The sequence below is a fragment of the Streptomyces sp. NPDC002623 genome (assembly GCF_053592635.1).
On record NZ_JBSFWB010000009.1, the window covers coordinates 17051 to 129065 of the forward strand.

At 71.2% G+C, this 112015-nt stretch carries 105 protein-coding genes and 6 tRNA genes (1 of these 111 only partly in view); 37 read left to right on the plus strand and 74 right to left on the minus strand.

Features of this window, described 5'->3' with window-relative positions:
- Positions 1–419 precede the first annotated feature (419 nt).
- Positions 420–491, minus strand: a tRNA-Val gene (locus tag ACWD4O_RS18225).
- A gap of 78 nt (positions 492–569) precedes the next feature.
- Positions 570–1031 carry a TIGR02611 family protein gene (locus tag ACWD4O_RS18230; protein ID WP_451280910.1) on the minus strand — a complete coding sequence of 154 codons (462 nt, stop codon included), beginning with the start codon at positions 1029–1031 and terminating at the stop codon, positions 570–572.
- 191 nt (positions 1032–1222) lie between these two features.
- Here ACWD4O_RS18230 and ACWD4O_RS18235 point away from each other — a divergent pair, with 191 nt between their 5' ends.
- Positions 1223–1636 carry an SsgA family sporulation/cell division regulator gene (locus ACWD4O_RS18235; protein ID WP_004002642.1) on the plus strand — a complete coding sequence of 138 codons (414 nt, stop codon included), beginning with the start codon at positions 1223–1225 and terminating at the stop codon, positions 1634–1636.
- A 323-nt stretch (positions 1637–1959) separates the two neighbouring features.
- The gene (locus ACWD4O_RS18240; protein WP_451280912.1) at positions 1960–2520 is read left to right on the plus strand and encodes a CGNR zinc finger domain-containing protein; all 561 of its coding nucleotides are present in this window, start codon (positions 1960–1962) and stop codon (positions 2518–2520) included.
- 299 nt (positions 2521–2819) lie between these two features.
- Here the strand turns inward: ACWD4O_RS18240 and ACWD4O_RS18245 are convergent, their stop codons facing one another.
- Complete coding sequence (locus tag ACWD4O_RS18245) at positions 2820–3023, minus strand: hypothetical protein (RefSeq protein WP_093774321.1); 204 nt, start codon at positions 3021–3023, stop codon at positions 2820–2822.
- 143 nt (positions 3024–3166) lie between these two features.
- The gene (locus ACWD4O_RS18250) at positions 3167–3613 is read right to left on the minus strand and encodes a hypothetical protein (RefSeq protein ID WP_451280914.1); all 447 of its coding nucleotides are present in this window, start codon (positions 3611–3613) and stop codon (positions 3167–3169) included.
- A gap of 266 nt (positions 3614–3879) precedes the next feature.
- Between ACWD4O_RS18250 and ACWD4O_RS18255 the strand changes: the two genes are divergently transcribed.
- On the plus strand, positions 3880–4407 hold the full coding sequence (locus tag ACWD4O_RS18255) for a DsbA family protein (RefSeq protein ID WP_451280916.1): 528 nt from the start codon (positions 3880–3882) through the stop codon (positions 4405–4407).
- Positions 4408–4432: 25 nt separating this feature from the next.
- Here ACWD4O_RS18255 and ACWD4O_RS18260 read toward each other — a convergent pair whose 3' ends face one another.
- From ACWD4O_RS18260 to ACWD4O_RS18270, 3 genes are all read right to left on the minus strand, one after another.
- A complete protein-coding gene (locus ACWD4O_RS18260) occupies positions 4433–5257 on the minus strand; it encodes a GNAT family N-acetyltransferase (protein WP_451280918.1) in 825 nt (274 codons plus the stop codon).
- 73 nt (positions 5258–5330) lie between these two features.
- Entirely contained in the window at positions 5331–6152 is an 822-nt protein-coding gene (locus tag ACWD4O_RS18265) for an aminotransferase class IV (RefSeq protein ID WP_451280920.1), read from the minus strand.
- The gene (locus tag ACWD4O_RS18270) at positions 6149–7219 is read right to left on the minus strand and encodes a chorismate-binding protein (RefSeq protein ID WP_451280922.1); all 1071 of its coding nucleotides are present in this window, start codon (positions 7217–7219) and stop codon (positions 6149–6151) included. Before ACWD4O_RS18270 ends, ACWD4O_RS18265 begins: the two co-directional genes overlap by 4 nt.
- A 190-nt stretch (positions 7220–7409) precedes the next feature.
- On the opposite strand from ACWD4O_RS18270, the gene ACWD4O_RS18275 reads away from it, so the two are divergent.
- The 5 genes from ACWD4O_RS18275 (at position 7410) to ACWD4O_RS18295 (ending at position 7858) form a co-directional block, all read left to right on the plus strand.
- Positions 7410–7482, plus strand: a tRNA-Gly gene (locus ACWD4O_RS18275).
- Between the two features lie 39 nt (positions 7483–7521).
- Positions 7522–7595: transfer RNA gene (locus tag ACWD4O_RS18280), tRNA-Cys, on the plus strand.
- A gap of 1 nt (position 7596) precedes the next feature.
- Positions 7597–7668 (plus strand) — tRNA-Val (locus ACWD4O_RS18285).
- Between the two features lie 23 nt (positions 7669–7691).
- Positions 7692–7763 (plus strand) — tRNA-Val (locus tag ACWD4O_RS18290).
- A gap of 23 nt (positions 7764–7786) precedes the next feature.
- Positions 7787–7858, plus strand: a tRNA-Val gene (locus tag ACWD4O_RS18295).
- A gap of 66 nt (positions 7859–7924) precedes the next feature.
- On the opposite strand, the gene ACWD4O_RS18300 is transcribed toward ACWD4O_RS18295, so the two are convergent.
- The 4 genes from ACWD4O_RS18300 to ACWD4O_RS18315 form a co-directional block, all read right to left on the minus strand.
- Entirely contained in the window at positions 7925–8215 is a 291-nt protein-coding gene (locus ACWD4O_RS18300; RefSeq protein WP_451280924.1) for a TFIIB-type zinc ribbon-containing protein, read from the minus strand.
- An 81-nt stretch (positions 8216–8296) separates the two neighbouring features.
- A complete protein-coding gene (locus ACWD4O_RS18305; protein ID WP_451280926.1) occupies positions 8297–9232 on the minus strand; it encodes a phosphotransferase family protein in 936 nt (311 codons plus the stop codon).
- Between the two features lie 202 nt (positions 9233–9434).
- Positions 9435–9629 (minus strand): hypothetical protein, encoded by a 195-nt coding sequence (locus ACWD4O_RS18310; RefSeq protein WP_351907957.1) that lies wholly within the window; start codon positions 9627–9629, stop codon positions 9435–9437.
- A gap of 197 nt (positions 9630–9826) precedes the next feature.
- Positions 9827–10102, minus strand: a complete 276-nt coding sequence (locus tag ACWD4O_RS18315) for a hypothetical protein (RefSeq protein WP_351907959.1) — start codon at positions 10100–10102, stop codon at positions 9827–9829.
- Positions 10103–10298: 196 nt separating this feature from the next.
- Between ACWD4O_RS18315 and ACWD4O_RS18320 the strand changes: the two genes are divergently transcribed.
- Complete coding sequence (locus ACWD4O_RS18320) at positions 10299–11654, plus strand: protein kinase domain-containing protein (RefSeq protein WP_451281326.1); 1356 nt, start codon at positions 10299–10301, stop codon at positions 11652–11654.
- Between the two features lie 12 nt (positions 11655–11666).
- Here ACWD4O_RS18320 and ACWD4O_RS18325 read toward each other — a convergent pair whose 3' ends face one another.
- The 8 genes from ACWD4O_RS18325 to ACWD4O_RS18360 form a co-directional block, all read right to left on the minus strand.
- Positions 11667–12485: a TrmH family RNA methyltransferase gene (locus tag ACWD4O_RS18325; RefSeq protein WP_358807416.1), complete on the minus strand. Its 819-nt coding sequence runs from the start codon at positions 12483–12485 to the stop codon at positions 11667–11669.
- Positions 12486–12548: 63 nt separating this feature from the next.
- Complete coding sequence (gene cobA / locus ACWD4O_RS18330; RefSeq protein ID WP_451280929.1) at positions 12549–13781, minus strand: uroporphyrinogen-III C-methyltransferase; 1233 nt, start codon at positions 13779–13781, stop codon at positions 12549–12551.
- Positions 13782–13922: 141 nt separating this feature from the next.
- Positions 13923–17933: a nicotinate-nucleotide--dimethylbenzimidazole phosphoribosyltransferase gene (gene cobT / locus ACWD4O_RS18335; RefSeq protein WP_451280931.1), complete on the minus strand. Its 4011-nt coding sequence runs from the start codon at positions 17931–17933 to the stop codon at positions 13923–13925.
- A 367-nt stretch (positions 17934–18300) separates the two neighbouring features.
- Positions 18301–19518 carry a precorrin-6y C5,15-methyltransferase (decarboxylating) subunit CbiE gene (gene cbiE / locus ACWD4O_RS18340; RefSeq protein ID WP_451280933.1) on the minus strand — a complete coding sequence of 406 codons (1218 nt, stop codon included), beginning with the start codon at positions 19516–19518 and terminating at the stop codon, positions 18301–18303.
- Between the two features lie 97 nt (positions 19519–19615).
- A complete protein-coding gene (locus ACWD4O_RS18345) occupies positions 19616–20254 on the minus strand; it encodes a GNAT family N-acetyltransferase (protein ID WP_451280935.1) in 639 nt (212 codons plus the stop codon).
- A gap of 155 nt (positions 20255–20409) precedes the next feature.
- Positions 20410–21246 (minus strand): MetQ/NlpA family ABC transporter substrate-binding protein, encoded by an 837-nt coding sequence (locus ACWD4O_RS18350; protein WP_451280937.1) that lies wholly within the window; start codon positions 21244–21246, stop codon positions 20410–20412.
- Positions 21247–21334: 88 nt separating this feature from the next.
- The gene (locus ACWD4O_RS18355) at positions 21335–22072 is read right to left on the minus strand and encodes a methionine ABC transporter permease (RefSeq protein ID WP_450948644.1); all 738 of its coding nucleotides are present in this window, start codon (positions 22070–22072) and stop codon (positions 21335–21337) included.
- Positions 22069–23100 (minus strand): methionine ABC transporter ATP-binding protein, encoded by a 1032-nt coding sequence (locus tag ACWD4O_RS18360; protein WP_451280939.1) that lies wholly within the window; start codon positions 23098–23100, stop codon positions 22069–22071. The genes ACWD4O_RS18355 and ACWD4O_RS18360 overlap by 4 nt, the downstream gene beginning before the upstream one ends.
- 584 nt (positions 23101–23684) lie before the next feature.
- Here ACWD4O_RS18360 and ACWD4O_RS18365 point away from each other — a divergent pair.
- Complete coding sequence (locus ACWD4O_RS18365; protein ID WP_451280941.1) at positions 23685–24044, plus strand: hypothetical protein; 360 nt, start codon at positions 23685–23687, stop codon at positions 24042–24044.
- A 1-nt stretch (position 24045) separates the two neighbouring features.
- The gene (locus ACWD4O_RS18370) at positions 24046–24480 is read left to right on the plus strand and encodes a hypothetical protein (RefSeq protein WP_451280943.1); all 435 of its coding nucleotides are present in this window, start codon (positions 24046–24048) and stop codon (positions 24478–24480) included.
- Here ACWD4O_RS18370 and ACWD4O_RS18375 read toward each other — a convergent pair.
- The 3 genes from ACWD4O_RS18375 to ACWD4O_RS18385 all read right to left on the minus strand — a co-directional run bounded on the left by ACWD4O_RS18375 (position 24470) and on the right by ACWD4O_RS18385 (position 26771).
- Complete coding sequence (locus ACWD4O_RS18375; protein WP_351908210.1) at positions 24470–24967, minus strand: GNAT family N-acetyltransferase; 498 nt, start codon at positions 24965–24967, stop codon at positions 24470–24472. The two genes, ACWD4O_RS18370 and ACWD4O_RS18375, sit on opposite strands and share 11 nt — an antisense overlap.
- A gap of 45 nt (positions 24968–25012) precedes the next feature.
- A complete protein-coding gene (locus ACWD4O_RS18380) occupies positions 25013–25519 on the minus strand; it encodes an RNA polymerase sigma factor (RefSeq protein ID WP_451280945.1) in 507 nt (168 codons plus the stop codon).
- Between the two features lie 67 nt (positions 25520–25586).
- Positions 25587–26771 carry a glycerophosphodiester phosphodiesterase gene (locus ACWD4O_RS18385; protein WP_451280947.1) on the minus strand — a complete coding sequence of 395 codons (1185 nt, stop codon included), beginning with the start codon at positions 26769–26771 and terminating at the stop codon, positions 25587–25589.
- 493 nt (positions 26772–27264) lie between these two features.
- Here ACWD4O_RS18385 and ACWD4O_RS18390 point away from each other — a divergent pair, with 493 nt between their 5' ends.
- Entirely contained in the window at positions 27265–27936 is a 672-nt protein-coding gene (locus ACWD4O_RS18390; protein ID WP_450948773.1) for a lysophospholipid acyltransferase family protein, read from the plus strand.
- Between the two features lie 88 nt (positions 27937–28024).
- Here ACWD4O_RS18390 and ACWD4O_RS18395 read toward each other — a convergent pair whose 3' ends face one another.
- From ACWD4O_RS18395 to argH, 4 genes are all read right to left on the minus strand, one after another.
- Entirely contained in the window at positions 28025–29554 is a 1530-nt protein-coding gene (locus ACWD4O_RS18395) for an MFS transporter (protein ID WP_451280949.1), read from the minus strand.
- Positions 29551–30099, minus strand: a complete 549-nt coding sequence (locus ACWD4O_RS18400; RefSeq protein ID WP_451280950.1) for a TetR/AcrR family transcriptional regulator — start codon at positions 30097–30099, stop codon at positions 29551–29553. The genes ACWD4O_RS18395 and ACWD4O_RS18400 overlap by 4 nt, the downstream gene beginning before the upstream one ends.
- Positions 30100–30179: 80 nt before the next feature.
- Positions 30180–31151 (minus strand): aldo/keto reductase, encoded by a 972-nt coding sequence (locus tag ACWD4O_RS18405; RefSeq protein WP_451280952.1) that lies wholly within the window; start codon positions 31149–31151, stop codon positions 30180–30182.
- A 167-nt stretch (positions 31152–31318) separates the two neighbouring features.
- The gene (argH, locus tag ACWD4O_RS18410; protein WP_451280954.1) at positions 31319–32749 is read right to left on the minus strand and encodes an argininosuccinate lyase; all 1431 of its coding nucleotides are present in this window, start codon (positions 32747–32749) and stop codon (positions 31319–31321) included.
- 191 nt (positions 32750–32940) lie between these two features.
- Here argH and ACWD4O_RS18415 point away from each other — a divergent pair, with 191 nt between their 5' ends.
- The 7 genes from ACWD4O_RS18415 (at position 32941) to ACWD4O_RS18445 (ending at position 40695) form a co-directional block, all read left to right on the plus strand.
- Positions 32941–33840 (plus strand): hypothetical protein, encoded by a 900-nt coding sequence (locus tag ACWD4O_RS18415; protein ID WP_451280955.1) that lies wholly within the window; start codon positions 32941–32943, stop codon positions 33838–33840.
- 146 nt (positions 33841–33986) lie between these two features.
- Entirely contained in the window at positions 33987–34568 is a 582-nt protein-coding gene (locus ACWD4O_RS18420) for a pyridoxamine 5'-phosphate oxidase family protein (RefSeq protein ID WP_451280957.1), read from the plus strand.
- A gap of 142 nt (positions 34569–34710) precedes the next feature.
- Entirely contained in the window at positions 34711–36411 is a 1701-nt protein-coding gene (locus ACWD4O_RS18425; RefSeq protein WP_451280959.1) for a peroxidase family protein, read from the plus strand.
- Positions 36412–36493: 82 nt separating this feature from the next.
- The gene (locus tag ACWD4O_RS18430) at positions 36494–37222 is read left to right on the plus strand and encodes a L,D-transpeptidase family protein (RefSeq protein ID WP_451280961.1); all 729 of its coding nucleotides are present in this window, start codon (positions 36494–36496) and stop codon (positions 37220–37222) included.
- Positions 37223–37351: 129 nt separating this feature from the next.
- Positions 37352–38734 (plus strand): ferredoxin reductase family protein, encoded by a 1383-nt coding sequence (locus ACWD4O_RS18435; RefSeq protein WP_451280963.1) that lies wholly within the window; start codon positions 37352–37354, stop codon positions 38732–38734.
- Between the two features lie 58 nt (positions 38735–38792).
- A complete protein-coding gene (locus ACWD4O_RS18440) occupies positions 38793–39902 on the plus strand; it encodes an FMN-binding protein (RefSeq protein ID WP_451280965.1) in 1110 nt (369 codons plus the stop codon).
- Positions 39903–39957: 55 nt separating this feature from the next.
- Positions 39958–40695, plus strand: coding sequence for an FAD:protein FMN transferase (locus ACWD4O_RS18445; protein ID WP_451281328.1), 738 nt, complete (start codon positions 39958–39960; stop codon positions 40693–40695).
- 165 nt (positions 40696–40860) lie between these two features.
- Here ACWD4O_RS18445 and ACWD4O_RS18450 read toward each other — a convergent pair whose 3' ends face one another.
- From ACWD4O_RS18450 to argC, 5 genes are read right to left on the minus strand one after another with little or no spacing between them, the layout of a single operon-like run.
- Positions 40861–41406, minus strand: coding sequence for an arginine repressor (locus ACWD4O_RS18450; RefSeq protein ID WP_358807397.1), 546 nt, complete (start codon positions 41404–41406; stop codon positions 40861–40863).
- A gap of 7 nt (positions 41407–41413) precedes the next feature.
- A complete protein-coding gene (locus ACWD4O_RS18455) occupies positions 41414–42607 on the minus strand; it encodes an acetylornithine transaminase (protein ID WP_451280966.1) in 1194 nt (397 codons plus the stop codon).
- Positions 42604–43557: an acetylglutamate kinase gene (gene argB, locus ACWD4O_RS18460; protein ID WP_451280968.1), complete on the minus strand. Its 954-nt coding sequence runs from the start codon at positions 43555–43557 to the stop codon at positions 42604–42606. Before argB ends, ACWD4O_RS18455 begins: the two co-directional genes overlap by 4 nt.
- Positions 43554–44705 (minus strand): bifunctional glutamate N-acetyltransferase/amino-acid acetyltransferase ArgJ, encoded by a 1152-nt coding sequence (gene argJ, locus ACWD4O_RS18465; RefSeq protein WP_451280970.1) that lies wholly within the window; start codon positions 44703–44705, stop codon positions 43554–43556. The genes argB and argJ overlap by 4 nt, the downstream gene beginning before the upstream one ends.
- On the minus strand, positions 44702–45730 hold the full coding sequence (gene argC / locus ACWD4O_RS18470) for an N-acetyl-gamma-glutamyl-phosphate reductase (RefSeq protein ID WP_451280972.1): 1029 nt from the start codon (positions 45728–45730) through the stop codon (positions 44702–44704). Before argC ends, argJ begins: the two co-directional genes overlap by 4 nt.
- A gap of 242 nt (positions 45731–45972) precedes the next feature.
- Here argC and ACWD4O_RS18475 point away from each other — a divergent pair, with 242 nt between their 5' ends.
- A complete protein-coding gene (locus ACWD4O_RS18475; RefSeq protein ID WP_451280974.1) occupies positions 45973–46731 on the plus strand; it encodes a hypothetical protein in 759 nt (252 codons plus the stop codon).
- A 122-nt stretch (positions 46732–46853) separates the two neighbouring features.
- Here the strand turns inward: ACWD4O_RS18475 and ACWD4O_RS18480 are convergent, their stop codons facing one another.
- The 4 genes from ACWD4O_RS18480 to ACWD4O_RS18495 are packed head-to-tail and all read right to left on the minus strand — an operon-like array spanning position 46854 to position 52798.
- On the minus strand, positions 46854–48722 hold the full coding sequence (locus ACWD4O_RS18480) for a TniQ family protein (protein WP_451280976.1): 1869 nt from the start codon (positions 48720–48722) through the stop codon (positions 46854–46856).
- Positions 48723–48724: 2 nt separating this feature from the next.
- Positions 48725–49975 carry a TniB family NTP-binding protein gene (locus ACWD4O_RS18485; RefSeq protein ID WP_451280978.1) on the minus strand — a complete coding sequence of 417 codons (1251 nt, stop codon included), beginning with the start codon at positions 49973–49975 and terminating at the stop codon, positions 48725–48727.
- On the minus strand, positions 49972–52020 hold the full coding sequence (locus tag ACWD4O_RS18490) for a transposase (protein WP_451280980.1): 2049 nt from the start codon (positions 52018–52020) through the stop codon (positions 49972–49974). Before ACWD4O_RS18490 ends, ACWD4O_RS18485 begins: the two co-directional genes overlap by 4 nt.
- On the minus strand, positions 52013–52798 hold the full coding sequence (locus ACWD4O_RS18495; protein WP_451280982.1) for a TnsA-like heteromeric transposase endonuclease subunit: 786 nt from the start codon (positions 52796–52798) through the stop codon (positions 52013–52015). The genes ACWD4O_RS18490 and ACWD4O_RS18495 overlap by 8 nt, the downstream gene beginning before the upstream one ends.
- A gap of 502 nt (positions 52799–53300) precedes the next feature.
- On the opposite strand from ACWD4O_RS18495, the gene ACWD4O_RS18500 reads away from it, so the two are divergent.
- On the plus strand, positions 53301–54485 hold the full coding sequence (locus tag ACWD4O_RS18500; protein ID WP_451280984.1) for a hypothetical protein: 1185 nt from the start codon (positions 53301–53303) through the stop codon (positions 54483–54485).
- Between the two features lie 72 nt (positions 54486–54557).
- Here ACWD4O_RS18500 and ACWD4O_RS18505 read toward each other — a convergent pair whose 3' ends face one another.
- Genes ACWD4O_RS18505 through ACWD4O_RS18525 form a run of 5 tightly spaced genes read right to left on the minus strand, consistent with a single transcriptional unit; the run spans position 54558 to position 58267 of the window.
- The gene (locus ACWD4O_RS18505) at positions 54558–55526 is read right to left on the minus strand and encodes an S-4TM family putative pore-forming effector (RefSeq protein WP_451280985.1); all 969 of its coding nucleotides are present in this window, start codon (positions 55524–55526) and stop codon (positions 54558–54560) included.
- Positions 55523–56389: a CBASS oligonucleotide cyclase gene (locus ACWD4O_RS18510; protein ID WP_451280987.1), complete on the minus strand. Its 867-nt coding sequence runs from the start codon at positions 56387–56389 to the stop codon at positions 55523–55525. Before ACWD4O_RS18510 ends, ACWD4O_RS18505 begins: the two co-directional genes overlap by 4 nt.
- A 24-nt stretch (positions 56390–56413) precedes the next feature.
- A complete protein-coding gene (locus tag ACWD4O_RS18515; RefSeq protein ID WP_451280989.1) occupies positions 56414–56917 on the minus strand; it encodes a hypothetical protein in 504 nt (167 codons plus the stop codon).
- Positions 56914–57360 (minus strand): hypothetical protein, encoded by a 447-nt coding sequence (locus tag ACWD4O_RS18520; protein ID WP_451280991.1) that lies wholly within the window; start codon positions 57358–57360, stop codon positions 56914–56916. Before ACWD4O_RS18520 ends, ACWD4O_RS18515 begins: the two co-directional genes overlap by 4 nt.
- Before the next feature lie 19 nt (positions 57361–57379).
- Positions 57380–58267 carry an AAA family ATPase gene (locus tag ACWD4O_RS18525; RefSeq protein WP_451280993.1) on the minus strand — a complete coding sequence of 296 codons (888 nt, stop codon included), beginning with the start codon at positions 58265–58267 and terminating at the stop codon, positions 57380–57382.
- Positions 58268–58529: 262 nt separating this feature from the next.
- On the opposite strand from ACWD4O_RS18525, the gene ACWD4O_RS18530 reads away from it, so the two are divergent.
- Entirely contained in the window at positions 58530–59645 is a 1116-nt protein-coding gene (locus ACWD4O_RS18530) for a helix-turn-helix domain-containing protein (RefSeq protein WP_451280995.1), read from the plus strand.
- A 326-nt stretch (positions 59646–59971) separates the two neighbouring features.
- On the plus strand, positions 59972–60673 hold the full coding sequence (locus tag ACWD4O_RS18535; protein ID WP_451280997.1) for a hypothetical protein: 702 nt from the start codon (positions 59972–59974) through the stop codon (positions 60671–60673).
- A 200-nt stretch (positions 60674–60873) separates the two neighbouring features.
- Here ACWD4O_RS18535 and ACWD4O_RS18540 read toward each other — a convergent pair whose 3' ends face one another.
- On the minus strand, positions 60874–63363 hold the full coding sequence (locus tag ACWD4O_RS18540; RefSeq protein WP_451280998.1) for an alpha-L-arabinofuranosidase C-terminal domain-containing protein: 2490 nt from the start codon (positions 63361–63363) through the stop codon (positions 60874–60876).
- A 158-nt stretch (positions 63364–63521) separates the two neighbouring features.
- Between ACWD4O_RS18540 and ACWD4O_RS18545 the strand changes: the two genes are divergently transcribed.
- Positions 63522–63965, plus strand: a complete 444-nt coding sequence (locus ACWD4O_RS18545; protein ID WP_451281000.1) for a DUF6314 family protein — start codon at positions 63522–63524, stop codon at positions 63963–63965.
- On the opposite strand, the gene ACWD4O_RS18550 is transcribed toward ACWD4O_RS18545, so the two are convergent.
- From ACWD4O_RS18550 to ACWD4O_RS18560, 3 genes are all read right to left on the minus strand, one after another.
- Positions 63947–64540, minus strand: a complete 594-nt coding sequence (locus tag ACWD4O_RS18550; protein ID WP_450947881.1) for a histidine phosphatase family protein — start codon at positions 64538–64540, stop codon at positions 63947–63949. The genes ACWD4O_RS18545 and ACWD4O_RS18550 overlap by 19 nt on opposite strands.
- 75 nt (positions 64541–64615) lie before the next feature.
- Positions 64616–65083 carry a GNAT family N-acetyltransferase gene (locus ACWD4O_RS18555; protein WP_451281002.1) on the minus strand — a complete coding sequence of 156 codons (468 nt, stop codon included), beginning with the start codon at positions 65081–65083 and terminating at the stop codon, positions 64616–64618.
- A 27-nt stretch (positions 65084–65110) separates the two neighbouring features.
- The gene (locus ACWD4O_RS18560) at positions 65111–66565 is read right to left on the minus strand and encodes an aminotransferase-like domain-containing protein (RefSeq protein ID WP_451281004.1); all 1455 of its coding nucleotides are present in this window, start codon (positions 66563–66565) and stop codon (positions 65111–65113) included.
- On the opposite strand from ACWD4O_RS18560, the gene ACWD4O_RS18565 reads away from it, so the two are divergent.
- Positions 66564–67574: a DMT family transporter gene (locus ACWD4O_RS18565; RefSeq protein ID WP_451281006.1), complete on the plus strand. Its 1011-nt coding sequence runs from the start codon at positions 66564–66566 to the stop codon at positions 67572–67574. The genes ACWD4O_RS18560 and ACWD4O_RS18565 overlap by 2 nt on opposite strands.
- A gap of 64 nt (positions 67575–67638) precedes the next feature.
- Positions 67639–67842 (plus strand): DUF1918 domain-containing protein, encoded by a 204-nt coding sequence (locus tag ACWD4O_RS18570; protein ID WP_451281008.1) that lies wholly within the window; start codon positions 67639–67641, stop codon positions 67840–67842.
- 66 nt (positions 67843–67908) lie between these two features.
- Here ACWD4O_RS18570 and ACWD4O_RS18575 read toward each other — a convergent pair whose 3' ends face one another.
- Positions 67909–69123: a glycoside hydrolase family 10 protein gene (locus ACWD4O_RS18575; RefSeq protein WP_451281010.1), complete on the minus strand. Its 1215-nt coding sequence runs from the start codon at positions 69121–69123 to the stop codon at positions 67909–67911.
- Positions 69124–69305: 182 nt separating this feature from the next.
- On the opposite strand from ACWD4O_RS18575, the gene ACWD4O_RS18580 reads away from it, so the two are divergent.
- Positions 69306–70163 carry a 3-hydroxybutyryl-CoA dehydrogenase gene (locus ACWD4O_RS18580; protein ID WP_450947875.1) on the plus strand — a complete coding sequence of 286 codons (858 nt, stop codon included), beginning with the start codon at positions 69306–69308 and terminating at the stop codon, positions 70161–70163.
- Between the two features lie 148 nt (positions 70164–70311).
- Here ACWD4O_RS18580 and ACWD4O_RS18585 read toward each other — a convergent pair whose 3' ends face one another.
- The 10 genes from ACWD4O_RS18585 to infC form a co-directional block, all read right to left on the minus strand.
- The gene (locus ACWD4O_RS18585; protein ID WP_351908034.1) at positions 70312–70842 is read right to left on the minus strand and encodes an NUDIX hydrolase; all 531 of its coding nucleotides are present in this window, start codon (positions 70840–70842) and stop codon (positions 70312–70314) included.
- Between the two features lie 63 nt (positions 70843–70905).
- Positions 70906–72246, minus strand: a complete 1341-nt coding sequence (locus ACWD4O_RS18590; RefSeq protein WP_451281012.1) for a transcriptional regulator — start codon at positions 72244–72246, stop codon at positions 70906–70908.
- 225 nt (positions 72247–72471) lie between these two features.
- Positions 72472–73536 carry a PP2C family protein-serine/threonine phosphatase gene (locus ACWD4O_RS18595; protein ID WP_451281014.1) on the minus strand — a complete coding sequence of 355 codons (1065 nt, stop codon included), beginning with the start codon at positions 73534–73536 and terminating at the stop codon, positions 72472–72474.
- 214 nt (positions 73537–73750) lie between these two features.
- Positions 73751–76264 (minus strand): phenylalanine--tRNA ligase subunit beta, encoded by a 2514-nt coding sequence (gene pheT / locus ACWD4O_RS18600; protein ID WP_451281016.1) that lies wholly within the window; start codon positions 76262–76264, stop codon positions 73751–73753.
- Positions 76264–77385: a phenylalanine--tRNA ligase subunit alpha gene (gene pheS / locus ACWD4O_RS18605; RefSeq protein ID WP_451281018.1), complete on the minus strand. Its 1122-nt coding sequence runs from the start codon at positions 77383–77385 to the stop codon at positions 76264–76266. The genes pheT and pheS overlap by 1 nt, the downstream gene beginning before the upstream one ends.
- 139 nt (positions 77386–77524) lie before the next feature.
- Positions 77525–78640 carry a sensor histidine kinase gene (locus ACWD4O_RS18610; RefSeq protein ID WP_358806410.1) on the minus strand — a complete coding sequence of 372 codons (1116 nt, stop codon included), beginning with the start codon at positions 78638–78640 and terminating at the stop codon, positions 77525–77527.
- A 55-nt stretch (positions 78641–78695) separates the two neighbouring features.
- On the minus strand, positions 78696–79544 hold the full coding sequence (locus ACWD4O_RS18615) for a TrmH family RNA methyltransferase (RefSeq protein ID WP_451281021.1): 849 nt from the start codon (positions 79542–79544) through the stop codon (positions 78696–78698).
- A 172-nt stretch (positions 79545–79716) separates the two neighbouring features.
- Positions 79717–80100 carry a 50S ribosomal protein L20 gene (gene rplT, locus ACWD4O_RS18620; RefSeq protein ID WP_020132316.1) on the minus strand — a complete coding sequence of 128 codons (384 nt, stop codon included), beginning with the start codon at positions 80098–80100 and terminating at the stop codon, positions 79717–79719.
- Between the two features lie 110 nt (positions 80101–80210).
- Positions 80211–80405: a 50S ribosomal protein L35 gene (gene rpmI / locus ACWD4O_RS18625; RefSeq protein ID WP_003977225.1), complete on the minus strand. Its 195-nt coding sequence runs from the start codon at positions 80403–80405 to the stop codon at positions 80211–80213.
- A gap of 108 nt (positions 80406–80513) precedes the next feature.
- Positions 80514–81206, minus strand: a complete 693-nt coding sequence (gene infC / locus ACWD4O_RS18630; RefSeq protein WP_450947901.1) for a translation initiation factor IF-3 — start codon at positions 81204–81206, stop codon at positions 80514–80516.
- A gap of 395 nt (positions 81207–81601) precedes the next feature.
- On the opposite strand from infC, the gene ACWD4O_RS18635 reads away from it, so the two are divergent.
- Positions 81602–81958 (plus strand): DUF1844 domain-containing protein, encoded by a 357-nt coding sequence (locus tag ACWD4O_RS18635; protein ID WP_451281023.1) that lies wholly within the window; start codon positions 81602–81604, stop codon positions 81956–81958.
- 11 nt (positions 81959–81969) lie between these two features.
- Here ACWD4O_RS18635 and ACWD4O_RS18640 read toward each other — a convergent pair whose 3' ends face one another.
- Positions 81970–82701, minus strand: a complete 732-nt coding sequence (locus ACWD4O_RS18640; protein ID WP_451281025.1) for an SseB family protein — start codon at positions 82699–82701, stop codon at positions 81970–81972.
- A 150-nt stretch (positions 82702–82851) separates the two neighbouring features.
- On the opposite strand from ACWD4O_RS18640, the gene ACWD4O_RS18645 reads away from it, so the two are divergent.
- Positions 82852–83853, plus strand: a complete 1002-nt coding sequence (locus ACWD4O_RS18645; RefSeq protein ID WP_451281027.1) for a serine hydrolase — start codon at positions 82852–82854, stop codon at positions 83851–83853.
- A gap of 17 nt (positions 83854–83870) precedes the next feature.
- Here ACWD4O_RS18645 and mycP read toward each other — a convergent pair whose 3' ends face one another.
- Both mycP and ACWD4O_RS18655 read right to left on the minus strand, forming a co-directional pair.
- Positions 83871–85073, minus strand: a complete 1203-nt coding sequence (gene mycP, locus ACWD4O_RS18650) for a type VII secretion-associated serine protease mycosin (protein ID WP_451281029.1) — start codon at positions 85071–85073, stop codon at positions 83871–83873.
- Complete coding sequence (locus ACWD4O_RS18655; RefSeq protein ID WP_451281031.1) at positions 85070–86269, minus strand: hypothetical protein; 1200 nt, start codon at positions 86267–86269, stop codon at positions 85070–85072. Before ACWD4O_RS18655 ends, mycP begins: the two co-directional genes overlap by 4 nt.
- 1229 nt (positions 86270–87498) lie before the next feature.
- Between ACWD4O_RS18655 and ACWD4O_RS18660 the strand changes: the two genes are divergently transcribed.
- Positions 87499–88701, plus strand: a complete 1203-nt coding sequence (locus ACWD4O_RS18660) for an amino acid deaminase/aldolase (protein WP_358806404.1) — start codon at positions 87499–87501, stop codon at positions 88699–88701.
- Positions 88702–88707: 6 nt separating this feature from the next.
- Here the strand turns inward: ACWD4O_RS18660 and ACWD4O_RS18665 are convergent, their stop codons facing one another.
- Genes ACWD4O_RS18665 through ACWD4O_RS18675 form a run of 3 tightly spaced genes read right to left on the minus strand, consistent with a single transcriptional unit; the run spans position 88708 to position 92269 of the window.
- Complete coding sequence (locus ACWD4O_RS18665; RefSeq protein WP_451281033.1) at positions 88708–89490, minus strand: 3-oxoacyl-ACP reductase; 783 nt, start codon at positions 89488–89490, stop codon at positions 88708–88710.
- A gap of 8 nt (positions 89491–89498) precedes the next feature.
- Positions 89499–90872: an aldehyde dehydrogenase family protein gene (locus tag ACWD4O_RS18670; RefSeq protein WP_451281035.1), complete on the minus strand. Its 1374-nt coding sequence runs from the start codon at positions 90870–90872 to the stop codon at positions 89499–89501.
- Positions 90873–90898: 26 nt separating this feature from the next.
- Positions 90899–92269: a glutamine synthetase family protein gene (locus ACWD4O_RS18675; RefSeq protein WP_451281037.1), complete on the minus strand. Its 1371-nt coding sequence runs from the start codon at positions 92267–92269 to the stop codon at positions 90899–90901.
- Between the two features lie 94 nt (positions 92270–92363).
- Here ACWD4O_RS18675 and ACWD4O_RS18680 point away from each other — a divergent pair, with 94 nt between their 5' ends.
- On the plus strand, positions 92364–93110 hold the full coding sequence (locus ACWD4O_RS18680) for a FadR/GntR family transcriptional regulator (RefSeq protein ID WP_450947859.1): 747 nt from the start codon (positions 92364–92366) through the stop codon (positions 93108–93110).
- A gap of 87 nt (positions 93111–93197) precedes the next feature.
- Positions 93198–93947: a gamma-glutamyl-gamma-aminobutyrate hydrolase family protein gene (locus ACWD4O_RS18685; protein ID WP_451281039.1), complete on the plus strand. Its 750-nt coding sequence runs from the start codon at positions 93198–93200 to the stop codon at positions 93945–93947.
- 163 nt (positions 93948–94110) lie between these two features.
- Here the strand turns inward: ACWD4O_RS18685 and ACWD4O_RS18690 are convergent, their stop codons facing one another.
- Positions 94111–95121 carry a LysR family transcriptional regulator gene (locus ACWD4O_RS18690; RefSeq protein WP_451281041.1) on the minus strand — a complete coding sequence of 337 codons (1011 nt, stop codon included), beginning with the start codon at positions 95119–95121 and terminating at the stop codon, positions 94111–94113.
- A 70-nt stretch (positions 95122–95191) separates the two neighbouring features.
- Here ACWD4O_RS18690 and ACWD4O_RS18695 point away from each other — a divergent pair, with 70 nt between their 5' ends.
- Positions 95192–96328 carry a TDT family transporter gene (locus tag ACWD4O_RS18695; RefSeq protein ID WP_451281043.1) on the plus strand — a complete coding sequence of 379 codons (1137 nt, stop codon included), beginning with the start codon at positions 95192–95194 and terminating at the stop codon, positions 96326–96328.
- Here ACWD4O_RS18695 and ACWD4O_RS18700 read toward each other — a convergent pair.
- The 4 genes from ACWD4O_RS18700 to ACWD4O_RS18715 all read right to left on the minus strand — a co-directional run bounded on the left by ACWD4O_RS18700 (position 96228) and on the right by ACWD4O_RS18715 (position 100913).
- Complete coding sequence (locus ACWD4O_RS18700) at positions 96228–96965, minus strand: helical backbone metal receptor (RefSeq protein WP_451281044.1); 738 nt, start codon at positions 96963–96965, stop codon at positions 96228–96230. The genes ACWD4O_RS18695 and ACWD4O_RS18700 overlap by 101 nt on opposite strands.
- Positions 96965–97567 (minus strand): helix-turn-helix domain-containing protein, encoded by a 603-nt coding sequence (locus tag ACWD4O_RS18705; RefSeq protein ID WP_451281046.1) that lies wholly within the window; start codon positions 97565–97567, stop codon positions 96965–96967. The genes ACWD4O_RS18700 and ACWD4O_RS18705 overlap by 1 nt, the downstream gene beginning before the upstream one ends.
- A 465-nt stretch (positions 97568–98032) precedes the next feature.
- Positions 98033–99832: an ABC transporter permease/substrate binding protein gene (locus ACWD4O_RS18710; protein ID WP_451281047.1), complete on the minus strand. Its 1800-nt coding sequence runs from the start codon at positions 99830–99832 to the stop codon at positions 98033–98035.
- Positions 99825–100913 carry a quaternary amine ABC transporter ATP-binding protein gene (locus ACWD4O_RS18715; RefSeq protein ID WP_451281048.1) on the minus strand — a complete coding sequence of 363 codons (1089 nt, stop codon included), beginning with the start codon at positions 100911–100913 and terminating at the stop codon, positions 99825–99827. Before ACWD4O_RS18715 ends, ACWD4O_RS18710 begins: the two co-directional genes overlap by 8 nt.
- A gap of 223 nt (positions 100914–101136) precedes the next feature.
- On the opposite strand from ACWD4O_RS18715, the gene ACWD4O_RS18720 reads away from it, so the two are divergent.
- Both ACWD4O_RS18720 and ACWD4O_RS18725 read left to right on the plus strand, forming a co-directional pair.
- Entirely contained in the window at positions 101137–102075 is a 939-nt protein-coding gene (locus tag ACWD4O_RS18720; RefSeq protein WP_451281330.1) for a 5'-3' exonuclease, read from the plus strand.
- 148 nt (positions 102076–102223) lie between these two features.
- Positions 102224–103069 (plus strand): siderophore-interacting protein, encoded by an 846-nt coding sequence (locus ACWD4O_RS18725; protein ID WP_451281050.1) that lies wholly within the window; start codon positions 102224–102226, stop codon positions 103067–103069.
- Positions 103070–103138: 69 nt separating this feature from the next.
- Here the strand turns inward: ACWD4O_RS18725 and ACWD4O_RS18730 are convergent, their stop codons facing one another.
- The 3 genes from ACWD4O_RS18730 to ACWD4O_RS18740 all read right to left on the minus strand — a co-directional run bounded on the left by ACWD4O_RS18730 (position 103139) and on the right by ACWD4O_RS18740 (position 105728).
- Positions 103139–103915, minus strand: coding sequence for an ABC transporter permease (locus ACWD4O_RS18730; protein WP_451281051.1), 777 nt, complete (start codon positions 103913–103915; stop codon positions 103139–103141).
- Positions 103912–104934, minus strand: coding sequence for an ATP-binding cassette domain-containing protein (locus tag ACWD4O_RS18735; RefSeq protein ID WP_451281053.1), 1023 nt, complete (start codon positions 104932–104934; stop codon positions 103912–103914). The genes ACWD4O_RS18730 and ACWD4O_RS18735 overlap by 4 nt, the downstream gene beginning before the upstream one ends.
- 170 nt (positions 104935–105104) lie before the next feature.
- Positions 105105–105728, minus strand: a complete 624-nt coding sequence (locus ACWD4O_RS18740; RefSeq protein WP_450947849.1) for a PadR family transcriptional regulator — start codon at positions 105726–105728, stop codon at positions 105105–105107.
- A gap of 225 nt (positions 105729–105953) precedes the next feature.
- Here ACWD4O_RS18740 and ACWD4O_RS18745 point away from each other — a divergent pair, with 225 nt between their 5' ends.
- A complete protein-coding gene (locus ACWD4O_RS18745; protein ID WP_451281056.1) occupies positions 105954–107486 on the plus strand; it encodes an amino acid permease in 1533 nt (510 codons plus the stop codon).
- A 65-nt stretch (positions 107487–107551) separates the two neighbouring features.
- Here ACWD4O_RS18745 and ACWD4O_RS18750 read toward each other — a convergent pair whose 3' ends face one another.
- Entirely contained in the window at positions 107552–108133 is a 582-nt protein-coding gene (locus tag ACWD4O_RS18750) for a GNAT family N-acetyltransferase (protein WP_451281058.1), read from the minus strand.
- A gap of 142 nt (positions 108134–108275) precedes the next feature.
- On the opposite strand from ACWD4O_RS18750, the gene ACWD4O_RS18755 reads away from it, so the two are divergent.
- Positions 108276–109286: an RluA family pseudouridine synthase gene (locus ACWD4O_RS18755; protein WP_451281059.1), complete on the plus strand. Its 1011-nt coding sequence runs from the start codon at positions 108276–108278 to the stop codon at positions 109284–109286.
- Here ACWD4O_RS18755 and ACWD4O_RS18760 read toward each other — a convergent pair.
- The 4 genes in view from ACWD4O_RS18760 to ACWD4O_RS18775 are tightly spaced (at most 60 nt apart) and all read right to left on the minus strand, a layout consistent with a single transcriptional unit that may run on beyond the window.
- Positions 109280–110758: a cytochrome P450 gene (locus tag ACWD4O_RS18760; RefSeq protein ID WP_451281061.1), complete on the minus strand. Its 1479-nt coding sequence runs from the start codon at positions 110756–110758 to the stop codon at positions 109280–109282. The two genes, ACWD4O_RS18755 and ACWD4O_RS18760, sit on opposite strands and share 7 nt — an antisense overlap.
- Positions 110759–110818: 60 nt before the next feature.
- Positions 110819–111439: a GTP-binding protein gene (locus ACWD4O_RS18765; protein WP_451281063.1), complete on the minus strand. Its 621-nt coding sequence runs from the start codon at positions 111437–111439 to the stop codon at positions 110819–110821.
- Positions 111420–111824 (minus strand): DUF742 domain-containing protein, encoded by a 405-nt coding sequence (locus ACWD4O_RS18770; protein ID WP_451281065.1) that lies wholly within the window; start codon positions 111822–111824, stop codon positions 111420–111422. Before ACWD4O_RS18770 ends, ACWD4O_RS18765 begins: the two co-directional genes overlap by 20 nt.
- Positions 111821–112015: the 3' portion of a roadblock/LC7 domain-containing protein gene (locus tag ACWD4O_RS18775; protein WP_351908101.1), read on the minus strand. Its footprint extends 213 nt past the window's final position; the window shows 195 of its 408 coding nt (coding positions 214–408); its start codon lies beyond the right edge, outside the window; it ends in the stop codon at positions 111821–111823. Before ACWD4O_RS18775 ends, ACWD4O_RS18770 begins: the two co-directional genes overlap by 4 nt.

Consider the following 112015-nt stretch of genomic DNA (forward strand, 5'->3'; position numbering starts at 1 on the left):
GTTCGTCGCAGGCCGCAGGCATCGGAAGCTGAGCTCGTCGCAGGCCGCAGGCATCGGAAGCTGAGCTCGTCGCAGGCCGCAGGCATCGGAAGCTGAGCTCGTCGCAGGCCGCAGGCATCGGAAGCTGAGTTCGTCGCAGGCCGCAGGCATAGGGGGCCGAGTTCGTTGCCTGCCGCAGGTATCGGAGGCTGGGTTCGTTGAGTGCCGCGGGCATCGAAGGCCGAGTTCGTCGCGTGCCGCTGGCATCGGAGGCCAGGCTTGTCGCATGCCGTACGCGTCGGGAGCCGAGTTCGTTGCGTGCCGCGGGCATCGGAGGCCGCGTTCGTCACGCGCCGTATGCGTCAGGGGCCGGGCTTGTGGTGGTCGCATGAACGACATCGGCCCGTCTGCGGTTTCGCAGACGGGCCGGCGTTTCGGGGTGGGCGATACTGGGTTCGAACCAGTGACCTCTTCGGTGTGAACGAAGCGCTCTCCCACTGAGCTAATCGCCCGGACGCAGGAAGAACATTACCCCATGTCAGGGGGTGGCTGTGACCACGGCCGACCGCCCCAGACCCCGCCGCGGCGGATCACTGGTCCTTGATGTTCCAGGGCATCTCGAGGCCGAACTTCCACAGGTAGACACCCAAGAGAACGCCGATGATCACCAGGCCGATCGAGGTCAGGATGATGTTGCGACGCCGCACCTTCGGGTCGAGGGCCCGCTGGGCCGCCTCGGTGACCTTGCGCTTGGTCCAGCGGAGCGCCAGCTGGGCCCAGACGAACTCGGTCGCCCAGATCGCCATGCCTCCGAAGATCACGACCCAGCCCGGACCGGGCAGCGGCAGCATGACGATGCCGGCGCCCACCACGGCGAGGCCGATCACGAAGACGCCGACCTGCCAGCTCAGATGCAGCGCGCGGCGCGCCTTGACGAATTCGGGCGCTCTGGAGCCGAGCCCCTGGCCCTGCTGCTCCTCCGCCGCACCACCCGGCTTCGACCCGTCCGCCGCCACTGCCGCCTCGCCGACCTCGTCACTCCCCGTATTCATACAGCCAAACCCTACCCGAGAGATTCCGGTCACCGGAATGGTGGTACTTCGCGAACGCACCCTCGGCCGGAAGAGTTACGTAAAGGCACGCAAAACACTCAGAGGGGTTTACAACGGCACCGTAGGTGGCATGTCGATTTCGCCGACGTGCGAATCCCCGAGCGCACACTGAGCGAAAGGCCCTGGCGCTTATGAACACCACGGTCAGCTGCGAGCTGCACCTGCGCCTCGTTGTGTCGAGCGAGTCCTCCCTGCCTGTCCCCGCAGGCCTGCGGTACGACACGGCCGACCCCTACGCCGTGCACGCCACCTTCCACACCGGAGCCGAAGAGACCGTCGAGTGGGTGTTCGCCCGCGACCTCCTCGCCGAAGGCCTGCACCGGCCGACGGGCACCGGCGACGTCCGTGTCTGGCCGTCGCGCAGCCACGGTCAGGGCGTCGTCTGCATCGCCCTGAGCTCCCCGGAGGGGGAAGCTCTGCTCGAGGCCCCTGCGCGGGCCCTGGAGTCCTTCCTGAAGCGAACGGACGCAGCCGTGCCCCCGGGCACGGAACACCGGCACTTCGATCTCGATCAAGAGCTCTCGCACATCCTGGCGGAAAGCTAGGGCGAGGCTCACACCGAGCCGCCCGGCGCCGTCCACTCGGGGAGACGGCTCGGGCCACGACAACCGAATAGGGATGCGCCGACGCCGTGCCATGGGTTCCCGTGGCACGGCGTCGGCGCGCCACTGGCTCCTGCGAGGCACCGACGTGCGCGCGGGCCCTCCAGGCCGCGTCCAGCGCCGCGCGGGCGGGGCCTCCTCGGCGTTCCGGCTTCCCCTGCCCATGGAATCCGGGGCACGATCGGACAAGGTTCGACCGCCCGGTGCGGCTACCATCGGCCAGCATCGGCGGGTGCCCGCCCGACCCCCAGGCCAGGGAGCGAAATGTGCTGATCACCCACGACACCCGGTGTGCGCTCGATGCCGTGGTGGATCTGGTGAACACCGCACCGGAGGACGACACGACTCCGGACGCGCTGCCGGATGTCGCCACCCTCGCGGATTTCGTACGAAAGCACGAAATCAGTGACGTCGGTGTGCTGTCCGAGTTCGACCTGTCCGCGGTGCGCAAGGTCCGTGGGCGGTTCGCCAGGATCTTCGCGGCGTCGGAACCCAGGACGGCCGCCGCTCTGATCAACGAGCTGGTCGCCGCCGCGGGCACGACCCCGCGTCTCACCGATCACGACGGCTACGACTGGCATGTGCACTACTTCGCGCCCGGCGCGTCCGTCGCCGACCACCTGGCGGCCGACTGCGGGATGGCGCTGGCGTTCTTCGTGGTCGCCGGGGAGGAGGAGCGGCTGCGGCGCTGTGAGGCCCCGGACTGCCGACGCGCCTTCGTCGACCTCTCCCGCAACCGGTCCCGCCGGTACTGCGACAGCCGCACCTGCGGCAACCGCCTGCACGTGGCCGCCTACCGAGCACGCCGCAAGGAGGCCGCGGGCTGACGTGCCGCCCCGTCCCGGCGGGTCTCCGCCCGGCGCCGTCCGTTTCGCGCGTCTCCCTCGATCGATTCCTCGGTTCGGCGCAAACTCGCCCGGGCCCACCACCACAGCCCGCCGCGGGCCGCGCGGGCACCGGCTCAGGGACGCGTCCGCATGCAGGGCTGCCTCGCTCCCGAACGGCCCCACCGGAGCACACCTCGGCCCACCTCCCCCCTCGGAGATCAACGCGGCCCTCGGAGCCTCTCGGAGTTCTCGATGCCGGCGCGGCCCCGGCGGGTGACGCCGGGGACCGCGGGTAAGGCTCATAGCAACAGCAGATCATGCAGTGAAGCCATGAGCAGCAGACACCCGATCACCGCAAGGAAGATCATCAGCGGTGGCTGGGAAAGGGCGAAGAGGCATCCGCGCGGCTCGTCCTTGGGCGGCGCGGCGTCGCTCTGTGTCGTGTCCAGCATCTCGCGGGCGATGATGACGCAGGTGACACCCCTCGCGCGATCAACACGCACGGAATGAGCGGGTGTTCGCCGGATTCCGTGACGTCGGTTTCAGGCCGTGATCACTTCCGCACACGGGCAGGCCGACTGTGTCGTTTCAATCCCAGGCCGCCTCACCCGGCCCGTGTCACCCGCCGCGCCTCACGAGCCGCGTCTCATATCCCGTGCTTCTTGAGGATGGCCTCGATGTCGCTGAAGTCTTCGGAGCCGCCGGTCGCCCGGGGCGCGGCAGCGGGGCGGGACGCCGGGCGGGAGGCCTGGCCCAGGGAGGGCGCCGAGGCGGTGGGGGCCACTGCTTCGGACCGTGCCGCGCGGGCCGCGGCCTTGCGTTCCCTGCGGGTGCCGCCGCGGCGACGCTCCACGGCGCGGGTGGTGGCGAAGAGGGCCCAAGCCCCGCCGAGCACGACGAAGCCCGCCCAGGCCGTGGGACTGAACGCGGTGTCGGCGAGCCATTCGACGACGCCGGTCATCACGAGGCCGAGCGGCACGAGGGCGTAGGCGGCGATGCGGGCGGCCGCCAGGAAGCGCTTGCGGTAGGCCGTGACCACCGCGATGCCCAGGCCCGCCGCGGCGACGGCGGAACAGACGGTCTCGGCAATCATCCGGTTCCTCCAGGCGTGGCTGTCTCGGGCAGGATTCCGACCGACTCGGCGCCACAGCCGTCAGGCGCACGCTTCGTCCCTTCCATCCTGCACCTGCACACCGCTCGCGGGCCATGCTCCGGGCGGACATCAGGGACATCTCCGGGTCGGCTCCTCCGCAGGTGCCGCACGAACGTGTCCCTCGGGGTCGCCCGCGACCTCCTCTCGGGGTGCGGTCGGCGCCGTCCGGATTGGGGCGGTCGGGCGGGGACTGGAAGACTGACGTCATGAGCGACTCGTCCCCCTCCTCCCCCACCCGTCCCGCCGTCGTCCTCGACATCTGGTGCGAGCTGCAGTGCCCGGACTGCCGTGGCGCCCTGCACGACCTGCGCGCCCTGCGTGAGCGCTACGGCGACCGGCTGGAGCTGCGGCTGCGGCACTTCCCGCTGGAGAAGCACAGCCACGCCTTCGCCGCCGCGCAGGCCGCCGAGGAGGCCCTGGAGCAGGGCAAGGGGTGGCCGTACGTCGAGGCCGTGCTGGGCCGGGTCGAGGAGCTGGGCCGTAAGGGAGAACCCTTCCTGGTGGAGATCGCCGGCGAACTCGGGCTCGACGCCGAGGAGTTCGACACCGCCCTGATCGACGGCCGGCACATCCTGATCGTGGACGCGGACCAGGCCGAGGGCAAGGCGATCGGCGTCACCGGCACCCCGACCTATGTCATCGACGGCGAGCGCCTCGACGGCGGCAAGAGCCAGGAGGGGCTGCGCGAGCGCATCGAGGAGATCGCCGACCGGCTGCTGGCCGAACAGGGGTGAACCGACGGGCTCCGCAGACCTGGACTCAGAGCAGGTTCTTGTACATCGAGTAGCCCACCGGCACGTACCCCAGTGACTCGTAGAGCCGCTCGGCAGGTGTGTTGTCCGCGAAGACGTTCAGGCCCAGCACCCGTCTGCCCGCGGCCACCGTCTGGGCCTCCGCCAGCAGCATCAGGGAGCGGCCGTGTCCCCGGCCGCGATGCTCGTCGTAGGTCTCGACGTTGTAGACGAACCCCGCGTCGCCCCTGCGGGCGAGCCACAGGGTGCCGACCGCAACGCCCTCGTGTTCGAGGACGCTGATCGTCGTGTCGTCCGTCGTCAGGCCCTGGGGGAGCAAGCGCGCGTAGTCCTCCCGGGCCTTGTCCCGGGCGCTCGCCTCAGGGACGCCGCGTTCGATCCAGACCTGGGCGTATCCCGCAAGGTGGACCTCTTTCCACGGGCCGAACTCGGCCTCCGTCAGGGGGCGGCCGCGGCTGCCTTCGGGCAGGGCGGGCGGCTCGGCGTCGAGCTGCTTCTCCATCCCGCGGTTGCGGTGGACGTAGCCGAGGGCCGTGGCGAGCCGCAGGGCCGGTTCGGCCCGGCCCGGCACCCTGATCTCGATCTGCTTGCAGCCCCAGCCCCGGGCCACCTCCTCGGCAGCGAGCGCGGCCACCGTGCCCCGGCCCCGGCCGCGGTCCGGCTCCTCGATGTGCAGATCGTCGAGGTGGGCGAAGGCGGGCCCGAGGACGGGATCGGTGGAGAGGCGGACCGCGCCGACGGGGCGACTGTTCACGCACACGCGGTAGTGGCGGGACAGGGCTCCGTCGGCGGCGCGCTGGAGCGGCTCGGTGGGCCGCAGGGTCGTGGTCATCAGGGGCTTTCTACCCGCCGTACGGGCCGAAGTCAGCCCGTTTTCCCGGGCTCTCGGCAATGGCTCCCTGGTATTACGGGTCCAGATCGTTCCCGGCGCGCTCGTCGAAGATCCGCATCGCCTTGGCGGTCACCGGCCCCGGTGTGCCCGGGAGTTCGCGGTCGTCGACCCGGTGGACGGCCTGGACGTCGCGCAGGGTGGAGGTGAGGAAGACCTCCTCGGCCCGCTCCAGCACGTCCAGCGGCAGGTCGGTCTCCCGGGCGCCGGTCCACTCGACGGCCAGCGCGCGCGTGATGCCCGCGAGGCAGCCGGAGGCCGGCGGCGGGGTGTGGATCTCGCCGTCCAGGACGACGAACACGTTCGAGCCGGTGCCCTCGCAGAGCTGCCCGACCGTGTTGCCGAACAGCGCCTCGCTGGCGCCGTGTTCGTGGGCGCGGGCCAGGGCGACGACGTTCTCGGCGTACGAGGTCGTCTTCAGGCCGGTGAGCGCGCCCCGTTCGTTGCGGGTCCACGGGACCGTGATGACGGCCGTGGAGTCGGCGCGCCGGGTGGTCTCGCCGAGGGCGACGACGAGGGTGGGCCCGTGTTCGCCGCGGTCGGAGCCGAGGGGGCCGTAGCCTCCGGTGTAGGTGATGCGCAGGCGGCCGAGCGGCATCGGGTTGGCCTCGAGGACGGCGGCGCAGGCGCGGCGGACCTCGTCGTGGTCGGGGTCGGGCAGGCCGAGGCCGCGCGCGGAGCGGGTCAGCCGGTCGAGATGGCGGGTGAGCGCGAACGTGCGGCCGTCCGTCGCCTTCACCGTCTCGAAGATGCCGTCGCCCACGGTGAGTCCGTGGTCGAAGACGGAGACACGGGCGGACTCGGTGTCCTGCAGCCCGCCGTCGAGCCAGATCTTCACGTCAGTCCCTCTCCCTCGGCCTGGTACGAGGCCGTGACTTCGTACGCTCCCGACGCTACCGCGAGCAGTCGGGAGGCCTTCAGCTCGGTCTCCGCCCACTCGGCCTCGGGGTCGGAGCCCCAGGTGATGCCCGCGCCGGTGCCGAAGCGCAGCACGGCGGCGCCCGTGTCGGCGCGGTCGATCCAGAAGGTGCGTATGCCGACGGCCAGCTCGCCCGTGCCCCGGTCGGCGTCGACCCAGCCGATGCCTCCGCAGTACGGGCCGCGCGGCGCTGTCTCCAGGGCCTCGATGATCCGCAGGGCGCTGGACTTGGGGGCGCCGGTGACCGAGCCGGGCGGGAAGGCGGCGTCGAGCAGTTCCGGCCAGCCGGCGCCGTCGGGAAGTTCGCCGCGGACCGTGGAGACGAGGTGGACCAGACCCGGGTGCTTCTCGACGGCGCAGAGGTCGGGGACGCTCACGCTGCCGGTGGCGCAGACCCGTCCGAGATCGTTGCGGACGAGGTCCACGATCATCACGTTCTCGGCGTAGTCCTTGTCGAGGAGGTCCGCCTCCGTGCGCCCGGTGCCCTTGATGGGCCCGGACTCGACGGTCCGCCCCTCGCGACGGAGGAAGAGTTCGGGGGAAGCGGTGGCCGTCTCTATGCCGTGAGCCGGGAGACGAATCGTTCCTGCAAAGGGTGCCGGGTTGCCCCGGGCCAGCAGGGCGGTCAGCGCGTCCATGTCGGCGTCGGCCGCCACGGGTGCGGTCAGCACGCGGCAGAGATTGGCCTGATACACCTCGCCGGCCGCGATGTGCTCGCGGATGCGGCGGACACCCGCCGTGTACGCGGCGCGGTCGAGGGACGACGTCCAGTCACCGGCCGCCGGCCCCCGCCAGGCCCCCGGCGCCGGAGCGGGCACGGGCTCCTCGCGTACATCGGCGAAGCGGGCGCACACCAGGCGGCCCTCGAAGTCGGCGCAGACGGCCCAGAAACCGGCGCCGTCGAGGGCCGCGGGATCGCTGGTCACATCGAGGAGGCCGGTGGCGACGCGGGCGCCGAAACGGGCGAGAGGTGGGAGGTCGGGCACGTTGTCGAGTCTATGGCGGGTGTCCCGGGGGTGACGGGGGCATGTCCCGCAATGTCCCGGCCAGGGGGCCTGACCAGGTCCGCGAGCGGACGCAGCGCAGCACGCTGCACAAACGCGTTTTTGTGCTGGCCGGGGAATCCGCTAGAGTTCAACACGTCGCCGCGACGCGCAAGCCGAGCGGAACCGACAAGCGGACGTAGCTCAGTTGGTAGAGCGCAACCTTGCCAAGGTTGAGGTCGCCAGTTCGAACCTGGTCGTCCGCTCGCAGGAAGTGGGGGATCTTCCCGAACCCCCGCACTCCTGGTGGAGTGGCCGAGAGGCGAGGCAACGGCCTGCAAAGCCGTCTACACGGGTTCAAATCCCGTCTCCACCTCCAAGGACGATTAGCTCAGCGGGAGAGCGCTTCCCTGACACGGAAGAGGTCACTGGTTCAATCCCAGTATCGTCCACTGATCCGTTTCATCGGGTCCCCGCGCGATTAGCTCAGCGGGAGAGCGCTTCCCTGACACGGAAGAGGTCACTGGTTCAATCCCAGTATCGCGCACGCAGCACGCACCACCCCCTCCCGGACGATTAGCTCAGCGGGAGAGCGCTTCCCTGACACGGAAGAGGTCACTGGTTCAATCCCAGTATCGTCCACACGCCGAGAGCCCCCGGCCGCCTTCGCGGTCGGGGGCTCTTCCGTTGCCCGGTCAGGCTGTCCGGTCAGCTGGAGAACAGCATGCGGCCGAAGCTCTTGTTGCGGTGGTGGCTGCCGTGGCCCCCGTGGTGCCCGCCGTGCGGGGCGCCCCAGGCGGGAGCGACCGGGGCGGCCGGGTACGCCTGCGGGGCGGCCGGGGGCGGCGGGGCCTGCTGGCTCCACTGGCCCTCCAGGCGGGTCAGCGCCTCCAGCTCGCCGTAGTCGAGGAATATCCCACGGCAGTTGCTGCACTGCTCAATCTGGACGCCGTTGCGGTTGTAGGTGTGCATCGGAGCGTGACACTTCGGGCACTGCATGGTTCGGCTCAACTCCTCGCCGGTCGGTGCTGTTTCGCGTACCGCCAGGACAGACACTGTCCGGCTGCGGTCGGTTGCACCCTACTTCGCGAAGCTTGCCGCGAACTGCGGGGGGACAGAACCCATTCGGGCACAGGCGTCGACCAGGCACTGCTCGACCTCGTCCAACGCCCGGTCCTCCGCGACCGACTTGGTGACAGCACGTGCCGCCCCTTGCACGGTGAGTGCGCGCGCCGGTACGTCCAGGGCGGGCCAGGGGTCGCCGGCCGCGGGGACGGCGGGGCCGCCCGCGGCCCGGTAGGCGGCCAGGAAGCGGGTCCACTCCTCGGGCGGGAGCAGACCGCAGGCGTACCAGGCGGCGGGGCGGGCGAGGTCCCAGGCCGGGACGCCGACGCCGAGATCGTCGACGTCGATCAGCCGCCAGGGGCCGTCGGGGGCGGGATGGCGGACGAGCTGGCCGAGGTGGAGGTCGCCGTGGCAGAGCGTGACGGCGTCGGGCATGGGGGCCTCGGCGCGGGCCCAGGCGGGGAGCGCGCGCCAGGCGCTCAGGACGGGCGCGACGGCCGGATGCGAGCCGGTGGCGCCCAGTCGGGCCACTGCGTGGGCGGCCTTGGCGGGGCCGCGCATCGGGGGGAGCGCGGTCGGGGCGGGGGTGCGGTGGAGACGGGCGAGCAGGGTGGCCGCGGCTTCCCAGGGGGCCGCGTCCGGGTCGTCCGGGTCCACCGGGGCGCCGTACGGCCAGAAGGTCACCAGACGACCGTGCAGCCGGGTCGGCGCCGGTGTGAGCGGCGGCAGAAGGACTTCGGGGAGGCGGACGGCGGTGACGAGGCGCGGGGCGAGGTCGGCCGGGTCGGTGTCGGGGGCGTGGGCCTTCGCGACGGTGTCGGCGTGCCGGACGACGGTGGCGTCGGGGCGGTCCGCGAGGGTGACCGCGCCGCAGGAGCAGGCCGCGGCGGAGTCATGGGCCTGGGCTCCGGCGCGGAAGGCGAGCTCGGTGAGCAGGGGGTGTGCGGTCACGGGGCTCCCTGGGCGGCGGCGTGCGGGTCTCCTCGCGAGGGTACGCAGGGGGTCGCCGGGGCCGTCCGCCGGGGAAAAGCAATGCAGGCGCAGCTCCCCAGCTGCGCCTGCATTTTTTGCCGTCCGCCGCACCCCCGTCCCCACGGGGTTTCATGGGTGGATGTCCCCGCCCGGACCGCTCTTCCGGGCCTGGGGTCGCCGCTCAGCGCCCCAGCATCACTCCCACGGACGACGCCTGTGTGGCCACTGTCTCCCAGCCGTCGAAGACGACGAGGAGCAGGACCGCCAGGGGAAGGGCCATCAAGGTCGCCACCAGGGGGTGGCGGCGGCCCGTGCGGCGGGAGTACGTGGTGCGTCCCTGCGTGCGGATCGTCGTCCGCGGTGCCGTAAGGGCCATGGTCCCTCTCCTGACCTGATCAGTTGTCTTTGGCAGCGGCGGGTGTCTGACCTCGGGGGACGAGTGCTGCACCCGCCGCTTGACCTCAAATCTAGGCGTGCGGCGGGCGCGGGACGTCATGCCCTCGTACCGATTGCCGGGCCTCCCGGAGGATGAGCCATGACCTGCGGAGTACTCCCCTGGGTGGAGACGAAGTCCTAGGTCTCGGGGTCTTCCCGGAAGGGGTGTCCGGTCCGGGCCGGTTTCTCCGAGCTGTCCTCGCGCGGGACGGGGTGCTCGACCAGGGCGAGGACCCTGTTCGCCATGAAACGGGCCGTACGGACCGGCGTGCCGGTTCTGGTGACTTCGCTCACTTCCACCACCCCTCTCCGTACCGCCGACTCCACTCGGCGGCCTGCTCTGCTCGCCGTCACCTCGTAGGTGCGGGTCGTGTCGCCGGCGTCGACGACTATCTCCACGCGGTCACCCTTCACGGGTTCAATCCCCCTTCTGTGACAGGTGGTTGAGGTCACAAAGCCGCCAAAGCACGCCTGTTCGCAGGCCTCCTGACCACCCTTCAAGTCTCCCACCGGGCACTGACAATCGATCGGTACGAGAGGGCGCGGCCTCTGCGCGCGAACGGCCGTGGAAACGTAAGCTGTGCCACGTCACACGGACCGGGCAGCGGGGATGAACATGGCGATGATGCGCCTGAGGCGCGAGGACCCGCGCGTCGTCGGCTCGTTCAGGCTTCACCGACGGCTCGGCGCGGGCGGGATGGGCGTCGTCTATCTGGGGTCCGACAAGAAGGGGCAGCGGGTCGCGCTGAAGGTGATCCGGCCCGATCTGGCGGAGGACCAGGAGTTCCGGTCGCGGTTCGCGCGCGAGGTGTCGGCCGCCCGGCGGATCCGGGGCGGGTGCACGGCGCGGCTGGTCGCGGCGGATCTGGACGCCGACCGGCCGTGGTTCGCCACGCAGTACGTGCCCGGTCCCTCGCTGCACGACAAGGTCAACGACGACGGGCCGCTCGGGGCCGCCGAGCTCGCCTCGATCGGGGCCGCGCTGTCGGAGGGGCTCGTCGCCGTCCATGAGGCCGGGGTCGTGCACCGGGACCTGAAGCCGTCCAACATCCTGCTCTCTCCCAAGGGCCCGCGGATCATCGACTTCGGCATCGCCTGGGCGACGGGCGCCTCCACGCTGACGCATGTCGGCACGGCGGTCGGCTCCCCCGGGTTCCTCGCGCCGGAGCAGGTACGGGGGGCTCTGGTCACCCCGGCCACCGACGTGTTCTCGCTCGGCGCCACGCTCGCCTACGCCTCGACCTCCGACTCGCCCTTCGGGCACGGCAGTTCCGAGGTGATGCTGTACCGGGTGGTGCACGAGGAGCCGCAGCTGCACGGGGTGCCGGACGCGCTGGCGCCGCTGGTGCGGGCCTGTCTGGCGAAGGACCCCGAGGAGCGGCCCAGCACGCTGGATCTCTCCCTGCGGCTGAAGGAGATCGCGACCCGCGAGGCCCAGGGGCTGGCGGACTCGCGTCCCCCGGTCCCGCGGGCTGCGGAGGCCGATCGTCCCACGGGACGGCTCTCCGAAACCGGTTACCCGGAACGCACCATGCGTCGGCCGGACGGGCCGGGCACTCCGCCGCCGCGGAACGGGGTGCCGTCCTCGCGCGGTCCGGTTCCCTCCCGGGGCGGGGCGCCCGCGCGCGGGGCGAGCGCCTCCCGGGGCGGCAGTGCCTCGTCGTCGCGGTCCGGGGCCCGGCCGGCGCCCGGCACCCGCAACACCCGTCCCGGCACCGGCAGCCGGCCGGCGCCCCGCGGTGGGCGTCCGGGGCCGAGAACCACCGGGACCGGACGGCGGCCCGCCAACCCGCGGCTGCTGCGGCAGCGGCTGTTCGTCTTCGTCGTCGTGACGCTGTTCGTCGCGCTCGGCATCGCCGTCGTCCAGGGCTGCGAGGGCCCGGCGCGCGGGCTGGGCGGGGACGGCCAGGTCGTCCAGCACGAGCAGCAGCCCGTACGGCCGGAGGGCCGGCCAGGACCTGGTTGAGGCCGACAGCCCCTAGGGCTGTGGGCGGCCCGTCGCCACTGCGTAGAAGGCGACCGCGGCCGCGGCTCCCACGTTGAGGGAGTCGACGCCGTGGGACATCGGGATGCGGACCCATTCGTCGGCGGCGACCAGCGCCTGGGTGGAGAGGCCGTCGCCCTCGGCTCCGAGCATGAGGGCCACGCGGTCCATCCGGTGCGGGGCCGCCTCGTCGAGGCTGCGGGCCTTCTCGTCCGGGGTGAGGGCGAGGAGGGTGAGACCGGCCTCGCGGACCGAGTCGAGGCTCTTGGGCCAGGTGTCCAGGCGGGCGTACGGGACCGAGAAGACCGCGCCCATCGAGACCTTCACGCTGCGGCGGTAGAGGGGGTCGGCGCAGTCCGGGGAGAGCAGGACGGCGTCCATGCCGAGGGCGGCCGCCGAGCGGAAGATCGCGCCGATGTTGGTGTGGTCGTTGACCGACTCCATGACGACGACCCGGCGGGCGGTCTGCAGGAGTTCGGCGGCGGTCGGCAGCGGCTTGCGCTGCATGGAGGCCAGCGCGCCGCGGTGGACGTGGTAGCCGGTGACGCGTTCGGCGAGCTCCGGGCTGACGGCGTAGACCGGTGCCGGGAGCTCGTCGATGACGTCGCGCATGACGTCGACCCACTTGGCGGAGAGCAGCATCGAGCGCATCTCGTACCCGGCGTCCTTGGCCCGTCGGATGACCTTCTCGCCCTCGGCGATGAACAGGCCCTCGGCGGGCTCGCGCTTGCGGCGCAGCTCGACGTCGGTCAGGCCGGTGTAGTCGCGCAGGCGCGGGTCGTCGGGGTCCTCAACGGTGATGAGATCGGCCACAGGGTGATACTGCCTTGTCCTGGGTGTGGTGCCAACGGCTCGGAACGGTTGTGTTACCCGCGGTTACTCGGACGCCCGCGGGCCGACGGCGACGACCGCGCCGACGACGATGACCGCCGGCGGCCTGACCTCCTGGTCGCGGACCGTCTCGGCGACCGTCGCGAGCGTCGCGTCGACCCGGCGCTGGGCGGCCGTCGTGCCCTCCTGGACGAGCGCGACCGGGGTGTCGGGCGACTTGCCGTGCCCGACGAGCGTCTCGGCGATCTTCCCGATCTTGTCGACGCCCATCAGGATCACCAGGGTGCCGGTGAGCTTCGCGAGGGAGGGCCAGTCGACCAGGGAACGCTCGTCGTCGGGGGCGACATGACCGCTGACCACGGTGAACTCGTGGGCGACGCCCCGGTGGGTGACCGGGATGCCGGCCGCGCCCGGCACCGAGATCGAGCTGGAGATGCCCGGGACGACCGTGCAGGCGATGCCGGCCTCGGCGAGGGCCTGGAGCTCCTCCATGCCACGGCCGAACACATACGGGTCGCCGCCCTTGAGCCGGACGACCGACTTGCCCTGCTTGGCGTGCTCGATCAGCGCGTTGTTGATGGCCTCCTGCGCCATGTAACGGCCGTAGGGGATCTTCGCCGCGTCGATCACCTCGACGTGCGGCGGGAGTTCGGCGAGGAGGTCGCGCGGGCCGAGCCGGTCGGCGATGACGACGTCCGCCTCGGCGAGGAGCCGGCGGCCGCGGACCGTGATCAGGTCGGGGTCGCCAGGGCCGCCGCCGACCAGGGCGACGCCGGACGTCCGGGTGCGGTGGTGGGGGGCGACGAGGGTGCCGTCGCGCAGGCCCTCGACGACCGCGTCGCGGATGGCCGCGGTGTGGCGGGGGTCGCGGCCGCGGGCGTCCGTGGTGAGGACGGCGACCGTGACGCCCTCGCTGTGGCCGGTCGCCGGGGTCCAGGCGGTGGCCGCGTCGGCGTCGTCGGAGCGGACGCACCAGACGCGGTGGCGTTCGGCCTCGGCCGAGGCCCGGACGTTGGCCTCCGTGTCGCCGGTGGCGATCAGGGCGTACCAGGCGTCCGCGAGGTCGCCGTCGGCGTAGGCGCGCCTCGACCAGGCGATCTCGCCCGCGTCGGCCATCGCCTCGACGGAGGGGGTGGCTTCGGGGGACACGAGGTGGATGTCCGCGCCTGCTGCGATCAGCGCGGGGAGGCGGCGCTGGGCGACCTGGCCGCCGCCGAGGACGACGACCCTGCGGCCGGTGAGGCGGAGGCCTACGGGGTAGGCGGGGTGTTCGGCCATGAGGTGCGGCTCCTCGAACGGGCAGAGGGTGGGCGCTGCGGCTCTGGAGCGGCCCTGACGTGCGGATTTTAGAGGTGGCTTCAGCGTACGGCGGGGTCGGGGGGCACGCAGGAGCGCATGCCCGCCGACCCCGGTGGGGTGCTACTTCTCGGTGACCCCCGCCGAGTCGAACGTCGCCACCTCGTGCATCGCCCGTGCCGTGCTCTGCACCAGCGGGAGGGCCAGCAGTGCGCCCGTGCCCTCGCCGAGGCGGAGGTCGAGGTCGACCAGGGGGCGCAGGCCCAGCTTGTTCAGGGCTGCCACATGGCCCGGCTCGGCGCTGCGGTGGCCGGCGATGCAGGCCGCGAGGACCTCGGGGGCGATGGCGCGGGCCACCAGGGCGGCGGCGCCGGCGCTGACGCCGTCCAGGATGACGGGCGTGCGCAGCGAGGCGCCGCCGAGGAGGAGGCCGACCATCGCCGCGTGCTCGAAGCCGCCGACCGCCGCCAGGACGCCGATCGGGTCGGCCGGGTCCGGCTGGTGGAGGTCCAGGGCACGGCGGACGACCTCGGTCTTGCGGGCGAGGGTCTCGTCGTTGATACCGGTGCCGCGGCCGGTGACCTCGGCCGGGTCGGCGCCCGTGAAGACCGAGATGAGGGCCGCGGACGCGGTGGTGTTGGCGATGCCCATCTCGCCGGTGAGCAGCGCCTTGTTGCCGGCCGCCACCAGGTCGCGGGCGGTCTCGATGCCGACCTCGATGGCCTGCTTGGCCTCCTCGCGGGTCATCGCGGGCCCGGTGGTCATGTCGGAGGTGCCCGCGCGGATCTTGCGGGGCAGCAGGCCGGGGGTCCCGGGGAGCTCGGCCGCGACGCCGACGTCCACCACGCAGACCTCGGCGCCCACCTGGGACGCGAAGGCGTTGCAGACCGCTCCCCCGCCGAGGAAGTTGGCGACCATCTGGGCCGTCACCTCCTGCGGCCAGGGGGTGACGCCCTGGGCGTGCACGCCGTGGTCGCCGGCGAAGATCGCGACGGCCGCGGGCTCCGGGATCGGCGGCGGGCACTGCCGGGACAGACCGGACAGCTGCGCGGAGATGATCTCCAGCATGCCGAGCGAGCCCGGCGGCTTCGTCATGCGCTTCTGCCGCTCCCAGGCCTCGCCCAGCGCCTTGGCGTCCAGCGGGCGGACACTGGCGACGGTCTCGGAGAGCAGATCGTGCGGGTCCTCGCCGGGCAGCGCGCGACGGCCGTACGTCTCCTCGTGGACGACCCAGGACAGCGGGCGGCGCTTGGCCCAGCCCGCCTGCATCAGCTCGGGCTCGTCCGGGAACTCGTCGACGTAGCCGACGCACAGGTAGGCGACCACGTCGAGGTGGTCGGGCAGGCCCAGCGCGCGGACCATCTCGCGCTCGTCGAAGAAGCTGACCCAGCCGACGCCGAGGCCCTCGGCGCGGGCCGCGAGCCAGAGGTTCTCGACCGCGAGCGCGGAGGAATACGGCGCCATCTGCGGCTGGGTGTGACGGCCCAGGGTGTGGCGGCCGCCGCGGGTCGGGTCGGCGGTGACGACGATGTTCACCGGGGTGTCGAGGATGGCCTCGATCTTCAGTTCCTTGAACTGCTTCGCCCGGCCCTTGGGCAGGGACTTCGCGTAGGCGTCGCGCTGCCGCATCGCCAGTTCGTGCATCGCGCGCCGGGTGTCGGCCGAGCGGATGACGACGAAGTCCCAGGGCTGCGAGTGGCCGACGGACGGCGCGGTGTGGGCGGCCTCCAGGACGCGCAGCAGCACCTCGTGCGGGATGGGGTCGCCGCGGAAGCCGTTGCGGATGTCCCGGCGTTCCCGCATGACCTTCAGGACCGCCTCGCGCTCGGCGTCGTCGTACGCGGGCGCGGCCGGGCCGGTGGACTCTCTGGCTTCTTCCACGGCTGCCGGGGTCTCCTCCTGGTCGGCGGCCCTGGTTTCCAGGTCCTCCGGGCTCTGTGCGACATCGGGGTCGACGTCGGGTGCGACGTAGAGGTCCACGTCGGCTTCCTGCTCCGCGTCCGGGATCGCCGGGTCGGGAGCGGGGGTGGGGGCGGGGTCGGCGGCGCGGGGGGCGGGGACCGTGAGAGGAGCCTGCTGGGGTTCCGCCACCGCCTCCGCCTCCGCCATCGCCGCCGTCATTGCCTCGGGAGCCGGCTGCTCCTCGGTGGGGAGCACGATCGGGTGCGGCGGGGTCGGGGCGAGGTGCGGGGTGGTGGGCACCGCGCCTTCGACCTGCACGAACTGACCGAGGGGTACCTCGACGAGCGGCTCCTCGACCACGGGTTGCTCGACGACCGGCTCTTCGGCGACCGGCTCTTCGGCGACGAGCTGCTCGGCCGGCGGCTCCTCGGCCACCAGCTCCTCGGCCACCGGCTGCTCGGCCACCGGCTGGTCGGCCACCGGCTGGTCCGCCGTGGGCTGGTCCGGCTGGGGGTCCGGGGTGGCGGCGGGCGCCTCGGCGAGCACCTCGGCAGACGGCTCGGGTGCGGCCGCTGCCGGCTGGAGGGGCTCCGGGGGCAACTCACCCTGGGGCGACTGCTGTTCGGGCAGCTCCTGCAGCAGCTGCGGGGCCGGGACCGCCTCCACGAGGGGGGCCGCCGGGGGCTCGGGGGCGACGACGGGTGCCTCTACGGGCAGCTCCGTGGTCTCCGTCGGCTCCGCGGTCTCCGCCGTGTCCGTCATCTCGGTCAAGGGCTCCGGCTGCGGCTCGGGGGCCGACTCCGGTACCGGTACCGGTGCCGATTCCGGCTCCACGATGGCGGCCACAGGAGCCGGGGCCTCGTTCTGGACCTCGGGCTCCGGCTGCGGCTCCGGCTGAACCTCCGGGACCGGCTGGACGTCGAACTCCGGCTCGGGCTCCGCCTGCTGGACCGGGACCTCGACGAACTGGACGGCCTCCGGGGCGACGGGCTCGGCGACGACGGCCACGGGGGCGACCGGTTCCGCCACGGGTGCCGGCGTCTCCGGGATCACGGTCGCCGCGGGCTCGGGGGTCTCGACCGGGTCGGGAACCGGGGCCTCGGGCACGACGTCGACGACCGGAACCGGAACCGCCTCCGCCGCCGGTACCTCGGCGACCTGCTCCTGAAGCTGGGGTTCCTCGGCGGCGATCACCTCTACGGCGTTCGCCTCGGGGACCTCCGGTACCTGCTCCACCGTCTCGACCGGGGCAGGCTCGACGGCCTGTGCCGCCTGTACCGCCTGCACGGCCTCCGGTGCTTCCGGTGCGTGCGGTGTGTGAGGTGCCTCCATCGGCGGTTCGAAGACCGGCTCGGCGGAGACCTCCGGTGCCTGGTCCGCGCCGGAGACGGGAACGTCGGCCGTGATCTGGACGGCGTCCGTGATCTGGACGGCGTCCGCGACCGGGGCGGCGGGGGCCTCCTCGGCCTCCGCCATCATCGCGGCTCCGAGCAACTGACCGGGGTCGACGACTCCGTACGTCTCGGCGGCGACCGGGGCCGCGGGCGCGGGGACCGGGACGGCCGCCTCAGGTTCCTGCGGGACGGCCGGGACGGTCGAGGCGAACGCCTCCGTCGCCTCCGTCGCCACGCGGGCCACCACGGCCTGGGCCACGCCCACCGGCTCGGCCGGCGCCGGAACAACCGTTTCCGCAGTCGTCACCCCGGACGCGACCGGCCCCTGGACCGTGGCCTGCGCGGCGCCCCAGGGGGACGCGCCCTGTGGGGGCATCTCGCGCAGGGGCGGCACGTCCAGGTACTCGGGGCCGGACGGGGGTGCGACGGGCTGGCGCACCGGTGCGTCCGCGGGGCCGCGGTCGGCCAGGGAGCGGACCGGGCTGGCGGAGGCATCGGGGATCGGCGGGCCGAGGTGCAGCGGGCGGCGCGGGGCCGACTGGGGCGCCGACGGGCCGGGCAGCCGGACGGCGCTGAGGTCGACCGAGCCGCTGTCGCGGCCGGCCATCTCGTGCGGGCCCGGCTCGTGCACCACCGTCTCGACCACCGGTTCGGGCGCGGGCGGCGCCACCTCGTTGCCCCATGCGCTCTGCGCGCCCGGCAGCAGCAACAGGTCTTCGTCCTCGGCGGTGGTGTCGGAGAGGTAGGTGTACGCACCGTGCGCGGAGGCGCCCGGCTGCTCCACCATGCCTGCGCTCTCCGGCAGCCCCTCGGCCGGGACCTGGCCGGTGTCGGTCATGCGTAACCCCTCGCCCATCGGTTAGTGCTCCTACGACCCGCTCACCCGGGGCGGCGCACCGACCGCCCCGTAGTGAAGAACGAGCGTCCGCGCCCAGCGGCACGAACGACCCGCCCGAAAAAGCGACAAAGCCATTCAGTGGCATTGTCCCGGCCGCCGTCGCGTCGCGACAGCTTGATCCGCGACGCTCCGCTGTGGACTGCGCCACGTTGCGCGCCCTCCGGTACTGCCGTACCACACCTACCCCAAAAGGGATGCGTTTTCCGGACATTGACCGACGAAGTGCCGGGCGAACGGAAGCGGTACGACGATCGGCCAGCCTACCGCGCGCGGTACGACAACAGGATCACGGGGAGGGCGAACCGGGTCACGCCGTACGGTCGGGGAGAGCCCCGCTGAGCAGGAACGCGACGCTCCGTTCCGTCTCCGTCCAGGCCCGCGTGTCGAGTTCGACGGACTGGACCAGGGCGCACTCGACGCGGTAGCCGTGCTCGGACAGATCTCGGCCCACGAGTTCGGCGGCGTCGCGGGTCGCCGCGTGGGCGACGATGCGCTGCGGGCGGCGGTCGGCGACCGCGGAGACCACGGCCGCTCCCCCGCCGCCGACCCGGACGACGTCCGGTTCGGGCAGGTTCTCCAGTACGTGCGGGGCGGTGCCGCGGACGATCTGGAGCTGGACGCCGTAGCGGCGCGCGGCGGCGTCGGTGCGGGCGCACGCCTCCACGTCCCGGTCGACGGCGATGACGGCGGCGCCCGCCCGCGCGGCCTCGGTCGCGAAGGCGCCGCTGCCGCAGCCGATGTCCCAGACGAGGTCGCCGACGCGCGGGCCGAGCCGGGCGAGTTGGGCGGCGCGCAGCAGTTCCGACTCGCCCTCGCCGAGTCCGCCGCCGTAGGCCTCGGCGGGCAGGGCCCAGCCGCGCGGGCCGGTGTCCGGGGCGCGGCCGGCGAGCCAGCCGGTGTCGCCGGAGACGGCCGGCCCGGTGGGGCCGCCGATGACGATGACGACGTTGGGGTCGCGCCAGATGTGGTCGGCGGCCTTGTCGGAGGTGGTGATCCTGACCTGTTCGCGGGTGGTGCCGAGTTCCTCGCAGACCACGAAGGTGCGGTGCACGCCCTCCATGAGCAGGCCGAGCTCCGCCGGTCCGGCTCCCGGGGAGGTGAGGACGGCGACCTTGGTGTGGGCGCGGCACACGTTGACCGCGCGGCGCAGGGTGCGCCGGTGTGCGACGACCACCTGGGCGTCGTCCCAGGGCATGCCGGCCCGGGCGAAGGCCGCGGCGACGGCGGAGACGGCCGGGACGACCTCCACCTCCAGGCCGAACTCGGGTGCGCGCAGGGTCCGTACGACGCCGAAGAAGCCCGGGTCGCCGTCGGCGACGACGACGGCGGTGCCGCGGTGGCCGGCGATGCGGCGGGCGGCGAGGGAGACGCTGCCGAGCCGGATGCGTTCCGCGCCGGGCGGGACCTCGGGCAGCGTCAGATGGTGGGCGGCCCCGGCCACGAGGGTGGCGGCGCCCAGAGCGGAGCGGGCCGCGGCGGTCAGCGGCGAGCCGTCCCAGCCGATCACCGTGACGCGGTCGGCCATCGTCGTCAGTCCCCCCAGGGGTTCACGCAGGTAGCGGGCTCCGTGAGGGTACCTGGTCGGCAGGTCCCGGCAAGGGCGCCGGCACCCGGGCCGGGGGTCAGTTCCAGTCGGCGTACGAGGTGAAGCCGCCGCTCTCCGCGAAGTGCTCCCCGGCGCCCTCGACGTCCTCCGGGAGGAGGCTCCAGACGATGTAGTCGGTGCGCACCTCGTTCCAGGTGCCGTCCTCGGCGCGGGCGCGCGCTATGCACGCGTTGCGCAGGACGCCCTCGCTGATGCACCCGATCTTCTGTGCGACCTGCTGGGAGGCGGTGTTGTCGGCGGCCGTGCGCAGCTCGACGCGCTCGAACCTCTGGTCGGTGAACAGCCACTGGGCGGTGGCCAGCGCCGCCTCGGAGGCGTAGCCCTCGCCGCGCGCCCAGGGGGCGATGATGTACGACATCTCGGTGGAGCGGACGTGCCAGTTGGTCTTGGCCAGTTGGACGATGCCGACCAGGCGCTGGGTGAGGAACTCGGTGACGGCGAGGTCGAGGCCGCGGCCGGCGGTGCGTTCGGCGGGCGCGTACTCGGTGATCCAGCGGCGGGCGGCCGCCCGGTCGTAGGGCTGGGGCACGGCGGTCCAGGCCGCGACCTGCTCGTCGTTCATCATGTCGGCCAGCGCGGGCACGTCGTCCTCGTCGAGGGGACGCAAGCCCAACCGCTCCGTGCTGATGGAGATGGTGGGGAAGGTGCTTGTCATGCGCCACTCCGTAACCTTCGAAATCTCGGATGAGACCTGCCGGCCCGTCAGGGCTCGCTGAACTGCCCAGCATGCAGCATGCAAGCGCGGAACCACACCACGGGGTCCGCCCCGAGTGAAGGAGCGGACCCCGTGTGCAGGGCGGTCGACGCGGGTCAGAACGCCGCGACGACGGCGCCGTCGTACTTGTCCTCGATGAACTTCTTCACCTCGGGCGAGGTGAGCAGCTCGGCCAGCTTCACCACGCGCGGGTCGTCCTCGTCGCCCTTCTTCACGGCGAGGAAGTTGGCGTACGGGTTGTCCGTGGCGGACTCCGCGACCAGGGCGTCCTTCGCCGGGCTGAGCTTGGCCTCGAGCGCGTAGTTGCCGTTGATCACGGCGGCGTCGACGTCGGCGAGGGAGCGCGGCAGCTGGGCCGCCTCCAGCTCCTTGAACTCGATGTTCTTGGGGTTGGAGGTGATGTCCTTGGGGGTCGCGGCGTAGCCGACGCCCGCCTTCAGGCCGATCAGGCCGTTGGCCTGCAGGAGCTTCAGCGCGCGGGCCTCGTTGGTGGTGTCGTTCGGCAGGGCGATGGTGGCGCCGGTCTTGAGGTCGGCGAGCTTCTTGACGCCCTGGGAGTACAGACCGAGCGGCTCCAGGTGCACCGTGGCGCCGGGCACGGCGACGATGTCGGTGTCGTTCTTCTTGTTGAAGTCGGTCAGGTACGGCTGGTGCTGGAAGTAGTTGGCGTCGACCTCGCCCTGCTGGACGGCGGTGTTGGGGGTCACGTAGTCCGTGAACTCCTTGACCTCGAGCTTGAGGCCGGCCTTCGCCGCGAGGTTGTCCTTGATGTAGGCGAGGATCTCGCCCTGCGGGGTGGGCGTGGCGGCGACGGTCAGCGTGGCGTTCGCGTCGGTGCTGCCGGAGTCCTTGTCCGAGCCGCAGGCGCTGAGTCCGAGGGTGAGGGCTCCGGCGGCGAGGACGGCAGTGGTGATCTTGGCGGTGTTACGCACGAAAAGTGCCTTTCCTGAGGTGGTGCGTCCCCGCGTTGGGTGGGCGGGGAGTCTGCGGGTGTTTCTCTGGGGGTGGCCCGGGGAGGGCTCAGGCGACCTTGCTCACGTCTGCCGCCGCGGGCTCCTTCGCCTTCAGCAGGCGGAGCTTCGGGGCGGGGCCGGAGCTGCCGCCGCGGCGGTGCAGGGAGCGGGCCGCGTAGTCGCCGGCGAACTGGATGAGCGAGATGACGACGGCGAGGATCGCCACCGTGATCCACATCAGCTCGGTCTCGAAGCGCTGGTAGCCGTAGCGGATGGCGATGTCGCCGAGGCCGCCGGCGCCGACCGTGCCGGCCATGGCGGAGTAGCCGATGAGCGCGACGATCGTGGTGGTGGTGCCGGCGATGAGCGAGGGCAGGGACTCGGGGACGAGGACCTTGCGGACGATCGTCCAGGTGTTGCCGCCCATCGACTGCACGGCCTCGACGAGTCCGCCGTCCACTTCGCGGACGGCCGTCTCGACCAGGCGGGCGAAGAACGGGATGGCCCCGATGGCGAGCGGCACGATCGCGGCGTCACGGCCGATGGTCGTCCCGGTGATGGTGCGGGTGAAGTTCATCAGCGCGACCATCAGGATGATGAACGGCATCGAGCGGGCGATGTTCACGATCTGCCCGATCACCTTGTTGGCGACGGTGTTCTGCAGCAGGCCGCCCCGGTCGGTCAGGACCAGCAGGATGCCGAGCGGGAGGCCGCCGACGACGGCGATCAGCGTGGACCAGCCGACCATGTAGAGGGTGTCCCAACACGCCTGGGACAGCAGGGGCTGCATCTCGGACCAGGTCACTTGGCACCTTCGTTCACCAGCAGGGGCTCGCCCACGACGTCGATCTGCAGGCCCTGTTCGCGCAGGAAGCCGATCGGCACGACGTTGTCCTCGTAGCGGCCGGGCAGTTCGATGCGCATGCGGCCGACCTGGAGGCCGCCGACGGTGTCGATGGCCGCGCCGAGGATCGAGATGTCGATGTTGTAGGTGCGCGACAGCTGGGAGATGACGGGCTGGGTGGCGGCCTCGCCGTGGAAGGTGACGTCGATGACGGTGCGGTCGTCCCCGGTGGCCTCGCCGCCGACCGGGAAGAGGGCGGCGGCCAGTTCGGAGCCGGGGGTGGCGAGCAGTTCGCTGACCGTGCCGGACTCGACGACGTGGCCGTTCTCCATGAGCGCGGCGGAGTCGCAGATCGACTTCACCACGTCCATCTCGTGGGTGATGAGCAGCACGGTCAGGCCGAGCTGCCGGTTCAGGTCGCGCAGCAGCTGGAGGATGGAGCGGGTGGTCTCGGGGTCGAGGGCGCTGGTGGCCTCGTCGGAGAGCAGCACCTTCGGGTCGCCGGCCAGGGCGCGGGCGATGCCGACGCGCTGCTTCTGGCCGCCGGAGAGCTGGGCGGGGAAGGACTTGGCCTTGTCGGCGAGACCGACCAGGTCGAGCAGCTCCAGCGCCTTGCGGGAACGTTCCTTCCCTGCGACGCCGAGGATCTCCAGGGGCAGTTCGACGTTGTCCTGCACGGTCCGCGAGGACAGCAGGTTGAAGTGCTGGAAGACCATGCCGATCCGGCTGCGCGCCTGCCGCAGCTCCTTGCCGGCCCGGGGGCCGCGCCCGGCGAGCGCGGTGAGGTCCTGGCCGGCGACGGTGACCGTGCCGGCGGTGGGGCGTTCCAGGAGGTTGATGCAGCGGATGAGCGAGGACTTGCCGGCGCCGGACTGGCCGATGACGCCGTACACCTCGCCTTCGCGGACGTGCAGGTCGACGCCGTCGAGGGCGGTGACCGCACGGCCGCGCGAGCGGTAGACCTTGGTCAGGCCCGTGGTGGTGATCACGTGGATTTCCGTCACTGTCGAGTGCGCGGGCGTGGGTGTGCCCGGGCGCACGGGTGCAGGCTGTCAGGGACGCGACACGGTTCTCGCTGTGGCGGGGAACCGGGGAGAAACATGTGCGCGGGGCGCGGCTGGCGTCACGTACGGCTCGGATGCGATGCGGCGTACGGACCTGCCACGGCGTCTCGCTTCGGGGCGCGAGCTCGGGTGGTGCGGGGGCCCTCTAGAAGGCGCACATTCGACACATACAACGAGCACCGGGCGTCATGGTCGCCTCGGTCGCAAGGGTGCGGCTGCTCGTCGTGGTCATGGGCATCAGTAAAGCAGAAGTACGGTCCTGACAAAGACTGCGCTGTCCGGATGCTGGACAGCCGTGGACAGCTTCCGGACACCCCTCGGCCGCGCACGGAGATCTCCACTCCCCCGCCGGTGACCAGCACCGACAAGGCGGACAGGCCGTTCATCACGATGTCCGGTACGGGCTCCCGGGCCCGACGGGTTGTGGCCAACGCCACGGCGGTCCTGCCGTGGGGGACGGGAGCGGGGCCGATCGCGAGGTGCCGGATACGCCGTATTAAGGTCGCTGCATGCTTGATGCACTGACGCTGGCGACCGGCGTCGCCGCGTTGCTGCTCGCCGCCTGGTGCGGCTGGGCCGCCTACCGTGACCAGCCGACGAAGGACTGGCACTTCATCGGGATGGCCGTGGTCACAGCGCTGACCGTGGTCCAGTTGGTGATCGGGGTCGTGCAGCTGGCGCGGGGCGAGAAGCCCGAGCAGGGCACGACGATCTTCGTGGCGTATCTGCTGGGGGCGTTCGCCTGCGTTCCGGCGGCGGGGTTCATGTCGCTGGCCGAGCGGACCCGCTGGGGTTCGGTGACGGTCGCGGCGGGCGGCGTGGTGCTCGCCGTGCTCGAGGTGCGGCTCTTCGACATCTGGGGAGGCTGACATGACGGCGACACAGGAGAAGCCGGCCCGGCTCATCAGCGGGCCCGGCATGCTGCTGGTGTGGTTCTACGGGGTCATGGTGGTCGGGGCCGTGTCGCGGTCGGCGTACGAGATCGCGACCGAGTTCGACCGCGCGCCGCTGGCGTACTCGCTGTCGGCGCTGGCCGGCCTGGTGTACGGCTTCATCACGTACTCGCTGGTGCGGGGCGGCGAGACGGCCCGCAGGGCGGCGCGGATCTGCTGCGCCGCCGAGCTCGCGGGCGTACTGATCGTCGGAACCTGGACGCTGGTGGAGCCGTCCGCCTTCCCCGACGCGACCGTGTGGTCGAAGTACGGGATGGGGTACGTGTTCATTCCCGTGCTGCTGCCGCTGTCGGCCCTGTACTGGCTGCGCAAGTCCCGCACCGCCACGCCCCCCACGACCGCTACGCGGTAGCCGCGTACTCCCCCGCCTGCTTCTCCAGGACGATCATCGGCACGCCGTCCGTGCCCTCGGAGGTGCCGACGGTCTCGTAGCCGACGCGGCGGTAGAGGCGGAGGTTGCCCTCGCTGCGGTGGCCGGTGAAGAGGCGGAACTTCTTGGCGCCGCGCTCCTCGGCCAGCGCCTCCTCGGCCGCGCGCAGCAGCCGTGCGCCGATGCCGTGGCCCTGGAGGCGGGGATGGACGCAGAGCTTGCCGATGGCCGCGGCGCCGTCCTCCGTGAGGTTGCCGCGTACCGAGCCCACCACTTCGTCGCCCAGCCGGGCCACGAAGACGCAGTCGGTGGTGAGCTCCTGCCGGACCGAGTCGAGGCTCTGGACGAGCGGGGCGATGCGGTAGTTGCCGTACAGCGCGGCTTCGCTCTGGAAGCAGAGGTACTGCAGCCTGAAGATCTGCTCGGTGTCCTGCTCGGTCGCCACCGAGATGGTCACGCTCATGCCCATGTGCGCACGCCTCCCGCTCACCTGATCGCCTGTGGTCCTTCACTCCTATCCCCGCACTTCACCGGCCGCAACCTCCGGAGCCAGCAAACGTCGCAGACATCCCAGACATCTGGAGCGTTCCGGGCCGAGACTGCCCTGTGAGATACCCAACTCCCCCGCGATCTCCCGGTAGGTGAGGTCCTCCGGCGAGAGCAGGGCCTGGAGAAGCCGGGAGCAACGGCCGGGCAGCCGGTGCACGGCCTCGCGCAGGGCGCGGTGGCGGGCCGCGGTGAGAACGAGCTGCTCGGGGCCGCGGTCGGCGTCGTCGGCCGGGTCGCTCGCGTACGGCTGTTCGCGGCGGATGGTCCGGCGGGTGCGGCGGACCTCGGCGCGGACGGCCCGGCGCAGCCAGCCCTGGGGGTCGAGGGGCGGGCCCTCGGTGGCGAGGTGCTCCAGCAGGCGGAGCCAGACCGCCTGTTCCAGGTCGCCGGGTTCGGTGCCGGTGGCATGGGCCTCGGCGGAGGCCTCCGCGCTGAGGAGCGGGCGCAGGGCGGTGAGCAAGTCGGACGTCATATGCCGAACGATGCGGCCGCCCGGGCGGCTGGTTGCCCGGGCGGCCGACTGTCACTCCAACGAGGACTCAGCCGTTGACGAAGTCCGCGCGAGCCAGCAGTCCGGTGTCCGGGTTGTCCGTGAAGACGCCGTCGATGCCGGTCGCGAAGTAGGTGCGGAAGACGCTGAAGGAGTCGCCGTAGGCGTCCGCGTCCGTGCCCTTGCGGAAGCTCGTCGGCAGGAAGGGGTTCTCGTTGCGCATGGTGTACGGGTGCAGGACCAGGCCGACCGCGTGGGCGTCCTTCACCAGGGTGGTCGGGGTGGTGAGGTTGCCGCTCGCGTCCTTCGGGATGACCAGGTCGAGGGTCGGGCCGATGCCATTGGCGTAGCCCGCGATCTCGCGGAGGCCGGCCCGGGTGACGAGGTCGGCGACCGTGCGCGGGTCGCCCGCCTCGACGAAGTCCCAGGGGCGGGTCGTCGCACCGGACAGCAGCACCACCAGCGGGTTGTCGACCAGCTTGTTCAGGCGCTGGATGCTGCTCGGCTCGAAGGACTGGACGATGACCGGCGAGTTCTTCTTGTCCTTGCCGTACTTGTGCAGCAGCTTGGCGACCCGCTCCTCCAGGCCCAGGCCCAGCTTGCGGAAGTAGGTGGGGTGCTTGGTCTCGGGGTAGATCCAGACCTGCTTGCCGCGCTTACGGGTCTGCTCGTCCTGCCACTTCAGGACTTCCTCGAAGGTGGGGATCTCCCAGCGGCCGTTGTAGAGCGTGTTGTGCGGGCGGTTGGCCGGGATGCGCTCGATCGCGCGCAGGGTCTTGAGCTCGGCGAGCGTGAAGTCCTCGGTGAACCAGCCGGTGAGGGAGACGCCGTCGAGCACCTTGGTCGTCCTGCGGTTCGCGAACTCGGGGTGGTCGGCGACGTCCGTCGTCCCGCCGATCTCCGGCTCGTGCCGGCAGACCAGGTGGCCGTCCTTGGTGGGGACGAGGTCGCCGGCCTCCACGATGTCGGCGCCCAGGTCGAGAGCGAGCTGGTAGGAGCCGAAGGTGTGCTCGGGGCGGTAGCCGCTGGCGCCGCGGTGACCGATGATCGTCGGGACGGGCAGGCTCTTCAGGCCGCCGCCTCCCCCGTGCCGCGCGTCGGCGGCTCTCGCCGTGCCCGACAGTCCGAGGACGCCTCCGGTGGCGCCGAGCACGGCCGCGCCGAGCAGCGCCCGCCGTCCGGTTCCGCTCACGCTCGCCTGATGGTTCGACTCCTGCGTGCCCTGCGTGCCCATGAGGGGCCTCCTGCCGTCGGCTCGTCCGTGCGCGCCGATCGTAGGGGCGTGGACATGACCGTCGGGAGACCTCGGTCCTAACGCGCGGGTGACGGTGGATGGCTTGTGCAGCACGACTGTCTGACACGGCGTCGGACAAGGCGTCGGATGCGGCCGGATGCGACTGAATGCGGCTCGATGCCGCAGGATGGTGCTTGTTGCGGCCTGTTGCGGACTATTGCGGCCTGTTGCGGACTATTGCGACTTGTTGCGGCTTGTTGCAGTGGATTGAACGGGTTCGGTCCGGGAAGGCGGGCAGAGAGCAGTCGGTTAAGCGCACCGCCTTGCAGCGTTCCGCGCAGGTGTCGGGCGGGCGTCGATACGGCCGTACAGGTGCACGTGGGTCAACAGTGCGTAAGACCTGGGTGACCCGATGTGCGCCGGCCCCACGGCCGCGAGTATCGTCCTCACCTGCACAGACTCATACCGTTTTCCCTTGACATCGGAGGGCTCGTTGTCCCGCTTCGCGCTGATCAAGACAGTGCTCGGACCGGTCATGCGCCTGATGTTCCGCCCCCGGGTCGAGGGCGCGGAGCACATCCCCGGCGACGGCCCGGTCATCCTGGCCGGCAACCACCTCACGTTCATCGACTCGATGATCCTGCCGCTCGTGTGCGACCGGCAGGTCTTCTTCATCGGCAAGGACGAGTACGTCACCGGCCAGAACCTCAAGGGCCGGCTGATGGCCTGGTTCTTCATCGGGGTCGGCATGATCCCCGTCGACCGCGACGGCGGGCGCGGCGGTGTCGCCGCCCTGATGACCGGGCGACGGGTGCTGGAGGAGGGGAAGGTCTTCGGGATCTACCCCGAGGGCACCCGGTCGCCCGACGGCCGGCTGTACCGGGGCCGTACCGGCATCGCGCGGCTGACGTTGATGACGGGCGCGCCGGTCGTGCCCTTCGCGATGATCGGCACGGACAAGCTGCAGCCGGGGGGTGCGGGGATGCCCCGCCCCGGGCGGGTCACCGTCCGGTTCGGCGAGGCGATGGAGTTCTCCCGGTACGAGGGGATGGACCGGGATCGGTATGTGCTGCGGGCTGTCACGGACTCGGTGATGACCGAGGTCATGCGGTTGTCGGGGCAGGAGTACGTGGACATGTACGCGACCAAGGCGAAAGCGGCGTAGGCCTCCGGCGGTCGGGCGGTTTTCGGGTGCGTTGTCGGGTGCGGGTGCGTTGTGGCTGGTCGCGCAGTTCCCCGCGCCCCTAGGGGGGTCAGCCTTGCCCCGGGTTTTCCAGGCGCTGTTGCTTCAGCAGGAACCACGCTGCCAGCGCCGTCGCCAGCAGGACTGCTGCGCCTGCTCCCGATGCGACGCTGAGGCCGTCGACGAATGCCGCGCGCGCCGAGGCCAGCATGGTCTCGGCCTCAGCCGGCGGCAGATGGCCTGCTGCCTCCACCGCACCGCCCAGGGACTCGTGCGCGCTCTCCGGTGTGCCCGTCGGGGACGGGAAGTTCCGGTAGACGCCGGTCACGATCGAGCCGAGTACGGCGATGCCGAGGGCGGCGCCCAACTCGTACGCCGTCTCGGAGACCGCTGAGGCCGCTCCCGCCTGTTCCTTGGGGACCGAGGACAGGATGACGTCGGAGGTCACCGTGAAGGAGAAGCCGGCGCCGATGCCGACCGCCAGCAGGGCCGCTCCCAGGATCGGATAGCCGGTCGTCGCGTCGATCGTCGTCAGCGCGGCCAGGGCGAGGCCGATCGCCGCCAGACCGCCGGAGACCACCGCGCGTACCGAGTAGCGACGGGCCGTTCGGCCCGCGATCAGGCCGGCCGCCACCGCGCCCACGGCTGCGGGGAGTTCGGCCAGGCCGGCTTCCAGAGGCCTTCTGCCCTGCACCAACTGCAGGTACTGGGAGAGGAAGAACACCAGGCCGGACATGCCGAGCACGGTCAGCATGTCGGCCAGTACCGCGCCGCTGAAGCCGGACTTGCGGAACAGGCGCATGTCCAGCAGCGGCTCGGGAAGGGTGAGCTGGCGGCGGACGAAGCCGTGCAGCGCGACCGCGCCCAGCAGACCCGCCGTCAGCGGTTCCCAGGTCAGGCCGTGACTGGCGGCCTCCTTCACCGCGTAGACGACGGCGATCATGCCGACCAGCGAGAAGACCACGCTGACCAGGTCCCAGGGGCCCGGGTCGGGGTTCTTCGACTCGGGCAGCGTCTTCAGGCCGACGACGACGAGCACGACCATCACCGGCAGGTTGATGAGGAAGACCGAGCCCCACCAGAAGTGTTCGAGGAGGAAGCCGCCCACGATGGGGCCGACCGCGGTGCCGGCGGAGGCGGTCGCGCCCCAGATGCCGACCGCGAGGCTGCGCTCGCGCGGGTCGTGGAAGAGGTTGCGGATCAGGGCGAGGGTGGCGGGCATCAGGGTCGCGCCCGCCACGCCCAGCAGGGCCCGGGCCGCGATCATCGTCTCCGGGGTCGTGGCATAGGCGTTGAGGATCGATATCAGGCCGAACGCGGTGGCGCCGACGAGCAGGATCCGCTTGCGGCCGATGCGGTCGCCGAGGCTGCCCATGGAGACGAGCAGGCCGGCGATGACGAACGAGTAGACGTCGCCGATCCACAGGAGCTGGGTGCCGGAGGGGGCCAGGTCCTCGCTGATGTAGGGGGTCGCGAGACCGAGGACGGTCGCGTCGACGGCCACCAGCAGCACGGCGAGCACGAGGACGGAGAGCGCGAGCCAACGGTCCGGGCGCTTCACCGCCTCGGTCGTGGTCTCCGGCTGCAGGGTGCTGGTCATGATTCCTCTCTCCGCAGAGCGCCGCCGAGCAGCAGCTCGACGATCATGTGGGTGAAGTCCTTGGGGGCGACCCTGCCCTCCATCACCGCCCAGGCGCCGGAGGCCAGCAGGCCGTAGAGCGCCTCGGTGAGCCAGGCCGGGGTGAGGTCGATGCGGAACTCGCCGTCGGCCTGGCCGCGCCGGAACAGGGTCGCGATGCGGTCGTCGATCCGCGCCCAGCCCTGGTGCTGGTCGCCCTCGAAGAGCTGGTTCTCCGAGTAGAGGAAGGCGAGCAGGGCGGCGGCCGGTTCCATCTCCTGGACGAGTCGGCGTACGGCGTCGGCCGCCGGGCCCTCCTCCAGCCGGGCCCGGTCCAGGGCGCTCTCGCACTCCGCTATGCCGAGCGCCTCCAGGGCGCGGACCAGCGCGTCGCGTCCGGCGAAGTGACGGTGCAGGGTGGCGCGGCTGATCCCGGCCGCCTTGGCGACCTCGTCCATCGTCGCGGTGGATCTGCGGGTCAGCAGGGCGGCGGCGCTGCGGAGTACGTGGTCACGGTCGACGGCCATGAGACAAGAGTAACCCATATGAGACGTTGATGTCTCACCACGGGCGCGCGTGACTCACCGTCGGCGCGCATAAGGGGTTCTCAGTGCCAGGGCAGGCTGCCGCGCCGCTCCCAGTACGCCCGCGGGTCCTCCGCCAGCACGGCCAGCCGGTCCAGCTGGTCGTCGTCGAGATCGACGACGGCCGCGTGCAGGTTGGAGGCGAGCTGGGCGGCGGTCGCGGCGCCGGAGAGGACGACGCCGGCCCACGGCCGGCGCAGGATCAGGGCGAGGGCGACGGCGTCACAGCCGAGGGAGGTCTCGTCCGCCACGGCCTTCAGGACGTCCGGCGCGTACGGCGCCGCGAGACGCCCGTTGGCCATGCCCTCCTTCACGATCACCGTGAGTCCGGCGTCGTGCGCCTCGGCGAGGGCCGGGCCGGCCGAGGTCTCCAGCGCGTTGTACGTCGACTGGACGGTGCGGAAGAGGGGCTCGCCGTCGACCGTCACGGCGAGGGCGGCGCGGATGGCGTCGGCCTGGGCGGGGCCGCTCGTGGAGAAGCCGACGGTGAGGCCCTGGGCGGCGGCCTCGGCCAGCTTCGCGTGGAGTTCCTTGTCGGTGAGGGCGGGGCTGTCCGGGGTCACCGAGTGGATCTGGTAGAGGTCGAGGCGGGCGCCGAGCAGTTCGGCGCTCTCGCCGCGCTGGCGGTCGTAGGTCTGGACGCTGTGGTCCTTGACCTCGTGCTTCTCGGCGTCGGTGGTCCAGTCGGCGGTGTAGGTGTAGCCCCATTTGCTGCCCACGACGATGTCGTCGACGTCGGGGCGGACCTTCAGCCAGTCGGCGAGGAACTCCTCCGAGCGGCCGTAGGAGCGCGCCGCGTCGAAGTAGCGGACACCCTGGGCGTAGGCGGCGTCGAGGAGTTCATGGGTGCGGGTGCGCAGCGAATCGACCGTGCGGTCCGCTCCGAGGTCGGCCTCGCGGCCGAGGTTGATGTAGCCGGGGCGGCCGACTGCGGCGAGGCCGAAGCCGATGTGACAGGTGGGGGTCGTTGCCGCTGCCAGGCGGGCGAAGGGCATCACGGGCTCCGTTCGGTCGGCTTCCGACCAACGTAACCCGCGATGGCCTTCGCTTCAGAGCTCGGGTTGTGCGGTGGTTCGGCGGGTGCGGGTGCGTTGTCGTTGCTCGCGCCCACGCGGCGGAGCCGCACATCGACACAGCCCCGCGCCCCCTGAGGGCGTTTTCCTCAGGCCTTCTTGGCAGTTGCCCATTCGTGCTGGACCGACACGTTCTGCTTCACCTCTGCCAGCTGGATCGCGACCGCGCTCGGGGCTGTGCCGCCTCGGCCGTTGCGGGAGGCCAGGGCGCCCCGGACGTTGAGGACCGTGCGGACCTCGGGGGTGAGGTGGGCGGAGATCTTGGCGAACTGGTCGTCGGTCAGTTCGTCCAGTTCCTTGCCCTCGGCCTCTGCCGCCTTGACGCACTCGCCGGCCACCTCGTGCGCGACCCGGAACGGCACGCCCTGCTTGACCAGCCACTCGGCGATGTCGGTGGCGAGCGAGAAGCCGGCCGGGGCCAGTTCCTCCATGCGCTCGCGGTTGACGGTGAGGGTGGCCATCATGCCGGTGAAGGCGGGGAGCAGGACCTCGAGCTGGTCGCAGGAGTCGAAGACCGGCTCCTTGTCCTCCTGGAGGTCGCGGTTGTAGGCCAGCGGGAGCGCCTTGAGCGTGGCCATGAGGCCCGTCAGGTTGCCGATCAGGCGGCCGCTCTTGCCCCGCGCCAGCTCGGCGATGTCCGGGTTCTTCTTCTGCGGCATGATCGACGAGCCGGTGGAGAACGCGTCGTGCAGCGTCACGAAGGAGAACTCCTTCGTGTTCCAGATGATGATCTCCTCGGAGATCCGGGAGAGGTTCACTCCGATCATCGCGGTGATGAAGGCGAACTCTGCGACGAAGTCGCGGGACGCCGTGCCGTCGATGGAGTTGCCGACGCTGCCGTTCTCGAAGCCGAGGTCGGCGGCCACCGCCTCCGGGTCCAGACCCAGGGAGGAGCCCGCGAGCGCGCCGGAGCCGTACGGCGAGACGGCCGTGCGCTCGTCCCACTGCCGCAGCCGCTCCGCGTCCCGGGACAGGGACTGCACATGCGCGAGGACGTGGTGGGCGAAGAGCACCGGCTGGGCGTGCTGGAGGTGGGTGCGGCCGGGCATCGCCACGTCCGGGTGGGCCTCGGCGAGGCCGATCAGGGCGTCCTGGAGGTCGGCGATCAGGCCGCCGATGATCCGGGCGTGGTCGCGCAGGTACATCCGGAAGAGGGTCGCGACCTGGTCGTTGCGGGAGCGGCCCGCGCGCAGCTTGCCGCCGAGGTCGGCGCCGAGCCGCTCCAGCAGACCGCGCTCCAGGGCGGTGTGGACGTCCTCGTCGGCGATCGTGCCGACGAAGGAGCCGTCGGCGACGTCCGTGTCGAGCTGGTCGAGTCCGGCGATCATCCGGGTGAGCTCGCCCTCGGTGAGCAGGCCCGCCTTGTGCAGCACGCGCGCGTGGGCACGGGAACCGGCGATGTCGTAGGGCGCGAGCCGCCAGTCGAAGTGGACGGACGCGGACAGCTTCGCCAGGGCCTCGGCGGGGCCGTCGGCGAAACGGGCGCCCCAGAGCCGTACGTCACCGCTGTTGCTGCTCACTTGCGTTGCTCCTCACCGCTGCACTCAAGGTCTTGCATGATTATGCAGTGCTCTGCATGATTCGTCAATTCGGCGAACTTCGGTAAGAGATTTGAAGACGCCTTGAACAACGGCAACCGCTTACCCGTACTTACCGCTGAACGCCGGCCGCGTGTTTGTAAACCCACTCCTGACCCAAGTGAGGCACCCCCATGTCCAGGGCTCTTCCGAAGTACAACAAGCGTCGCGTGGTGGTCATCGGCGCGGCCGCCGCTCTGGCGCTGTCCGGCGCGGTCGTCGTCAACTCCGCGCTCGCCGGGGAGTCGTCCAAGAGCAACGGCACCACCAACGCCAACACGCTCGCCGCCGGCCCCGGCACCATCTCGTGCCCGGACGTGGCCTCGCAACTGCCCGCGATCCCCGCCACCGCCCAGGCCGAGGTCGACCGCAACATCGCGCTGCTCCAGACCCAGATCGACGAGGCCAACCAGCGGCTGATCGACACGGTCGGCCAGGGCGGCGCCAACTTCGTGCAGAACGCGATCCTCGGCCCGCTGGAGGACAAGCGGATCGCCGTCGTGAACCGCATCGCCACCGCCATCGGCCGCACCGCGGACAAGCCCCAGGGTCTCGAGGCGCTCGCCCCCTGCGCCCTCGACGCGGGCGGCGCGGCGGACACCGGCGAGGAGGCCGGTGCCGGTGACGCGGCCGGCGACGAGGCCGAGGCCACCCCGGGCGCGGAGGAGACCGCCGCCGCGGGCGGGGCCGACGACGGCGCGGCGGAGGACACGGGCGACACCGGCGCCGAGGCGGGCGCCGCCGGCACGATCAGCTGCCCGGACGTCGCCTCGCAGCTGCCGGAGATCCCCGCCTCCGCGCAGGCCGAGGTGGACCGGAACCTGGCGCTGCTGGAGACGCAGCTCGCCGAGGCCAACACCCGGCTGGTCAACACCGTCGGCCAGGGCGGCCCCAACTTCGTGCAGAACGCGATCCTGGGCCCGCTGGAGGGCAAGCGCGAGTCCACGATCGACCGCATCGCCATCTCGATCGGCCGTCAGGGCACCAAGCCGCAGGGCCTCGAGGTCCTGGCCCCCTGCACGCTGAACCAGTGATGTGACAGACGCAGCGGCCGCCCCGGGAAACGCCGACCGGGGCGGCCGCTGCGGCATGTGCACACTCCATACACACCCCATGCACACGCCATCGATTCGGCTATTTCCTTGGACGCGCGAACGCGCTTCCCGGATAATCGTTAGACATGGGAAAGACCTATGAGCGCATAGACGGCCGGCTCCGTACGTTCATCGAGGAGCAGCCCCTCTTCTTCACCGCCACCGCGCCGCTGTCCGGGGACGGCACGGTCAACCTCTCCCCCAAGGGCCTCAAGGGCTCGTTCGCCGTGCTGGACGAACACACCGTGGCCTACCTCGACTTCGCCGGCTCCAACGCGGAGACCATCGCGCATCTGCGGGAGAACGGCCGGATCACGCTGATGTGGTGCGCCTTCCAGGGGCCGCCGAACATCGTGCGGGTGCACGGCCGCGGCGAGCCGGTCTTCCGCGACGACCCCCGCTTCCGGGAACTCCTCGCCCGCTTCCCCGACATCGACGCGACCCCGCACGGGCTGCGCGCGATCATCGTCGTGCACGCCGAACTCGTCCGGGACACCTGCGGGTACGCGGTCCCCTTCATGACGTACGACGAGGACCGCGAGCTGCACGCGAAGCGGTTCGCGCGGGAGGACGACGACTCGCTCAGCGCGTACTTCGCGAAGAAGGAGCACGTCGCCACGAGCATGGACGGACTGCCCGGGCTGCCGTTGCCGCTGAGTCCGATTTGACGCGCATAGGCCATGTGTACAGACCGTCAACTCTTGGGCTTCTTGGGGTAATTGACGGAATTCACCCTTCCGCCGCTCTCGTCCCCTAGCGTGGGCTCATCCGTGCGCTCTCTCGCGCATGCGTGAACCACATGGGGGATTCATGTTCCGACCCGCACGTGAACCACAGAGCAAGCGCCATCTCCGTTCCTCCTTCTACGTCGTCGGCGAGGGCATCCTCTCCGAGTCCGGGGAAGGCGAGCCCATGGCGGCACAGCCCGCCTCCTCCGTGGCGGACCTGCGCAAGTTCCGCTTCTCCCGGCTGGGCCCGCAGTCCCGGCAGGCCCAACAGCTCGACCGGAACGCCCGCACCGAGCTGGCCCAGGCCATGACGAACGCCACGGCGACGCACCCCGACCAGGAAGGGGTCCCCGCGGGGTTCACCTACCTCGGCCAGTTCGTGGACCACGACCTCACCCTGGACGCCACCGCGGTGCGCCTCGAGGACGAGATCACGGTGCGTCAGCTCCTCCAGGGCCGCTCCCCGGCCCTCGACCTCGACTCCCTCTACGGCCTCGGGCCCGACCACCGCTTCGACCGCCGGTTCTACGAGGACGACGGACTCAGGCTGAAGACCGGGACGACCCAGGGCGTGCCGCAGGACCCGACCATCGTGGGCCAGCCCCTCGCCGGGTTCGACCTGCCCAGGACGGGCTCGGGCTCGCTGAGGTCCGAGCGGCGCCGGGCCCTGATCCCGGACCCGCGCAACGACGAGAACCTGATCGTCGCCCAGATCCACACCGCCTTCATCCGGTTCCACAACCGGGTGGTCGCCGACCTGGTCGGCAAGGGCGTGTCGAGCGCGGTCCTGTTCGAGTCGGCGCGCGAGACGGTCGTCAAGCACTACCAGTGGATGCTGCGCCACGACTTCCTGCAGCGGATCGTCGACCCCGAGATCGTCGACGACGTGTTCAGCAACGGCCGACGCGTGTTCGAGCCGGCGACCGGCGAGCAGAACCTGCCGACCATGCCGATCGAGTTCTCCGTGGCCGCCTACCGGCTGGGCCACAGCATGGTCCGGGGCGCCTACAACTGGAACCGGATCTTCGACCGGGGCCGGGGCACGCTGGAGCTGCTGTTCCGGTTCAGCGGCACCAGCGGCATCCTCTCCCCGCCGCCCGCCGACCCGACGGACCCGGAGGCGGGCGACTTCGAGCGGCTGCCCACCAACTGGATCGCCGACTTCCGGCGGTTGTTCGCCTTCCAGGAGGCGGTGCCGGAGCGGGCCGATCTCCAGGTGCCCGCGGCGCAGTTCAACCTCGCCAAGCGCATCGACACACTGCTGGTCAATCCGCTCGCCAACCTGCCGCTCGGCTCCTTCGGCGGGCGAGGACAGGAGAGGCCCCCGGAGATCGAGCTGAACCTCGCCTTCCGCAACCTCACCCGGGCCTCCATGCTGCGGCTCGCGACGGGACAGCAGATGGTCGAGTACTTCGTCGACCGGAAGGTCGACGTGGACCCGCTGACCGCGGCCGACTTCTCGCAGGGCGGCGGTGCGCAGCTCTCCGCCGGGCTCGCGAAGGCGGTCGCCAAGAACGCGCCGCTGTGGTTCTACATCCTGCGCGAGGCCGAGGTGAAGGGCGGCGGGAAGCTGACCGGCGTCGGCGGCCGCATCGTCGCCGAGGTGTTCCACCGGGCCATGGAAGGCAGCCGCCACTCGATCGTGCGCGACCCCTTCTGGCGTCCCTTCCTCAGCCCGGTCGCGGCGCGCAACGCCGACGACGTGTTCGACATGACCGACCTGCTGCTCTACGCCTTCGAAGGGCGGGCGGACCAGCTCAACCCGCTGGGTCCGGTGGTCTGAGCGGTCGACGCGGCGAGGCGGCGCCGTGCCCGGTCGGCCCACCCGGCCTGCCGGCGCCGCCATCGCGCTCTAGCGTCTGATCATGCGTCCACGTGTCGTCGTCACCGCTGTCGCCACCGCCGTCTGTGCGTCGTCGCTGCTGCTCGGGGCGGCTCCGGGCGTCGGGGCGGCTCCGCCGTCGTCGGCCGCGCTGCCCGCGCGGATGGCGGACACGGGCGGCGGCACACAGCTGATCACCGCCGTGGCGCCCAAGGCCGGTTCCACGTCGGGCCGGCTCGACTGGTGGGACCTGCGGGACGGGCGGTGGGTGCGGGCCGGTTCCGCGCCGGCCCGGTTCGGCGCGAACGGCCTGGTCGAGGGAGGCGCGCGCCGACAGGGCACGAACACGACGCCGACGGGCCTGTACGGGCTCCCGTTCGCCTTCGGCGTCCGGGCGGCCCCGCGCGGGACGACGTACCCGTACCGTCCCGTGGGCCGGGACTCCTGGTGGTGTCAGGACAACGACTCCCGCGCCTACAACCGGTGGACCGAACCGCGGCCGGCCGACTGCCGTGCCGCCGAGTCCGAGCACCTGGTGACGTACCGGACGCAGTACGCCTACGCCCTGGTCATCGGGTTCAACTACGGCAGGCCGGTGCGCGGCCGTGGGGCGGGCATCTTCCTGCACGTCGACGGGCGTGGGGCGACGGCCGGTTGTGTGTCGGTGCCGGTGGACGCGATGCGACGGATGCTGCGGTGGGCCCGGCCGCAGGAGCGCCCGCACATCGCGATCGGCACCGCCGACGGGCCGACGGCGATCACCCGGTACTGACCGGTAGGAAATCGGCCGGCGCCGAGTCGGCCGGCGCCGAGCCCGCGCACCACTGTGGTCACAACGGCTGAACACTCCGCGACTGCGGCCCGTATCTGAGGGCCAAGGGTCCGTACCCACGGAGGAACAGTGACCACGACGATCGCCGGCGGCCGTGCCGCCCGCCGCCAGACGATGCGCCGCATCCGTCCGCGCCGCTCCCCGGCCGTTCCGCTGCTGCTCGCCGTCTGGGCGGGCGCCGCGGGCGTGCTGTGGTTGTGGTGGAGCAACACGCCGAACATCGCGGACACCGACAGCAAGATCCTCAACGCGGGACGGATCACCGGCCTTCTCGCCGGGTACCTCATGGCGCTCGTCGTGCTGCAGATGGCACGGGTGCCGGCGCTGGAGCGCCGGGTGGGCTCGGACCGGGTCGCCCGCTGGCACGCGATGAGCGGCCGGTACACGCTCTGCCTCACCTTCGCGCACGTGTTCCTCATCATGTGGGGGTACGCGCTGCAGGCCGGCAAGTCGCTCGGCGACATCGTCCAGCAGACGATCGACTCCATCAACCAGCTGCCCGACATGGGCAAGGCGGCCATCGGCACCGGTCTGCTGGTGCTCATCGGCCTGGTGTCGATCGGCCCCGTGCGCAAGCGGATGCCGTACGACACCTGGTACCACATCCATCTGATGACGTACGCGTCCGTGTTCCTGACGTTCTGGCACCAGATCACCACCGGCAACGACTTCGCCATCGAGCCCGTCGCGAAGACCGTCTGGTACGTGCTGTACGGGTCGGTCACCGCGCTGGTCGTCTGGTACCGCATCATCACCCCGGTCCGGCTGAACCTGCGGCACCGCATGCACGTCGAGGCGGTCATCGAGGAGGCGCCGGGCATCGTCTCGGTGCTGATCGGCGGGCGCAAGCTGCACCGGATGGGCGCGGAGGCCGGGCAGTTCTTCCGGTGGCGGTTCCTCGCCCCGGGCATGCGCTTCAGCTCCCACCCGTACTCGCTGTCGGCGGCCCCGCGCCCGGACCTGCTGCGGATCACCGTCAAGGCGATCGGCGACCACAGCGCGGCGCTGCGCGAACTGCGGCCCGGCACACGCGTGTGGGCCGAGGGTCCGTACGGTGCGATGACCGCGTCCCGGCGCAGCCGCGGCAAGGTGCTGCTGGTGGCCGGCGGGGTCGGCATCACTCCGATGCGGGCGCTGTTCGAGACGCTGCCGGGCGCGGCCGGTGACATCACCCTCCTCTACCGGGCCAACAGCACCCAGGACCTGGCGCTGTGGGACGAGCTGGCGAAGATCGCCGACGAGCGCGGGGCGCGGCTGATGTACGCGGTCAACAGCCCCGACGGGGAGCGTCCCGACATCTCGGCGGAGTCCCTCCAGCGCAAGATCCCCGACATCGACACCCACGACGTCTTCATGTGCGGGCCGAACGGCTTCGCGCAAGGCGTGTTCGAGGCACTGCGCGGCGCCGGGGTCCCGGCCCGCCGCATCCATCACGAGTCGTTCGAGATGTGAGCGACGGGAATTCCGCACGACCCTCGGCCTTCAACCTGAATCAGGAGCTCAGAAAGACATGAGGAAGAGCCACCCTCTTCGGCGCGTGGTGCTGGCCACTGCCGCCACCGTGTCCGGGATCGTGCTGCTGCTGTCGCTCAAGCCGTCGTCCGACCCGGGCAGCACGCAGCAGGCGGCGGGCGCGGGAGCGCAGGCCCAGGAGGCCGCCCAGGGCGGCGCCGGGGCGACCGTCACGGGCACGATGACCGGCGACGCGGTCCAGACGCAGTACGGCAACGTGCAGGTACGCATCACCGTCGTCGACAACAAGATCACCAAGGCGGAGGCCGTCCAGGCCCCCAAGGGCGGCACCAGCGACCAGAAGACCGCGGACGCCGTTCCCAAGCTCAACGCCGCGGTGGTCGCCACGCAGAGCCCGAACATCGACACGGTCTCCGGGGCGACGTACACCAGCGAGGCCTACAAGAAGTCCCTCCAGTCGGCCATCGACAAGGCGAACGCGAGCGCCGGCTCCTCGCAGGGGTCGGGCAGCGCGCAGGCCGCCGGCGCCTTCACCGGCGACGCGGTCCAGACGCAGTACGGCAACGTGCAGGTCCGCATCACCGTCGCCGGTGGGAAGATCACCAAGTCGGAGGCGGTCCAGGCGCCCAAGGGCGGCACCAGCGACCAGAAGACCGCGGACTCCGTCCCGAAGCTCAACGCGGCGGCGGTCGCCGCGGGCACCGCGGACATCGACTCCGTGTCCGGCGCGACCTACACCAGCGAGGGCTACAAGAAGTCCCTCCAGTCGGCGCTGGACAAGGCGAAGGCGGCCTCGGGTTCGGCGGCGGGCTCCTCGGGCTCCGGGGAGGCCTCTTCGGGCTCGGACGCCGGCGCCGACGCGGGTGCCGCGCAGGCCAAGACCGTCACCGGCGAGGTCCAGCAGACGCAGTACGGGCCGGTCCAGGTCCGGATCACCGTGGCCAACGGCAAGATCACGAAGGCGGAGGCGGTCCAGGCGCCCTCGGGCGGGACCAGCTCCCAGAAGACCGAGCTCTCCGTCCCCAAGCTCAACGCGGCGGCGGTCGCGGCCGGCAGCGCGGACATCGACTCCGTCTCCGGGGCGACCTACACCAGCGACGGCTACAAGAAGTCCCTGCAGTCGGCGCTGGACCAGGCCGGTGGCTGAGACCGTGGCCGAGTCGGCGGCGGCCCCCGCCGTGGTGCGTCATGCGGAAGAGGTCATGGGGACCGTCTTCTCGTTCGACGTCCGCGGCGGGGAGGCCGAGGCGGTACGGATCGCGCTGGACGAGGCGGTCGCCTCACTGCACCGGGTCAACGAGGTGTTCAGCACCTACCGCGACGACAGTCAGGTCTCCCGGCTGGTGCGCGGCGAGCTGACCGTCGAGGAGTGCGACCCCGAGGTGGCCGAGGTGCTCGACCTGGGCGCCGAGGCGGAGCGGGTGAGCGACGGCTGGTTCAGCATGCGCTACCAGGGCCGCCTCGACCCCACCGGCATCGTGAAGGGCTGGGCCGCCGAGCGCGCGGCCCGGCTGATCGCGGCGGTCGGCGTGAGCGGGGTCAGCGTCAACGGCGGCGGGGACGTGCAGTTGCTGGGCGTCCCCGGGCCCGAGCGGCCGTGGCGGGTCGGTGTGTCGGACCCGCTGCGCCCGGGCGGTCTCGCCGCGGTGGTCTCGGCGGCGGGCGCGGACGAACTGGCGGTCGCGACCTCGGGTACGGCGGAGCGCGGCACCCATATCGTCGACCCTCGCACGGGCCGGTCCGCGGTGACCGACCTCGTCGCCGTGACGGTGGTCGCCCCCCGTCTGACCTGGGCGGACTGCTGGGCCACGGCCGCCTTCGCCATGGGTTCCCGAGAGGGCCTCGCCTGGCTGGAGTCGCTGCCGGACGTGGAGGCCCTGCTCATCACGGCGGGCGACGAGGTCCGCTGCACGGGCGGGTTGGCGGGACGGCTGGGCTGAGTCGGGGCTGGGTGCAGTCAAGCGGCTTGGACTTGCTGACGCAGGTGACTGCAACCCCCTGTGGGCGCGGGACGGTTCTCATGTGCGGCTCCGCCGCGTGGGCGCGACCAGCCCCACGCACCCGCAGTCGGCAACGCTCCGCGACCGCCGCGGCCCGCGCAGCGCTCAGTGGCCGTTCTGAGCCAACCGGAGCAGATGTTCCGCGAGGGCCTGCCCGCCCGTCGCCTCCCGGCTGATCAGCAGCAAGGTGTCGTCGCCCGCGATCGTCCCGAGAATGTCGTGCAGTTCGGCCTGGTCGATCGCCGACGCGAGGAACTGCGCCGCCCCCGGCGGAGTACGCAGCACCACGAGATTCGCGGACGCCTCCGCGGAGATCAGCAGCTCCTGCGACAGCCGCCGCATCCGCTCTTCCTTCGCCGACTCCCCCAGCGGCGCCCGAGGGGTCCGGAAACCCCCCTCGCTGGGCACCGCGTAGATCAGATCGCCGTCGGTGTTGCGGATCTTCACCGCGTTCAGCTCGTCCAGGTCCCGCGACAGCGTCGCCTGGGTGACGCTCAGCCCGTCGTCGGCCAGCAGCTTCGCCAACTGGCTCTGCGACCGCACCGGTTGACGGTTGAGGATGTCCACGATCCGGCGGTGACGCGCGGTACGGGTCTGCGGCACGGCCGGTCCACCCGCCCCCGGCTGCTCATGCTCCTGCGCCTGACTCATCGTCGTCTCATTCCCCGGATCCGTCCCCGCCGACTGCGTCGAGGATGCCGGGCAGCGCCCCGAGGAACGCCTCCACCTCGTCGTCGCCGAGGTTCAGCGGCGGCATCAGCCGGACGACGTCGGGGGCGGGCACGTTCACCAGGAATCCGGCCTCCTGAGCCGCCTGCCGCACCTGAGGTGCGAGGGGCTCGGTGAGCACGATACCCAGGAGAAGGCCGGTTCCCCGGACATAATCGATCAACGGGTGGCCCGCACCCTGGATTCCGTCCCGCAACTTCTCGCTCTGCCGCTTGACGTTCTCCAGCAACCCCTCGTTCTCGATGGTGTCGAGAACGGCGAGTCCGGCGGCGCAGGCGACGGGGTTGCCGCCGAAGGTCGTCCCGTGGTGGCCGGGCTGCAGCAGTTCCGCGGCCCGCCCGAAGGCGACGGTCGCGCCCAGCGGCAGCCCGCCGCCGAGACCCTTCGCGAGCGTCACGACGTCCGGCAGGACGCCCTCGTGGGCCTGGTACTCGAACCAGTGCCCGGTGCGGCCGATGCCGGTCTGCACCTCGTCGAGGACGAGCAGCGCGCCGGTCGCGGCGGTGATCGCGCGGGCGGCCTTGAGGTAGCCGACGGGCGGCACGACGACGCCGAGCTCGCCCTGGACGGGTTCGAGGATGACGAGCGCCGTCTCCTCGGTGACCGCGGCGGCCAGCGCCTGCGCGTCGCCGAACGGCACATGGGTGACATCGCCGGGCAGCGGCAGGAACGGGTCGCGCTTGCCGGGCTGGCCGGTGAGCGCGAGGGCCCCCATGGTCCGGCCGTGGAAGGCGCCCTCGGTGGCGACGACATGGGTCCGCCCGGTCAGCCGGCCGATCTTGAAGGCTGCCTCGTTGGCCTCGGCGCCCGAGTTGCAGAAGAAGACCCTGCCGTCCCGGCCGAAGAGCTGGAGCAGCCGTTCGGCGAGCGTCACGGTCGGCTCGGACAGGAAGAAGTTGGAGATGTGGCCGAGCGAGCCGATCTGCCGGCTCACGGCGTCGACGACGGCCGGGTGGGCGTGGCCGAGCGCGTTGACCGCGATGCCGCCGACGAAGTCGAGGTAGTCCTTGCCCTCGGCGTCCCAGACCCGGGTGCCCGCGCCGCGGGTCAGGGGCAGCAGCGGGGTGCCGTAGTTGTTCATGAGCGCGCTCTGCCACCGCGCGGTCAGTTCCTGGTTGCTCATGACGACTCCCCCTGTGCGTCCGTGGTCGCGGCTGTGGTCGCAGCCGCCGTCGCGTCCGGCTTCTCGTCGGCCACGACCATCGTGCCGATGCCTTCGTCGGTGAAGATCTCCAGCAGGATCGAGTGCTGGACCCGCCCGTCGATGACCCGGGCGGTGGTCACGCCGCCGCGCACGGCGTGCAGACAGCCCTCCATCTTGGGGACCATGCCCGCGCTCAGGTCCGGCAGCAGCTTCTCCAGTTGGGAGGCGGTGAGACGGCTGATCACCTCGTCGGAGTTCGGCCAGTCCTCGTAGAGGCCCTCGACGTCGGTGAGGACCATCAGGGTCTCGGCGCCGAGAGCCGCGGCGAGTGCCGCGGCCGCGGTGTCGGCGTTGACGTTGTAGACATGGCCGTCGTCCTGGGAGCGGGCGATCGACGAGACGATCGGGATACGGCCGTCGGCGAGCAGTGCCTCGATGGCGCCGGTGTCGATCGCGGTGATCTCGCCGACCCGTCCGATGTCGACCAGCTCGCCGTCGATCTCCGGCTGGTGCTTGGTGGCGGTGATGGTGTGCGCGTCCTCGCCGGTCAGTCCGACGGCGAGCGGACCGTGCTGGTTGAGCAGTCCGACCAGTTCGCGCTGGACCTGCCCGGCGAGCACCATCCGGACGACGTCCATGGCGTCCTCGGTGGTGACGCGCAGGCCGGCCTTGAACTCGCTGACGATGCCGGCCTGGTCGAGCGCGGCGCTGATCTGCGGGCCGCCGCCGTGCACGACGACGGGCTTGAGGCCGGCGTGGTGCAGGAAGACGACATCCTGGGCGAAGGCGGCCTTCAGATCGTCGTCGATCATGGCGTTGCCGCCGAACTTGATGACGACGGTCTTGCCGTTGTGCCGGGTCAGCCAGGGCAGCGCCTCGATGAGGATCTGGGCCTTGGGCAGGGCGGTGTGCTTGCGAGTAGTGCTCATGACGAGTACGCGCTGTTCTCGTGGACGTAGTCCGCGGTGAGATCGTTGGTCCAGATGGTGGCCGTCTCGGCGCCGGCAGCCAGGTCGGCCACGATGTGGACCTCGCGGTAGCGCATGTCGACCTTGTCGCGGTCCTCGCCGACCCCGCCGTTCTTGCAGACCCAGACGCCGTTGATGGCGACGTTGAGCCGGTCCGGCTCGAAGGCGGCGGAGGTCGTGCCGATCGCGGAGAGGACGCGGCCCCAGTTGGGGTCCTCGCCGTGGATCGCGCACTTGAGGAGGTTGTTGCGGGCGATGGAGCGGCCCACCTCGACGGCGTCGTCCTCGCTCGCGGCGTTGACGATCTCGACCTTGATGTCCTTGCTGGCGCCCTCGGCGTCCCGGATCAGCTGCTGGCCCAGGTCGTCGCAGACGGCCCGTACGGCCTCGGCGAACTCGGCGTACTCCGGGGTGACCTCGGCGGCGCCGGAGGCGAGCAGCAGCACGGTGTCGTTGGTGGACATGCAGCCGTCGGAGTCGACGCGGTCGAAGGTCGTCCGGGTGGCCGCGCGCAGGGCCTTGTCCAGCAGGTCGGGCTCGACGTCCGCGTCGGTGGTCAGGACGACCAGCATGGTGGCGAGGCCGGGGGCGAGCATGCCCGCGCCCTTGGCCATTCCGCCGACGGTCCAGCCGTCCTTGGCGACGACGGACGTCTTGTGGACGCTGTCGGTGGTCTTGATGGCGATGGCGGCCTTCTCGCCGCCGTGCGCGCTCAGGGCGGCGGCGGCGGTCTCGACGCCCGGGAGCAGCTTGTCCATCGGGAGGAGCAGGCCGATGAGGCCGGTGGAGGCGACGGCGACCTCGGCGGCGTTGTGTCCCAGCACCTCGGCGACCTTCTCCGCGGTCGCGTGCGTGTCCTGGAAGCCCTTCGGTCCCGTGCAGGCGTTGGCGCCGCCGGAGTTGAGGATCACGGCGGTCACCTGACCGCCCTTGAGGACCTGCTCGGACCACAGGACGGGCGCGGCCTTGACGCGGTTGGAGGTGAAGACGCCGGCGGCGGCGCGGCGGGGCCCGGTGTTGACCACGAGGGCCAGGTCCGGGTTGCCGTTCTCCTTGATCCCGGCGGCGATGCCCGCCGCCGTGAATCCCTTGGCTGCCGTGACGCTCACGGTGCGACTCCGATCGTGGAAAGCCCGGTGGTCTCGTCGAGCCCGAGGGCGATGTTCATGCTCTGGAGGGCGCCGCCCGCGGTGCCCTTGGTCAGGTTGTCGATGGCGCTGATGGCGATGATCCGGCCCGCGGCCTCGTCGAGGGCGACCTGCACCTGAACCGCGTTCGAACCGTGGACGGACGCTGTGGCGGGCCACTGGCCCTCGGGCAGCAGGTGCACGAAGGGCTCGTCGGCGAAGGCCTTCTCGTAGGCGGCGCGGACGGAGTCGGCGGTGACGCCGGGCCTCGCCTTGGCGCTGCACGTGGCGAGGATGCCGCGGGACATCGGCGCGAGGGTCGGCGTGAAGGAGACGGAGACCCGCCCGCCGGCGGCCGCGCTGAGGTTCTGGATCATCTCCGGGGTGTGCCGGTGGCCGCCGCCGACGCCGTACGGCGACATGGAGCCCATGACCTCGGAGCCCAGCAGGTGCGTCTTGGGCGCCTTGCCCGCGCCGGAGGTGCCGGAGGCGGCGACGATCACGGCCTCGTGCTCGGCCAGGCCCGCGGTGTACGCCGGGAACAGCGCCAGCGACACGGCGGTGGGATAGCAACCGGGGACCGCGATGCGCTTGGACCCCTCCAGCGCGGCGCGGCCGCCCGGCAGTTCGGGGAGGCCGTAGGGCCAGGTCCCGGCGTGCGCGGAGCCGTAGAACGTCTCCCAGTCGGCCGCGTCCTGCAGCCGGAAGTCGGCGCCCATGTCGACGACGAGGACCTCCGGGCCGAGCTGTTCGGCGACGGCCGCGGACTGGCCGTGCGGGAGGGCGAGGAAGACGACGTCGTGTCCGGCGAGGGCCTCGGGGGTGGTCTCCGTCAGCACCCGGCCGGCCAGCGGCAGCAGGTGCGGCTGGAGCGCGCCGAGCTTCTGGCCCGCGTTGGAGTTGCCTGTCAGGGCGCCGATCTCGATCTCGGGGTGCGTGAGGAGCAGGCGCAGCAGCTCTCCGCCCGCGTACCCGCTCGCTCCGGCCACCGCCGCACGTACCACCATGGACTCCTCCTCCTGGATGGCATGACTATACGTTTCGTTGCACGTTTATGCAATCTGTCCGAGGACGAGGCCCGCAGCGATTGTGACTGAGCGCTTCAGGTGGCGGGTGAGCGCTTGAGTTGGCGGGGTTGTGCGTCGGAGCTGGCGGACAGGATAGCGATGGTCGCCCCGAGCTGGGCCTTTCACCTGTCGGAGGCTTTCGGTACATGTATCGCCGATTACCTCGGTTACGGTGTCCGGCCATGACCATCACGCAGCCCGACCCCGCGCCGTACGGGATCGAGTCCATACGGATCGTCGCCGCGCACGAGGGCGACTTCGCACAGGTCGCCCACCTCTCCTGGGCGCAACCTCCGAAGAGTCGTGAGGACGACGCCAGCCTCTACATCCGGCCCTTCATCGGCGACGGCTGGACCGCGTATGGATCGGTCGACCACGGCGTGGCCCCAAACAGCACCACGGAGGTGCAGGCCGACCGGCAGCGGAACGCGAAGTTCGACGAGTTGAAAATGTCCCTGCACGGCAGCGGGCAGACCCACGTTTACGTCGGTCCACACCACCGCGAGTACCGGCTGCCTCCCGTGACGGGCCGTGAACTCCATGACCCGGCGGGCGGGCACATTGCCACGATCACCTCCTTCGACCTGACCGGGCTGCCGCTTCTCGCTCGCCCGCTGAGCACGACCCCGCCGGACATCGATTTTGTCGTCCCTGGCCCCGGGGAAGGCACTGCCCACCTCAAGGTGGTCTTGTACGTCGGCACTGACGAGAGCGCTATGCGCGAGCGGTACCCGTTCCTGGTAAACGCTCATCTGATCAGGTTCGATCGGCCCGGCCTGCCCACCCCTGTGTTTTTCGGTATGCATTGCCCCCACGTTCCTGGGCCGAGAAAGAACACCCCCGGCGTCAACGTTGTGGGCGGCTGGGGTCCGGGCGCCAAGCAGGATCAGCCGATCCCTGTCGTTTCGATCTGGACGACCCCCGATGAGGGCACAACCTGACCGATCCCTGGTAGGTGCTCTACAGCCCTCTGGCCGGGATCTGACCCCCGTCGACGACCGACGGTTTCGGATTCCGCCACAGAGATCACAGGTCGCGCGAATGGGCGATGAAGCTGAGCGCTTCAGGGGGCGGGTAAGCGGCCGAGTTGGCGGGGCCGAGTGTGCCAATTCGCGGGGAGCGCGTCGGCGTCGATTTTCTCTGCCAGGTCGTCGGCGTACTCGCCGAGGAGTCGCCGGAGGGTCGCGTAGTGCGGGCCGGGGTCTGATCGGCCAGCAAGCTGGTGCCAGGTGGTGGGGCGGCGTGCGGCCCAGGCCCGCCGGATGTGCTGAGGCTGGTCATGTTCGAGGGGGCGGGGAGCGAAGAGGTGTTCGCCGCCGGTGACACGAGTCCAGATGAAGATGGATGCGACCTGGCGCTTACGGTCGTCGAGGATGGGCTGTTTGCCAATGGTCCGGGGGAGCTGGGCGGTCACTTCCCGCCAGTCATTTTGAGGAAGGACCCAGTTGCGCAGGGAGTCCCGCCGCCATTGGTAGTCGGGCAGCCGGTCGCGATGCTCGCCTACGTGCAGGCCGAGTTCGGTCATGGCGATGCGGAAGTCGGTGGGGGCGTCCCTGGCGCCGATCCAGAAGCGCTCGTCGTCGATGCCGGCGGGGATTTTGTCAATGGGGATGCCCAGGAGGAGGGCTGCCTCGTGGGTGTCGCAGTGGGCGGCCCGGCGAACGAGTTGGATGGCCGCGCAACGGCGGACGAGCCGTTGATCGAGGGGGATGCCGGCGGGCCGGATGAAGCGGTCGTGCCAGTCCTGTTCCAGGAACGCCGGAATGTGGTGGGGCGCGAAACCTGGGCCGCGGGGGACGAACCGGTCGACAGTGGCCGGAGTGGCGTTAACCAGCGGCTTCAGGATCTCGCGCAGCTGCTGCGAACAGGTGCCTTGGTGTCGGGCGAAGAAGCGGAACCAGGACATGCGGCTGTCGTGGGTGTCGAAGGAGACCTCGAACAGACTCATGATCCGCTGCTCGGAGTTCGTGGCGAACAGCAGAGAGTCGGCGACACCGATCAGTGCCCCGCAGACCGCGGCGTCTGCCGGTGCTGTGTTCATCAGGCTCACCCGGTTGTGCCTGTCGGCGGGAGAGTTCTTGTCCGCCCGGAAGTACGCGTTCACGCAGTCCAGGAGGTCGGACTCCAGCAGGTAGCGGGACCGGGGCCATGAGGCGGCGATGAAGCCCATGACCATTCGCAGGTCGGTCAGGCTCTCGGTGGTGGCGGCTCCGGGCAGAGCGGGGTCGAGTTCGCCCAGGAGGTCACGCTGGAGGCCGAGGAGTTTCCGGCTGGGCCGCATCAGTGTCCCGGTGAGGTCGAGCCGGGTTCCGCAGGCTTTTCCCTGCGGTCCGCGTCCCGAGTCGGGGGCGGGGAAGCGGCACTGGGCGGGGTGCAGGCGGCGGGCGCCGGGCCGGATCAGCAGCGGCCCGCCCGCGGGCCGTCTGTCGGGGCGGCGGCAGGTGGGGCACTGATGTTCCAGGAAGCACTCGTGCTCAAGGCAGGCGAAGACGACCGCGAGGTGCCATTCCTTCTTCCAGGGGCCGCCGTGGGCCTGCTGGATGGCCGATCCGTCTCCGGCCAGGCATCGCGGGCAGTAGCGGGGGGAGCCGGTGAAGAGCCAGTGGTCGAGGCGGCGGTATCCGGCGCCCCGCGACGGTCCGAGACTGAGAGCCAGGGGTGGGTAGTGGTCGCGCAGGCCGGTAAGCGTGAGTGCGGCGGCTTCTTCGTGGCTGAGCCGGGTCGCGGCGGCGAATCCGGCGAGGGTGTCCGGGGCTGGGTTGATCAAGAGTTGGTGGCTGAGGCGGACCAGACGCTGGCCGACCGTCGGCTGCAGGCCAGTGCGCCGGGCCACGTCAGAGGGTGCAAGGTCGAGCCTGTGAGCGAGCCGCAACACGTAGCCGGGCAGGGACTCCCCCGGCAGCGGGTCAAGGCTCCGGGGCAGGGGACGCATCCTCAGCTCCCGGTCCCTGCGGCCGGGCCCTGGTCGTCGAGGACGGTGTTCCTTGGACGGGTCCGGCTGCTGCGCTTGGTCGACGCCCTCAGTCCGGGGATGTCGGGTATCTCCCCGGCGCCCAGGTCTCGGCCATCGGCAGAACCGAGGTGGACGGGGATGCCGTCCAGGAGAGACTCGGTCAGGTATTCGGCGCCGGAGTCGATGGCTTCCTGGCAGCCGTCCTCGACCAGCCTCTCAAGGAGGCCGACGACACCGGCGGTGCGCTCGTAGAGGTACTCGGGCACAGTGCCAGAAGTGAGCATGCCCGGCTCGGCTTTGAGCAGGCGAAGGTGGCCCTCGACGCCGGCGAGGTGATCGCTCCAGGCCATGATCTGGGCGTCGGTGTCGTAGCGGAAGCGGTCGAGTTCGACCACGTCGAAGCGTCGCTCGGTCTGCGTGGCCTCCTCCCCGTGTACCAGCTTGTGCCGGGAGGGCGGGAAGGCGACCTGGCCGGTGCGCGGATCGGAGCGGCCTTCGCGCAACAGGCCGGCGCTGTGGATGTTGACGCCGACCAGGACCAGGGTGACGTTCATGCTCATGAACGCCCGGATCAGATCGAGGGTGTCCTGGTCATCTGCGCGGTGCATGCGGAGCCTGGTGATGTCGTCCAGCAGCAGGGCTTTCGTTCCGTGTTCGCGCAAGGACAGTGCCACCTGACGGATCAGATCGGGCAGGTCCATGCGCGGATTCACCTCGGCGTCATAGAAGTGAAGGATGGCCTTGCAGAGGCTCTTGGGCTTCGCGGTCACCGGTGTCTGCACGTAGGCGACGGGAACGTGGAGGTCTCGGGCGCCGGGGACGGCCTGGGGGTTGAGGTAGCGGTGCAGTGCCAGCCAGTCCTCCTCGAACGTGGCCAGGCACTCGCAGGCCGTCTCGGTCTTCCCCTGATAGCCGCCGCCGGTGATGATCAGGCCGGACAAGGTGGTCGGCTTCTGCTTGACCGCGTTGCTCTGGACGCGGCCCCGCAGCCGTTTGGTGACGGCCAGGCTCATCGGGGTCTGTAACAACGGCAGGTTGGCGTGGGTGACCGCGCGGTACAGATCGTGCAGCGCCTTGTCCTTGGGGCTCAGATGCCTCCACCCAGCGAGAGTCAGCTGCGGCGCGGGCACGAAGGTGGTCCGAGTGGACACCCAGTTCTGCCAGCGCGCGACGGTGTCCCGCACCGGCGGCGGCCCGGGACGAAGAAGCTCCGGCGGCCCCGTCGTATTCATGCCGTCTCCGGGCCCGGCTCGTCCGGCTGGTCGTCCTGGTCGCCGGACAACAGGAAGAAGCTGCGTTCCCGCAGTGCCTCGCCCAGCAGGGGCGGCGGGGTCGGCGGCCTGGAGGCCAGCGCCGCCTGACGGCGCCGCTGCCGGTCGGCGGTGACGGCCCTTCGGGTAGACGCGGCCAACTCGGCCGACGGGGCCACGCCGGGAAGAACAGCCACCGGGGCGGGCGGCCGGTCGGCTGCGGCCGACTGTGCCCTGGCCAGTTCGCGGGCCCGCTCGGTCTTCTCCGCTGCCGTCATCTGGGTCGGCCACTGGTTCACCGGAGACCGCGCAGCCAGCAGTTTCAGCAGCACCGGCAGCAGTTCCCGGTCATCGAGCGGCCTCAAACCGGCGTGGCCAGCCTGAGTGAGGAGTTCGCCCACCCGAGCGTCAGAGAAGGCCGGAACGTCGTCTCCGGGCGGCAGGCCGTTCCAGTCCAGTGCGTGCCAACTGCCCCGCCGAGCGGGATCTTCGAAGAAGACCTGACGGCAGTCGCGCGGATCGCGGTGGACCGCCCACTTGCCCGCGTGGCGTCCACTGCGTCCGGAGCGCTGGCCGCGACAGGGGTCGAGCACCGGATCGGTGCCGCCGTACCAAAGTCCGCCGATCTTCACCCCGCGCCGGGCGTCGATCTTCACGAAGTGGGCGGGCAGCAGCTCGTAGTACAACTCCGGCTCTGGCATCTCCAGACTGATCCCGTCACGGGCCGCCGCAGCGGCGAACAGTGTGTTCGGGCTATGCCGCCCGCCCGGGTCCCACGCCGGCGCACACTGGTCCAGCCTGCGGTTTTGCCACACCGAGACGATCCAAGTGGCCAGAAGGTGCTCCATCTGCGATAGCGTCCAGACCGCATCGCCCTCCGGGTCGGCGCCGCGGTCGGCGACATCGACACCGCGGTAGCCGAGCAGCAACTCCAGCAGCAGCGACTGGATTCCTGCGAACGCGCGCTCGCAGGCGGCCTTGTCCGTGGGACGCATCGCGCGGGCCGGCAGCAGATCGATCCCCAGCTGGCGGGCGACGGCAACGACGTGATGGTTCTTGTAGACACTCCCGTGATCGGCCGTCACCGTCTCCGGCGCGAAGAACGGCAGCCCCGCCACCGGGTGCCCGGCAAACTCCGCAACCAAGGCGGCCGGAACCCCGGGGTAGGACCATTCCATCTCCTCACCCCAGTCCGGGCGCATCGGCAGCGGCAGCAGCACATCCCGCAGCAGCATCGCCACCTCCACCGAAGACTCCGACACCGGCGTGAGCCGGAAGGCGACCAGGGAATGCGAGTAGGCGTCGAGAGCCAGCGTGAGATGGACGGTGATGGGGGCGCCGAACACATCGTCGAGGACCTTCACCGGCAGCGGCGTGGTGTCCAGCGCGACCACCTGCCCCGGCCGGGTGACCACGGCCTTCGCCTTGCCCGTCTCCACCGCCGCGGCCGAGCGGACATAGCGCTGGCGGGCGCCCTGCGGACCGAACCACTCCTTCCAGATCTTCGCGAGCGTCGTGTAATGCGGGATCTTCTCCTCCGCCGCCGGGCCGAACTTCTCGCGCACATACTGGTGGATCAACCGCTCCTTGGTCTTCATGCTCACCCTGGAGCGGTGCTCGCACTCGGCATGGACGGCCCGGATCGCATCGGCGACCTGATCGGTGGCCGTCCGCCGGCCCCGCAGCGGCGGTGTCCACCGCCCGTCCGCCAACCCCATCAGCCCGCGCTCGGCGTACTGTGCGGCCATCCGCTCCAGTGTGCGCTGGCTGATCCACTCCAGCCCCAGCTGCTTGGCCTCCCGCCGGTCCAACGCCTTCAGCTCTGCCGCCTTCGCCTGGCGCCGCTCGGTCAGCGTGGTGCGCTCCGGGTCGTACTCGGGCCTCGGCTCTCCCGGAAGCGCCCAATACCGGCTGCCGCTGCGGTAACCGGTCTGCGCCTCCAGCAGATGCGCCGCCCGGATCTGAGCCCGCGTCAGGTCATGGCCATGCAGGTCCTCGGCTTGCTGCGGCTGGCGCTCCTCACCCATCACAGCCTCCCACCGGATAGACCCACGCGGCATCACTCAGCGGTTGGGCAAGATCCACTGCCAACCGTCGGTGCCAGAGCAGATGAAGGGCGTGCGCACGGGCGACCGCCGGCAGCGACGTCTCCTCCATCAGTTCACCGAACCGTCGCGGACGTTCGGCGACCAGACCCAGCAGTTCACCGTGCAGCCCGAGACGGTCGGCCATCGGCCGCCGCCGGGCCGACAGCGCATCCAGTCCGGTGGCCACGTGACGGCGCCAGCCGGTCACCACCAGGTAGCGCCATCCCGCCGCTGCCGCCGCCCGCTCGGCGGCGGCGAACTTCACCAGGTCCTTATCCTTGATCAGATGGCCGGGCCGGACGTCGACCAGCACGGCTGTCCCGGGCAGCAGGACCAGGAAATCCGGAGTGTGGTCCTCAGCGCCGTCGACGGTGGTGAACTTCAGCCTGAACGGCTGGGACAGCACCTCCTCGGCGCTGTCCAGAAAGTCCAGGGCCAGCAACAGGCGACGCTCGGCCAAGCTCTCGAAACCGTGCATCCGGCCCGTGGTCACCATGTAGGCCAGTCCCGGCCGATTCCGCTGACGAGCCCGCCACGTGAAGCCGCGTACCGGCACCGAGGCCAACGCCGGGAAAACAGCCAGGTCCTGAACCGGGCAGATCACCTCCGCCCGGGACGCTCGCCACACCGTCTTCCACCGGCGCGTCCACCCCAGCCCCGACTCCAGACACGCGCCTGCCGACGGCTCAAGGACGTACGACGCGACGAGATCATCCATGGTGCAGCTATGCGACCACACCGACCCCGCCTCGACGGCCAGCGTACAGACCGGAGCCTCCATGTACCCAGCACACCCCGCCCAAGCCTCTTCTCGTACAGCTTCCCGGGAAAACCCCGCAGGTAAGGAGCCGAGTCAGTACCCTGCCCGCCAACTGGGGAACTCCGCCCCACCAACTCGCTGCTTCTCCGCGAGCCACATGGCTGGCGCACTGCTGGCGATGTTGGAGGGATCTACATGCTGGAGCGCGCCGATGGCGCCCACGCCGAACAGGTCGCCGCCGACCTCGGCATCAGCCGCTCCACGCTGTACCGGCAACTATGCGAGCACCGCGAAGACGCCGCTGTCGAACCCGTCGGACATGAATGCCGACTATCAAGGCGGCCGCATCACCACAGGTCAGGTGCTACTTCCTTGATTTTTCGGCTAGAACTACGCGCCTACCACACCGCTGCGGAAAATGTATGGGAGTGGTCGACGGGACGTTCTACGATCCTTGGTCATGGTCGTATACACGAGCCGGAATCGGACGGATGTGTCGCCAAAGCGAGCGGCGGAGCCGGAAGCTGAGTTCTTCGAGAGGATCGCCGGTCCGTTCTGGGACCAGGTTCGGGATGTGATCAATGAGTGGTGGTCGCACTTCCCTGATGAGGCTCAGCCCGGCTTGCGTAGTCGACTACTGGATCGGAACTCCGATACGAACGTCTTTGCCGCGCTGTGGGAGCTGTACCTGCACGAGATGCTGCTCGGTGCCGGTTGCACTGTGGAGATCGAGCCTCGGATAGGCACGAGTGGCAAGAACCCGGACTTCCTGGTCACCCGCGACGGCGAGCAATTCGTCGTCGAGGCAATCTGGACGGCCCAGCGCCTGGGCGACACGGTGTCTAGCACGCTCCCACCTCATCTGACCGATGCCATCAATAGCGTGCCGAGCCCCAACTTCTTCGTGTCGTACGACCTTGACAGGGCCGGATCGGCAGCACCGCCGCAGAAGCGGCTGAAGGCCGGGCTGACTCGGTGGCTCGCGAGCCTGGACCCCGACCAAGTCATCGCCGGGTACGAGCGCAAGGTGCCGCTGCCCAGGCACACTTGGCAGGAGGCTGGCTGGTGCCTCACATTCCAGGCGATCCCCCGCAGCCCCGGCAAGCGAGGCGACCCAACGAGCAGGACAATCGGCATCCACCCCGCGATTGCCTGGTTCGGCGGCGAGCCGGACCGGGTGCTCGAAGCGGTCAAAAGGAAGGGCGGGAAGTACGGCGACCTGGACCTGCCGTTCATCGTGGCGGTTGGCCATGCGGCCGCGTTCCCCGAAGACGAGGACACCGAGACCGCGCTGTACGGGGCCTCGGTCGAGTACGCCCACGGCAGCACACCGACCTTCGGCCGAAAGCCCGACGGCTACTGGACCGCCACCTACGACCACGCCCACGACAGGGTCAGCGGCGTGCTAATCGTCAACAACCCAGCGCCCTGGACCTGGACGAAGAACACCCCCGTCCTCTGGCAAAGCCCCGACCCCAGATCACTTCCAGCCCCCATCCTCCCTACATGGGAAACCGCACAGCTGGTCGACATCCAAGTTGAACACCAGCCAGCGGCTCGCCCCACGCACACCGCCCTCGGTCTGCCCAAACACTGGCCGGTCGGCGACGCCTTCCCCCGACGAAAACAGAGCAACCCAAGCTGACTGCACCATGCGCCACTAAACCTGGGTCACGCCCCACGAAATGAACAGGCTTGGAACATCTCGCCCATGAAGCTATATGGGCGGGGGTGTGCCTTGGGCGAGGCGGACGCGGTGGCCTTCTGCGGTATCGCCGAAGTCGCGTTCATCGTCGTCGCGGAATCGCTTGTAGAACCACTCGGGTACGCGCGTGGTGTCCAGGCGGGTACGGAGTACGCCGTCCTGTACGTCCCGTGCGACGTTTCGTAGGCGGTGCCATTCGTCCTCGGGGACGGGGCCGGGGCGCCCGTTGTGTAGCTCGGTGTTGACGACCTTGGTGAGCCGGTCGCGTTCCTCTGCCACCTTGCGTTGGCCGGACCAGATCTCGTAGGCGATCTGGTAGGCCGCCAGGGACGGAACAAAGAAGCTGAGGAGGGTGTCACGTATGGTGACGCCTGCGATCACGAGACCGACGACTAGGCCGATGGCCGTCCACAGAATCGTGGTGGCGGCGATGAGGTGGCTGTAGCGGCGGCGGAGGCGAGCGTCCCACGCAAGGTTCTGTTCTTGGGCGACGAATACGTCGTAGGGGTGGTGGACGTCGTGAGTGGGGTCGTACCAGCCATCGGTAATGCGCTTGTCCTTCGCGCCTCCCAGGGGGAGCTTGCGCGCGAGACGGCGGACGTCGGGTTCGGGGACGGGATCGCCTGCAACGGTGGCACGCCACGGCAAGTGGAACAGGGCGATGTCGAACATCTCCTGAAGCAGGGCGCCCTGGCGGGCGGTGTTTCCGGCGATTCCCTTGAGCAGGAACGCTGAGACGACGAACCAGAAGAACCCGACGATCGAGACAGTTGTCCGGCCGTGGCCGATCAGGGTGATCAGGACACCGGCCGCGGCGAGCACGACGGCGGCGGTGACGCGTACGGCTTCGAGGAGTTGGCCGCGTTGGTGGCTTGCCGACGCGGCGCGTTGGAGGAGCAGCATGTCGTCGTCGAGCTGCCGCTCGTGGATGGCCCGGGGCGGGATCCCGTGGACACCGCCGGGGTCGGTGGAGAGGTTCATGGCCTTGTCATCCTGTCCCCGAACAGCTTCTTCCACTCGTCGTAGGCGGCGCGTTCCTGTCCCTCGTCCTCTAGGTCAACCGCCTGCTCTGCGATGGCGCGGGCCTGGTTGAGCATGTTGGCCGCGGCGAGCTTCTGAGTCGCGTTCATGACGGCGTTGACGTCACCGCCCAGGCCGGCGGGGTCGGGCCACTCGTCACCGATGCGTTCGGCGGCGGTGGCCAAGAACAGCACGATCTCGTCCTGGTAGCGCCCGATCGGCGGCTTCACCAGCGACTGGGCCATGACTTCCAGCAGGAAGGACGGCGACACGGGCTCGCCGAGTTCGCGGTTGATGCCCTTGACCATCTTGACGAAGGGTACGAACTTGCCGTCACACTCGGCATTCTTGGCGATGCTCAGTTCGTGGTGACGCTTGGGGTTGGTCGCGATCCAGCCGCCCGCCGAGGGGTTGGGGATGTAGTAGCCGCCGTCGGCTCGCTTGAAGGCGGGGACGACATCGATCGACATGACCTCGTCGTCGGGGCCGTAGGGGATGACGACGGCCATGCCGTCACGGGCGGCAGAGCTCCAGTTCTGACGGAGCAGGGTCTCCAATGCGTTGATCACTTGGATGGGAGCTTGATCGCGGAAGCCTGCCTGGGAACCGTTGGCGTCGAGGACCACGAAGATGTCGATGTCCTTGAGCTTCTTCGTCTTGGTGTCGCGCCGGTAGCTACCGGTGAGGAAGTCGTCCTCGAGATCCCAGTGCGACCGGACGAAGTCGCGGATGGCCTCGTGCCGTGCCTTCGCCAGGTTCTGCTCGGTCTGAGTGATCTCCAGGTTGTGCTTGAGGTTGGTGAAGGCGTCGTCGATGTATCCCATAGCGGTGTCTTCCTGCTCGTGGTCTCAGGTGTGGAGGTATCGCATGCCGGTCGAGGCGTGCGGGGCAGAGCCAAGGGTGCCGAAGGTGATGCCTCGCAGGCCGTCGGTGCTCGCCCGCTGACCGGGCCCCCAACCTGGTTGCGGAGTGCGGGGTCCGTTGAAGGTGCAGAACAGCCGGTGAGTGGTACCCGTGGGCACTTGGTCGAACTTGGCTCGGAACCGGGCGGCCCGGGCACGGGAGGCAGTGAACTCGGCATTGCCGTTTCCGGAGGTGGTGTAGGACACCGGGAACTCGATCACCGGCGCCACGGCGCCCGAGGGCTGGTGGCACTCCACGACGACCGTGTCGAGGGAACCCTCCTCGATCCACGCCTTGATCGCGTTCTCGTTCTGCACCCAGTCGCGATGCAGCCGGTCCATGTTGATACCGAGGTCGGCGAGGATGTCGGTGATGGTGCCGAGAATGACGTCGGTCAGGTGCGTGGCGGTGTGGGTCCGGGTGTAGCTGTAGGTATAGGTGGAGGTCATCGCTGGGTCACCGCCCGTCGTAGAACCTCACGGTCAATCAGCGGGCCGGAGTTGGCCGCCTTCGTCTCCGGAGCAGGCGGGACAGCGTCGGACAACCGGGCGTGACCGTCGGCGGCTGCCTTCACCTGCTCCTGGAGCGGGGCTGGGGACGGCAGGTGGATCGTGAAATCGTCGGCGCCCGCCGCGCCGGGGACGGGGTTGAGGTTCTCCTCCAACGTCAGCGCCTCTGTTCCGGACACCGTCGTGATCTCGCAGTGCACCTTGCCGGCAACCAAGGTGATCGGGTGCTGCTGCAGGTGCCCTGCCGCGATCAGCATCCGCCCGACCGACTCGGCGGCCGACATCGCCTGCACTGCCTCGTCGCGGGACAGCGCGGAGGACTGCTCCACGGTGTCCGCCACGAGGTCCGCGATCACAGTCCAGGTTCCGCTGGCGCTGCGCATAGGAGAGGCCGCCACCTGCCTAGTACGCCGCACGGGACACCTCCGGCTGGCCCGTCTCCCCGACGGCGTTGTGCACTGCAGCGGCCAGGTCCTCTTCGGTGAGGCGGCCGGGGTCCAGCACCGTGTCCAGCCGCTGCGCCAGGGCTTCGAAGACCACCTTGCGCGTACGGCGGCCGTCCAGCCCGTGAGCCGCTTCGGCGATGCGATCCATCGTCGAGGAGCGGGCCAGCTCGCCCAAGGCGGGGTACTTGCCGGCCAGCGTCAGCAGCGTGGAGGCCAAGATCTTCCGCAGCGCCTCCGGCTCGGGAAGCGGGACGAGGATGGCGGCGTCGGAGCGGGAGAGGAACGCCTCGTCCAGTGCGGTGGTGAAGTTGCTGGTCGCGACGAAGAAGAGGTGCGGGTGCTCAGCGGCGTTGAGATCCAAGGCAGTGAGAACCGCGTCGGTGGCACGGTGGACATCGGCCGGGTTGGCTGCCAGCGACGCCGCCGAGCGGGCGACCGCCATCGACTCGACCTCGTCGAGGATCACCACGGTCGGCACGCCATCCGATGCGAGAGCCGGCACGTATTCGCCGAGCAGCTCGCTGACCCGCTGCTGCGACTGCCCGTGCTCGGCGCTCATTAGCCCGTGCGGGTTGATCTCGATCCGACGGACCGCACCTCCGGCGACATAGCGGGCGACCTGCGCCGGCAGACCCCGTGCCAGGGTGGTCTTGCCAGTGCCAGGAGGTCCGTAGAGCGTGCACAAGCCGTGCAACGCCGTCACCGCAAACGGCAGATCAGGCCGCACAAGCAGCGACAACACAGTCTGGTTGCGCAACCGCTCCTTGATCTCCTCCGGCACCACGATGGCGTCCCACAACGCGACCTCCGCCGAGTCGGCGGTGATCACCTCGTCCGACAGCACGCACTCCTGAACTCTCAGCACCTCAGCTCCATCCCCCACACGTGGCGGGTTACCTCAGATCTGAACATCATCTTCCGCGTTTTGGGTACAGTACACGACATGGCGGAGATGCAACTCGACACACTTCACTCGGGCGTGTTCCGCTGAAGCTGAGCAATTTGACCGACCGGTAACCAAGGTGTGCCTAAGATGCGAGCGGAGCATTCAAGATCGAGAATCGTCCGCTGATCAGTGGACGTTGACTGGCCCGGAGACGAGCGACGTGAACGACCCGCAACTGGACCCCGGCGACATCGCAGCCCTGTTCGATCGCGCCCGACTGCGGATGGCGCGCGAACTCCGTGGGCTCACCCAGGTGCAACTGGCCCGGGAAGTGGGCTCCGTCACCGCAGCCTCGATCAGTCAGTTCGAGAACGGGCACACCAAGCCCGCCACATCGACGCTTCGCCGACTTGCGGTCGCCTTGCGGGTACCGCCATCGTTCTTCGCAGCCCCAGCCCGCCCACCTGCCCAGGATCAGGCCAACGGGTTCTTCCGCAGCCTTCGATCTACCTCCCCCCGAGATCGTCAACAAGCCCTTGCCTACGTGCACCTCGCACGAGAACTCGCGCTTGAGCTCGAAAAATACGTCGCGCTTCCCGACCTCAACCTGCCTCGCGTTCCAATCAACGAAGGGCAGCCTCTTCAGTCCGCCGATATCGAACAAGCGGCAGCACAGGTCCGCGATCACTGGAATGTCCCACGCGGTCCCGTTCAAGACGTCGTGCGGCTGATGGAGATGAACGGCGTTGTCGTCGTCCGCTTCCGTGTCAGCATTGAAAAAGTTGATGCATTTTGTGTCGACTTCCCCGACAGGCCCATTGTTGCCCTCGGGGCCGACAAGGGGCTGCGCGACCGCTCCCGCTTCGATGCGGCCCACGAACTAGGACATCTGGTCTTGCACGGCCTAACTGGAAAAATCGGTGATAAGGCCACCGAGAGCCAAGCTCACGAGTTCGCTGCTGCATTCCTAATGCCAGCCGACGACATCAAAACTGAACTTCCAGACCGGCTCGACTGGCCTGCTTTTCTCCGCTTGAAGGCAAAATGGCACGTCTCGCTAGCTGCCCTCCTGGTCAGGGCAAAAACGCTCGGCATCATGAGCGAGCACACCTACGCGCAGGCATGGAAAGCATTGTCCGTCCGAGGATGGAGGAAGGTAGAGCCAGGCCCTCTAGGGAATCCAGAGGCTCCGGTACTCTTGCAACGCGCACTAGAACTCATGGAAACGACTGGAACCTCCTTCGCCGATTTCGTCAATCGTTCCGGAATTCCAGAGTCCGACATTCGAACCCTACTGAGCCGGGATATCATCGAACGCCCCCGCGTGGAGTTTTGACCCACCTATCCTGGCCACTCAGCGCCCGAGGCCATAGAAGCCATAGAAGCCAAAGTAGTGGTCGTCCCAGGACCGAATTAGTTCGACGAAGCCGACTCGGTAGGTGGCTGCGACCTCGGCGCTCACTCCATGAGACTGGACTGCTCATCCCCGCGAGCTCAACCGTGCACCCGTCGCCTGAAGCACTTCAGTCGCAGTCAATGCGACTGAACACGAGGGTGGTCGCGCGAGCGCTTCGGATGGCAGTTCTGAGCCTCCAACTGGCTGGCTTCCGAGCTGTGCTGCCATCCACTTGCAATGTACCCGGAGTCAGTCATGATGTGTTTGTGACGGCATATGATGCAAGTGTCCGTACGGAAGCTTGGCATTGGTACTCGAAGGATCACGCCAGGGCTGCCACTCTATTTTCACGCAAGTGCCGTGAATTGGAAGAGACCCTGGAGACCTCCAGCCCGGATAAGGAAGCAGAGCACCGTAGTTACGCTGCCGCTGCCATCCTCGCCTCAGTCGCCTTCATGGAAGCGTCGCTTAATGAGCTGCTGGCCTCAGCTGATCACGAGAACCTGGGCGTCGGTGGGGCTCTCGGCGGGCTACCGCAAGATGAGCGCCAAGCCTTGACGGCCCTCAAGAAGGCTTGGGGCAGAAGTGGTCCATCGACTCTGGACCGACTCCAGTTGGTTCTTCATCTACTGCGGAGAGAGCCCTTCAAACGTGGCGCTAGCCCTTTCCAAGAAGCGCAGTTGGTGGTGAGTCTACGCAATGACCTGGTTCACTACCCGGCTGAGTGGCGGGTTGGCGTAGGTGCCACGGAGGAAGAAGCCCGCAAGGGGCTCGCTGCCAAGTTGAAGGGGAAGTTCCCAGAGAATCCGTTCATGCCAAAGCAAAACCCCTACTTCCCCGACCGCTGCCTTGGCCATGGCTGTACCGCTTGGGCCTGGAAGAGCATCTTCGAGCTCATGGAGAAGTTCTTCGAGCAGGTCGGGGTCACGCCAATCTTCGACGATGTCAGAGGCCAGCTCAACCCCTGAAGCACGACCTCGGCGTTTGCGCCATAGTTGGCGAAGTCCGCCATCTGTGGCGCTCAGTCACAGCGATCTTTGCCCAGGCCGCCGGGCTGCGTAACCTCGCGCCGGTGCTCGCCACGACACCGACACCGACACCGACGGCGCAAGGACGTGACGGGCGTGGGCTGTGATCGCCCACGCCCGTCCCCGTCGGCCGGAACCGGTTACCGCTGTCTGATCCGCAGGAAGGTGACCGAGTTCGCCGGGAAGGTGTAGGAGAACTTCGCGGCGACCCCGGTGAAGGTGGACGTCACCGGCGCGACCGGTGTCCGGGTCTGCGAGTTCACCGCGTCCGGCGCGGCGGCCAGCGTGGTCACCTTCGCCTTGGAGGCGACCTTGGCCCCGCCGAGGTCGATCGCCGTACGGGCGTCCGTGGCCTGGGCGTTGACGACCTTGACGATCAGGTCGCCGGTCTTCTTGTCCTTGGTGACCACCTGCCGGAACGGCTCGGCCGGCTTGTCGTCGGTGAAGCTGCCCCACTCCTTGCCGTCGAGGTAGAGGGTGACCTGACGGCCCCGCACCTTGACGTCGACGTCGTAGGCGCGGCCCGTCTCGACGGACCCGGCCTTGGAGATCAGCGTCGACTTGCCGCCGTCCACGGCCTGCTCGACAGCGGACTGGGTGTTGTTCCAGCCGCCCAGGTTCCACCAGTAGAAGTTGCCGGTGTCCTTGACGCCGAACGCGACGAGGAAGCCTTCCTTGCCGGACTTCTTCGTGGCCTTCACGTGCAGGTCGTAGTCGTGCCAGGCGGTGTCACCGGCCGAGACCATGGTGTTCTCGGCGGCGGTGTCGGTCTGCACGTACTGCCCGTCCTGGAGCGCCCAGCTGCCGCCGCCCGTGTGCGTCCACTGCGAGGCGTCGCCGGAGAAGTCGTCGCTGAGCAGCGACTCACCGTCCGCGTCCGTCACCCGCACATCGTCGTAGGCCGCGCTGGTCGCCCAGGTGGACAGGCCGACGGCACCGGTGATGGGGCCGGTCAGGGACGGGGTTCCGGTGGCCGTCGAGGGCACCACGCGATCGCCGACGTTGTTCATGAACAGCTTCTGGACCTCGTAGTTGGCCGAGTTCCAGGAGGCGTGGTTGTTGAACCACACCATGTCCGGGCTCCACTGCACATAGTCCTCGTTGGCGAACAGCGGTGCGTAGGAGGCGAGTTTCACGACGTCGGCGTTGCGCTCCAGGCCGGTCATGAAGGCCGCTTCGGCGAGGCCGTTCTTGAAGGCGTTGCCCCAGGAGGCGTACTCGCCGAGGAAGACCTTCGGGCCGCTGCGGTCGTAGGAGTCGTAGCGGTCGTTGTTCTGCAGGAACCACTGCGTGCTGTTGTAGTAGTGCTCGTCGACCATGTCGACCTCGGCGTCCTTGTTGAGCTGCCAGGCCGTGTCGAAGGTCGAACCCGCGTCGTCCGGGCCGGAGTTGGAGATGACCGTGATGTTCGGGTATTCGGCCTCGATCGCGGCCCGGAACTCCTTGAATCGGGCGAAGAACTCGGTGGGGAGGTTCTCCTCGTTGCCGACCTCTATGTGGGTGAGGCGGAACGGCTTCGGGTGGCCCATCCGGGCGCGCTTCTTGCCCCAGGTCGAGGTCACCGGGCCGTTGGCGAACTCGATGAGGTCGAGGGTGTCCTGGATGTGCCGCTTCAGCAGCGCGTCGTCGACGGTGGCCTTGTTCTGGCCGCAGCCGGTCACCAGGGCCGGGACGACGGGCAGCGGCATCGCGCCGACGTCCTCCGCGAGGCGGAAGTACTCGTAGTAGCCGAGGCCGTAACTCTGGTTGTAGCCCCAGAAGTTGGAGTTGACGGCGCGCTGCTCGACCGGGCCGATCGTGTCCTTCCACTGGTAGGAGCGGGCGCGCTGATAGCCGGAGGCCTCGCTGTAGTCCTGCATGGAGCCGGTGTTGACCAGGCAGCCGCCGGGGAAGCGGACGAAGCCCGGGTGCAGGGCGGCGATCTTCTCGGCGAGGTCCTTGCGCAGGCCGTTGGGCTCGTGCCTGTAGGTGTCGCGGGGGAACAGGGACACCATGTCGAGGGCGCTCGCGGCGGCGGAGGCCACGGTCAGGCGGCCGTCGCTGCTGGTGCGGGTCGCGGTGAAGGTCGCCCTGTACTGCGCCCAGCCGCCGGTGCGCACGGCCACCTCGCGGGCGGTGGCCAGGGTGCCGTCGGCGTCCTGCAGGCTCACGGTGAGCGTGCTGCCGCTCTCGGCGCGGGCCCACACCGAGAAGTCGTACTTCTTGCCCTGCTCGACCCGGACACCGGTGTTGTAGCCGGCGTTGGTCACGGCCGAACCGGCGGCCAGGGAGAGGTAGTTGCGGTTGCGCTCATTGAGGCGTCCGGTGTCGTTCAGGACCTGCGCGGTGCCGTCGACCGTCCAGGAGGTCAGCGGGGTGTACGCCCTGTTGTCGACCGTCGAGTACTCGAAGGATCGGTTCTGCACGAGCTCGGCGTACAGACCGCCGTCGGCCGCCCGGTTGATGTCCTCGAAGAAGACGCCGTACATCGTGTCGTCGATCTTCGCGCCCTTGGCGGCGGGGTCGACGGTGATGGCGTAGTCGGTCACGGCCTCGGCGTGCGCGGGGGCGGGCACGAGGGTGGTGGCCGTCAGGAGGGCGGTCGCGCCGAGACCGACTCTCCAGCGGGTGCGGTTGGTGCTGCGTGACATGAATAACTCCGCGGCTCAGTGATGCTCGATGGGTGCCCAATGATGCGAGTTGTTCGAAATATCAGACGATGATCAGCACTTCGAACGGCAAGATAGGTAGGTGTCAGAGACGCGTCAATGGGGCGGGCAGCAGCGAAAGTGTCGGAGGCGAGGAACGGATGGGCGAGTTCCGGCCGGTGCCGGACGTACTGGCGTACCTCGCCGGCAGCTGGCGGGTGACGCGGTCGGTACGGGACCGGGCGAGCGGCGACGAGGGCCGCTTCGACGGGGTCACCGTGTTCGGCGCGAGCGATGACGGCGGGCTGCTGCAGCACGAGTCCGGCACGTTCGTCTGGCTCGGCGTCGCCCGGCCCGCCGAGCGCACCCTGCGCTTTCTGCCGGGCCCGACGCCCGGCACCGCGGACGTACGGTTCGCCGACGGCCGCCCCTTCCACGACCTGGATCTGCGCACGGGACGGCACATCGCCGACCACCCCTGCTCGGCCGACCTCTACCGGGGCGAGTTCACCGTCCGGGACGCGGACCGCTGGCGGTCGGTCTGGCGCGTGGCCGGCCCCGCCAAGGACCTGCTCCTCACCACCGACTACGCGCGCGTGGGCTGAGCCGAGGCCCCTTCGAGGCGGAGGTTCCAGCGACCGGCCCGGCCGGTGACGGTCGTCGTGGACAGCGGGCGCACGTCGATGTTCCAGTACGTCGCGGGCGGCGCCTTGAGCACGTACACCAGGGCGGCCCGGATCACGCTCGGCTCGGCGACGGCGACGATCCGGCAGCCGTCCTCCGGCGGCCGGGTGTCGAGCCAGCCGCCGACCCGGGAGACGAACGCCAGCAGCGACTCGCCGCCGTGCGGGGTGGCCAGCGGGTCGGCGAGCCAGGCGTCCACGGCCTGCGGCTCGCGGGCCATCGCCTCGCCCAGCGTGAAACCGCGCCAGCGGCCCATGTCGCACTCCCGCAGGGCGAGCTGCACGAGCGGGGCGTAGCCGAGCGCGTCCCCGGTGGCCCGGCTGCGCTGGGTCGGCGAGCAGTAGCGCAGTTCGGCGGCCGCGAGCGGCACCAGGGCGTCGGCCGCGCGCACCACCTCGCCCCAGCCCTCCTGGTCCAGCGGCCGGTCGTCCTCGAAGCGCTCCGCGAGCAGCGTGGAGCTGCGAGCGGCGGCGACGAACGTGACCCGAAGTGGCATGCGGTGATGGTGAGCCGCGCAACTGAGCAGGTCAAGAGCTGTTGGCCGACGGCCGGAAGAAAACTTACCGACGAGTCAGGATCTGCCGGACAAGTCCCCGGAAAACATCAGCGCCATCCATTGGTCCGGCTTCTCCAGCGCCGTGAAGCCGACCTGTTCGTACACTCCGTGCGCATCGTGCGTGGCGAGCAGGAGGCGGCGCACCCCGTGCGGCCGCAGGTGGTCGCGTACGGCGGCGACGAGGGCGGTGCCGAGGCCCTTGCCCCGGGCCGCCGGATCCACGTACACGTCGCACAGCCATGCGAAGGTCGTGAGGTCCGTCACCACGCGCGCGTAGCCGACCTGCTCGCCCGACGCCGTGTCGTAGACGCCGAAGTTCACCGACCCGGCGATCGCCCGGTCCTGCTTGTCCCGCTCGCGCCCGAGCGCCCAGTACGCGTCCGTGGACAGCCAGCGGTGCACCCGCTCGGCGTCGATCCGGGCGGGGTCGGCGGAGATCTCGTACCCCTCGGCGACGGCCGGGGTGAAGTCGATGGGGCTCATGGCCGGATCCTCACAAGACGGCGTCCCTCATGTCGAGCGATTTGCGGGCTGCACCTCGTCGCACGCGGCCCGCAGCCGCCGCACCCCCTCCGCGATCTCCTCCGTCCCGGCGACGGCCGCGAAGCTCAGCCGCACATGGGCGGCCGGGGGTTCGGCGCTGAAGTAGGGGCGGCCGGGGGTGAGGGCGACGCCCGCGCGCAGCGCCGCGGCCGTGAACACGGTGTCGTCCACGCCGTCCGGCAGCCGCAGCCACAGGTGGTAGCCGCCGGACGGGATGTGCGGGAGGGCCAGCTCGGGCAGCCGTAGCCGCAGCGCGGCGGCCATCGCCTCCCGGCGGACCCGCAACTCGGCGGCCACGGCCCGCAGATGGCGGGGCCAGGCGGGCGAGCCGACGAGTTCCAGCGCCGCTTCCTGGAGCGGGCGGGGCACGAAGAAGGTGTCGACGACCTGGATGGCCCGCAGACGTTCCAGGACCGGGCCGCGGGCGGCCAGGGCGCTGACCCGGAAACTCGGCGAGGTCGCCTTGGTCAGCGAGCCGACGTGCACGACGACGCCGTCGGGGTCCTCGGCGGCGAGCGGACGCGGCAGCTGACCGGCGTCCTCGTGCGCGAGCCGCCGCACGAAGTCGTCCTCGACGACGAAGGCGCCCGCCTCCCGCGCGATGCGCAGCACCTCCCCGCGCCGGCCGGCGGCCAGGACGGCGCCGGTCGGGTTCTGGAACAGGGGCTGGCAGACGAAGGCCCGGGCGCCGGTGGCCCGGAACGCGTCGGCGAGCAGCTCCGGCTTCACCCCGTCCGCGTCGACCGGGACCGGGACCGGGCGCAGTCCCGCCGATCTGGCGATGGCGAGCATGCCGGGGTAGGTCGGCGACTCGACGAGGACGGGTGCGCCGGGCGGGGCGAGGGCGCGCAGGGCGGTGGTGAGCGCCGCCTGACCGCCCGCGCTGACCAGCACCTCGGCCGCGGTGACCGAGCCGCCGATGGTCCGCGCGAACCATTCGCGCAGCTCCGGCAGGCCCTCCATGGGCGGCCGTCCCCAGGCGCCGGGGCGCCGTCCGGCCCGGGCCAGGGCCGCGGCCATCGCCCGCTCCGGCTGTAGCGAGGGGTGCAGGTAGCCGCCGTTGAACTCGATCACGCCGGGCGGCGGGGCTGCCAGCGACACCGTCACCCCGGAGGCGTCCACCGAGCGCGGGACGAGGTCGCCGGCGCCGTCCGCGCTCAGCGCGACCTCCTGCCAGGAGGTGTCGCCGGCGGGGGCGGCGCTCGCCCGCGGCGGCCGGGCCCGGAAGGCGCCCGCACCGGGCCGGGTGACCACCAGTCCCTCGGCGGCCAGCTGCGCCAGCGCCCGCGAGACGGTCACCGGACTCACCCGGAACCTTTCGACCAGGGCCCGACTCGACGGCAGCTTTCCACCAGGAGAGTAGCGGTCGACCTCCCGCCGCAGCTGTTCTGCCAGCTCGCCCACACTGCTACGCTCTTGCATGAAGACACAGAGTAGCGCTACTGCACGGTCGGCGATAGCGGTCAGCACCCCGCGGACGGACCCGCAGCCGGACTCGCGGACGGATTCGCGGACGGGCTCACGGACGGGCTCACGGACGGTCCCGGGAACGGCCCCCCGGGTGAACAAGCGGCCGGGCCGCCTCGGCACCCTCCAGGCCGCCCTGGGCGTCGTCGCCTTCTCCCTCACCTTCCCCGCCACCGCCTGGGGGCTGGAGGGCTTCGGCCCCTGGTCGCTGGTGGCCGTGCGCAGCGTGCTGGCCGCCCTGATCGCGGGCGGGTGTCTGCTCGCCCTCCGCGTGCCGCTGCCCGCCCGGCGGCACTGGCCCGGGCTCGCCGTGGTGGCCGCCGGGGTCGTCGTCGGCTTCCCGCTGCTCACCACGCTCGCGCTGCGGACGTCCACGACCTCGCATGCCGCCGTCGTGGTCGGCCTGCTGCCGCTGACGACCGCTCTGCTGTCCGCCCTGCGCATGGGCACCCGCCCCTCCCGCACCTTCTGGGCGGCGGCGCTGGCCGGCGCGGCCGCGGTGGCGGCCTTCACCGTGCAGCAGAGCGGCGGGGCCCTGACCGGGGCCGACCTGTATCTGTTCGGGGCGCTGCTGGTGTGCGCGGCCGGCTACACCGAGGGCGGCCGACTGGCCCGGGTCATGCCGGGCTGGCAGGTCATCGGCTGGGCGCTGGTGTTCTGTCTGCCGCTCACTCTGCCCGCCGCCGCGCTCGCCCTGGCCCACGAGCCCGTCCAGCTGACCGCGCACAGCGTGGCCGGGCTGCTGTGGGTCGCGGTGGGCTCGCAGTTCCTGGGCCTGGTCGTCTGGTACCGGGGCATGGCGGCGATCGGCATTCCCAAGGCCAGCCAGTTGCAGTTGGCCCAACCCCTGCTCACACTGGTGTGGTCGGTGCTGCTGCTGGGTGAGCACCTCACACCCGCCGCTCCGCTGACAGCCGCGGCCGTGCTCATCTGCATCGCCGTCACGCAGCGGGCGCGTGGCTAGGCTCGCCGTACATCGGCCGTACCCGGACCGTTCGGCCGTACCCGGACCGTGAGGAGGCCCACAGATGCGCGCAACCACGGGCGACCAGCTTGTCCAGCACGGCAGGGTGGTCGGTCAACACGACAAGGTCGGCGAGATCGTCGAGGTACTGGGCCAGGGAGGCAATCCCCCGTACCGCGTCCGCTTCGAGGACGGGCACGTGGGCGTGTGCTCACCCGGCCCGGACACCGAGATCCGCCACAAGGCGACCGAGGAACGACACGGCTAGGGCCTGTCCGGCGGATCGAGTCGGAGGAACCCCGGCGGCGACCGATCAGCGCGGCGGCTCGGCCGGCTATTGGTAGTGGTCGGCGATGACCCGTGCCATCGCCCCGATCCGGTCCGTGCGCACATCCTTGGCCGCGAAGTAGACGTGCCCGCGCACCTCCGGGTGGGCGGCGGCCAGATCGAGATGGCGGGTCAGTTCGGCCGGGTCCTGCCAGGCCGCGGACTGCGCCGGGTCGCCGGCCCGGTACAGGGCCTCGCCGATGTACAGCCGGGTGCGGCTGCCCTTGGCCACCCCCGCCCACCACGGCACGAGCTTGGCGTAGTCGGCGGCCGAGAGCCCGATGTTCCAGTACAGCTGCGGGACGATGTAGTCGAGCCAGCCCTCCCGCACCCACTTGCGGGTGTCGGCGTGGATGTCGTCGTACGACTGGAGCGCCTTGGTGTCCGAGCCTTTAGCGTCGGTGGAGGCGTTGCGCCACACCCCGAACGGGCTGATCCCGAACTGGGTGCCGGGCCTGGTGGCCTTGATCCGGGCGGCCGTCTCCAGCACCAACTGGTCGATGTTGTCGCGCCGCCAGGCGGCCCGGTTGGGGAAGGCGCCGCCGTACGCGTCGTACGCCGCCTCGTCGTCGAAGGTCTGACCGGCCACCGGGTACGGGTAGAAATAGTCGTCGAAGTGCACCGCGTCCACCGGGTACTTCTGCACCGCGTCCAGGATCGCGTCCTGCACGAAAGCGCGGACCTCGGGCAGCCCGGGGTTGTAGTAGAGCTTCCCGCCGAACGACACCACCCAGTCCGGGTGCAGGCGAGCGGGATGGGAGGCGATGAGCTTCGTGGGGTCGTCGTGGGTCGCGACCCGATACGGGTTGAACCAGGCGTGCAGCTGCAGCCCCCGCGCATGGGCCTCCGCGACGGCCGTGCCCAGCGGGTCCCAGCCCGGTGACCCGCCCTGGACGCCGGTCAGCACCTGGGACCACGGCTCGTAGGGCGAGGGCCACAGCGCATCGGCCGTGGGCCGCACCTGGAAGACCACCGTGTTGAGCCGCTTGCTCACCGCCAGATCGAGCCAGGCGATCAGCTCGGCGCGCTGCGCCGCGGCGCTCAGGCCGGACCGGGACGGCCAGTCGCGGTTGCTGACGGTCGCCAGCCACATCCCCCGCATCTCGGTCGTCGCCCGCCGCCGCGCCGGGGGCATGGCCCCCTGGCGCGCGGGCGCCGCCCCCGTCGTGGTGAACGCCGACAGCGCTGCCAGTGCCAAGGCCCGCCGGGACAGTCGCCCCATCACACACATCCCCACATACTCCGCGGATCCGCTCGGTCACGGATCGTTTCGGGGCTCAGCATGCCCCCACCCCGGCGATCGATCATCGATACTTGCTAGTAACGTGCACGATCGGAGCAGGCGGGCCGAAACCCGGCAGACCTGCGACTGCCATCTTCAGTCAGCGCGGCGAAAGGGACGATGTGACCGACATCGAACGGGTCGGAGTGGTCGGCTGCGGCCAGATGGGGGCGGGCATCGCCGAGGTCTGCGCGCGCGCCGGACTCGACGTCAAGGTCGCCGAGACCACCGGCGAGGCCCTGGAGTTCGGCCGGACCCGGCTGTTCAACTCCCTGGCCAAGGCCGCCGAGCGCGGCAAGATCTCCGAGCAGGAGCGGGACGCGACGCTGGCGCGCCTCAGCTTCACCAGGGACCTCGGCGAGTTCGCCGACCGCGATCTGGTGATCGAGGCCGTGGTCGAGAACGAGCAGGTCAAGACCGAGATCTTCCAGGTCCTCGACCAGGTCGTGACCCGCCGGGACGCGATCCTCGCCTCCAACACCTCCTCCATCCCGCTGGTGAAGCTCGCGGTCGCCACCTCCCGGCCCGACCAGGTCGTCGGCATCCACTTCTTCAACCCGGCCCCGGTGCAGAAACTCGTCGAGCTGATCCCGGCGCTGACCACCTCCGAGGGCACGCTCGGGCGGGCGCAGCTGTTCGCCGAGAAGGTGCTGGGCAAGCACGCGATCCGGGCCCAGGACCGCTCCGGCTTCGTGGTCAACGCGCTGCTGATCCCCTATCTGCTCTCCGCGATCCGGATGTTCGAGACGGGCATCGCCAGCCGCGAGGACATCGACAACGGCATGGAGATGGGCTGCGCCCACCCGATGGGCCCGCTGAAGCTGTCCGACCTGATCGGCCTGGACACGGTCGCGTCGGTCGCGTTCTCGATGTACGAGGAATACAAGGAACCGCTGTACGCGGCTCCCCCGCTGCTCCAGCGCATGGTGGACGCGGGCCGACTGGGCCGCAAGACCGGCTCGGGCTTCTACACGTACTGATCGCCGGCAGGTACTGCTCACCGGCAGTGAACGGCACGGGCCCGGCGCTCTTCGGACGCGCCGGGCCCGCCGTGTTCGCACACCGCGCTCACCGCCGTCGCCGCGCTCACCGCCGTCGCCGCGCTGATCGTGACGATCCGGCAGGCCTTCAGCCGAGCCTGAGGTGGTGCAGCAGCATCAACGCGGCCGCCATGTTGGCGGCCGGGACCTCCCCCCGGGCGACCATGTCGGGAACGAGCTTGAGCGGGACCCACTCCCGGCGGTCCGACTCGAAGTCGTCCACCGGGTGTCCCACGTACTCGCCGTGGTCCGACCAGTAGATGTGGTGGACGGCGTCGGTGAGCCCGTTGGACGGCTCCACGCTCATCAGGTGGTGCAGAAGCCCCGGTCGCCAGCCGGTCTCCTCCTCGAGTTCCCTGGCGGCCGCGCGGGCGACGTCCTCGCCGTCCTCGACCACCCCCGCCGCGAGTTCCCACCCCCAGCTGTCGGTGATGAAACGGTGCCGCCACAGCAGGAGGACCTCGTTGGCCGCGTTCACGACGGTCGCCACCGCGACGGGCCGCAGCCGTATGAGGAAGTGGTCCAGATGCCGGCCGTCCGGCAGCTCCACATCTGCCAGGTTGACGCTGAACCAGCGGTTTTCATACACAGTTTGTTCGTTCTGTTTCGTCCACTGCACGGTTCTGCCACCTTCCGTCGAGTAAGTGGCAATATCGCAGCAGGAACTATGCAGCATCGGGCTCTACAACGGCACCCGCAGCGCTCCGTCGATGAGCTCGGCGGCCTCGGCGGTGCCCGCGCAGTCACTGCGCACCAGGTGTTCGCGCACCGCGCGAAGTCTGTCCCGCAGGCGCTGGGACTCCATTCCCCGCGCCTGTTCGGCCATCCGCACCGCGGTGACCACCGCTTTGTCGGCGTTGCCCTGACGCAGTTCGATCGTGCTGAGCATGGCCAGCCGGTGCACCCGCCCCCGGTCGTGCGCCGGGGTGTCGACGGCGGCCACGGCATGCTCCGCGGCGGCGGTGAGGTCGCCGAGGCTGAGCAGCGCCTCCGCCACCTGGACGTTGACCAGGCCCGGCTGGACATAGCCGGTCTCGTCGGGTTCGCGCCCGCGCAGGATGCGTTCGGCGGCCGTCTCGGCACGCCGGATGCACGACAGGGCGCTCGTGCCGTCGCCGAGGTGGGCGTACGCCTTGGCCTGCATCGCGTACAGGTCGGAGGCGAGGGCGGGCGTGATGTGCTTGCCCGCCGCCCGCAAGGCCGCCTCCGCGAAGGCCACGGCCTGCCGGTACTCCCGCATGAACAAGGACTGGTTGACCAGGAGCGCGATGACATACGCGCCAAGTCCCCGGTCCCCACTGGCCTTTGCCAGCCGCAGCGCCTGATGGAAGTACCGCTGGGCCAGCCCGTGCGCGTCGGAGTCATAGGCGCAGATCCCGGCGACCGCCACCAACCCGCCGGTGGCGCGGTGCAGTTGACGGCCCGTCTCATCGGTGTAGCTGCCGCGCAGCAGGGGGGCCGCCTCGGCGTTGAGGAAACCGACGACCCGGCTGCGGGTCGCGATACCGCCCGCCTTGCGGTACATCTGCTCGTAGTGGGCGCGGGCGGCGCGCAGCATCTCGATGTCGGCGGAGGTGACGCGATGCCGGCCGCCACGGGAGACGTCCACGTCCTCCGGCGGGTTCTCCCACTCCCACACCGGCATCACGGCCGGAGTGCCGGTGACGGCGGGCGCGCCCAGGACGTGCGGGCGCTGCTGCTCGTCGGAGCGCCACAGGGCGGTGGCCCGCTCGACGAAGCCGGAGAGCGAGGTGCCGTGCGGGGAGGACGGCTCGCCCGGGACGCCCAGGCCGATGTCGTCGAGGGTGATCGGCCGGTGCAGCCGCGCCGCCAGCACCTCACAGATCAGGTCGGGCACCTGGCCCCTCGGCCGCTGGCCCTTCAGCCACCGGGCGACCGCCGTGTGCTCGTACCGCAGCGCGAGTCCGCGGACCCGACCGGCCTGGTTGACGTGAGCGGCGAGGCCCGCATGCGAGATGCCCGCCTCGTCCAGGATCGCGTCGAGCAGAGTGTTGGGCTGCATGGGTGCCCCCCGGTGCCTCGGTGCCGTCAGAGTAGTGGGTGTGTCTTCACACGGGGTGTGAACCGAGTGCGCGCATTCATAGCGTGCACGCGCTGTCGCTGAGCGTTTCCAGCCGGTTGACTGGAACGCCTCGCAAGAGGTTCGCCGGGCCGCCGGCTCCCCCTCATGAAACGGCGGCCCGGCGTGGCGCTCCGCGGATTCGGCCGGAAACCATTCGGCCGGAAACTACAGGTGTGTTGTCGGCTGCGGGTCTGCTGTGGCCGGTCGCGCCCGCACGGCGGAGCCGCTGATGTCAGCGCCCCGCACCCCCAGGGGGTTGCACTCACGTCCGTTCGCCAGCACCAGTAGGGCCACGTCGTCGGTCGGTCTGCCTGCCGTGTGCCGTAAGAGTGCGGCCAGGGTGGTGCGCAGGATCTGCTCGGCCGTGACCGGGTGGTCCATCAGGGCCTTCTCCAGTGCTCCCGTCAGGGAGAAGAAGCGGCCGCGAGCGTCCCGCGCGTCCTCCGCGCCGTCCGTGAACAGGACGAGGGACTCGTCGCGGAGCAGCTGCCCGCAGGATGTGGGCGGGAGTTCGGTCGGCAGGGGGAACGGACCCAGCGGGGGCAGCGGGTCCGCACTCGACAGCGGCTCCACGCTCGTGCCGCTCAGGAGGTACGGCCATGGATGCCCGCAGTTCACGGCGCGCACCTCGCCGTCCCCCAGGATCTCCAGCACCAGCACGGTGACGAACTCCTCCGTCACCGGCGCATCGGGGGCGTCACGGGCCCGTTCGCGCAGGTGCCGGTCCAGGGCACGGTCCAGGCGGCGCAGGACGCGACCCAGGTCGGGCTCGTCATGGGCGGCCTCGCGGAAGCTGCCGAGGAGGGCGGCGACCGTGCCGAGCGCGGGGAGCCCGTGCCCCCGGACGTCGCCCATCACGGCCCGCACGCCGTGCTCGGTGGCGACGACCTCGTACAGGTCGCCGCCGACGGAGGCGCCACGGTCCGCGGAGAGTCGGGCCGCCGCCACGTTCAGCCCCTCGACGCGCGGCGGCAGCGGTCGCAGCAGCACGCTCTGGGCGGCCCCGGCGACCCTGCGGGCCTGCTTCAGTTCGCGCAGCAGCGTATGCCGTACCTGGAGGATCAGCCCGGTGCCGACGGCGAAGAAGACGGCGCTGGTGACGATCCTGGCGCCGAGTCCGTCCTGCTGGGCCAGTGGACAGGTCAGCTTGTAGGCGACCGCGAGGGCGCCCCAGGCCGTGGGCAACCCCAGTGACAGGGCCCGGCGCAACGGCCGCCTGCTGCCGAACATGTCGAGACGGCCCCCCATCCAGGCCCAGCAACGCAATCGGACCGGCCCCGAAAGGCCGGTCCGATTCTGCCGAGGCGATGGCCCGGAGGGACCGGTTCGCCTCGACTTGCCACCCGGATGAGTGAAACACCCCAGGGGCGCGGGGCTGTGCCGATGTGCGGCTCCGCCGCGTGGGCGCGACCGGCCACAGACGTGGCGCGGCCGACGAGCGACGTCAGCCCCGGAGCACCGCGCCCGTCCGCTCGCCCGCGAGGGCAACCGCCGCGTCCCGGGCCGCCGACGCCTCATCGACGGTCAGCGTCCGGTCGCCCGCGCGGAAGCGCAGCGCATAGGCGAGCGACTTCCGCCCCTCGCCCAGCTGCTCCGCGTTCTCGTACACGTCGAACAGCCGGATCCCCTCCAGCAGTTCGCCCGCGCCCTCGCGCAGCGCGGACTCGACGTCGGAGTGCGGCACGAACGTGTCGACGACGAGGGCGACGTCCTGCGTGGCGACGGGGAAGGTGGAGATGCTCGGCGCCTGAGGGGTGTCGTTGCCGACCGCCTCCAGGACGTCGAGGTTCAGCTCCATCGCACAGGTGCGTGCGGGCAGGCTCAGCGCCTTCAGCACCCGGGGGTGCAGCTCGCCCGCATGACCGACGACCCGCTCCGCGCCGTCGGCGACCACCACGAACTCGGCGCAGCGGCCCGGGTGCCACGGCCCGTACTGACCGCTGCGGACGATCAGCTCGGCCCCGGCCTCCCGTGCGACGGCGCGCGCCGCCTCGATCGCGTCGGCCCAGTCCGCCGGACGGCCCTTGCCCCACCAGCCGGCCTGTTCGCGGGCGCCCGCGAGGACGGCGGCGACATGGCGCGGCTGCTCGGGCAGCACGGCGTCGAGCGACGCCAGTTCCTCGTCGGTGGGGCGACGGTCGACCGGGAGGTGACCGGCGGCGCCGGCCTCCTCGCGCGGGTGGAAGACCAGCCCGGTCTCGAACAGCGCGAGGTCATGGCTGCCCCGGCCGTCGTTGCGCCGCAGGGCGGCCAGCAGGCCCGGCAGCAGCGACGTGCAGAGCGCGGGCTCCTCGTCGTTCAGCGGGTTGGTGAGCTTGACGACACGGCGGGCCGGGTCGTCGGCGGCCAGGCCGAGCTGGTCGAAGACGCCCTCGCCGATGAACGGGTAGTTCGGCGCCTCGACGTAGCCTGCGCCGGCCAGGGCGCGGCCGACGCGGCGGTGCAGCCGCTGGCGGTGGGTGAGACCGCGGCCGGAGGGCGGCTTGGGCAGCGTGGAGGGCAGGTTCTCGTAGCCCTCCAGCCGGATGACCTCCTCCGCCAGGTCGTTGACCTCGACGAGGTCGGGCCGCCAGGACGGGACGGTGACGAGCAGTTCGTCCTGTCCGTAGACGTCGCAGCCGATCTCCTGGAGCCGGCGGACGACGGTCTCGCGGCCGTACACCACGCCCGCGACCTTGTCCGGGTGGTCGGCCGGGACGCTGATCGTGTGCGGGGCGGACGGGGCGATGACCTCCGTGACGCCCGCGTCGGCGGTGCCGCCCGCGAGCAGCACCAGCAGGTCGACCGTGCGCTGCGCGGCGGCCGCCGCGGCCTGCGGGTCGACGCCGCGCTCGAAGCGCCGGGAGGCCTCGGAGGACAGCTTGTGGCGACGCGCCGTACGGGCGATCGACACCGCGTCGAAGTGCGCGGCCTCGATGACCACGTCGGTCGAGGCGTTCTCCAGGTCCGAGTGGTCGGCGATCTCCGTGTCGGCGCCGCCCATCACGCCGGCGAGGCCGATGGGGCCGCGCTCGTCGGTGATGACCAGGTCCTCGGCGTGCAGCGTGCGCGTCGTGCCGTCGAGGGTGACGATCTGCTCGCCCTCCGCGGCCCGCCGGACGCCGATCGTGCCCTGGACCAGCGTGCGGTCGTAGGCGTGCAGCGGCTGGCCGAGCTCCATCATCACGTAGTTGGTGATGTCGACGGCGAGCGAGATCGGGCGCATGCCGACCTTCTGCAGCCGGCGCTGCAGCCAGAGCGGGGAGCGCGCCTCGGGGCTCAGACCGGTGACGGTGCGGGCGGTGAAGCGGTCGCAGCCCATGGGCTCGGAGACCTGCACCGGGTAGCCGAAGGCGTTCGGCGCCGGTACGTCGATCAGGGCGGGGTCGCGCAGCGGCAGGCCGTAGCCGATGGCGGCCTCGCGGGCGACGCCGCGGATGGAGAGGCAGTCGCCGCGGTTGGCGGTGACGGCGATGTCCAGGACCTCGTCGACCAGCTCGAGCAGCTCGATGGCGTTCTTGCCGACCTCGGTCTCCGGCGGCAGCACGATGATGCCGTGGCTGCCGTCGTCGCCCATGCCCAGCTCGTCGCCGGAGCAGATCATGCCGTGGGAGGTCTTGCCGTACGTCTTGCGGGCGGCGATCGAGAACCCGCCGGGGAGGACCGCGCCCGGGAGCACCACGACGACCTTGTCGCCGACGGCGAAGTTGCGGGCGCCGCAGACGATCTCCTGCGGCTCACCGGTGCCGTTGGCGGTGCCGACGTCGACCGTGCAGAAGCGGATCGGCTTCTTGAAGCCCTCCAGCTCCTCGATGGTGAGGACCTGGCCCACGACGAGGGGGCCCTTCAGGTCGGCGCCGAGCTGCTCGACCGTCTCGACCTCGAGGCCCGCCGAAACGAGCTTGGCCTGCACGTCACGGCCGGTCTCGGTGGCCGGCAGGTCGACGTACTCCCGCAGCCAGGAAAGCGGGACCCGCATCAGATCTCCATCCCGAACGGCCGAGTGAACCGGATGTCACCCTCGACCATGTCTCGCATGTCTTCGACGTTGTGGCGGAACATCAGCATCCGCTCGATGCCGAACCCGAAGGCGAACCCGCTGTACTTCTCCGGGTCGACGCCGCAGGCGGCCAGCACCTTGGGGTTGACCATGCCGCAGCCGCCCAGCTCGATCCAGCCCTCGCTGGAGCAGGTGCGGCAGGGGCGGTCGGGGTTGCCGACGGACTCGCCGCGGCAGACGTAGCAGACCATGTCCATCTCGGCGGACGGCTCGGTGAACGGGAAGAAGTTCGGCCGCAGCCGCGTCTTCATGCCCTCGCCGAACAGCGACTGGACCATGTGGTCCAGGGTGCCCTTGAGGTCGGCCATGGTCAGGCCCTCGTCGACGGCGAGCAGCTCGACCTGGTGGAAGACCGGGGTGTGCGTGGCGTCCAGCTCGTCGGTGCGGTACACGCGGCCGGGGCAGATCACGTACACCGGCAGCTCACGGCCGAGGAGCGAGCGGATCTGGACCGGCGAGGTGTGGGTGCGCAGCACGACGCCGGACTCGGTGCCGCCCTTCGGGCCCTGCACGAAGAAGGTGTCGGCCTCACCGCGGGCCGGATGGTCCGGGCCGATGTTGAGGGCGTCGAAGTTGAACCACTCGGCCTCGACCTGCGGGCCCTCGGCGACCTCGTAGCCCATGGCCACGAAGACGTCCTCGATGCGCTCCGACAGTGTGGTGAGCGGGTGGCGGGCGCCGGTCGGCACACGGTCGTGGGGCAGTGTGACGTCCACCGCCTCCTCGACCAGCACGCGCTGGTCGCGCTCGGCCTCCAGCTCCTCCTGACGGCCCGCGAGGGCCTTGTTCACGGCGCCTCGGGCCTGGCCGACGAGCTTGCCGGCGGCGGCCTTGGCGTGCGGGGGCAGGGCGCCGATCTCGCGGTTGGCCAGGGCCAGCGGGGAGGCGCCGCCGGTGTGGGCGACCTTGGCCTCCTGGAGCGCGTCGAGCGAGTCCGCGGCGGCGAAGGCGGCGAGCGCCTCGTCCCGCATGCGCTCGATCTCTTCCGGTTTCAACGCCTCGACCTCTACCGGGTCGTACGACTTATTCGGTGCCGACATCTCTTCCCGTGCTTCCGATTGGCTGGCTGAAGGTCCCCGTCACCGACTCACGCAGAGGTCAGAGGGCCGTCCATGGGACACAAAGGTGCCAAAGGCCGAGTCTAACGGGGTGGAGGTGTACGAATGCGCCCGCGGGCGGCTAGGCGAGATACGCCGGAGCCCCCACGGGCAGGGTAAATCGGAACTCGGCGCCGCCCGAGGGGGCGCGGCCGACCGTGATGGTGCCGCCGTGGGCTTCGACGATGCCCTTGACGATGTACAGCCCGAGGCCCGTGCCGCCGCGCTTGCTGCCCCGCCAGAAGCGGGTGAAGACGCGGTTCATGGACTCCTCCGGGATGCCGGCGCCCTCGTCGCTCACGGTGACCGACGTGCCGATGTCCTCGCCCTCTCGGGGGGAGGCGGCGGGCGTCACGTCGATCGTGACGGTTCCCTCGCCGTGGCGCACCGCATTTTCCAGCAGGTTGCTGAGGACCTGGTCCACCTTGTCGGGGTCGGCCCACAGCATGGGCAGCGGCTGTTCGAGGCGCAGCAGGAACCGGTCGGCGGGCTGTCCGGCGGCGACGTAGGCCTGGATGTGCCGTCCCACGGCCGCGCCTATGTCGACGGGCTGGCGGCGCACCTCCAGCCGCCCGGAGTCGATGCGGGAGATGTCGAGCAGCTCGGCGATGAGGCGGGTGACCCGGTCCGCGTCGGCGTCGACGGTCTCCAGCATCAGCCGCTTCTGGTCGTCGGTGAACCGCGACCACTTGGCGAGCAGGGTGGCGGTGAAGCCCTTGACCGAGGTCAGCGGCGACCGCAGCTCATGGGCGACGGTGGCGATCAGCTCGGCGTGGCTGCGCTCGGTGCGCCGGCGGGCCTCGGTGTCGCGCAGCGAGACGACGACGCGGCGGACGGGGCCGGTGGGCTCGGTGCGGACGTATCGCACGGTGACGAGCACCTCGCGGCCGCCGGGCAGCAGCAGGTTGCGCTCGGGCTGGCCGACGCGGATGGCGAGGCCGCCGTACGGGTCGGTGCACTGCCACCAGCGGCGGCCTTCGAGGTCCTCCAGCGGCAGGGCCTTGTCGAGGCGCTGTCCGAGCGCGTCCGCGGCGGGGACGGCGGTGATGCGCTGGGCGGCGGCGTTGAAGCAGATCACATGCCCGTGCTCGTCGGCGACGACGAGCCCGTCGGGCAGGTCGTCGGGGTCGATGCCGAGTTCGGCGAGGTCACCGACCGGTCGGGCCGCTTGCGGTGCGCTGCTCGTGCCGACGCTCATCCCCGTACCCCACCTCCCATCCTCCCGGAAGAGGCCCCCCGAGCTCGTCACCCTACTAGCTCTCGGTGACGGAGCGGCACCCTCCGGAGGCGCGCTGTGCACGGGCCGATGCGTAGAGACATACGGCTGCGGCGGTCGCGAGGTTCAGGCTCTCGGCCTTCCCGTGGATCGGGACGCGTACGACGGCGTCGGCGAGCGCGCGGGTCTCCTCCGGGAGCCCCCAGGCCTCGTTCCCGAACACCCAGGCGGTGGGCCCGCCCATGGTGCCCTTGTCGAGTTCGTCGTCGAGGTCGTCGTCGCCCGCGCCGTCGGCGGCGAGGATCCGCACCCCGGCGCCCTTCAGCCCGGCCACGGCCTGCTCGACGGGGACCCCGACGGCGACCGGGAGGTGGAAGAGGGAGCCCACCGACGCCCGTACGGCCTTGGGGTTGTAGAGGTCGACGGAGGCGTCGGTCAGGACGACGGCCTCGGCGCCGGCCGCGTCGGCGCACCGCAGCACGGTGCCGGCGTTGCCGGGGTCGCGCACATGGGCGAGCACGGCGACGAGCTTCGGCCGGGCGGCGAGGATCTCCTCGAACGGCGTGTCCAGGAACCGGCAGATCCCGACGAGGCCCTGCGGGGTGACGGTGGTGGAGATGTCCTCGATGATCTGCTCGGCGGCCAGGTGCACCCGGGCGCCGGCGGCGCGGGCCTCGCCGACGATGTCGGCGTACCGCTCCGCCGCCTCGACGGTGGCGAACAGCTCGACCAGCGTGTCCGCATGCCCGGCGGCCTCCCGCACGGCCTGCGGCCCCTCCGCGAGAAACAGCCGCTCCTTCCCCCGAAAGTTCCGCCTGGCCAACCGCCGCGCAGCGGAGACCCGCGGCGAACGGGAAGAGATCAGCTCGGGGCTGGCGGAGGTCATGTTCTGTTTCACCTTGATCTTCACTCGCGGGGGACTGCAGCCCCCCAGGGGCGCGGGGAACTGCGCGACCAGCCCCCACCGACCCGCACCTTGGCGACTAGCGAGACACAGCAGGACCCGCAGGCATCAAGCCTGCGGGTCCCGTTCACATCGGCTCAAAGCCAGCGCAGCGTCACGCGGCCTTGGGCGCGTTCACGTCCGCCGGCAGGGCCTTCTGCGCGACCTCGACCAGCGCGGCGAACGCGGTGGCGTCGTTCACGGCCAGCTCGGCCAGGATCTTGCGGTCGACCTCGATGTTCGCGGCGTTCAGACCCTGGATGAAGCGGTTGTACGTGATGCCGTTGGCGCGGGCAGCGGCGTTGATGCGCTGGATCCACAGCCGACGGAAGTCGCCCTTGCGCTTCTTGCGGTCGTTGTAGTTGTAGACCAGCGAGTGGGTGACCTGCTCCTTGGCCTTGCGGTACAGGCGCGAACGCTGACCGCGGTAGCCGGAGGCCGCCTCGAGGATCGCCCGGCGCTTCTTGTGGGCGTTGACTGCCCGCTTGACGCGTGCCACTTTTTAACTCCTTGTAGCGGGGCCGTGGTTGTCGTCACACGGCCCGGAATCGATTGGGTCCCGGTCCAGACGTACGGCGCGCGGTGATCAAGGGATCAGGCGCCGCTTCGTCACTTGCCGAGAAGCTTCTTGATCTTCGCGGCGTCGCCCGGGGCCATCTCGGCGTTGCCGGTGAGGCGACGCGTCACACGGGACGACTTGTGCTCGAGCAGGTGGCGCTTGCCGGCGCGCTCACGGAGCACCTTGCCGGAGCCGGTGATCTTGAAGCGCTTGCTGGCACCGCTGTGCGACTTGTTCTTCGGCATAGCGCCGTTCTCTCCTCGTCGGTGGCGTTCCGGTGCCCGGTCGTGAAACCGGGCACGGTGGAACGTCGCTTGCAATCGGTTATGTCCTTGGGACTCGCGTCCCGCGGATCACGCCTCGGCGGAAGCCTCGGCAGGGGCCTCGACGTCAGCCTCGGCGTTCACCACGTCGGCGTCGGTCTCGGCGTTCACGGCGTCGGCGTCCGCGGCGTTCTGCGAGCGGCCCGGGTTGGCCTTCGCCTCGGCCTTGCGGGCCTCCTGCGCCTGACGGGCCTCGGCCATCGCCTCGGTCTTCTTCTTGTGCGGACCGAGAACCATGATCATGTTTCGGCCGTCCTGCTTCGGGTTCGACTCGATGAACCCGAGGTCCTCGACGTCCGACGCGAGACGCTGCAGCAGTCGGTAGCCGAGCTCCGGCCGGGACTGCTCACGACCGCGGAACATGATCGTGATCTTGACCTTGTCGCCCTGCTTGAGGAACCGAACGACGTGACCCTTCTTGGTGTCATAGTCGTGCGGGTCGATCTTCGGCCGGAGCTTCATCTCCTTGATGACCGTGTGCGCCTGGTTCTTGCGCGCCTCACGGGCCTTCATGGCCGACTCGTACTTGAACTTCCCGTAGTCCATGAGCTTGCAGACCGGCGGGCGGGCGTTCGCCGCGACCTCGACCAGGTCCAGGTCGTACTCCTGCGCAAGCTCCAGTGCCTTGGCCAGGGGGACGATGCCCACCTGCTCGCCACTGGGACCGACAAGTCGCACCTCGGGAACGCGAATCCGGTCGTTGATGCGGGGCTCGGCGCTGATGGATCCTCCTCGGTAGCACCACGCGGCGGTCTGGCGGACGGCCGCGTAACGTCTGTGTTCGTTAGACCTATTAACCACGCCGAAGCACAAAAAATGCCCCGAACGATCACATGCGGGGCTCCAAGCACTACCGGAGCACCGCCGCGATTGCCGCGGGGCGCACTACCGGCGACTCCATCGTCCGTACGGAACGATGGTGGCCGCCTGACCGGGGTGACCCGCCATCCCTGGGGACGGTCGGGTGGGAGTTCGGAGCCTCCACTTTGTGGGCCGGACCGCCTGCTGGGTGGCACGCGTGTCCGACCGGTCGTTACACGAGATTAGCAGCCTGCGCCAGGACTGGCCAATCGAGCCTCGATACGGCGCCGCTCCGCCCTGCGCCTATCGTGTCCTGCATGAGTGACACCCCTCCTGAGAACGCAGACTTCGACGAGATGACCCGCGACATCGCGGAGGTCCCGGCCGTCGAGGTGATCGTGACGGTCGCCGTCAACCTGATGAGCGCCGCCGCGGTGAAGCTCGGGCTCACGGAGGAGGGCGACAAGTACAAGGACCTGGACGAGGCCCGCAAGCTGGTGACGGCCCTCGCCGGGCTGCTGGACGCGAGCGCGACCGAGATCAGCTCCTTCCACGCGGCCCCGCTGCGCGACGGGCTGAAGTCGCTGCAGCTCGCGTTCCGCGAGGCGTCGCTGGTCCCGGACGAGCCGGGCCACGGCCCGGGCGAGAAGTACACGGGCCCGGTCTACGGCTGATCCGGGGCGGTTCAGCTCTTCCTGTACAGGGGCTCGCCCGGAGGCGTCGTCCCGGCCGGCAGCAGTGCCAGGTCGAGACCGCGCACCAGGCGGGCCCTCAGTGTCTCGTCGGCGGCGAGGCGCCGGGCCACCGACCGGGCGGCCTCGGCGGGGACGGCCGCCGGGTCGAGGACGAGGGCGAGGGTGCCGTCGGCCCGACCGGGGCCGAGGTGGGCGCTGAGGACCTCCGGTTCGGCGGCCACCGCGGCCCGGACCGCCGCCACCACGGCCGGATCGGCGAGCGGGTCGGTCGAGGTGCGGCCCTCGGCGAGTGCCAGCAGCGCCGGCCCGGTCAGCTCGAAGGCCACCGGCCCCGCCAGGTCGAGGACGACCGTGTCGGCCTTCTCGTGCGCGGCCGCCTGCAGCGCCTGGTGCAACGGGACGGCGACGGGGCGGGCCTCGGGATCCCAGCGGGCCAGCGAGTCGGTGGAGGTGAAGGCCGGCAGGGCGGTGCGCCCGCCCGCCTTCAGGGTCGGCACGGCCATGTCGCTGGTCTTCTCACGGCGCAGCCCGTTCTCGCCCTCCTCGACCTCGCCCAGCACGGCCACCACGGGGACGAGCAACCGGGCGCCCTTGAGGGCCGCGAGGACCGGGCCCACGGCGGTGCGGTCCTGCGCCCAGGCGGCGAGCGCCGCGCTCAGCCGGGGATCGGCGGAGCCGTCGTCGTCGGAGAAGCCGGAGTCGGGAATGTTCTTGTTCGCCACGGTCGTCGACCTTATCGGGGGGATGCTGCTGGGCTTGTGCGGGGACCGAAACGCGACGGTGACGACTTTCATAGGATTCTCAGAGTTCCCTGACACACCTCTAACGTCCGTCTAACGGCGCGCACAGTCGGGCCCCCGAACATCACGGGCATGGAGTCTTCCAGAGCACGTCGCAGCCGCCGCGCTCACCCCTCCCGGCGCCGGCCGCTCCTGTACACCGCGCTCGCCACGGTCGCCGTCCTGGGGGCCACGGCGGGCGGGACCGTATATGTGAAGGCACAGGCGCACGCGCGCGCGGGAGCCGTATCGTCATCGTCGTCCTCTCCGGCTCCGTCGGCCTCGGCCTCGGCTTCGGAGTCCGGGAGCGAGGAGATGACGGTGGAGACCGTGGCGGTGCCCGAGCCGGACCACGACGCGCTGCTGGCGTCGGCGATGACGTCGGTGACCGTGCCGGACGACGCGGCCGTGTCCGTGGCCGTCCTCGACATGGACTCCGGTGACAGCGCCGCCTACGGCGCGCGCGCCTTCGACACGGCGAGCATCGTCAAGGTGGACATCCTGGCGACGCTGCTGCTCCAGGCGCAGCAGGCGGACCGCCGGCTGACGACGGCCGAGAAGTCGTACGCCACCGCGATGATCGAGAACAGCGACAACGTCTCGGCGTCGGAGCTGTGGCGGATCATCGGCAAGGCCGAGGGGCTCGACGCCGCGAACGAGGTGTTCGGGCTGACGGGGACCGAGGGCGGCGACGACATGCTGTGGGGGCTGACCCAGACCACGGCCGCCGACCAGCTCAGGCTGCTCCAGCAGGTGTTCGGGGACGACTCGGAGCTGACCGAGGCCTCGCAGAGCTACCTCCAGGGCCTGATGAAGCAGATAGCCGCGGACCAGCACTGGGGTGTCTCGGCCGCGGCCGACGGGTCCTCGTGGGCGCTGAAGAACGGCTGGCTGGCGCGCAGCACGACCGCGCTGTGGGACGTCAACAGCATCGGACGGGTGACCGTCGACGGCCGGGACTACCTGGTGGCCGTGCTGTCCAACGGCAACGCGACGCAGGCCACGGGGATCTCGCTGGTCGAGTCGGTGGCGCGGGCGGCGGTGTCGGTGTTCACCGACGGGACCGCCTCGGCGTCGGCGACCGCCACCGAGTGACCGGTGCGGCCGGCCCGCTAGAGCGGCTCGAACGCCTCGTGCGGGTCGGGCTCCCGGCGGCCGCGCCACAGGACGACCGCCGCCACCAGCAGCACTCCCCCGGCGCCGCCCGCGGCCAGGCCCGCCCAGCTCGACGTGTCGTCCTGCGGTTTCGGCTGGTCCGGTCCTGCGCCGAAGTACCGCTCGCCGTAGGCCGCGGAGCGCAGGCCCTCCGGCTTCAGGTCGGCGGCGGCCTTGATCGCGGCGGCCGGGTCGAGGAAGCCGTAGCCCCGGGAGTCGTCGCGGCCGCCGGCGGGGGCGTTGCGGGCGGTGTCCTCCAGGAGCTTCTTCATCTGCGCCGGGGTCAGACCGGGGTGGGCGGCCTTGACGAGCGCGACGGCCCCCGAGACGAACGCGGAGGCGGCGCTGGTCCCCCAGCCCTGGTAGTACTTGTGGTCCGGGTCGGCGATGACGACGCCCTCGCCGGGCGCGCTGACCGTGGCGTACCAGCGGCGGGTGGAGAACGAGGCGCGGGCTCCGTAGCGGTCGACGGCGGTCGCGGCGATGACGCCCGGGTAGGCCGCCGGGTAGGAGATGTGGTCGCCCTTCTCGCCGCCGTTGCCGGCCGAGGCGACGACGACCGAGCCCTTCGCCAGCGCGTACTGGACGGCCTCGTCCTCGGCTGGCTCGGGGTGGGCGGAGGCCGAGTCGTCGCCGAGGGAGAGGTTGATGACGTCGGCGCCCTGGTCGGCGGCCCAGCGGATGCCTTCGGCGAGGGCGTTGCCTCGGGTGTTGCGGGCCTTGGTGCGCTGTGGGTCGTCGTCCTCCAGGATCACGCGGACGGGGAGGATCTTCGCCTCGGGGGCGATCCCGAGGACGCCCTCGGCGTTGTCGTAGCCGTGGCCGTGACCGGCGATGATGCTGGCCATCGCGGTGCCGTGGTGGGCCCAGGCGCGATCGCCCTCTTTCGCGCCGAAGCCGACCATGTCCTTGCCGGTGAGGATGTTGCCGGCGAGGTCGGGGTGGTCGGCCTCGACGCCGGTGTCCAGGACGGCGACGGTGATGCCCTTGCCCTTGGTCGTCTCCCAGGCCTCCTGGGTGTGCAGCGCCTCCAGGGCCCACTGCTGGGCGCGGATGCTGTCGGCGTAGGCCGTGGACGTCGGCGCGAGGGCGACGGCGGCGGCGAGGAGGCAGCACAGGAGCCCGGCCCTGCGGGTCGCGCGGGTCGTACGGGTGCTCATGAGGGCTGCTCCGAGGGCGTGGCGGCGGTCTTGCGCAGGCCGCGCTCGATGCGGTCGGCGAGGCCCTGCGCCTCGTGGCCGAGGCCGGCCTGGGCGGGGGCGGTGGTGGCGCCGGTCGCGGTGGCCACCGGGGCGGGCTCCGGGGCGTCGACGGTGCGGCCGTCGGCCCAGCCGGAGACGGCGTAGACGACGACGGGTGCGTCGGTGAGGACGGAGACCGTCCACGCGGCGCGCTGCTTGTCGCCGAAGGCGGCCGCGACGGTGTCCTTCGCGGCGTAGGGGCGGGGCATCAGGTCGGCCCGTTTCGCCAGGCCCTGCTTCGAGAAGCGGGTGTCGAGCGAGCGCATGGCGGCCGCGTCGGCGTTGGTGAACAGCAGGCCGACGGTGGTCACATAGCTCTGGGTGGCGTCGGTGTAGGTGGCGCGCAGGAGCCGCTGGCAGCCGACCGGGGCGAGGGCCTTGAGCAGCAGCGGGTCGAAGGCGTCGGCGCAGCCGCTGTCCGGGGCGACGGCGATCCGCGTCCAGGTGCGGTCGGCGCCGCCGGGTCCGGCGCCCTGTCCGTCGACCGTGGGCGGGAAGAGCTGGTCGACGGGCACGTTGTGCCACAGGCCGGCGGCGGCGGTGTAGGCGCTGCGCTCACCGCCGTCCTCGGAGTCGCCGACGAGCCAACTGCCGGTCACGGCACCGCCGATGAGGCCCAGTCCGAGGACCGCGCCGACGGCGGCCGCGGCGGTGCGTGCCCTTCTGGTCCGGTGCCGGGGTGCGTCGCGGTACGCCTCGGGCTGCGCGAACGTCACCACGGGCCGGGTGGCGCCCAGGGTGCCGCCCGGGGTCATGGGAGCGCTCCACGAGAGGGCCGGATCGGGCCCGCTCGGCATGTCCGGGGCGGTGTCGGGCCGCCTCGGGACTTCGGGCGCAGGGGGCGCCGGGGGCGGTGTGGAGGGCACAGGCGGCACGGGGGGCGCGGAGGGCGCGGGCGGCACGGTGAAGTCGGGCCGCAGCAGGGCCGCGGCGGGAGTCCAGGCCGGTCCCTCGTCCGTCCCGGGAACGGTCGCCGCGTCGCCTCGGCTGTATCCGGCCCGGGCGCTGTCCGCCTCCGTCTCCTGCCGACTCCGCCCCGGCGCGGGCACCCAGCTGCGCGGCAGGGGCGTCCAGGCGCTGTCGGAATCAGCGGCGGAAGCACTGTCGGAGCCCACGGTCCGAGCCTCGGACGGCGGGCCCGAAGGCCGGGACCCCTCCGAACCAGCGGCACGCGAACCCTCCCACCGCGGCGGGCGAGCGCCCTCCCGGCCCGCGGAACCTGGGGTGTCCGGGGCCGCGGGACGGGGCTCGAACGGCGGGCCCGAAGGACGAGGCCCCTCCGGACCGGCGGTGCGCGAAGCCTCCCACCGGGGCGGGCGAGCGCTCTCTCGGCCCGCGGAACCCGGGGTGTCCGGGGCCGCGGGACGGGGCTCGGGCGGTGGGCCCGAAGGACGGGAACCCTCCGGACCGGCGGCACGCGAAGCCTCCCACCGGGGCGGGCGGGCGCTCTCTCGGCCTGCGGAACCTGGGGTGTCCGGGGCCGCGGGACGGGACTCGGACGGCGGGCCCGAAGGACGGGAACCCTCCGGACCGGCGGCGCGCGAGGCCTCCCACCGGGGCGGGCGAGCGCTCTCTCGGCCTGCGGAGGAACCCGGGGTGTCCGGAGCGGTGGGGCGGGGGGCCGGCCTGGTGGGGCGGGGGGCGCGGCGGAAGTCGTGGGGTGGCGTGGGGCGCGGGACGCCGGCGGTGGACGGGCGTTCCTCGGCTCGCCCGGGCGCCTGAGCGTCGTCGCGTCGCGGGGTCGAGGCGGGGCGGCTCGGCCGCGGCGGGATGTCTGGGAAGCGGGCCGACGCGGGCGGCGGGGGCGGGGTCATGTCGTCCGTGTGCTGGGCCCGCAGGCCGAAGAAGCGGGAGGCGGCGGGGGGAACGGGGGGAATCGGGTCCGCGGGGGACGAGGCGGTCGGCGCCTGCGTCGGGTCGGCCGCGTCGTCCGTCGGTTCCGGGCCCGCCGTCGGCGGCTCCGGCGGGCGGGGAGGGGTGGTCGGGCGGGGCGGGACGCCGGGGCGGGGAGGCGCGTCCGGGCGCTGGGGGACCGAGGCGCGGAGTTCTTCCGTGCTCATGCACCCCCCGTTTCCTCGTCCCCGGGCCGTCGTTCTCCTACGCGGGCCGTCGAATCTCGTGCCCGGGCGGTCCCGGTGCGGACACGACAGTCCGTTCCGGGCACGCATACCCGCACAGGAGGACCGGCATCCCGAAGCGGGCGCCCGGCCAGAGCCGTTCCTCCGTGCGTGCGCGTCACTCTACGGCTTGTCGCCGGTCGAACGGGAACCAGTCCGTACCCCCCGGGGCATCTGCCCGGAACGTCCCCCTACCCTGCGGTAATCCTGTCTGGCAGGCTTCGTTCATGACTGCGCGCGCCGCCGACCGGGCCCGTTACGACCGGGCCACCGCCCATCTCGACGCCCCGCTCGCCCTTGTGGACCTGGACGCCTTCGACGCCAACGCGGAGGATCTGGTGCGCCGGGCCGGCGGAAAGCCGATCCGGGTCGCCAGCAAATCCGTGCGCTGCCGGACGCTGCTGGAACGCGTCCTGGCGAAGGACGGCTTCGCGGGGATCATGTCGTTCACCCTCGCCGAATCGCTGTGGCTGGCGCGGTCGGGGTTCGACGACGTCCTCCTCGCCTACCCCTCGGCCGACCGCACCGCCTTCGCCGAACTGGCCGCCGACCCGAAGCTGGCCGCGGCCGTCACCGTCATGGTCGACGACGTGGCCCAGCTCGATCTGATCGACGCGGCGCGCGGCGAGGGGAGCGAAGTCGTCCGGGTCTGCCTGGAGTTGGACACCTCGCTGAAGCTGCTCGGCGGCCGGCTGCGGGTCGGCGCGCTGCGCTCGCCGCTGCACTCCCCCGCCCAGGTCGCCGACGTGGCGCGGGCGGTGGCCCGACGGCCCGGTTTCAGGCTCGTGGGGATCATGGCGTACGAGGGTCATATCGCCGGGGTCGGCGACTCCCTCGCCGGGCGGCCCTTCCGGTCCCGGGCGATCCGGCTGATGCAGGCGACCGCCCGCCGGGAGCTGGCCGAGCGGCGCGCCGCGGTGGTGCGCGCGGTGCGGGCCGTCGTCCCGGATCTGGAGTTCGTCAACGGCGGCGGCACCGGCAGTGTGCAGCACACCGCCGCGGAGGACGCGGTCACGGAGATCGCGGCCGGGTCGGGGCTGTACGTGCCGCGGCTGTTCGACAACTACACGTCCTTCAGCGGGCGTCCGGCCGCCCTGTTCGCCCACCCCGTCGTCCGGCGGCCGGGGGTCGGGATCGTGACCGTCCTCGGCGGCGGCTATCCGGCCTCCGGCGCGGCCGGACCCGACCGGCTGCCGGTGCCGTACCTGCCGGAGGGGCTGCGCTACGACCCCCAGGAGGGGCCGGGCGAGGTGCAGACGCCGCTGCTCGGCTCCCCCGCCGACGATCTGCTGATCGGCGACAAGGTGTGGTTCCGGCATGCGAAGGCCGGTGAGCTGTGCGAGCGGTTCGACGTGCTGCACCTCGTCGAGGGGGACGAGGTGACGGCGACCGTCCCGACCTACCGGGGCGAGGGTCACACGTTCCTCTGACGCGGCCTACAGGGGCGTGACGTACGCGCCCGAGATCCCGCCGTCCACCAGAAAGTCGCTGGCGTTGACGAACGAGGAGTCGTCGCTGGCCAGGAAGGCCACGGCGGCGGCGATCTCCTCGGCCTCGGCGAACCGGCCGACCGGGATGTGGACCAGGCGGCGGGCGGCCCGCTCCGGGTCCGTGGCGAACAGTTCCTGGAGGAGCGGGGTGTTGACCGGCCCGGGGCAGAGGGCGTTGACGCGGATGCCCTCCCGGGCGAACTGCACGCCCAGTTCGCGGGACATCGCCAGCACACCGCCCTTGGAGGCCGTGTAGGAGATCTGGGAGGTGGCCGCGCCCATCCTGGCCACGAAGGACGCCGTGTTGATGATGGAGCCCTTGCCCTGGCGCCGCATGTAGGGGATGGCGGCCTTGCAGCACAGGTAGACGGAGGTCAGGTTGACCTCCTGGACGCGCTTCCAGGCCTCGAGGCCGGTCTCCAGGATGGAGTCGTCGTCGGGCGGGGAGATGCCGGCGTTGTTGAAGGCGATGTCGACGCTGCCGTAGGTGTCGTAGGCGGTCTTGAACAGCGCCTCGACCTGCTCGGGGTCGGTGACGTCGACCTTCACGAAGATCCCGCCGACCTCTTCGGCGGCCGCCTTGCCGCGGGCCTCGTCGACGTCGCCGCAGACGACGTGCGCGCCCTCGGAGGCGAGCCGGCGCGCGGTGGCGAGGCCGATGCCGCTGCCGGCTCCGGTGATGACGGCCGTGCGGCCGACGAGACGACGGCACACCACTGCTTCGGTCATTGCTTCGGTCACTGTGCGGGGCCCTCCGTGCTGATGAAGACGTTCTTGGTTTCGGTGAAGGCGGTCAGGGCGTCCGGTCCCAGCTCGCGGCCGACGCCGGACTGCTTGTAGCCGCCGAAGGGCGTCCAGTAGCGGACGCTGGAGTGGGAGTTGACGGACAGGTTGCCGGCCCGCACGGCCCCCGAGACGCGCAGGGCGCGGCCGACGTCCCGGGTCCAGACGGAGCCGGAGAGGCCGTAGGGGGTGTCGTTGGCGAGCCGGATCGCGTCCGCCTCGTCGGTGAAGGGGAGCAGGACGGCGACGGGTCCGAAGATCTCCTCGCGGGCGGCGGCGGAGTCGGAGGCCTCGCCCGTCAGGACCGTCGGCGGGAACCAGAAGCCGGGGCCCTCGGGGGCCGTCCCGCGCAGCGCCGGGGCGTCGTCCGGCACGAACGACCGTACGCGCTCGACCTGGCGGCGGGAGATCAGCGGGCCCATGGTCGTCGCCGCGTCGGCCGGGTCGCCGACCACCACGGCGGACAGTTCGCGGGCCAGATGGTCGGCCACCTCGTCGTACACCGACTCCTGGACGAGGATCCGGGTGCGGGCGCAGCAGTCCTGGCCGGAGTTGTCGAGGAAGGAGAACGGGTCGACGGCCCGCTTCAGGTCGGCGTCGGCGAAGACGACGTTCGGGCTCTTGCCGCCGAGTTCGAGGGTGACCGGCTTGACCTGGCGGGCGCAGCGTTCCATGACCTCGCGGCCGGTGCCGGTGGAGCCGGTGAAGACGATCTTCGCCACGCCGGGGTGGTCGACGAGCGCACGTCCGGCGACCGCGCCGTGGCCGGGCAGGACCTGGAAGAGGTGTTCGGGCAGGCCGGCCTCCAGGGCGAGTTCGGCCAGCCGCAGGGCGGTGAGCGGGGTGGTCTCGGCGGGCTTGAGGAGGACCGCGTTGCCGGCGGCGAGGGCCGGGAAGGAGCCCCAGGCCGCGATGGGCATGGGGAAGTTCCAGGGGGCGATCACGCCGACCACGCCGAGCGGCTCGTGGAAGGTGACGTTCCAGCCGCCGGGGACCGGGATCTGGCCGCCCAGGAGCCGTTCGACGCCGCCGGCGGCGTAGAGCAGCAGGTCGCGGGCGTTGCCGGCCTCCCAGCGGGCGTTGCCGAGGAGGTGGCCGGCCTCGCGGACCTCCAGCAGCGCCAGTTCCTCGACGTGCGTGTCGACGACGTCGGCGAAGCGGCGCAGCAGCCGGGCGCGGTCGGCGGGGGGCAGCGCGGCCCAGTGCGTCTGTGCCCGTGCGGCGCGGGCGACGGCCGCGTCCACGTCGGCCTCGGTGGCGGCGGGGACGGTCGCGACCACTTCCTCGGTGGCGGGGTTGAGGACGACGAGTTCGTGCGGGTCGGACACGGGGTGACCTTTCACAGGCGTTCGAATCACAGGCGTTCGAAGGAGCGGCGCAGCTCCCAGTCGGTGACCGCGGCGTCGAAGGCCGCCAGCTCGACTCGGGCCATGTTGGCGTAGTGCGCGACGACTTCGTCCCCGAAGGCGGCCTGGGCGATCGGGCTGGCGGACCACAGTTCGGCGGCCTCGCGCAGGGTGGTGGGGACGTGCGCGTAGTCGGCGGTGTAGGCGTTGCCGGCGCAGGCCTCGGGCAGCTCCAGCTTCTGCTCGATGCCGTACAGGCCGGCCGCGACCAGGCCCGCGACGGCGAGGTGCGGGTTGACGTCGCCGCCCGGCAGCCGGTTCTCGAAGCGCATCGAGCGGCCGTGGCCGACGATCCGCAGCGCGCAGGTGCGGTTGTCGTAGCCCCAGGCGACGGCGGTGGGCGCGAAGGAGCCGGGCTGGAACCGCTTGTAGGAGTTGATGTTGGGGGCGTAGAGGAGGGAGAAGTCGCGCAGTGCGGCCAGCTGTCCGGCGAGGAAGTGGCGCATGACGTCGGACATGCCGCCCGGGTCCGCGGCGGTGCCGGCCATGACGTTGGCGCCGTCGGCGTCGGTGAGCGAGAGGTGGATGTGGCAGGAGTTGCCCTCGCGCTCGTTGTACTTCGCCATGAAGGTCAGCGAGACGCCCTCCTGGGAGGCGATCTCCTTGGCGCCGGTCTTGTAGACGGCGTGCTGGTCGCAGGTGACCAGGGCCTCGTCGTAGCGGAAGGCGATCTCGTGCTGGCCGGGGTTGCACTCGCCCTTGGCGGACTCGACGGTGAGGCCGGCGCCGGCCATCTCGTTGCGGATGCGGCGCAGCAGCGGCTCGATGCGGCCGGTGCCGAGGACCGAGTAGTCGATGTTGTACTGGTTGGCCGGGGTGAGTCCGCGGTAGTTCGCGTCCCAGGCGGCCTCGTAGCTGTCCTTGAAGACGATGAACTCGAGTTCCGTGCCGACCTGGGCGGTGAAGCCGTGCTCGGCGAGGCGCTCCAGCTGGCGGCGCAGGATCTGGCGCGGTGCGGCGACCACGGGCGAGCCGTCGTTCCAGGCGAGGTCGGCGATCAGCATGGCCGTGCCGGCGTTCCAGGGCACGCGGCGCAGGGTGGCCAGGTCGGGGCGCATGGCGAAGTCGCCGTAGCCGGTCTCCCAGGAGGACATGGCGTATCCGTCGACGGTGTTCATCTCCGTGTCGACGGCGAGGAGGTAGTTGCAGCCCTCGGTGCCGTGCCGCAGGACGTCGTCGAGGAAGAATCCGGCGGCGAACCGTTTGCCCTGGAGCCGCCCTTGCATGTCGGGGAAGGCCAGGACGACAGTGTCGATCTCACCGCTCGCGACGAGGGCGTGCAGCTCCTCGACGCCGAGCGGGGGTGTGCGGTCTGCCACGGGACGGCCTCCTTCGGCTTCCTCGGCTGCTTGGGGCGGCCGGGAGCCATAAGGTATTGCGGAGAACCATTGCTTGGGAAGGGGGCACGGCCAGATGTCGGTGGACGCTGACGGCGGACCGGACGACCGGCTGACGCCGGTGCTGCGGCCGGTGCGGGCCGGGAACGGCTTCGAGGAGGCGCTGGAGCAGATCCTGCAGGTGGTACGTCTCGGTCTGGTGCCGGGGGGCGAACGGCTGCCGGCCGAGCGGGACCTGGCGGAGCGGCTCGGGATCAGCCGGGTGACGCTGCGCGAGGTGCTGAAGGTCCTCCAGGACCAGGGGCTGGTCGAGTCCCGCCGCGGCCGGTACGGCGGAACGTTTGTGCTGCCGCGTGCGCTGCCGCGCGCGGACGCCGACGGCGAGGACGAGCTGCGGCGGCGGATCGCGGAGACCGACATCGAGGACGTGTTGCGCTTCCGCGAGGTGCTGGAGGTGGGCGCGGCCGGGCTGTGCGCCACGCACGGGCTGACGGGCGAGCAGGCGGAGCGGCTGCGCGAGGCCCTGGCGGCCACCGCGGACGCGCCGCTGGCCGACTACCGCCGCCTGGACACGATGCTCCACCTCACCCTGGCCGAGCTGTGCGGCTCCCCCTCGCTGACCGCGCGGTACGCGGCGGTCCGGGCCACGGTGAACGATCTGCTCGACTGCATCCCGCTGCTGGTCCGCAACCTCGAGCACTCGCAGCGGCAGCACACCGCGCTGGTGGAGGCGGTGCTGGACGGGGACGCGGACGGCGCGCGGGAGATGATGCGGGAGCACTGCGCGGGGACGGCTGCCCTGCTCAGGGGCTTCCTGGCATGAGCAGGAGCATGTGCGAAGCTAAAGGTACGCATGCAGCCCATTGAGTCGGTCATTGATTCAGTCGGTCATGGAGGGACGGGAGAGCGTATGGCGAGCGGCAGGCCGCTGATCGGCGTCAGCACGTATCTGGAGTCCGGGACGCGCTGGGGCGTGTGGGAGCTGGAGGCGGCGCTGCTGCCCGTCGGGTACCCACGGCTCGTGCAGCGGGCCGGCGGGCTGGCCGCGATGCTCCCGCCGGACGCGCCCGAGCACGCGGCGGCGACCGTGGCACGCCTCGACGGCCTGGTGATCGCGGGCGGCCCCGACGTCGAGCCGGTCCGCTACGGCGCCGAGCCCGACCCCCGCACCGGAGCGCCGGCCCCGGAGCGGGACGCGTGGGAGCTGGCCCTGATCGACGCGGCGCTGGCGGCGGACGTCCCGCTGCTCGGCATCTGCCGGGGCCTGCAGCTGCTGAACGTCGCGCTCGGCGGCACCCTGACGCAGCACATCGACGGACACGCCGAGGTCGTCGGCGTCTTCGGCAGCCACCCGGTCAAGCCGGTCCCCGGCACGCTGTACGCGGAGGTCGTCGCGGAGGAGACCGCGGTGCCGACCTTCCACCACCAGGCGGTGGACCGCCTCGGCACGGGCCTGGTCCCGTCGGCGTACGCGGCGGACGGCACCGTCGAGGCCGTCGAACTGCCGTCCGCAGACTGGGTGCTGGGCGTGCAGTGGCATCCGGAGATGGGCGAGGACGTCCGGGTCATGCGCGCGCTGGTGGCGGCCGCCGGCCGCCCACGGCCCGAGCGGACGGTCGCCGTGCCCGGGAGCCGTGCGCCCGCACCCCCGTCGGGCTGAGCGGCCTCGGCCTCGAACCGGCCTGGACGGAGTGCCGGGATGTGCCGTCGTTCCGGTGCGGGGCCGTCGTGGCTGGTCGCGCCCGCGCGGCGGAGCCGCAGATGTCAGCGCCCCGCGCCCCTTCAGGGCGCTGCCGAACCGCAGCCTGCTTCGCTCGACCCGCTTACCCACGGGTCAGGGTGAGCAGTTCTCTCGCCGGGCCCGTCGGGCGGTGGCCCGTCGGCCATACCGCGCGCAGGTCGCGGGCCAGGGAGACGCCCTCGACCGGTATGTCGACCAGGCGGCGCAGCGCCAGTTCGTCGCCGACCGCCAACTCGCTCAGGACCGCCGGGCCCGCCCCGCTCACCACCGCCGCCTTCACGGCCGTCGTCGAGGAGAGCTCGATCAGGGGCCGGGCCAGACCGCCGAGCGCCGTGTCGAGGACCTGACGCGTCCCCGAGCCCTCCTCCCGCAGGATCAGCGGCGTGGCCGCCAGCTCGGCCGCGGGCAGCGGGCGCCGGCGGCGGGCCCACGGGTGGGCGGGCGCGACGACGACGATGAGGTGGTCATGGGCGATCACCGCGGAGTCCAGGCCGGGCGGCACCGTGAGCCCCTCCACGAAGCCGAGGTCCGCCTCCCCGGCCAGCAGCCGCTCGGCGACCGCCGCCGAGTTGCCGGCCAGCAGCGACACCGCCGTGTCCGGCCGGCCGGCGCGCAGCGCGAGCAGCCAGCCGGGCAGCAGGTACTCGGCGATCGTCATGCTCGCCGCCACCCGCAGCCGTGAGTCCCGGCGGTCGCGCAGCGCCTGCGCGCCCGCGTCGAACGCCTGCGCCGCCTCGACGATCCGCCGCGCCCAGTCCGTGACCAGCGCGCCGGCGCCGGTGAGCCGGGAGCCGCGCGGCGACCGGTCCACCAGGGCCACGCCCAGCTGGCGCTCCATGGAGCGGACGCGGCTGCTCGCGGCGGGCTGGGTGATGCCGAGCTCGCGCGCGGCGGCGCCCAGACTGCCCAGCCGGGCCACGGCCAGCAGCAGTTCCAGCGCGCCCAGGTCCGGGACGCGGTGCGCGATCGAACCACCGCCGCCACCGGGCCGCGGCTCCTCGGCACCGGACGCACCGGACCCACCGGACGCACCGGTCGGACCGGCCGGACCGGCCGGACCGGCCGCACTCGTCACGCTCTCCTCGCTGCCCATAAGCCCAGTTTATGTCCCCATAGAGAAGTCCTCCCTGGTCGCCGACGCGCCCCCACGCGACCGTGGAGTCATGGTCACCGCCGTCCGTCACCTCGGTCCGAACTGGTACGCCACGGTCATGGGCACCGCGATCGTCGGCACGGCGGGAGCCGCCCTCCCGCTGCGGCTCCCGGGGCTGCGGCCGCTCTGCGCGGCCTTCTGGGCGCTCTCCCTCGCCCTGCTGCTCGCCCTGCTCGCCGCCCGGGCCCTGCACTGGCGTCACCACCGCGACCAGGCCCGCGCCCATCTCCTGGACCCGGCGACGGCCCCGTTCTACGGCTGCCTGGCGATGGCGCTGCTCGCGGTCGGGGGCGGCGCGCTCGCCGTCGGCCGGGACTGGATCGGCATCCGGGCCGCGGTGGCGCTGGACGCCGTGCTGTTCGTCGCCGGCACGGTCGTCGGGCTCGTGGCCGCCGTCGCCGTCCCGTATCTGATGGCCGTACGCCACCGGGTGGAGCCCGCTCAGGCCACGCCCGTGTGGCTGCTGCCGCTCGTCGCGCCCATGGTGTCCGCCGCGCTCGGGCCGCCGCTGGTGCCGTATCTGCCGGCCGGACAGCCGCGGCAGACCCTGCTGCTCGCGTGCTTCGCGCTGTTCGGGCTGAGTCTGCTCGCCACGTTCGTCATGCTGCCGGTGGTGTTCGGGCGGCTGGTGACGGGCGGGCCGCTGCCCCTCGTGCTCACCCCGACCCTCTTCCTCGTCCTGGGCCCGCTCGGGCAGTCCACCACCGCCGTCGGGAACTTCGCGCAGGCCGCTCCGGGGGTCGTGGCCGGGCCGGACGGCCGCGGTCCCGCCGTGCTCGCGGTGCTGTACGGGGTGCCCGTCATGGGGTTCGCGCTGCTCTGGCTCGCTCTGGCCACGGCGCACGCGGTGCGGGCCCGGCGGCACGGGATGCGCTTCGCGATGACCTGGTGGGCGTTCACCTTCCCGGTCGGCACCTGTGTGACCGGAGCGGCGGCGCTGGCCCGGCACACCGGGCTGGTCGTCTACGACGTGCTCGCCTGCGCGCTGTACGGCGTCCTGGTGGCCGCCTGGGCGGTCGTCGCCGTGCACACCGCGCGCGGGCTGCTCAGCGGTGCGCTGCTCGCCGCGCCTCGGCCAGCGCCTCGCCCAACGCCCTCGGCGCCTCGGCCAGCGACGGCCCGTACCACGTCAGGTGCCGTCCGCTGACGAGCGCGCTGGGCAGGCCGGGGAAGGCCTCCGGGCCGTCGTCGGCGGTGAAGCGGTAGGGCTCGTCCGGGAGGACGACCAGGTCCGGTGCGGCCGCGCGCAGCTCGTCGAGCGGGATCCGCGGATAGCGCTCGGCGTGCCCGGCGTAGAGGTGGTCGACGCCCAGGCGGGCCAGCACGTCCCCGGCGAAGGTGTCGCGGCCCAGCACCATCCACGGGCGGCGCCAGATCGGCACGACGGCCGTCCGGCGCTCGTGCCCGGTGAGACGCGGCAGTGCGGCCCACGCCTCCTCCGCCTCCGCCAGCCAGCCCGGCCGGGCGGCCGCCCCGCACGCCCGGAGCACCCGGGACAGCTCCCGGAAGGCCTGCGGGACGTCCCTGACCTCCGTCACCAGCACGTCGAGGCCGGCGGTGCGCAGAGCGGCCAGGTCCGGCTCCCGGTTCTCCTCCTCGTTGGCGATCACCAGGTCGGGGGCGAGGGAGACGATCCGGTCCACGTCGGGGTTCTTGGTGCCGCCGATCCGGGTGACGTCGAGGTCCGACGGGTGGGTGCACCAGTCGGTCGCGCCGACCAGGGCGGCGGGCACGGAGGCGGCCACGGCCTCCGTGAGCGACGGCACCAGCGAGACGACCCGCACTACCGCTTCCGGCCCCGGTCCCGGTCGCGTACCGCCTCGATGTGCTCGGCCACGGCGACGACGATCACCCGGGTGTCCGGCACGGTCGCCCGCCAGCGGTGGCGGACCCCGCCGGTGAGGTACAGGGTGTCGCCGCGGCCCAGGCGGTAGGCGCGGCCCTCCGCCTCGATCTCCACCGCGCCGTCGGCGACGTACATCAACTGGTCGTTGCGGTACTGGAATTCACGGCCGGCGTCGTGGTCGCCGGTGAACTCGGAGGCGTGCATCTGGTGGTGACCGCGCACCAGGGAACGGGAGCGGGGTTCCGGTTCCGGATCCGGTCCCGTGCCCGGACCCTGTTCGGCGACCTCGGCCCGTACGACGTCGACGCTGCACGCCGGGTCGGCGGCGGCGAGGAGTTCGACGGCCGTGGTGCGCAGGGCGTCGGCGACCTTCTCCAGGGAGCTGGTGCTGGGTCGCGCGCGGTCGTTCTCGACCTGGCTCAGGAACGGCACCGACAGGCCGCTGCGCTCGGCCACGACGGCAAGGGTGAGCTCCAGGGAACGGCGCCGGCGCCGCACGGCCGCGCCCACCCGCAGGGGCTGTTCTTTGTGGTCGCCCATCGCTCCGGCTCCCTCCTTCGCTCGTCGCTGCCGTGACTGCCGTGACTGCCTTGGCTGCCTTCGAACTTCCTCCGAAGTTCGTCCAATGAGTTCTCTGCACCCTACGCATGTTCGGCAAACCGTTTCATGTGCCCGTGACATCGAGGACACATGGAGTGACACCGGACCTCACAGATCGCGCCAGTCGATCAGAGCCCGGAGAGGCCGGGCGCGCGCCCGCCCTCCGCTTTTCCGGTTCAATGCGCGAACGGCCGTGAGTGTTCCCGCTCGTCCCCGGCTTCGCCGGGGGTTCGGCTCAGGGATGGACGTAGCTCTCTGTGGTTGGCCGGATCCTTGCCGTGGGCGCACAGGGGGCGCGCAGGGAGCACGAGGGGCGGGCCCCGGCGCGGGCCATGGAGGCCGTACGTCGGTGCCCGCCCCTCGTCGGACGGTCGCGGTGCTGTCAGGTCACCGGGCCGCCCCGCTTTACTGCCCCGGATCCGCCACCGGTACCCACTTCTCGATCAACGACGGGTTCTCCTTCAGCCAGGTCCGGACCGCGTCCTGCTCCTTGCCCTTGCCGGCCTTCTGGATCCGCGCCTCCAGACCCGTGAGCTGCCCCTCGGTCATCGTGAAGTCCTTCAGCCACTCGGCGGCCTCGGGATTGTCGGCGGCGAAGCCCTTGCGGGCGAGGGTGTGCACGCCGTCCCCCTTGCCCCAGGCGCCCTGGGGGTCCTTCAGCTTCTTCAGGTCGTAGTCGCTGTACGCCCAGTGCGGCGACCAGAGCGTGACGACGATCGGCTTCTTCGCCGCGTAGGCCCGCTCAAGCTCGGCGAGCATCGCCGGGGTGGAGCCGTCGACGACCGTGTAGGAGCCGTCGAGGCCGTACTCCTTGAGGACCTTGTCCTTGAGCAGGCCCATCATTCCGGCGCTGGGCTCGATGCCGGTGATCCTGCCGTCGAACGCGGAGGCGTGGTTCTTCAGGTCCGCCAGGGAGTCGACGCCCTTCACGTACGAGGGGACGGCGAGCTCCAGGGAGGTGGGGCCGTACCAGGAGCCGAGGTCCTCCATCCGGTCGCCGTACTTCTTCAGGTACTCGGCGTGGGTGGTGGGCAGCCAGGCATCGGTCTGGAAGTCGATCTGGCCGGTGGCGACGCCGGTGTACAGGGGACCGGCGGCGTACTGGGTGGTCTTCACCTTGAAGCCGCGCTCCTCCAGCAGCTCCTTCCACAGGTAGGTGGAGGCGATGCCCTCGTCCCACGGGATGTAGCCGATCTCGATCTCCCGGCCCTTGCCGACGTCCGAGGCGGAGGCCGCGGCGGTGGAGGAGGCGGCCGGGCCGAAGACGTTCATGCCACCCGCGACCAGGGCGAGGACGACCACGCCGACCACGGCCACGACCGGGCGCGGGCGGTACGTCCACACCGTGCCGCGGGCCTTGGCGGCGGCACGGCGGCCGAGCGGGGAGATCCGGGTGCCGAGGGCGCCGGTCATCCGGTCCAGGTAGACGGCGAGGACGACGATGCCGAGGCCCGCCTCGAAGCCGAGGCCGATGTCGAGCTGTCCGATGGCCTCGTTGACGGCGCCGCCGAGGCCTCCGGTGCCGACCATGCCGGCGATGACGACCATCGACAGGCCCAGCATGATGACCTGGTTGACGCCCGCCATGATGGTCGGCAGCGCGAGCGGCAGCTGCACGCGCAGCAGGGTGTCGCGGGGTGTCGTCCCGAACGCCTCGGCGGCCTCGACGAGTTCGGGATCGACCTGGCGGATGCCCAGCTCGGTCATCCGGACGCCCGGGGCGAGCGCGAAGATCAGGGTGGCGACGACGCCCGCGGGGACGCCCATGCCGAAGAACAGGATGGCCGGGATCAGCAGGACCATCGACGGCATCGTCTGGAGCAGGTCCAGGACGGGCCGCAGCGTCGCGCTGACGGCCTTCGAGCGGGCGGACCAGATGCCCAGCGGGACGGAGACCACGAGCGCGATCGCCGTGGCGACGAGCACCAGGGACAGCGTCGACATGGCGTCGTCCCACAGGGCGAGGGAGTCGATCAGGGCGAACCCGGCGAAGGCGAGGACGCCCGCGACGAGACCGCGCAGCCACCAGGCGAGCACCGCGAGAATGCCGGCGAGGAGCAACGGCTCGGGGGCGGCGAGGACGGCGTCGATGCCGTCGTACATGCCTTCGACGACCGTCTTGACCGCGTCGAAGAGCCAGGACAGGTGGGTGACGAGCCAGTCGACGCCGGAGTCGACCCGGTCGCCGAGGTGGAGCCTAGGCACGGGCGGTCACCTTCCTCCCGTCGTCCCGCGAGCCGTCGCAGGCGATCGCCTCGCCCGCCTCCTCGTCGCCGAGGCAGCGGACCAGGCGCTGCCTGGACACCACGCCGACGAGCTTGCGTCGCCCGTCGAGGACGGCGACCGGGTGGGGCAGCCGGGCGCTGAGCGCGCACAGCGCGGTGAAGGGGGTGTCGGGGGTCGCGGTCCGGCAGTCGCAGTCGGCCTCGTCGCCGCGCACGTCGGTGTCCATGACGGCGGAGGCGGTCAGCACGCGGGAGCGGTCGACGTCCTGGATGAAGGAGGCGACGTAGTCGTTCGCGGGGCGGAGCAGGATGTCCTCCGCCGTGCCGGTCTGGACGATCCGGCCGTCGCGCATGACGGCGATGCGGTCGCCCAGGCGCATGGCCTCGTTGAGGTCGTGGGTGATGAAGACGATGGTCTTCTTCAGCGTCTGCTGGAGCGTCAGGAGCTGGTCCTGCATGTCGCGGCGGATCAGCGGGTCCAGCGCGCTGAACGACTCGTCCATCAGCAGCAGGTCGGCGTCGGTGGCGAGGGCGCGGGCCAGGCCCACGCGCTGCTGCATGCCGCCGGACAGCTCGTCCGGCCAGGACTTCTCCCAGCCGGCCAGGCCGCACAGCCGCAGCGCCTCGGCGGCGCGCTCCTCGCGTTCGCGGCGGGGGACGCCCTGGACGGCGAGGCCGTAGGCGGCGTTGTCGAGGACGCTGCGGTGCGGGAAGAGCGCGAAGTGCTGGAAGACCATGCTGATCTTGTTCGCCCGGACGGCGCGCAGTTCGCGGTCGGCGAGGGCGGTGAGGTCCTGCCCGTCGAAGAGGACGCGTCCGGCGGTCGGCTCCAGCAGCCCGTTGAGCATGCGCAGCAGGGTGGACTTCCCGGATCCCGACAGGCCCATGACGACGAAGATCTGGCCCGGCCGCACGGTGAAGGAGGCGTCGATGACGGCGGCGGTGGTGCCGTCTGCGCGCAGCTCCTCGCGGTCGGCTCCGGCGCGCAGTCGTTCGACCGCCTGCTGGGGTCGTCTGCCGAACACCTTGTACAGATGCTCGGCCTCAAGCGTGGAAGACACGCGTACCTCTCGATCGGGGACAGCGGACGTCGGGAGCAGAGAAGGGAGCGCTCAGCAACAGCAAACAGTTGAAGGCGCAACCTCAGGCCGCTCCGAGGCCGCGCCTGCCCTGGCCCCACCGGGGCAAACGTGCGAGTGGTTCAGTTCACAGCAGGTCAACAGATGGTTTACGCGTGCCACGGGAGTGAATTCCCACCGGTCGCACGGGTCCGGGTGCGGCATGATGCGAGGCGTGACCGGACGACTGATGCTCCTCGACACCGCCTCGCTCTACTTCCGCGCCTACTTCGGCGTCCCGGACTCCGTGAGGGCGCCGGACGGCACCCCGGTGAACGCCGTGCGCGGACTGCTGGACTTCATCGACCGGCTGGTGAAGGACCACCGGCCGGACGAACTGGTCGCCTGCATGGACGCCGACTGGCGCCCTCAGTGGCGGGTCGACCTGATCCCCTCCTACAAGGCGCACCGGGTCGCCGAGGAGCGTGCGGTCGGTCCGGACGAGGAGGAGGTGCCGGACACCCTCGCGCCGCAGGTGCCGATCATCGAGACGGTCCTGGACGTGCTCGGCATCGCGCGCGTGGGCGTCGCCGGCTACGAGGCGGACGACGTGATCGGCACGTTCACCGGGCGGGCGAAGGGGCCGGTCGACATCGTCACCGGCGACCGCGACCTCTACCAGCTGGTGGACGACGCGCGCGGGGTGCGGGTGCTGTACCCGCTGAAGGGCGTCGGCACGCTGCAGCTGACGGACGAGGCATGGCTGCGGGAGAAGTACGGCGTCGACGGGCGCGGGTACGCGGATCTGGCGCTGCTGCGCGGCGACCCGAGCGACGGTCTGCCGGGCGTGCCGGGCATCGGGGAGAAGACCGCGGCCAAGCTGCTGGCCGAGTTCGGCGATCTGGCCGGGATCATGGCGGCGGTGGACGACCCGAAGGCGAAGCTGACGCCGTCGCAGCGCAAGCGGCTGGACGAGGCGCGGCCGTATGTGGCGGTCGCGCCCAAGGTGGTCAAGGTCGCGGACGACGTGCCGCTGCCGGAGGTGAGCACCGCGCTTCCGCGTTCGCCGCGGGACGGGGAGACACTGGAGGCACTGGCGGAGCGCTGGGGACTCGGCGGGTCGTTGCAGCGACTGCTGACGACGCTGGCGACCCGGCCCGCGTAAGCATTGTTCTCGCATCAGGGAATGACATTCGCCCCAGGCGGAAGTCATCCTCTGAAAGAGGGGTGATTCAACCTCTCGAACGGGGAGCATCGCCGGGGGAGGGATGCTAACTTAGGTAAACCTAACCATACAGACATGGGAGGCCGCCATGGCAGAACGTCCGGCACGGCAGCCGCGGAAGCCGCACTCCGCACAGGTCGTCCGCACCGAACGGCTCACCCCGCACATGCAGCGCGTCGTGCTCGGCGGCGAGGGCCTGGCGGAGTTCACCGCGGGAACGTGCACCGACCACTACGTCAAACTGCTCTTCGGCCCCGACGGCGTGAGCTACCCGGAGCCGTTCGACCTGGAGCGCATCCGCGCCGAGTTCCCCCGTGAGCAGTGGCCCGTGACCCGGACGTACACCGTGCGCGACTGGGACGCCGAACACCGCGAGCTGACCCTGGACTTCGTGGTCCACGGCGACGAGGGCCTGGCCGGCCCGTGGGCGGCCCGCGTCCAGCCGGGCGAGACCGTCCGGTTCATGGGACCCGGCGGCGCCTACGCCCCCGACGTGAGCGCCGACTGGCATCTGCTGGCCGGCGACGAGAGCGCCCTGCCCGCCATCGCGGCCGCCCTGGAGTCGCTGCCCGCCGGCGCCGTCGCCCACGCCTTCATCGAGGTGTCCGGGCCCGAGGAGGAGCAGAAGATCGAGTCCGACGTGGCGGTCGTCTGGCTGCACCGCGGTGACCGGCCCGTCGGCGAGACCCTCGTCGAGGCCGTCCGGGCGCTGGAGTTCCCCGAGGGCCGCCTGCACGCGTTCGTGCACGGCGAGGCGGCCTGCGTGAAGGAGCTGCGCAAGTTCCTGCGCGTCGAGCTCCAGATCTCCCGCGAGGACCTGTCGATCTCCGGCTACTGGCGGCTCGGCCACAACGAGGACGGCTGGCAGGCCTCGAAGCGGGAGTGGAACGCGCGTGTGGAGGCGGAGCAGGAGGGGGCGGCCCCGGCCGCCTGAGAGGTCGGCAGCGGCCCGCACCCGTGGGGCGGGCCGCCCGAGGACTCCTGCCGCCGTGCCGACCCGCGGCTACACCGAACGCTGGTACGACCGGAACGTTCTGATCGAGAGCCACACGGCCGCCACCGCGAGCGCGAGCAGCGCCCCGCCGCGGACGAGCACCGCGCCCCAGTCGGGGTCGGCGGACAGCGCCGAACGACCCGCCGTCATCGCCCAGTCCAACGGGTTGAAGCGGGCCACCTGCCGTATCCAGTCGGGCATCCGGTCCGGCGCCATGAACGCGCTGGACAGGAAGGTCAGCGGCAGCAGCAGGAACGTGTTGACGCCGATGATCGACTCCCGCTCCCGCACCAGCATGCCCAGGGCGTTGGACAGCGCCCCGAAGACCGTGCCCAGCAGCACCGAGGCGACGATCAGGACGACGACGCCGGCGATCCCGCCCGGGTAGTCCGCGCCGCCCGCCAGCCCGAGCAGCACGATGACGGCCGACTGCAGGGCGGTGACGATGCCGTTGTGGACGACGTTGCCGTTCATCAGCGCGGCCCGGCTGACCGGGGTGGTCAGGAAGCGGTCGAGGGTACCGCGCTGGATCTCCTCCAACGTGCCCATGCCCGCCCACAGGTTGGAGGCGAGCGCGCTCATCACGACCACGCCCGGCACCAGGTAGTCGAGGTAGGAGGTCGTGCCGAAGCCGCCCAGCTCGACGACGCCCTTGAAGAGGCCGCCGAACAGGAACAGCCAGATCACCGGCTGGATCAGCGTGATCACGGCATACGCGGGCTGACGGGCGAACACCATCAGTTGACGTTGCGTCAGGTACCAGGTCTGGGCGATCGCGGTGCTCATCGCGCACCCCCGGCGAGCACGAGGGCGTCGGCCGCGGCGGGCTCCTGCCCGGCTTCGGCATAGCGGCGGCCCGCGTAGCGCAGGTAGACGTCGTCCAGGGAAGGCCGGGCCACGGTCGCGGTGGCGACGGCGACCCCGGCCCGCTCCAGGGCGCCGAGCAGCGCGGGCACCGTCGCCGCTGCGTCCTGCGCGCGCACGCTCACCCGCAGGCCGTCGAACACCACCTCGTACACGCCCGGCAGTCCCCCGAGGGCGTCCGCCAGCCGCGCCCGGGTCGGCTCGCCGAGCGCGGTGCGCAGCTCCATGTGCACGGCGTCGCCGCGGAGTTCGCCCTTGAGTGCGTCGGGGGTGCCCGTGACGACGATCCGGCCGCGGTCGACGATGGCGACGCGCTCGGCGAGCCGGTCGGCCTCCTCCAGATAGTGCGTGGTGAGCAGGATGGTCAGCCCCTCCTCGCCGGCCAGCCGGCCGATCTCCTCCCACATCGCGGTGCGGGCCTGCGGGTCCAGACCGGTGGTGGGCTCGTCGAGGAAGAGCACCTCGGGGCGGTGCACCAGGCCGAGCGCGACGTCGAGCCGCCGCCGCATGCCGCCGGAGTAGCCCTTGACCGGGCGCCGGGCGGCCTCGGCGAGCGCGAAGCGTTCGAGCAGCTCGTCGACCCGGCGGTCGAGGGCTGCGCCCTGCACGCCGTAGAGCCTGCCCTGGAGGCGGAGGTTGTCGCGCCCGGTGGCGACCGGGTCGGCGCCGGAGTTCTGGGCGACCACGCCGATCGCCCGGCGCACCCGGTCCGGGTGACGCAGCACGTCGTGACCGGCGACGACGGCCGAGCCGGAGTCGGGGCGGGCGAGGGTGGTGAGGATCTTGACGGCGGTGGACTTGCCGGCCCCGTTGGGACCCAGCAGCCCGAACACGGTGCCGGGTTCCACGGTGATGTCGAGGCCGTTCAGCGCGGTGACGCCGCCGGGGTAGGTCTTGACGAGTTGACGCGCCTCTACGGCGGGCGCACGAGTCGTACTCATGACGATGCTGCTCTCCTGTGTGAGCGGAACGGGACTGCTGATCCGCCGGAGGAGCACCGGGCTATCCTGGGTGTGCCGCACCTCGATCGCCTGGAACTGCCTCACGGCGGGTTCAGCTCGGGGTTCGAGACCCCGGCGGGACTGCTCCAACAGTCACGCCGGGGTCTTCTTCATGATCTGAGCTCTTCGGGCAACTCCCCCGTCTCGTGGAACCGCCGCCACCCGTCCACTCCGGGCAGCGAGCCGCTCCTGACCTCCTCGAGGAAACCGCCGACCCACTCCGCCTGCGCCTCGACCATGTGCAGCTGGTACTCCACCTCGACGAGGAAGAGCCTCGGCAGCGTCTCGTAGAGCTTCTCGAGCGCGCCCCGGCCGCTGGCCACCTGGATCTCCAGGGAACTCAGCCGGGTCTCCAGCAGCCGCACCACGTCGTCCGGCGGTAGCGCCGCCATCAGCGAGAGCGCCGTCTCGAAGATCGGGTACTCCTTCGCGGGGATGGCGATCAGATCGGACAGCCACTCGGCCATCTCCTCGCGCCCGGCCTCGGTGAGCCCGTAGACCGTGCGCTCGGGGCGGTTGCCCTGCCGCTCCACACCGGTCACCTCGACGAAGCCGTACTTCTCGAGGTTCTGCACGACGGTGTAGAGCGAGCCGTAGTTCGTCTTCGTACTCGTGTCCTTGCCCTGGCTGCGCAGGGTCTGGGCGATCTCGTACGGGTGCATCGGCTTCTGCCAGAGCGTGGTCATCACGGCGAGCGCCAACGGGTTGCTGAGCTTGCGGCGTTTCCTCGCCACGACGACCACCTCGCTTTCGAATATCCGTAGCCGAACATATCGCGAGTCGCCACCCCTGGCAATAGACGCGATGTAACGCGATCGAGTGAAGCCGGGGACGAATCGAGGACGTGAGGACTTGGGCCCGCCCCGGACACGGCGGCGTGACGCACATGAAACAGCCCGTCCCTAATTTCTGTCGCCCGACAGGAATTACGTTCTCTCTGGGCCAAGGCAGGTTCCGCCGTGACGACAACGACATCCTCCGACGTACGCCCCGACCCGCCGCACTCCCCCGACGCCGGGCACGGCGACGGCTCCCTCGCCGAGTTCGGCTACCGCCAGGAACTCCACCGCAGCCTGGGCCGGTACGCCTCGTTCGCCGCCGGGTTCTCCTTCATCTCCGTCCTGACGACCGTCTTCCAGTTCTTCGCCTTCGGGTACGCCTTCGGCGGCCCGGTCTTCTTCTGGGCCTGGCCGGTGGTGCTGGTCGGGCAGCTGCTGGTGGCCGCCTGCTTCGCGGAGCTGGCCGCCCGCTATCCGATCTCGGGCGCGATCTACCAGTGGTCCACCCGGCTGTCGACGCCGTCCTTCGGCTGGTTCGCCGGCTGGATCATGGTGATCGGGCAGGTGGTGGTGGTCGCCGCGGCCGCGCTGGCGCTGCAGATGGTGCTGCCGGCGATCTGGTCGGGCTTCCAGCTGATCGGCACCGACCCGGCCCCCACCTCGGCCGACGGCGCGGCCAACGCGGCGCTGCTCGGCGTGGTCCTGCTGGTGCTGACGACGATCGTGAACATCCTCGACAACCGCGTGATGTCCGTGATCAACCGGGTCGGCGTCACCGCCGAGATCATCGGCGCGGTGCTCATCGTCGTCCTGCTGCTGACGCACTCCGAGCGCACCCCGAGCATCACCTTCCACACCGAAGGGGCCGCGCAGAACGGTCTGTTCGGGGCGCTGCTCGTCGGCTCCTTCACCGCCGCCTACGTGATGATCGGCTTCGACAGCGCGGGCGAGATGAGCGAGGAGACGCACCACCCGCGGCGCACCGCGCCCCGCACCATCCTCACCGCACTCGGCGCGGCGGGGCTGCTCGGCGGCCTGATCGTCCTGGGCGGCCTGCTCGCCGCCCCCAGCCTCACCGACGGCCGTCTGGGCGTCGACGGACTCTCCTACGTCCTCACCAGCAGCCTCGGCGACGGCGTCGGCAAGGCGCTGCTCGCGGACGTGGTCGTGGCGATCGCGGTGGCCACGCTGGCCATCCAGACGGCGGCCTGCCGGATGCTGTTCTCCATGGCCCGCGACGGACAGCTCCCGTTCTCGGCCCGCCTCGCGCGCGTGCACCCGCGCACCGGCATGCCCAGCGCCCCGGCGCTGGTGGTCGGCGGCCTCGCGGCGGCCCTGCTGCTGCTCAACTTCGCCTCACCCGAGGCGTTCCTGGCCATCGGCACGACGTGCATCGTGATGCTGTACCTGGCGTACGCGATGGTCACCGGCCCGCTGCTGGTGCGCCGGCTGCGCGGCGGCTTCTCCTCGGCCGGCGCCGACGAGACGGGCGCCCCCTTGTTCTCCCTGGGCCGCTGGGGCGTCCCGGTGAACGCCCTCGCCCTCCTCTACGGCCTGCTGATGGCGGTCAACCTGGCCTGGCCGCGCGCGGCGGTGTACGACCCGGCGGGCGGGCACTGGTACTTCCAGTGGTTCACCGTGCTGTTCCTCGGCGCGACGGTCGCGGTCGGCGTGGCCTTCCGGGCGTACCGGCGTCAGCAGGCTGCCGCGTAGGGAAGGCGGGCGCGCAGAGAAGGCAGGCCGCGTGGGGAAGGCGGGCGCGCAGGGAAGGCAGGCGCTCAGTCGCCCTGTACGCGCGCGTGCAGGTGCATGTCGTGCCAGCCGTCCTGGTGGAGGACCGCACTGCGCATGGTGCCCTCCAGGGTGAAGCCGGCCTTCTCGGCGACCCGGCAGGAGGCCTCGTTGGCGGTGGCGTGCGACAGCTCCAGGCGGTGGAAGCCGATCTCGTCCAAGGCCCAGCGCGACAGGGTGGCCGTGGCCCGGGGTGCGACGCCCCGGCCACGGGCCGCCGCGGTCGTCCAGTACGCGACCTCGGCGACGCCCTCGCCGAGCTGGATGCCGCGCAGCGCCACCCGTCCCAGCAGCACGTCGGTGTCCGCGTCGACGACGGCCCACTGGGCGCTCCGCTCCCCCTCCCAGGCCTGCTGCCACTCCGCTATCCAGCCGGCCACCTCCTCCTCGGAATCGGCGGCCCTGATGTGCCACTGGTGCATCAGCGGGTCCTGGAAGGCGGCGTGGACGGCGGGGGCGTCCTCGGCCCGCCACCGGCGCAGGACGGGTCCGTCCCCGGTGCGGAGCACGGGCTGCGGGGCGCTCGACAGGGTTCCGGCGGGCAGGACGAAGCCTGCGGTATAAGGCATGATCCGCATCCTGCCAACGGGCCGCGAGGAGTCAACCGGGTTTCCCGCCGCCGTCCGCCCGCCCCGTCGCCGCCGTACGCCCGCCCGCCCCGTCGCCGCCGTACGCCCGCCCCGCTCCGTCGCCGCCGTACGCTTGACCGCGATGAGACGTCGTACCCCTCCCCCGCCCTCCCCCCTGCCGCAGCGCGACGGGATCGACCCCGTGCGGGTGCGGCTGCCGGGCGAGGGCGCCTGGGCCACCGTGCGGGAGCACCTCGTGGAGCGGATGGGCGAGGCGCGCGCCGGGATCGTGGACGGGATGCTGGCGGCCGGGCTCGTCGTGGGCGCCGACGGTGCTGCGGTGGCGCCGGACGCGGCTTATGTGCCGGGGATGTTCGTGTGGTTCCATCGCGAGCTGCCGCCCGAGGCGCCCGTGCCGTTCCCGCTGGAGATCGTGTACCGCGACGAGCACATCGTCGTCGCGGACAAGCCGCACTTCCTGGCCACCACCCCGCGCGGCAGTCATGTCACCGAGACCGCGCTGGCCCGACTGCGGCGGGAGCTGGGCATTCCCGCCCTCGGCGCCGCGCACCGGCTCGACCGGCTCACCGCCGGGCTCGTGCTGTTCACCGTGCGCCCCGAGGAGCGCGGTGCGTACCAGGCGCTGTTCCGTGAGCGCCGCGTGCACAAGGTGTACGAGGCGCTCGCGCCCCACGACCCCGGGCTCGCCCTGCCCCGGACGGTGCGCAGCCGGATCGTCAAGGAGCGTGGAGTGCTGGCCGCCTACGAGGTGGCGGGCGAGCCGAACGCGGTGAGCCGCGTCGAGCTGGTCGAGCACCGGGCGCCGGGGCTCGCCCGGTACCGGCTGCTGCCCGCCACCGGGCAGACCCATCAGCTGCGGGTGCACATGAACACGCTCGGCGTGCCGATCCTGGGCGATCCGCTCTACCCCGAGGTGGCCGCCCCCGAGCCGGCCGGCGAGTTCCGGCGCCCGCTGCAACTGCTGGCGCGGGAGCTGGAGTTCACCGATCCGGTCACGGGGACGGAGCACCGGCTGCGCAGTGGGCGGGATCTGGAGGCCTGGGCGTCGTACGACCGTTGGGCCGCGACTCCCGCCACACCGGGACGACCGGGACGACCGGGACGACCGGGACGGCCGACGATCCCTCAGTAGCCGCGCACCCAGATCACGAAGCGCCGCCAGACGTTGGGCCTGCGGGCGGGCTGCGTCGGCTGCGGGGCGGGCGGCGCGGCCACCGGCTCGGCGGCGGCCGGCGGCGTCGGCGCGGGCCGCGGCGCTGTGTTCACCGGGCGCGTCATGCGCTGCGGCGGGATCGGGGAGTGGCTCGGCTTGTGCCTGACGTCCTGCTGGGGCTTCGGCTCGAACCGGACCGGCAGGGCCACCAGATGCCGTGAGGCGATCGACGCCGTCCAGCGCAACTCGTCCTCGTCGCAGTCGAGTTGCACGTCCGGCAGCCGCATCAGCAGCGCGTCGACGCCGACGTCGGCGATGGCACGGCCGATGTCCTGGCCGGGGCATTCGTGCGGGCCGCCGCTGAAGGCGAGGTGCGAGCGGTTGCCCATCATGTGGGCGGACAGGTCGGGGCGCACCCGGGGGTCGACGTTGCCGGGGGCGGGCGCGAAGAACAGGCCGTCGCCCTGGCGGATGCGCTGACCGCCGAGCTCGGTGTCCTGCTTGGCGAAGTAGGCGAAGACGGTGCTGAACGGGGGCTCGTCCCACAGGGACTGCTCGACCGCCTCCGGCACCGTCATCTGGCCGCCGTTGAGCTGGGCGAGGAAGCGCGGGTCGGTGAGGACCGTGCGCAGCGTGTTGGAGAGCAGGTTGGAGGTGGCCTCGTAGGCGGCGAAGAGCACCAGGCGCAGGTGTTCCCTGATCTCCTGGTCCGTGAGCCCCGCGGGGTGGTTGATGAGGTGACTGGTGAAGTCGTCCTCGGGCTGGGCGCGGCGGCGGTCGGTCAGCCGGGCCAGCGCCTCGATGACGTAGGCGTGGTTGGCGATGGCGGTCTCGGAGCCCTTGAGCGCGTCGCGGGCGCAGTGCACCATCCGGTCGTCGTACTCCTCGGGCATGCCGATGACATGGCACACCACGGCCATCGGAAGGTGCTCGGCGAACTGGCCGACCAGGTCGGCGCGGCCCTCCTCGCAGAAGCGGTTGACGAGGCGCTGGGAGGAGCGGTTGATGAAGCGGCGCAGGCTGCGGTCGTCGATGGTCGCCATGGCCGCGGTGACCGCGCCCCGCAGCCGCAGGTGCTCGTCGCCCTCGGCGTGGGCGGCCATGGGCTGATAGGCGATGTGCGGCATGAGCGGGTGGTCGGGCCTGACCTTGCCCTCCACCCACGGCGACCAGATCCGGCTGTCCTTGCAGAACTGCGAGGGCGTCCGCACCATGTGCAGGTTCTCGGCGTGTCCGAGGACCATCCACATCGGCAGGTCGTCGTGGATCAGCACCGGTGCCACGGGGCCGTACTCCTCGCGGAGTTGCTCGTACAGTTCGCCGAGGTTCTCCGCGCCGGGGCCGTAGAGCCGGGCCAGTCCTCCGGGCCCTCGGCGGTGGGCGGGGCAGCCGGGCGGCGGGTCCAGGGCGAGGTCGTGCGGGCCGGTCGGGGTGGGGTGTTCGGGAGTCACAGGGTCGCTCCGAAACTTCGCTGTGTGCGGTGTTGGGGGGAGTGGTGGTGCGGGTGGGTGTCAGATGAGGCTGCGGCTCAGGGCCAGTTCGTGCAGGAAGCGCATGAGGGTCATCAGGACGTCCCGGCTGGAGGCGCGGCGGCGGACGTCGCACTCCACGATCGGGATCTCGGGGGGCAGGTCGAGCGCGGCGCGCAGGTCCTCGACGGGGTAGCGGGGCCCGTCGGGGAAGGTGTTGACGGCGACGACGAAGGGCACACCGCCTTCCTCGAGCCGGCCCATGACCTCGAAGCTGACCTCCAGGCGACGGGTGTCGACCAGGACGACCGCGCCCAGCGCGCCTTCGAACAGCCCGTTCCACAGGAACCAGAAGCGTTCCTGGCCGGGTGTGCCGAACAGATAGAGCACGACCTGCTCGGTGATGCGGATCCGGCCGAAGTCCATGGCCACGGTGGTGGCGGTCTTGGTCTCGGAGCCGTAGTTGTCGTCGACCCCGATGCCCGCCTGGGTCATGGTCTCCTCGGTGGTCAGCGGCCTGATCTCGCTGACGGAACCGACCATGGTGGTCTTGCCGACGCCGAAGCCGCCCACGATGACGATCTTCGCCGCGGCCGTGGTGGTGTGCGGCAGATGATCCTCGGCCCGTGGGCCGGGAATCGTGTCAGAGCCGTTGAAGTCCATGCATCACCGCTTCGAGGAGGGAACGGTCGGGGACCTGCTGCCGGACGATGGGGGCGCGCGCCTGCACGAGTTCGGCCGCCAGCATCTCGGTGAGGAGCACGGTCACCACACTGAACGGCAGCCGGAGGTAGGCCGACACCTCGGCCACCGACAGCGGTGCGGCGCACAGGCGCAGCACCGCCCGCTGTTCCGGAGTGGCTGACGAGGGCGGGTCGGCGCGCGCCACGATTAACGTGACGAGGTCGACGGGCGCGCGCTCACCGTCCGCGCCCGTGATGGTGTAGAGCCGCTCCAGGTTCTTGTCCTCCCCCTCCTTGGGGGGCTGCGTGAACGGCGGGGGCGGCTCGGGCAGGGGTTGTCGCCGTCGGCGTTGCGGAGGCGTCATACGCTCTGCCCGTTGCGGCGGGGCGGGCTGGTCAGGTGGGCGCCGATGCGGACCACGAGGTCGCGCATCATGCCGCTCATCCGGCCGGCCTCGCAGCGCACGTCGGACAGGACCGCGAGGTAGGCGTTGGCGCCGGCGGCCATCAGGTAGAAGTAGCCGCCGTCCATCTCGATCATGAGGAGGTTCATCTC

Coding starts and splice junctions, on each gene's coding strand:
- ACWD4O_RS18230 (WP_451280910.1), bottom strand. CDS start 1,031: ATGAATACGGGGAGTGACGAGGTCGGCGAGGCGGCAGTGGCGGCGGAC.
- ACWD4O_RS18235 (WP_004002642.1), top strand. CDS start 1,223: ATGAACACCACGGTCAGCTGCGAGCTGCACCTGCGCCTCGTTGTGTCG.
- ACWD4O_RS18250 (WP_451280914.1), bottom strand. CDS start 3,613: ATGATTGCCGAGACCGTCTGTTCCGCCGTCGCCGCGGCGGGCCTGGGC.
- ACWD4O_RS18255 (WP_451280916.1), top strand. CDS start 3,880: ATGAGCGACTCGTCCCCCTCCTCCCCCACCCGTCCCGCCGTCGTCCTC.
- ACWD4O_RS18260 (WP_451280918.1), bottom strand. CDS start 5,257: ATGACCACGACCCTGCGGCCCACCGAGCCGCTCCAGCGCGCCGCCGAC.
- ACWD4O_RS18300 (WP_451280924.1), bottom strand. CDS start 8,215: ATGCAGTGCCCGAAGTGTCACGCTCCGATGCACACCTACAACCGCAAC.
- ACWD4O_RS18310 (WP_351907957.1), bottom strand. CDS start 9,629: ATGGCCCTTACGGCACCGCGGACGACGATCCGCACGCAGGGACGCACC.
- ACWD4O_RS18320 (WP_451281326.1), top strand. CDS start 10,299: ATGAACATGGCGATGATGCGCCTGAGGCGCGAGGACCCGCGCGTCGTC.
- cobA (WP_451280929.1), bottom strand. CDS start 13,781: ATGGCCGAACACCCCGCCTACCCCGTAGGCCTCCGCCTCACCGGCCGC.
- cobT (WP_451280931.1), bottom strand. CDS start 17,933: ATGACCGACACCGGCCAGGTCCCGGCCGAGGGGCTGCCGGAGAGCGCA.
- cbiE (WP_451280933.1), bottom strand. CDS start 19,518: ATGGCCGACCGCGTCACGGTGATCGGCTGGGACGGCTCGCCGCTGACC.
- ACWD4O_RS18345 (WP_451280935.1), bottom strand. CDS start 20,254: ATGACAAGCACCTTCCCCACCATCTCCATCAGCACGGAGCGGTTGGGC.
- ACWD4O_RS18365 (WP_451280941.1), top strand. CDS start 23,685: ATGCTTGATGCACTGACGCTGGCGACCGGCGTCGCCGCGTTGCTGCTC.
- ACWD4O_RS18370 (WP_451280943.1), top strand. CDS start 24,046: ATGACGGCGACACAGGAGAAGCCGGCCCGGCTCATCAGCGGGCCCGGC.
- ACWD4O_RS18375 (WP_351908210.1), bottom strand. CDS start 24,967: ATGGGCATGAGCGTGACCATCTCGGTGGCGACCGAGCAGGACACCGAG.
- ACWD4O_RS18380 (WP_451280945.1), bottom strand. CDS start 25,519: ATGACGTCCGACTTGCTCACCGCCCTGCGCCCGCTCCTCAGCGCGGAG.
- ACWD4O_RS18385 (WP_451280947.1), bottom strand. CDS start 26,771: ATGGGCACGCAGGGCACGCAGGAGTCGAACCATCAGGCGAGCGTGAGC.
- ACWD4O_RS18395 (WP_451280949.1), bottom strand. CDS start 29,554: ATGACCAGCACCCTGCAGCCGGAGACCACGACCGAGGCGGTGAAGCGC.
- ACWD4O_RS18400 (WP_451280950.1), bottom strand. CDS start 30,099: ATGGCCGTCGACCGTGACCACGTACTCCGCAGCGCCGCCGCCCTGCTG.
- ACWD4O_RS18405 (WP_451280952.1), bottom strand. CDS start 31,151: ATGCCCTTCGCCCGCCTGGCAGCGGCAACGACCCCCACCTGTCACATC.
- ACWD4O_RS18415 (WP_451280955.1), top strand. CDS start 32,941: ATGTCCAGGGCTCTTCCGAAGTACAACAAGCGTCGCGTGGTGGTCATC.
- ACWD4O_RS18420 (WP_451280957.1), top strand. CDS start 33,987: ATGGGAAAGACCTATGAGCGCATAGACGGCCGGCTCCGTACGTTCATC.
- ACWD4O_RS18425 (WP_451280959.1), top strand. CDS start 34,711: ATGTTCCGACCCGCACGTGAACCACAGAGCAAGCGCCATCTCCGTTCC.
- ACWD4O_RS18430 (WP_451280961.1), top strand. CDS start 36,494: ATGCGTCCACGTGTCGTCGTCACCGCTGTCGCCACCGCCGTCTGTGCG.
- ACWD4O_RS18440 (WP_451280965.1), top strand. CDS start 38,793: ATGAGGAAGAGCCACCCTCTTCGGCGCGTGGTGCTGGCCACTGCCGCC.
- ACWD4O_RS18445 (WP_451281328.1), top strand. CDS start 39,958: ATGGGGACCGTCTTCTCGTTCGACGTCCGCGGCGGGGAGGCCGAGGCG.
- ACWD4O_RS18450 (WP_358807397.1), bottom strand. CDS start 41,406: ATGAGTCAGGCGCAGGAGCATGAGCAGCCGGGGGCGGGTGGACCGGCC.
- ACWD4O_RS18455 (WP_451280966.1), bottom strand. CDS start 42,607: ATGAGCAACCAGGAACTGACCGCGCGGTGGCAGAGCGCGCTCATGAAC.
- argB (WP_451280968.1), bottom strand. CDS start 43,557: ATGAGCACTACTCGCAAGCACACCGCCCTGCCCAAGGCCCAGATCCTC.
- argC (WP_451280972.1), bottom strand. CDS start 45,730: ATGGTGGTACGTGCGGCGGTGGCCGGAGCGAGCGGGTACGCGGGCGGA.
- ACWD4O_RS18475 (WP_451280974.1), top strand. CDS start 45,973: ATGACCATCACGCAGCCCGACCCCGCGCCGTACGGGATCGAGTCCATA.
- ACWD4O_RS18480 (WP_451280976.1), bottom strand. CDS start 48,722: ATGCGTCCCCTGCCCCGGAGCCTTGACCCGCTGCCGGGGGAGTCCCTG.
- ACWD4O_RS18485 (WP_451280978.1), bottom strand. CDS start 49,975: ATGAATACGACGGGGCCGCCGGAGCTTCTTCGTCCCGGGCCGCCGCCG.
- ACWD4O_RS18490 (WP_451280980.1), bottom strand. CDS start 52,020: ATGGGTGAGGAGCGCCAGCCGCAGCAAGCCGAGGACCTGCATGGCCAT.
- ACWD4O_RS18495 (WP_451280982.1), bottom strand. CDS start 52,798: ATGGATGATCTCGTCGCGTCGTACGTCCTTGAGCCGTCGGCAGGCGCG.
- ACWD4O_RS18500 (WP_451280984.1), top strand. CDS start 53,301: ATGGTCGTATACACGAGCCGGAATCGGACGGATGTGTCGCCAAAGCGA.
- ACWD4O_RS18505 (WP_451280985.1), bottom strand. CDS start 55,526: ATGAACCTCTCCACCGACCCCGGCGGTGTCCACGGGATCCCGCCCCGG.
- ACWD4O_RS18510 (WP_451280987.1), bottom strand. CDS start 56,389: ATGGGATACATCGACGACGCCTTCACCAACCTCAAGCACAACCTGGAG.
- ACWD4O_RS18515 (WP_451280989.1), bottom strand. CDS start 56,917: ATGACCTCCACCTATACCTACAGCTACACCCGGACCCACACCGCCACG.
- ACWD4O_RS18520 (WP_451280991.1), bottom strand. CDS start 57,360: ATGCGCAGCGCCAGCGGAACCTGGACTGTGATCGCGGACCTCGTGGCG.
- ACWD4O_RS18540 (WP_451280998.1), bottom strand. CDS start 63,363: ATGTCACGCAGCACCAACCGCACCCGCTGGAGAGTCGGTCTCGGCGCG.
- ACWD4O_RS18545 (WP_451281000.1), top strand. CDS start 63,522: ATGGGCGAGTTCCGGCCGGTGCCGGACGTACTGGCGTACCTCGCCGGC.
- ACWD4O_RS18550 (WP_450947881.1), bottom strand. CDS start 64,540: ATGCCACTTCGGGTCACGTTCGTCGCCGCCGCTCGCAGCTCCACGCTG.
- ACWD4O_RS18555 (WP_451281002.1), bottom strand. CDS start 65,083: ATGAGCCCCATCGACTTCACCCCGGCCGTCGCCGAGGGGTACGAGATC.
- ACWD4O_RS18565 (WP_451281006.1), top strand. CDS start 66,564: ATGAAGACACAGAGTAGCGCTACTGCACGGTCGGCGATAGCGGTCAGC.
- ACWD4O_RS18560 (WP_451281004.1), bottom strand. CDS start 66,565: ATGCAAGAGCGTAGCAGTGTGGGCGAGCTGGCAGAACAGCTGCGGCGG.
- ACWD4O_RS18570 (WP_451281008.1), top strand. CDS start 67,639: ATGCGCGCAACCACGGGCGACCAGCTTGTCCAGCACGGCAGGGTGGTC.
- ACWD4O_RS18575 (WP_451281010.1), bottom strand. CDS start 69,123: ATGGGGCGACTGTCCCGGCGGGCCTTGGCACTGGCAGCGCTGTCGGCG.
- ACWD4O_RS18590 (WP_451281012.1), bottom strand. CDS start 72,246: ATGCAGCCCAACACTCTGCTCGACGCGATCCTGGACGAGGCGGGCATC.
- ACWD4O_RS18595 (WP_451281014.1), bottom strand. CDS start 73,536: ATGTTCGGCAGCAGGCGGCCGTTGCGCCGGGCCCTGTCACTGGGGTTG.
- pheT (WP_451281016.1), bottom strand. CDS start 76,264: ATGCGGGTCCCGCTTTCCTGGCTGCGGGAGTACGTCGACCTGCCGGCC.
- pheS (WP_451281018.1), bottom strand. CDS start 77,385: ATGTCGGCACCGAATAAGTCGTACGACCCGGTAGAGGTCGAGGCGTTG.
- ACWD4O_RS18610 (WP_358806410.1), bottom strand. CDS start 78,640: ATGAGCGTCGGCACGAGCAGCGCACCGCAAGCGGCCCGACCGGTCGGT.
- ACWD4O_RS18615 (WP_451281021.1), bottom strand. CDS start 79,544: ATGACCTCCGCCAGCCCCGAGCTGATCTCTTCCCGTTCGCCGCGGGTC.
- rpmI (WP_003977225.1), bottom strand. CDS start 80,405: ATGCCGAAGAACAAGTCGCACAGCGGTGCCAGCAAGCGCTTCAAGATC.
- ACWD4O_RS18635 (WP_451281023.1), top strand. CDS start 81,602: ATGAGTGACACCCCTCCTGAGAACGCAGACTTCGACGAGATGACCCGC.
- ACWD4O_RS18645 (WP_451281027.1), top strand. CDS start 82,852: ATGGAGTCTTCCAGAGCACGTCGCAGCCGCCGCGCTCACCCCTCCCGG.
- mycP (WP_451281029.1), bottom strand. CDS start 85,073: ATGAGCACCCGTACGACCCGCGCGACCCGCAGGGCCGGGCTCCTGTGC.
- ACWD4O_RS18660 (WP_358806404.1), top strand. CDS start 87,499: ATGACTGCGCGCGCCGCCGACCGGGCCCGTTACGACCGGGCCACCGCC.
- ACWD4O_RS18665 (WP_451281033.1), bottom strand. CDS start 89,490: ATGACCGAAGCAGTGGTGTGCCGTCGTCTCGTCGGCCGCACGGCCGTC.
- ACWD4O_RS18680 (WP_450947859.1), top strand. CDS start 92,364: ATGTCGGTGGACGCTGACGGCGGACCGGACGACCGGCTGACGCCGGTG.
- ACWD4O_RS18685 (WP_451281039.1), top strand. CDS start 93,198: ATGGCGAGCGGCAGGCCGCTGATCGGCGTCAGCACGTATCTGGAGTCC.
- ACWD4O_RS18690 (WP_451281041.1), bottom strand. CDS start 95,121: ATGGGCAGCGAGGAGAGCGTGACGAGTGCGGCCGGTCCGGCCGGTCCG.
- ACWD4O_RS18695 (WP_451281043.1), top strand. CDS start 95,192: ATGGTCACCGCCGTCCGTCACCTCGGTCCGAACTGGTACGCCACGGTC.
- ACWD4O_RS18705 (WP_451281046.1), bottom strand. CDS start 97,567: ATGGGCGACCACAAAGAACAGCCCCTGCGGGTGGGCGCGGCCGTGCGG.
- ACWD4O_RS18720 (WP_451281330.1), top strand. CDS start 101,137: ATGCGAGGCGTGACCGGACGACTGATGCTCCTCGACACCGCCTCGCTC.
- ACWD4O_RS18725 (WP_451281050.1), top strand. CDS start 102,224: ATGGCAGAACGTCCGGCACGGCAGCCGCGGAAGCCGCACTCCGCACAG.
- ACWD4O_RS18730 (WP_451281051.1), bottom strand. CDS start 103,915: ATGAGCACCGCGATCGCCCAGACCTGGTACCTGACGCAACGTCAACTG.
- ACWD4O_RS18735 (WP_451281053.1), bottom strand. CDS start 104,934: ATGAGTACGACTCGTGCGCCCGCCGTAGAGGCGCGTCAACTCGTCAAG.
- ACWD4O_RS18750 (WP_451281058.1), bottom strand. CDS start 108,133: ATGCCTTATACCGCAGGCTTCGTCCTGCCCGCCGGAACCCTGTCGAGC.
- ACWD4O_RS18755 (WP_451281059.1), top strand. CDS start 108,276: ATGAGACGTCGTACCCCTCCCCCGCCCTCCCCCCTGCCGCAGCGCGAC.
- ACWD4O_RS18765 (WP_451281063.1), bottom strand. CDS start 111,439: ATGGACTTCAACGGCTCTGACACGATTCCCGGCCCACGGGCCGAGGAT.
- ACWD4O_RS18770 (WP_451281065.1), bottom strand. CDS start 111,824: ATGACGCCTCCGCAACGCCGACGGCGACAACCCCTGCCCGAGCCGCCC.